General features: G+C 57.1%; 108 protein-coding genes, 1 tRNA gene and 2 pseudogenes (2 of these 111 cut by a window edge). 54 read left to right on the top strand and 57 right to left on the bottom strand.

Going from position 1 to position 113,294, the window contains the following annotated elements; genetic code table 11:
- On the top strand, nucleotides 1–310 hold the end of the coding sequence (locus AC07UI_RS11965) for a TetR/AcrR family transcriptional regulator (RefSeq protein ID WP_494992671.1). The gene continues 326 nt to the left of window position 1, outside the view; 310 of the gene's 636 nt are visible here — the last part of the coding sequence; its start codon lies off the left edge, out of view; its stop codon occupies nucleotides 308–310.
- A 147-nt stretch (nucleotides 311–457) separates the two neighbouring features.
- On the opposite strand, the gene AC07UI_RS11960 is transcribed toward AC07UI_RS11965, so the two are convergent.
- Nucleotides 458–1,240: a class I SAM-dependent methyltransferase gene (locus AC07UI_RS11960; protein ID WP_494992670.1), complete on the bottom strand. Its 783-nt coding sequence runs from the start codon at nucleotides 1,238–1,240 to the stop codon at nucleotides 458–460.
- A gap of 93 nt (nucleotides 1,241–1,333) precedes the next feature.
- Here AC07UI_RS11960 and AC07UI_RS11955 point away from each other — a divergent pair, with 93 nt between their 5' ends.
- Nucleotides 1,334–1,954: an energy transducer TonB gene (locus tag AC07UI_RS11955; protein ID WP_494992669.1), complete on the top strand. Its 621-nt coding sequence runs from the start codon at nucleotides 1,334–1,336 to the stop codon at nucleotides 1,952–1,954.
- A gap of 49 nt (nucleotides 1,955–2,003) precedes the next feature.
- Here AC07UI_RS11955 and AC07UI_RS11950 read toward each other — a convergent pair whose 3' ends face one another.
- From AC07UI_RS11950 to ppc, 6 genes are all read right to left on the bottom strand, one after another.
- Nucleotides 2,004–2,825, bottom strand: coding sequence for an isocitrate lyase/PEP mutase family protein (locus AC07UI_RS11950; protein WP_494992668.1), 822 nt, complete (start codon nucleotides 2,823–2,825; stop codon nucleotides 2,004–2,006).
- 32 nt (nucleotides 2,826–2,857) lie between these two features.
- The gene (locus tag AC07UI_RS11945) at nucleotides 2,858–3,718 is read right to left on the bottom strand and encodes a DUF72 domain-containing protein (RefSeq protein ID WP_494992667.1); all 861 of its coding nucleotides are present in this window, start codon (nucleotides 3,716–3,718) and stop codon (nucleotides 2,858–2,860) included.
- Entirely contained in the window at nucleotides 3,718–4,017 is a 300-nt protein-coding gene (locus AC07UI_RS11940) for a hypothetical protein (RefSeq protein WP_494992666.1), read from the bottom strand. Before AC07UI_RS11940 ends, AC07UI_RS11945 begins: the two co-directional genes overlap by 1 nt.
- A 318-nt stretch (nucleotides 4,018–4,335) precedes the next feature.
- Entirely contained in the window at nucleotides 4,336–5,010 is a 675-nt protein-coding gene (tsaB, locus tag AC07UI_RS11935) for a tRNA (adenosine(37)-N6)-threonylcarbamoyltransferase complex dimerization subunit type 1 TsaB (RefSeq protein ID WP_494992665.1), read from the bottom strand.
- Between the two features lie 88 nt (nucleotides 5,011–5,098).
- Nucleotides 5,099–5,749, bottom strand: coding sequence for an adenylate kinase (gene adk, locus AC07UI_RS11930; RefSeq protein ID WP_494992664.1), 651 nt, complete (start codon nucleotides 5,747–5,749; stop codon nucleotides 5,099–5,101).
- A 288-nt stretch (nucleotides 5,750–6,037) separates the two neighbouring features.
- Complete coding sequence (ppc, locus tag AC07UI_RS11925; RefSeq protein WP_494992663.1) at nucleotides 6,038–8,668, bottom strand: phosphoenolpyruvate carboxylase; 2,631 nt, start codon at nucleotides 8,666–8,668, stop codon at nucleotides 6,038–6,040.
- A 202-nt stretch (nucleotides 8,669–8,870) separates the two neighbouring features.
- Between ppc and AC07UI_RS11920 the strand changes: the two genes are divergently transcribed.
- Together AC07UI_RS11920 and AC07UI_RS11915 are read left to right on the top strand one after the other, a co-directional pair.
- Nucleotides 8,871–9,215, top strand: coding sequence for a pilin assembly protein (locus tag AC07UI_RS11920; protein WP_494992662.1), 345 nt, complete (start codon nucleotides 8,871–8,873; stop codon nucleotides 9,213–9,215).
- A gap of 354 nt (nucleotides 9,216–9,569) precedes the next feature.
- Nucleotides 9,570–10,832, top strand: coding sequence for an OprD family porin (locus AC07UI_RS11915; RefSeq protein ID WP_494992661.1), 1,263 nt, complete (start codon nucleotides 9,570–9,572; stop codon nucleotides 10,830–10,832).
- A 134-nt stretch (nucleotides 10,833–10,966) separates the two neighbouring features.
- Here the strand turns inward: AC07UI_RS11915 and pcaC are convergent, their stop codons facing one another.
- The 11 genes from pcaC to pcaR form a co-directional block, all read right to left on the bottom strand.
- The gene (pcaC, locus tag AC07UI_RS11910) at nucleotides 10,967–11,359 is read right to left on the bottom strand and encodes a 4-carboxymuconolactone decarboxylase (RefSeq protein ID WP_150803589.1); all 393 of its coding nucleotides are present in this window, start codon (nucleotides 11,357–11,359) and stop codon (nucleotides 10,967–10,969) included.
- Between the two features lie 10 nt (nucleotides 11,360–11,369).
- Nucleotides 11,370–12,170 (bottom strand): 3-oxoadipate enol-lactonase, encoded by an 801-nt coding sequence (gene pcaD, locus AC07UI_RS11905; RefSeq protein WP_494992660.1) that lies wholly within the window; start codon nucleotides 12,168–12,170, stop codon nucleotides 11,370–11,372.
- Nucleotides 12,171–12,181: 11 nt separating this feature from the next.
- The gene (locus tag AC07UI_RS11900; protein WP_494992659.1) at nucleotides 12,182–13,546 is read right to left on the bottom strand and encodes a 3-carboxy-cis,cis-muconate cycloisomerase; all 1,365 of its coding nucleotides are present in this window, start codon (nucleotides 13,544–13,546) and stop codon (nucleotides 12,182–12,184) included.
- 48 nt (nucleotides 13,547–13,594) lie between these two features.
- Nucleotides 13,595–14,890, bottom strand: a complete 1,296-nt coding sequence (locus tag AC07UI_RS11895) for an MFS family transporter (RefSeq protein ID WP_494992658.1) — start codon at nucleotides 14,888–14,890, stop codon at nucleotides 13,595–13,597.
- 183 nt (nucleotides 14,891–15,073) lie between these two features.
- Complete coding sequence (gene pcaG / locus AC07UI_RS11890) at nucleotides 15,074–15,640, bottom strand: protocatechuate 3,4-dioxygenase subunit alpha (RefSeq protein ID WP_494992657.1); 567 nt, start codon at nucleotides 15,638–15,640, stop codon at nucleotides 15,074–15,076.
- A 1-nt stretch (nucleotide 15,641) separates the two neighbouring features.
- Complete coding sequence (gene pcaH, locus AC07UI_RS11885; protein ID WP_494992656.1) at nucleotides 15,642–16,346, bottom strand: protocatechuate 3,4-dioxygenase subunit beta; 705 nt, start codon at nucleotides 16,344–16,346, stop codon at nucleotides 15,642–15,644.
- Between the two features lie 38 nt (nucleotides 16,347–16,384).
- Nucleotides 16,385–17,590 (bottom strand): 3-oxoadipyl-CoA thiolase, encoded by a 1,206-nt coding sequence (gene pcaF / locus AC07UI_RS11880; protein WP_494992777.1) that lies wholly within the window; start codon nucleotides 17,588–17,590, stop codon nucleotides 16,385–16,387.
- Nucleotides 17,587–18,369 carry a CoA-transferase subunit beta gene (locus tag AC07UI_RS11875; protein ID WP_494992776.1) on the bottom strand — a complete coding sequence of 261 codons (783 nt, stop codon included), beginning with the start codon at nucleotides 18,367–18,369 and terminating at the stop codon, nucleotides 17,587–17,589. The genes pcaF and AC07UI_RS11875 overlap by 4 nt, the downstream gene beginning before the upstream one ends.
- Nucleotides 18,366–19,223 carry a CoA transferase subunit A gene (locus AC07UI_RS11870; RefSeq protein ID WP_494992655.1) on the bottom strand — a complete coding sequence of 286 codons (858 nt, stop codon included), beginning with the start codon at nucleotides 19,221–19,223 and terminating at the stop codon, nucleotides 18,366–18,368. Before AC07UI_RS11870 ends, AC07UI_RS11875 begins: the two co-directional genes overlap by 4 nt.
- 219 nt (nucleotides 19,224–19,442) lie before the next feature.
- A complete protein-coding gene (gene pcaK / locus AC07UI_RS11865) occupies nucleotides 19,443–20,789 on the bottom strand; it encodes a 4-hydroxybenzoate transporter PcaK (protein WP_494992654.1) in 1,347 nt (448 codons plus the stop codon).
- Nucleotides 20,790–21,096: 307 nt separating this feature from the next.
- Nucleotides 21,097–21,939, bottom strand: coding sequence for a pca regulon transcriptional regulator PcaR (gene pcaR, locus AC07UI_RS11860; protein ID WP_494992653.1), 843 nt, complete (start codon nucleotides 21,937–21,939; stop codon nucleotides 21,097–21,099).
- 717 nt (nucleotides 21,940–22,656) lie between these two features.
- On the opposite strand from pcaR, the gene AC07UI_RS11855 reads away from it, so the two are divergent.
- Both AC07UI_RS11855 and AC07UI_RS11850 read left to right on the top strand, forming a co-directional pair.
- Nucleotides 22,657–22,857, top strand: a complete 201-nt coding sequence (locus AC07UI_RS11855) for a hypothetical protein (RefSeq protein ID WP_494992652.1) — start codon at nucleotides 22,657–22,659, stop codon at nucleotides 22,855–22,857.
- 377 nt (nucleotides 22,858–23,234) lie between these two features.
- The gene (locus AC07UI_RS11850) at nucleotides 23,235–24,710 is read left to right on the top strand and encodes an inorganic phosphate transporter (RefSeq protein ID WP_494992651.1); all 1,476 of its coding nucleotides are present in this window, start codon (nucleotides 23,235–23,237) and stop codon (nucleotides 24,708–24,710) included.
- A 562-nt stretch (nucleotides 24,711–25,272) separates the two neighbouring features.
- Here the strand turns inward: AC07UI_RS11850 and ccoM are convergent.
- From ccoM to AC07UI_RS11835, 3 genes are all read right to left on the bottom strand, one after another.
- Entirely contained in the window at nucleotides 25,273–25,389 is a 117-nt protein-coding gene (gene ccoM / locus AC07UI_RS11845; RefSeq protein ID WP_494992650.1) for a cytochrome c oxidase subunit CcoM, read from the bottom strand.
- A 143-nt stretch (nucleotides 25,390–25,532) separates the two neighbouring features.
- Nucleotides 25,533–25,694: a hypothetical protein gene (locus tag AC07UI_RS11840; protein ID WP_392886021.1), complete on the bottom strand. Its 162-nt coding sequence runs from the start codon at nucleotides 25,692–25,694 to the stop codon at nucleotides 25,533–25,535.
- 233 nt (nucleotides 25,695–25,927) lie between these two features.
- Nucleotides 25,928–26,269, bottom strand: coding sequence for an aspartate-semialdehyde dehydrogenase (locus AC07UI_RS11835; RefSeq protein WP_494992649.1), 342 nt, complete (start codon nucleotides 26,267–26,269; stop codon nucleotides 25,928–25,930).
- A gap of 220 nt (nucleotides 26,270–26,489) precedes the next feature.
- On the opposite strand from AC07UI_RS11835, the gene rapA reads away from it, so the two are divergent.
- Together rapA and AC07UI_RS11825 are read left to right on the top strand one after the other, a co-directional pair.
- Nucleotides 26,490–29,336: an RNA polymerase-associated protein RapA gene (rapA, locus tag AC07UI_RS11830; protein WP_494992648.1), complete on the top strand. Its 2,847-nt coding sequence runs from the start codon at nucleotides 26,490–26,492 to the stop codon at nucleotides 29,334–29,336.
- A gap of 440 nt (nucleotides 29,337–29,776) precedes the next feature.
- Nucleotides 29,777–32,065 carry a bifunctional diguanylate cyclase/phosphodiesterase gene (locus AC07UI_RS11825; RefSeq protein WP_494992647.1) on the top strand — a complete coding sequence of 763 codons (2,289 nt, stop codon included), beginning with the start codon at nucleotides 29,777–29,779 and terminating at the stop codon, nucleotides 32,063–32,065.
- Here AC07UI_RS11825 and AC07UI_RS11820 read toward each other — a convergent pair.
- Complete coding sequence (locus AC07UI_RS11820; RefSeq protein ID WP_494992646.1) at nucleotides 31,956–32,852, bottom strand: NAD(P)-dependent oxidoreductase; 897 nt, start codon at nucleotides 32,850–32,852, stop codon at nucleotides 31,956–31,958. The two genes, AC07UI_RS11825 and AC07UI_RS11820, sit on opposite strands and share 110 nt — an antisense overlap.
- A 197-nt stretch (nucleotides 32,853–33,049) precedes the next feature.
- Here AC07UI_RS11820 and AC07UI_RS11815 point away from each other — a divergent pair, with 197 nt between their 5' ends.
- Nucleotides 33,050–35,230, top strand: coding sequence for a hypothetical protein (locus AC07UI_RS11815; protein WP_494992645.1), 2,181 nt, complete (start codon nucleotides 33,050–33,052; stop codon nucleotides 35,228–35,230).
- A gap of 576 nt (nucleotides 35,231–35,806) precedes the next feature.
- Here the strand turns inward: AC07UI_RS11815 and AC07UI_RS11810 are convergent.
- Nucleotides 35,807–36,112: a DUF2288 domain-containing protein gene (locus AC07UI_RS11810; RefSeq protein ID WP_494992644.1), complete on the bottom strand. Its 306-nt coding sequence runs from the start codon at nucleotides 36,110–36,112 to the stop codon at nucleotides 35,807–35,809.
- Nucleotides 36,113–36,451: 339 nt separating this feature from the next.
- On the opposite strand from AC07UI_RS11810, the gene AC07UI_RS11805 reads away from it, so the two are divergent.
- The 9 genes from AC07UI_RS11805 (at nucleotide 36,452) to AC07UI_RS11765 (ending at nucleotide 44,178) form a co-directional block, all read left to right on the top strand.
- On the top strand, nucleotides 36,452–37,579 hold the full coding sequence (locus AC07UI_RS11805; protein ID WP_494992643.1) for a branched-chain amino acid ABC transporter substrate-binding protein: 1,128 nt from the start codon (nucleotides 36,452–36,454) through the stop codon (nucleotides 37,577–37,579).
- A 227-nt stretch (nucleotides 37,580–37,806) separates the two neighbouring features.
- Nucleotides 37,807–38,730, top strand: a complete 924-nt coding sequence (livH, locus tag AC07UI_RS11800) for a high-affinity branched-chain amino acid ABC transporter permease LivH (RefSeq protein WP_494992642.1) — start codon at nucleotides 37,807–37,809, stop codon at nucleotides 38,728–38,730.
- Nucleotides 38,727–39,983 (top strand): high-affinity branched-chain amino acid ABC transporter permease LivM, encoded by a 1,257-nt coding sequence (locus AC07UI_RS11795; protein ID WP_494992641.1) that lies wholly within the window; start codon nucleotides 38,727–38,729, stop codon nucleotides 39,981–39,983. The genes livH and AC07UI_RS11795 overlap by 4 nt, the downstream gene beginning before the upstream one ends.
- Complete coding sequence (gene livG / locus AC07UI_RS11790) at nucleotides 39,980–40,747, top strand: high-affinity branched-chain amino acid ABC transporter ATP-binding protein LivG (RefSeq protein ID WP_494992640.1); 768 nt, start codon at nucleotides 39,980–39,982, stop codon at nucleotides 40,745–40,747. The genes AC07UI_RS11795 and livG overlap by 4 nt, the downstream gene beginning before the upstream one ends.
- Complete coding sequence (locus tag AC07UI_RS11785; protein WP_494992639.1) at nucleotides 40,748–41,449, top strand: ABC transporter ATP-binding protein; 702 nt, start codon at nucleotides 40,748–40,750, stop codon at nucleotides 41,447–41,449.
- A 237-nt stretch (nucleotides 41,450–41,686) separates the two neighbouring features.
- Nucleotides 41,687–41,992, top strand: coding sequence for a BufA1 family periplasmic bufferin-type metallophore (locus tag AC07UI_RS11780; RefSeq protein ID WP_494992638.1), 306 nt, complete (start codon nucleotides 41,687–41,689; stop codon nucleotides 41,990–41,992).
- 22 nt (nucleotides 41,993–42,014) lie between these two features.
- Nucleotides 42,015–42,908 carry an MNIO family bufferin maturase gene (bufB, locus tag AC07UI_RS11775; protein WP_494992637.1) on the top strand — a complete coding sequence of 298 codons (894 nt, stop codon included), beginning with the start codon at nucleotides 42,015–42,017 and terminating at the stop codon, nucleotides 42,906–42,908.
- Nucleotides 42,905–43,678 (top strand): HvfC/BufC N-terminal domain-containing protein, encoded by a 774-nt coding sequence (locus tag AC07UI_RS11770; protein ID WP_494992636.1) that lies wholly within the window; start codon nucleotides 42,905–42,907, stop codon nucleotides 43,676–43,678. The genes bufB and AC07UI_RS11770 overlap by 4 nt, the downstream gene beginning before the upstream one ends.
- The gene (locus tag AC07UI_RS11765) at nucleotides 43,675–44,178 is read left to right on the top strand and encodes a DoxX family protein (RefSeq protein WP_494992635.1); all 504 of its coding nucleotides are present in this window, start codon (nucleotides 43,675–43,677) and stop codon (nucleotides 44,176–44,178) included. Before AC07UI_RS11770 ends, AC07UI_RS11765 begins: the two co-directional genes overlap by 4 nt.
- On the opposite strand, the gene AC07UI_RS11760 is transcribed toward AC07UI_RS11765, so the two are convergent.
- On the bottom strand, nucleotides 44,169–45,083 hold the full coding sequence (locus tag AC07UI_RS11760; RefSeq protein ID WP_494992634.1) for a LysR family transcriptional regulator: 915 nt from the start codon (nucleotides 45,081–45,083) through the stop codon (nucleotides 44,169–44,171). The genes AC07UI_RS11765 and AC07UI_RS11760 overlap by 10 nt on opposite strands.
- A gap of 104 nt (nucleotides 45,084–45,187) precedes the next feature.
- Between AC07UI_RS11760 and AC07UI_RS11755 the strand changes: the two genes are divergently transcribed.
- The 3 genes from AC07UI_RS11755 to AC07UI_RS11745 all read left to right on the top strand — a co-directional run bounded on the left by AC07UI_RS11755 (nucleotide 45,188) and on the right by AC07UI_RS11745 (nucleotide 48,349).
- A complete protein-coding gene (locus AC07UI_RS11755) occupies nucleotides 45,188–45,787 on the top strand; it encodes a short chain dehydrogenase (RefSeq protein WP_494992633.1) in 600 nt (199 codons plus the stop codon).
- Between the two features lie 163 nt (nucleotides 45,788–45,950).
- The gene (locus AC07UI_RS11750) at nucleotides 45,951–46,625 is read left to right on the top strand and encodes a COG3650 family protein (protein ID WP_494992632.1); all 675 of its coding nucleotides are present in this window, start codon (nucleotides 45,951–45,953) and stop codon (nucleotides 46,623–46,625) included.
- A gap of 110 nt (nucleotides 46,626–46,735) precedes the next feature.
- Complete coding sequence (locus tag AC07UI_RS11745; RefSeq protein ID WP_494992631.1) at nucleotides 46,736–48,349, top strand: NAD(P)/FAD-dependent oxidoreductase; 1,614 nt, start codon at nucleotides 46,736–46,738, stop codon at nucleotides 48,347–48,349.
- A gap of 135 nt (nucleotides 48,350–48,484) precedes the next feature.
- Here the strand turns inward: AC07UI_RS11745 and AC07UI_RS11740 are convergent, their stop codons facing one another.
- Nucleotides 48,485–49,579 carry a PLP-dependent cysteine synthase family protein gene (locus AC07UI_RS11740; RefSeq protein WP_494992630.1) on the bottom strand — a complete coding sequence of 365 codons (1,095 nt, stop codon included), beginning with the start codon at nucleotides 49,577–49,579 and terminating at the stop codon, nucleotides 48,485–48,487.
- A gap of 323 nt (nucleotides 49,580–49,902) precedes the next feature.
- Here AC07UI_RS11740 and nhaA point away from each other — a divergent pair, with 323 nt between their 5' ends.
- Nucleotides 49,903–51,090: a Na+/H+ antiporter NhaA gene (gene nhaA / locus AC07UI_RS11735; RefSeq protein WP_494992629.1), complete on the top strand. Its 1,188-nt coding sequence runs from the start codon at nucleotides 49,903–49,905 to the stop codon at nucleotides 51,088–51,090.
- Between the two features lie 79 nt (nucleotides 51,091–51,169).
- On the opposite strand, the gene AC07UI_RS11730 is transcribed toward nhaA, so the two are convergent.
- Nucleotides 51,170–51,634, bottom strand: coding sequence for an outer membrane lipoprotein (locus AC07UI_RS11730; RefSeq protein WP_494992628.1), 465 nt, complete (start codon nucleotides 51,632–51,634; stop codon nucleotides 51,170–51,172).
- A gap of 168 nt (nucleotides 51,635–51,802) precedes the next feature.
- On the opposite strand from AC07UI_RS11730, the gene AC07UI_RS11725 reads away from it, so the two are divergent.
- Complete coding sequence (locus AC07UI_RS11725) at nucleotides 51,803–52,039, top strand: hypothetical protein (protein ID WP_494992627.1); 237 nt, start codon at nucleotides 51,803–51,805, stop codon at nucleotides 52,037–52,039.
- A 5-nt stretch (nucleotides 52,040–52,044) separates the two neighbouring features.
- Here AC07UI_RS11725 and pdxH read toward each other — a convergent pair whose 3' ends face one another.
- The 5 genes from pdxH to dinG form a co-directional block, all read right to left on the bottom strand.
- A complete protein-coding gene (gene pdxH / locus AC07UI_RS11720; RefSeq protein WP_494992626.1) occupies nucleotides 52,045–52,692 on the bottom strand; it encodes a pyridoxamine 5'-phosphate oxidase in 648 nt (215 codons plus the stop codon).
- A 24-nt stretch (nucleotides 52,693–52,716) separates the two neighbouring features.
- Entirely contained in the window at nucleotides 52,717–53,754 is a 1,038-nt protein-coding gene (locus AC07UI_RS11715) for an OmpA family protein (RefSeq protein ID WP_494992625.1), read from the bottom strand.
- 144 nt (nucleotides 53,755–53,898) lie between these two features.
- Nucleotides 53,899–55,044 carry a serine hydrolase domain-containing protein gene (locus AC07UI_RS11710; RefSeq protein ID WP_494992624.1) on the bottom strand — a complete coding sequence of 382 codons (1,146 nt, stop codon included), beginning with the start codon at nucleotides 55,042–55,044 and terminating at the stop codon, nucleotides 53,899–53,901.
- Nucleotides 55,045–55,204: 160 nt separating this feature from the next.
- On the bottom strand, nucleotides 55,205–57,631 hold the full coding sequence (locus tag AC07UI_RS11705) for a beta-agarase (protein WP_494992623.1): 2,427 nt from the start codon (nucleotides 57,629–57,631) through the stop codon (nucleotides 55,205–55,207).
- Nucleotides 57,632–57,725: 94 nt separating this feature from the next.
- Complete coding sequence (gene dinG, locus AC07UI_RS11700; protein ID WP_494992622.1) at nucleotides 57,726–59,870, bottom strand: ATP-dependent DNA helicase DinG; 2,145 nt, start codon at nucleotides 59,868–59,870, stop codon at nucleotides 57,726–57,728.
- A gap of 98 nt (nucleotides 59,871–59,968) precedes the next feature.
- Between dinG and AC07UI_RS11695 the strand changes: the two genes are divergently transcribed.
- Nucleotides 59,969–60,433 (top strand): CopD family protein, encoded by a 465-nt coding sequence (locus AC07UI_RS11695; protein ID WP_494992621.1) that lies wholly within the window; start codon nucleotides 59,969–59,971, stop codon nucleotides 60,431–60,433.
- Nucleotides 60,434–60,503: 70 nt separating this feature from the next.
- Here AC07UI_RS11695 and AC07UI_RS11690 read toward each other — a convergent pair whose 3' ends face one another.
- Nucleotides 60,504–61,262, bottom strand: coding sequence for a collagen-like protein (locus AC07UI_RS11690; RefSeq protein WP_494992620.1), 759 nt, complete (start codon nucleotides 61,260–61,262; stop codon nucleotides 60,504–60,506).
- On the bottom strand, nucleotides 61,255–61,533 hold the full coding sequence (locus AC07UI_RS11685) for a DUF1145 domain-containing protein (protein WP_494992619.1): 279 nt from the start codon (nucleotides 61,531–61,533) through the stop codon (nucleotides 61,255–61,257). Before AC07UI_RS11685 ends, AC07UI_RS11690 begins: the two co-directional genes overlap by 8 nt.
- A 234-nt stretch (nucleotides 61,534–61,767) precedes the next feature.
- On the opposite strand from AC07UI_RS11685, the gene AC07UI_RS11680 reads away from it, so the two are divergent.
- The 5 genes from AC07UI_RS11680 (at nucleotide 61,768) to AC07UI_RS11660 (ending at nucleotide 67,564) form a co-directional block, all read left to right on the top strand.
- The gene (locus tag AC07UI_RS11680) at nucleotides 61,768–62,265 is read left to right on the top strand and encodes a DUF6231 family protein (RefSeq protein WP_494992618.1); all 498 of its coding nucleotides are present in this window, start codon (nucleotides 61,768–61,770) and stop codon (nucleotides 62,263–62,265) included.
- Between the two features lie 163 nt (nucleotides 62,266–62,428).
- Nucleotides 62,429–63,577 (top strand): tyrosine-type recombinase/integrase, encoded by a 1,149-nt coding sequence (locus AC07UI_RS11675; protein ID WP_007996817.1) that lies wholly within the window; start codon nucleotides 62,429–62,431, stop codon nucleotides 63,575–63,577.
- Nucleotides 63,577–65,253: a site-specific integrase gene (locus tag AC07UI_RS11670; protein WP_007996819.1), complete on the top strand. Its 1,677-nt coding sequence runs from the start codon at nucleotides 63,577–63,579 to the stop codon at nucleotides 65,251–65,253. The genes AC07UI_RS11675 and AC07UI_RS11670 overlap by 1 nt, the downstream gene beginning before the upstream one ends.
- Nucleotides 65,250–67,139 (top strand): site-specific integrase, encoded by a 1,890-nt coding sequence (locus AC07UI_RS11665; protein ID WP_007996821.1) that lies wholly within the window; start codon nucleotides 65,250–65,252, stop codon nucleotides 67,137–67,139. The genes AC07UI_RS11670 and AC07UI_RS11665 overlap by 4 nt, the downstream gene beginning before the upstream one ends.
- A complete protein-coding gene (locus AC07UI_RS11660) occupies nucleotides 67,136–67,564 on the top strand; it encodes a hypothetical protein (RefSeq protein ID WP_007996824.1) in 429 nt (142 codons plus the stop codon). Before AC07UI_RS11665 ends, AC07UI_RS11660 begins: the two co-directional genes overlap by 4 nt.
- A 301-nt stretch (nucleotides 67,565–67,865) precedes the next feature.
- Here AC07UI_RS11660 and AC07UI_RS11655 read toward each other — a convergent pair whose 3' ends face one another.
- The gene (locus AC07UI_RS11655; protein WP_033052252.1) at nucleotides 67,866–68,189 is read right to left on the bottom strand and encodes a helix-turn-helix domain-containing protein; all 324 of its coding nucleotides are present in this window, start codon (nucleotides 68,187–68,189) and stop codon (nucleotides 67,866–67,868) included.
- A gap of 609 nt (nucleotides 68,190–68,798) precedes the next feature.
- Between AC07UI_RS11655 and tnpA the strand changes: the two genes are divergently transcribed.
- From tnpA to tnpC, 3 genes and pseudogenes are all read left to right on the top strand, one after another.
- Nucleotides 68,799–69,125 carry an IS66-like element accessory protein TnpA gene (tnpA, locus tag AC07UI_RS11650; protein ID WP_007996828.1) on the top strand — a complete coding sequence of 109 codons (327 nt, stop codon included), beginning with the start codon at nucleotides 68,799–68,801 and terminating at the stop codon, nucleotides 69,123–69,125.
- Nucleotides 69,122–69,457, top strand: coding sequence for an IS66 family insertion sequence element accessory protein TnpB (tnpB, locus tag AC07UI_RS11645; protein ID WP_007996831.1), 336 nt, complete (start codon nucleotides 69,122–69,124; stop codon nucleotides 69,455–69,457). The genes tnpA and tnpB overlap by 4 nt, the downstream gene beginning before the upstream one ends.
- Before the next feature lie 61 nt (nucleotides 69,458–69,518).
- Nucleotides 69,519–71,089: pseudogene (tnpC, locus tag AC07UI_RS11640) on the top strand (IS66 family transposase).
- A gap of 17 nt (nucleotides 71,090–71,106) precedes the next feature.
- On the opposite strand, the gene AC07UI_RS11635 reads toward tnpC, so the two are convergent.
- Complete coding sequence (locus tag AC07UI_RS11635) at nucleotides 71,107–71,502, bottom strand: RidA family protein (RefSeq protein WP_007996838.1); 396 nt, start codon at nucleotides 71,500–71,502, stop codon at nucleotides 71,107–71,109.
- Between the two features lie 115 nt (nucleotides 71,503–71,617).
- Here AC07UI_RS11635 and AC07UI_RS11630 point away from each other — a divergent pair, with 115 nt between their 5' ends.
- The gene (locus AC07UI_RS11630) at nucleotides 71,618–72,556 is read left to right on the top strand and encodes a LysR family transcriptional regulator (protein WP_007996840.1); all 939 of its coding nucleotides are present in this window, start codon (nucleotides 71,618–71,620) and stop codon (nucleotides 72,554–72,556) included.
- Between the two features lie 507 nt (nucleotides 72,557–73,063).
- Here the strand turns inward: AC07UI_RS11630 and AC07UI_RS11625 are convergent.
- The 11 genes and pseudogenes from AC07UI_RS11625 to AC07UI_RS11575 form a co-directional block, all read right to left on the bottom strand.
- Complete coding sequence (locus AC07UI_RS11625; protein ID WP_007996842.1) at nucleotides 73,064–73,702, bottom strand: alanyl-tRNA editing protein; 639 nt, start codon at nucleotides 73,700–73,702, stop codon at nucleotides 73,064–73,066.
- A gap of 334 nt (nucleotides 73,703–74,036) precedes the next feature.
- Nucleotides 74,037–74,801: a methyl-accepting chemotaxis protein gene (locus AC07UI_RS11620; RefSeq protein ID WP_494992775.1), complete on the bottom strand. Its 765-nt coding sequence runs from the start codon at nucleotides 74,799–74,801 to the stop codon at nucleotides 74,037–74,039.
- Nucleotides 74,802–74,894: 93 nt separating this feature from the next.
- Nucleotides 74,895–75,926: pseudogene (locus AC07UI_RS11615) on the bottom strand (HAMP domain-containing protein); the annotation flags it as partial.
- A gap of 120 nt (nucleotides 75,927–76,046) precedes the next feature.
- Nucleotides 76,047–76,490, bottom strand: a complete 444-nt coding sequence (locus AC07UI_RS11610) for a DUF3291 domain-containing protein (protein ID WP_081501653.1) — start codon at nucleotides 76,488–76,490, stop codon at nucleotides 76,047–76,049.
- A 231-nt stretch (nucleotides 76,491–76,721) separates the two neighbouring features.
- Nucleotides 76,722–77,480: an amino acid ABC transporter ATP-binding protein gene (locus AC07UI_RS11605; RefSeq protein ID WP_007996845.1), complete on the bottom strand. Its 759-nt coding sequence runs from the start codon at nucleotides 77,478–77,480 to the stop codon at nucleotides 76,722–76,724.
- Entirely contained in the window at nucleotides 77,480–78,151 is a 672-nt protein-coding gene (locus AC07UI_RS11600) for an amino acid ABC transporter permease (RefSeq protein ID WP_007996847.1), read from the bottom strand. Before AC07UI_RS11600 ends, AC07UI_RS11605 begins: the two co-directional genes overlap by 1 nt.
- Nucleotides 78,152–78,208: 57 nt before the next feature.
- Complete coding sequence (locus AC07UI_RS11595; protein ID WP_007996849.1) at nucleotides 78,209–79,036, bottom strand: transporter substrate-binding domain-containing protein; 828 nt, start codon at nucleotides 79,034–79,036, stop codon at nucleotides 78,209–78,211.
- A 193-nt stretch (nucleotides 79,037–79,229) separates the two neighbouring features.
- Entirely contained in the window at nucleotides 79,230–80,579 is a 1,350-nt protein-coding gene (locus tag AC07UI_RS11590) for an amidase (protein ID WP_494992617.1), read from the bottom strand.
- Between the two features lie 5 nt (nucleotides 80,580–80,584).
- Nucleotides 80,585–80,848, bottom strand: coding sequence for a hypothetical protein (locus tag AC07UI_RS11585; RefSeq protein WP_007996852.1), 264 nt, complete (start codon nucleotides 80,846–80,848; stop codon nucleotides 80,585–80,587).
- Nucleotides 80,845–81,774, bottom strand: coding sequence for a threonine/serine dehydratase (locus tag AC07UI_RS11580; protein ID WP_007996853.1), 930 nt, complete (start codon nucleotides 81,772–81,774; stop codon nucleotides 80,845–80,847). Before AC07UI_RS11580 ends, AC07UI_RS11585 begins: the two co-directional genes overlap by 4 nt.
- On the bottom strand, nucleotides 81,771–82,760 hold the full coding sequence (locus AC07UI_RS11575) for a nitrilase-related carbon-nitrogen hydrolase (protein ID WP_007996854.1): 990 nt from the start codon (nucleotides 82,758–82,760) through the stop codon (nucleotides 81,771–81,773). Before AC07UI_RS11575 ends, AC07UI_RS11580 begins: the two co-directional genes overlap by 4 nt.
- 123 nt (nucleotides 82,761–82,883) lie before the next feature.
- Between AC07UI_RS11575 and AC07UI_RS11570 the strand changes: the two genes are divergently transcribed.
- Nucleotides 82,884–83,627 carry an IclR family transcriptional regulator gene (locus AC07UI_RS11570; RefSeq protein ID WP_007996855.1) on the top strand — a complete coding sequence of 248 codons (744 nt, stop codon included), beginning with the start codon at nucleotides 82,884–82,886 and terminating at the stop codon, nucleotides 83,625–83,627.
- A gap of 400 nt (nucleotides 83,628–84,027) precedes the next feature.
- Here the strand turns inward: AC07UI_RS11570 and AC07UI_RS11565 are convergent, their stop codons facing one another.
- The 5 genes from AC07UI_RS11565 to AC07UI_RS11545 form a co-directional block, all read right to left on the bottom strand.
- The gene (locus AC07UI_RS11565; protein ID WP_007996856.1) at nucleotides 84,028–84,900 is read right to left on the bottom strand and encodes a LysR family transcriptional regulator; all 873 of its coding nucleotides are present in this window, start codon (nucleotides 84,898–84,900) and stop codon (nucleotides 84,028–84,030) included.
- Between the two features lie 146 nt (nucleotides 84,901–85,046).
- Entirely contained in the window at nucleotides 85,047–85,514 is a 468-nt protein-coding gene (locus AC07UI_RS11560) for a RidA family protein (RefSeq protein ID WP_007996857.1), read from the bottom strand.
- A 15-nt stretch (nucleotides 85,515–85,529) separates the two neighbouring features.
- A complete protein-coding gene (locus AC07UI_RS11555) occupies nucleotides 85,530–86,657 on the bottom strand; it encodes a M20/M25/M40 family metallo-hydrolase (RefSeq protein ID WP_033052261.1) in 1,128 nt (375 codons plus the stop codon).
- 16 nt (nucleotides 86,658–86,673) lie between these two features.
- Nucleotides 86,674–87,465 (bottom strand): maleate cis-trans isomerase family protein, encoded by a 792-nt coding sequence (locus AC07UI_RS11550; protein ID WP_007996859.1) that lies wholly within the window; start codon nucleotides 87,463–87,465, stop codon nucleotides 86,674–86,676.
- 12 nt (nucleotides 87,466–87,477) lie between these two features.
- The gene (locus AC07UI_RS11545; RefSeq protein ID WP_202948973.1) at nucleotides 87,478–88,881 is read right to left on the bottom strand and encodes an amino acid deaminase; all 1,404 of its coding nucleotides are present in this window, start codon (nucleotides 88,879–88,881) and stop codon (nucleotides 87,478–87,480) included.
- 454 nt (nucleotides 88,882–89,335) lie between these two features.
- On the opposite strand from AC07UI_RS11545, the gene AC07UI_RS11540 reads away from it, so the two are divergent.
- The 4 genes from AC07UI_RS11540 to AC07UI_RS11525 all read left to right on the top strand — a co-directional run bounded on the left by AC07UI_RS11540 (nucleotide 89,336) and on the right by AC07UI_RS11525 (nucleotide 93,562).
- The gene (locus AC07UI_RS11540) at nucleotides 89,336–90,154 is read left to right on the top strand and encodes an ABC transporter substrate-binding protein (protein ID WP_007996861.1); all 819 of its coding nucleotides are present in this window, start codon (nucleotides 89,336–89,338) and stop codon (nucleotides 90,152–90,154) included.
- Between the two features lie 72 nt (nucleotides 90,155–90,226).
- The gene (locus tag AC07UI_RS11535; RefSeq protein WP_494992616.1) at nucleotides 90,227–91,735 is read left to right on the top strand and encodes an amino acid ABC transporter permease/ATP-binding protein; all 1,509 of its coding nucleotides are present in this window, start codon (nucleotides 90,227–90,229) and stop codon (nucleotides 91,733–91,735) included.
- Between the two features lie 26 nt (nucleotides 91,736–91,761).
- Nucleotides 91,762–93,135, top strand: coding sequence for an amidase (locus AC07UI_RS11530; RefSeq protein WP_177323272.1), 1,374 nt, complete (start codon nucleotides 91,762–91,764; stop codon nucleotides 93,133–93,135).
- Nucleotides 93,136–93,337: 202 nt separating this feature from the next.
- Nucleotides 93,338–93,562, top strand: coding sequence for a RidA family protein (locus tag AC07UI_RS11525; RefSeq protein ID WP_274517871.1), 225 nt, complete (start codon nucleotides 93,338–93,340; stop codon nucleotides 93,560–93,562).
- Between the two features lie 328 nt (nucleotides 93,563–93,890).
- Here AC07UI_RS11525 and AC07UI_RS11520 read toward each other — a convergent pair whose 3' ends face one another.
- Entirely contained in the window at nucleotides 93,891–94,652 is a 762-nt protein-coding gene (locus AC07UI_RS11520) for a TOPRIM nucleotidyl transferase/hydrolase domain-containing protein (RefSeq protein ID WP_007996868.1), read from the bottom strand.
- Nucleotides 94,653–95,152: 500 nt separating this feature from the next.
- On the opposite strand from AC07UI_RS11520, the gene AC07UI_RS11515 reads away from it, so the two are divergent.
- From AC07UI_RS11515 to AC07UI_RS11505, 3 genes are all read left to right on the top strand, one after another.
- Nucleotides 95,153–95,629 carry a YchJ family protein gene (locus AC07UI_RS11515; protein ID WP_494992774.1) on the top strand — a complete coding sequence of 159 codons (477 nt, stop codon included), beginning with the start codon at nucleotides 95,153–95,155 and terminating at the stop codon, nucleotides 95,627–95,629.
- A 71-nt stretch (nucleotides 95,630–95,700) separates the two neighbouring features.
- Nucleotides 95,701–96,186, top strand: coding sequence for an LEA/WHy family protein (locus AC07UI_RS11510; RefSeq protein WP_494992615.1), 486 nt, complete (start codon nucleotides 95,701–95,703; stop codon nucleotides 96,184–96,186).
- A gap of 5 nt (nucleotides 96,187–96,191) precedes the next feature.
- On the top strand, nucleotides 96,192–96,401 hold the full coding sequence (locus AC07UI_RS11505) for an SEC-C metal-binding domain-containing protein (RefSeq protein WP_494992614.1): 210 nt from the start codon (nucleotides 96,192–96,194) through the stop codon (nucleotides 96,399–96,401).
- A gap of 155 nt (nucleotides 96,402–96,556) precedes the next feature.
- Here the strand turns inward: AC07UI_RS11505 and AC07UI_RS11500 are convergent, their stop codons facing one another.
- Nucleotides 96,557–97,105: a cysteine hydrolase family protein gene (locus AC07UI_RS11500; RefSeq protein WP_494992613.1), complete on the bottom strand. Its 549-nt coding sequence runs from the start codon at nucleotides 97,103–97,105 to the stop codon at nucleotides 96,557–96,559.
- A gap of 139 nt (nucleotides 97,106–97,244) precedes the next feature.
- Here AC07UI_RS11500 and AC07UI_RS11495 point away from each other — a divergent pair, with 139 nt between their 5' ends.
- The 7 genes from AC07UI_RS11495 to AC07UI_RS11465 all read left to right on the top strand — a co-directional run bounded on the left by AC07UI_RS11495 (nucleotide 97,245) and on the right by AC07UI_RS11465 (nucleotide 104,964).
- Nucleotides 97,245–97,889 carry a glutathione binding-like protein gene (locus AC07UI_RS11495; protein ID WP_494992612.1) on the top strand — a complete coding sequence of 215 codons (645 nt, stop codon included), beginning with the start codon at nucleotides 97,245–97,247 and terminating at the stop codon, nucleotides 97,887–97,889.
- Between the two features lie 146 nt (nucleotides 97,890–98,035).
- Nucleotides 98,036–100,486 (top strand): penicillin acylase family protein, encoded by a 2,451-nt coding sequence (locus AC07UI_RS11490; RefSeq protein ID WP_494992611.1) that lies wholly within the window; start codon nucleotides 98,036–98,038, stop codon nucleotides 100,484–100,486.
- A gap of 280 nt (nucleotides 100,487–100,766) precedes the next feature.
- Nucleotides 100,767–101,546, top strand: coding sequence for a transporter substrate-binding domain-containing protein (locus tag AC07UI_RS11485; protein WP_494992610.1), 780 nt, complete (start codon nucleotides 100,767–100,769; stop codon nucleotides 101,544–101,546).
- A 57-nt stretch (nucleotides 101,547–101,603) separates the two neighbouring features.
- Nucleotides 101,604–102,332 (top strand): ABC transporter permease, encoded by a 729-nt coding sequence (locus AC07UI_RS11480; protein WP_494992609.1) that lies wholly within the window; start codon nucleotides 101,604–101,606, stop codon nucleotides 102,330–102,332.
- A complete protein-coding gene (locus tag AC07UI_RS11475; protein ID WP_494992608.1) occupies nucleotides 102,329–103,039 on the top strand; it encodes an ABC transporter permease in 711 nt (236 codons plus the stop codon). Before AC07UI_RS11480 ends, AC07UI_RS11475 begins: the two co-directional genes overlap by 4 nt.
- A gap of 27 nt (nucleotides 103,040–103,066) precedes the next feature.
- On the top strand, nucleotides 103,067–104,185 hold the full coding sequence (locus AC07UI_RS11470; protein WP_494992607.1) for a succinylglutamate desuccinylase/aspartoacylase family protein: 1,119 nt from the start codon (nucleotides 103,067–103,069) through the stop codon (nucleotides 104,183–104,185).
- 14 nt (nucleotides 104,186–104,199) lie between these two features.
- A complete protein-coding gene (locus tag AC07UI_RS11465) occupies nucleotides 104,200–104,964 on the top strand; it encodes an ABC transporter ATP-binding protein (RefSeq protein ID WP_494992606.1) in 765 nt (254 codons plus the stop codon).
- 123 nt (nucleotides 104,965–105,087) lie between these two features.
- On the opposite strand, the gene AC07UI_RS11460 is transcribed toward AC07UI_RS11465, so the two are convergent.
- Entirely contained in the window at nucleotides 105,088–105,297 is a 210-nt protein-coding gene (locus tag AC07UI_RS11460; RefSeq protein WP_494992605.1) for a hypothetical protein, read from the bottom strand.
- 107 nt (nucleotides 105,298–105,404) lie between these two features.
- The gene (gene dcd, locus AC07UI_RS11455; RefSeq protein WP_419116148.1) at nucleotides 105,405–105,971 is read right to left on the bottom strand and encodes a dCTP deaminase; all 567 of its coding nucleotides are present in this window, start codon (nucleotides 105,969–105,971) and stop codon (nucleotides 105,405–105,407) included.
- A gap of 353 nt (nucleotides 105,972–106,324) precedes the next feature.
- Here dcd and AC07UI_RS11450 point away from each other — a divergent pair, with 353 nt between their 5' ends.
- The 5 genes from AC07UI_RS11450 to AC07UI_RS11430 all read left to right on the top strand — a co-directional run bounded on the left by AC07UI_RS11450 (nucleotide 106,325) and on the right by AC07UI_RS11430 (nucleotide 111,761).
- Nucleotides 106,325–106,534 (top strand): cold-shock protein, encoded by a 210-nt coding sequence (locus AC07UI_RS11450; RefSeq protein ID WP_002554837.1) that lies wholly within the window; start codon nucleotides 106,325–106,327, stop codon nucleotides 106,532–106,534.
- 346 nt (nucleotides 106,535–106,880) lie between these two features.
- Nucleotides 106,881–107,255, top strand: coding sequence for an MGMT family protein (locus tag AC07UI_RS11445; RefSeq protein WP_494992773.1), 375 nt, complete (start codon nucleotides 106,881–106,883; stop codon nucleotides 107,253–107,255).
- A gap of 42 nt (nucleotides 107,256–107,297) precedes the next feature.
- Nucleotides 107,298–108,944: an AmpG family muropeptide MFS transporter gene (locus AC07UI_RS11440; protein ID WP_494992604.1), complete on the top strand. Its 1,647-nt coding sequence runs from the start codon at nucleotides 107,298–107,300 to the stop codon at nucleotides 108,942–108,944.
- A 131-nt stretch (nucleotides 108,945–109,075) separates the two neighbouring features.
- Nucleotides 109,076–110,791: a proline--tRNA ligase gene (locus tag AC07UI_RS11435; RefSeq protein ID WP_494992603.1), complete on the top strand. Its 1,716-nt coding sequence runs from the start codon at nucleotides 109,076–109,078 to the stop codon at nucleotides 110,789–110,791.
- Nucleotides 110,792–110,810: 19 nt separating this feature from the next.
- Nucleotides 110,811–111,761, top strand: a complete 951-nt coding sequence (locus AC07UI_RS11430; RefSeq protein ID WP_494992602.1) for a hypothetical protein — start codon at nucleotides 110,811–110,813, stop codon at nucleotides 111,759–111,761.
- Nucleotides 111,762–111,913: 152 nt separating this feature from the next.
- Here AC07UI_RS11430 and dinB read toward each other — a convergent pair whose 3' ends face one another.
- Both dinB and AC07UI_RS11420 read right to left on the bottom strand, forming a co-directional pair.
- Complete coding sequence (dinB, locus tag AC07UI_RS11425) at nucleotides 111,914–112,975, bottom strand: DNA polymerase IV (RefSeq protein ID WP_494992601.1); 1,062 nt, start codon at nucleotides 112,973–112,975, stop codon at nucleotides 111,914–111,916.
- A partial coding sequence (locus AC07UI_RS11420) for a hypothetical protein (protein ID WP_494992600.1) occupies nucleotides 112,972–113,294 on the bottom strand: 323 nt, incomplete at its 5' end. The genes dinB and AC07UI_RS11420, both read right to left, overlap by 4 nt.
- Nucleotides 113,277–113,294, top strand: a tRNA-Met gene (locus AC07UI_RS11415) (it continues 159 nt past the right edge of the window). The two genes, AC07UI_RS11420 and AC07UI_RS11415, sit on opposite strands and share 18 nt — an antisense overlap.

Genomic DNA, 113,294 nt, shown 5'->3' with positions numbered 1-113,294 from the left:
CGAATCGGTGAACCTGCACCGTTTGATCATGGCCCTGGGCAGCCAGGACCCGAAGCTCTCGCAGATTTTTTTCGAGGCCGGACCGCAGCGCATGCTGCAGGGCATGGAACGGCTATTGACGAAGATCGATCAGGTCGGCGCCTTGAGCATCGATAAACCACTCAACGCCGCCGAGCATTTTTTCTGTCTGCTCAAGGGCGCAGCGAATTTTCGCCTGCTCTACGGCTGCGGCGCGCCCCTGAGCGATGAAGCCGCCGAGGCGCATGTGCGGGAAGTGGTGGAGTTGTTTATGCGGGCTTATCGGGTTTGAGCAAGAGTTCTTTGTCGCCTGCTGATGATCGTTCCCACGCTCTGCGTGGGAATGCCGCCCGTGACGCTCCGCGTCACATTCTAGAGCGGACGCAGAGCGTCCAGTGAGGCGTTCCCACGCAGGAGCGTGGGAACGATCAGCAGGCGCCTACGCCTTGAGCGCTTTCTTCGGATAGATATCGTAGCGGCTGGATTTACCGTCCAGCGCATGGCTGGGCTTCGGCCCTTCAATGCAAGGCGCCTTGCGCGGGCGCTTGACGACGACTCGGTGGCTGGCCAGCGCCAATGCGGCTTCAAGCAAGGCCGGCGCATCAGGATCATCGCCGACCAGCGGTCGGAACAAACGCATTTCCTTCTTCACCAGTGCAGTTTTCTCACGATGCGGGAACATCGGGTCCAGATAGATCACCTGCGGCGGCTCCCCTTCCCAGTTGCGCATGACCTCGATCGAGTTGCCTTTGAGCAAGTGCATGCGCGAGACAATAGGCGCCACCTCAAAGTCCTGAAGCCCACGGGCCAGACCATCCTCCAGTAACGCGCCGATCAATGGCTGGCGCTCGATCAGACTCATTTCGCACCCCAGACTGGCCAGCACAAATGCATCCTTGCCAAGCCCTGCCGTGGCATCCAGCACCCGCGGGCGCACGCCTTGGGCTACACCGACTGCCTTGGCGATCATCTGGCCACTGCCGCCGCCATACAGCCGCCGATGGGCAGCACCACCCTCAACGAAGTCCACCCGTACCGGTCCCGGTGCATCCGGGCCGAGCTGTTGCAGCTGCAAGCCCTGCTCGGTGACCTGTAATGCGAACTCGGCATCGTCCATCAGCAATGGCAAACCGAGTCGCTCGGCCCATTGCTCCGCTTGCGCAGCAGACGCTCCGGCTAGCGCCTGGACTTTGATGCGGCAGGCCGCTGGTTGCTCAATCATGGGGAAACACGCTCAAAAAATTAATGATCGGCAAAAACTGCCGATAAAAGAACTATCAGGCATTTTGCCAGAGCTGAGCGTCGACCGAGAGAAATGTCAGACATTCAAAGCACAATCACAGGCTTTATCTCGCCCTACGGCGACTACAGCCTGCGCAACTCCCAAGCACTGAGCGGCGTCAGTCACCTGTGGCAGGATTTCTTTGCCCGGGCATTAGCCGACCAGGTGGGCGATGCGGCGAGTGTTGCTGGCGAAAAAACGTTGGTTGCGGTTGATGGCCCGATCGAGCCAAGCGGTGGCACTGATCTGCTCACGCAGATCGTTACGCAACGTCATTGCGATGTTCAGGACACCCGGATCCGCCCGCCAGAGCCGTTGTTCCTGCCGATTGCCGAGTTCGAAATGGACCTGGCGGACAAGCCGGCCATCCCGTTCCCACCGGAAGAAATCGCCGCGCAACAAAAGCAACAGGACTTCGAGAGCGGTTGGGTTCGCCCAATCGTGCTGAACGCCGGCCAACCACTGCCCGAACCCGGCCCGGCGCCGCAACCCCGCCCGCTGCACCTGCCGATTGCCGAGTTCGAGCTCGACCTGCTGGACAAACCGGCGATCCCGTATCTGCCAGCAGAACTTGCCGAACAACAGAAACAATTCGACTTCGATAACGGCTGGGCACGCCCGCTGATCCTGCAAAACCTGCGCCTGGCCGCCTGAAACTCAAGCCCCGGACACTGTCAGAAACCGCACGACAACTGCTGGCTAATCAGCCTTTGAACAGCTGATTGATCTGCCCGAACGGCATGGCATGGTCGGCAAAGTCAAAGGTGCCGCGTCCGTGAACTTCCTGAGCGGCGGTATAAAACGCGCCATAGGCCGCACGCGCCAGCGCAGAACCGACACTGATACGTTTGACCCCCATGTCGCTCAGCTGCGCCACCGTGAGATGGACACCACCGGACATCAACACATTGACCGGTTTGGGCGCCACGGCCCGGACCACTGCAAGGATCTCTTCTTGCGTGCGCAGCCCCGGGGCATAAAGCACATCGGCTCCTGCTTCGGCGAATGCCTGCAAGCGGCGAATGGTGTCCGGCAGGTCAAGCTTGCCGTGCAAGAGGTTCTCCGCGCGGGCCGTCAGCATGAACGGGAACGGCAGACTGCGCGCCGCCGCAACCGACGCTTCGATCCGCTCGACAGCATGTACAAAGGAATAGATGGGATCGTCCTCATGGCCCGTGGCATCTTCAATCGAGCCACCGACCACACCGGCAGCCGCCGCGCGCAGGATCGTCTCGGCGCAACCCTTAGGGCTGTCGGAGAAGCCATTTTCCAGGTCGACCGCGACCGGGAGATCCGTTGCGCCAACAATCGCCTGGACGTTTTCAAGGGTGTCGTCCAGGGACAACGCACCGTCCGGACGGCCTCGAGAAAATGCAAAACCGGCACTGGTGGTCGCCAAGGCCGTATAGCCAAGACTGGCGAGCATTTTTGCCGAACCGGCGTCCCATGGATTGGGAATCACGAAAGCGCTGTCACGTTCATGAAGTGCCTTGAAAGTCTGGGCACGAAGGGTTTGCGCATCCATTTGCTCGCTCCTGAAGAGGGGATTGGTCCACCTCAGAGCAAGCCGAGTTGCTCCGCGGCGGGCTCTCTGTATAGCTCAGGCAACGCCGGCAAGCCAGGCAAACGTGCCATTAGCTTTGTGTGAAAACGCCGCGCCAGTTCGGCGGCCAGGCGATTATCGGCAGTGTGCAGAAAGATGTAGGGCGTGCGCCCCTCTTCGATCCAGACCGCGATTTTCTCCACCCATGGCAGCAGGAACGGATCGTTAGCCTCAAGCTCGGGATGACCGATAAAGCGTACCTGCGGGAACTGGGTGAAGGCTGCCGGACGTGGCGGCACCTGGGGCTTTTTCGATTGCGCATGCAGCACCGACGGATCGCTCGAGGTGCAACTGAACAAGGCTCGCGGATCGAGGCATATGCGCTCGACGCCACGGTCGAGCAAAAGCCGGTTGAGCATCCGTTCGGCATCGCCTTTGGCGAAAAACTCCCGATGCCGCACTTCAACCGCCAGCGGTCGTTCCAGGCCATCGATAAAACCGGCCAATTCCGCCAGACGCTGCGGTGTAAAGCTTGCCGGCAATTGCAGCCAGAGCGGTGAGACGCGCGCACCGAGTGGGCTGAGCAATTGCAGGAAACTTTCGGCGGCGGTCAATTGCTCGCGCAGGTCGCCGCCGTGGCTGATATCTCCCGGGAATTTGGCGGTGAAGCGAAAGTGCTCGGGCATGGTCTCGGTCCAGCGCTGCACCGTCGTGACAGCGGGACGCGCATAGAAGGTGGTGTTGCCTTCCACGGCGTTGAACACTTGGGAATACAAACCGAGAAACTCCGTCGGCCGTGCGCTTTGCGGGTACAGGTACTCACGCCAGGCGTTTTCGCTCCAGGAAGGACAACCGAGGTAATAAGGGAGCAGCATCAAATGTGCAGATCGAGCCCCAGCACTTCCATGTCCCACTCGACAAAGCCGGCAGTGGTCAGGTAGCTGGCCAAGGCTGTGGCAACGCTTTTGCTCATGGCGCGATGGAAAATCATGTCTTGCTGGCGGGCGGGAAGATTGCTGGTACGACCAGCCGACGCTTGGGGGCGTGCGCTGAGCGGCGTATCGGACTGAAGTTCAATCTCGCCATCCTCAAGGGAGTCGTCCACCACCACATTGCCTTTGCGAGGCTTGCGCTTGATGGGGTAGGACTGAGATGAAATGCCGTCTATACGCATAAATGCATGCTCGGTATCAGTGATGGCAATTTAGCGGCACCTAGCCGACTAAGCAAATGCCTTGGTGATAACTAGAGCACAGAAAATGCAAAAGGTTTAAACGCGGGAGCAAATTGCTGGGCAAACCTGACGATTGGCAGGCTCACACATCCCCTGTAGCAGCTGGCGAAGCCTGCGTCCGGCCGCGCAGCGCTCGTAAAATCAGGCACCGCGGTTTTTCAGGTTAACCGTGGAAGCAGGATTTACGACCGCTGCGCGGCCGGACGCAGCCTGGCGGCAGCTGCTACAAATCGCACAGTTTGCCCACCCTATTGGCTGTTACCGCGCTTTCGGCGTCGCCACTTTATCGCGCAGATACACCGGCTGCGCCTGGTCAGCAGGAATCGCTTCACCACGCTCCCAGGCAAAACGAGCCAGGGTCAACAAATCTTCGGCATGAGGCAGCATGCTCGCGTCCTGCCCCGTCAGGCTAACCGCAATCCGCTCGGCATAACCCCAACCGGTACCCGCGCCAAACCACTCGCCATTGGCATCGGCCGGCAAGGCTGCCACCTCGGGTGGCAGTACCGCTTCAGCGCCGACCAGGCGCATTTCGCCGGCCGTTTCGCGGTAGCAGCCCCAATACACCTCATCCATTCGTGCATCGATGGCCGCAGCGACCTGGCTTGCGCCATGCTCGCGAAATGCACGTTGAGCCAACACCGCCAGATTCGAGACCGGCAACACCGGACGCTCCAGAGCAAAGGCCAGGCCCTGAACCACGCCGATGGCGATCCGCACACCGGTAAACGCACCCGGCCCACGGCCAAAAGCAATTGCGTCGACCGCCTGCAAAGTAGTCCCCGCCTCGGCCAGCAGATCCCTGATCATCGGCAAAAGCTTCTGCGCATGCAGACGCGGGATCACCTCGTAATGGCTCGTGACCTTGCCGTCATGCAGCAAGGCAACGGAGCAAGCTTCAGTCGCGGTGTCCAGGGCCAGCAAGGTGCTCATCGATGTTTCCGTCAGAGTGAAAAAAAGTGCGCCAGTATAAACAACAACGGCCCGCAAGCGGGCCGTTGAACGTAAAGCAAAATCAGACTTATCGGCTCAGCGCTTCAAGCACCTTGCCAGTGATCGCTTCAACGGAGCCAACGCCAGCGATGTGGCTGTACTTCGGCTTGCCTTGAGCGTCGGCGAGCTTCTGGTAGAAGTCCACCAGCGGCTTGGTCTGGGCATGGTAGACCGACAGACGATGACGCACGGTTTCTTCAGTGTCGTCTTTGCGCTGCACCAGCTCTTCGCCAGTGACGTCGTCTATGCCAGCCACTTTCGGCGGGTTGTAGACGGTGTGGTAAACGCGGCCGCTGGCCTCGTGTACACGACGACCGGCGATACGCTGAACGATTTCTTCGTCATCGACGGCGATTTCAACCACGTGATCCAGCTCGACACCGGCCTTGACCAGTGCTTCGGCCTGCGGAATGGTGCGCGGGAAGCCGTCGAACAGGAAACCGTTGGCACAGTCAGCCTGACTGATGCGCTCTTTGACCAGATTGATGATCAGGTCATCGGACACCAGGCCGCCGCTGTCCATCACGCTCTTGGCGATCAGGCCCAGCTCGGTGCCGGCCTTGACGGCAGCACGCAGCATGTCGCCGGTGGAGATTTGCGGGATGCCGAATTTTTCGGTGATGAACTTAGCCTGAGTACCCTTACCGGCCCCGGGAGCTCCCAGCAGAATTACGCGCATCGATGTGCTCCTCAATTTTTTATTTAGATAACGTCGGATTCGCCTCGTGGGGCCAATCCCAAAAATAGGGTCGTGACCGCCCAAACGGCCAAAGGCTGATCAAGATACACAGCAGGCACGGACCACACAAGCCGCCGAAAGTAGCAACAACCCACGCTCATGTTGCCCTTTCGAGGAGGTGTACCAAGTCGCAACCCAATAACAAACTGTCGCCTGGCAGCAGCGCTCACTCCTCTCGAAGCGAGCGCCAGGGTGACGCGCCAAGTCACTGACACAGCCGAAAAAACCTTAGCCGGTATTGCGCAAACCAGCGGCAATCCCCGCCACAGACACCAGCAACGCCTGCTCCACCGGGCTGCCCTGCACCGCGTCCTGTTGCCGGGAACGCGCCAGCAATTCAGCCTGTAATAGATGCAGTGGGTCCAGGTAAGTGTTGCGCAGACGGATGAACTCAAGGGTCTCAGGGCTATGTGCAAGTAGCTGCGACTGGCCGGTCAAACCCAACACCACGCCACAGGCCTGCGACAATAGGTCGCGTAAATGCGCACCCAAAGGCAGCAATTGCGGCTCAACCAATCGCTCGTCATAAGAACGGGCGATATCCGCGTCGGCCTTGGCCAGGACCATCTCCAGCATATCGATGCGCGTGCGGAAGAATGGCCACTGCTCACGCATCTGCGCCAGCAGATCGCCTTCACCACGCTCCAGGGCTTTGCTCAAGGCCGCTTCCCAACCCAGCCAGGCAGGAAGCATCAAGCGCGTCTGGGTCCAGCCGAAGATCCACGGGATCGCCCGCAAACTTTCGATCCCCCCCGCGCGACGTTTAGCCGGACGACTGCCCAATGGCAAACGGCCCAACTCCTGTTCAGGTGTCGACTGGCGGAAATACTCGACGAACTGGGGATTGTCCCGCACCACTGCGCGATAGGCACTGACCCCATCTGCCGCCAATTCGTCCATCAACACCCGCCAGGCCGGTTCTGGTGGCGGAGGTGGTAATAAGGTGGCTTCCAGTACCGCAGCCAGGTATAGATTGAGGTTCTGCTCGGCGATGTCTGGCAAACCGAATTTGAAACGAATCATTTCACCTTGCTCGGTGGTGCGGAAACGCCCGGCCACCGACCCCGGCGGTTGCGACAGAATCGCCGCATGGGCCGGGCCACCGCCGCGCCCCACGGTGCCGCCACGACCATGAAACAGCAACAGCTCGACTTGCTGCTCGCGGCAGATGTCCACCAGCCGCTCCTGCGCGCGATATTGCGCCCAGGCCGCCGCCGTAGTGCCGGCATCCTTGGCCGAATCGGAGTAACCGATCATCACCTCCTGCGGTCCCTGCAACCGCGAGCGGTAGCCCGGCAGGAGCAACAGCTTCTCGATCACCGGGCCGGCGTTGTCCAGGTCAGCGAGGGTTTCGAACAACGGCACCACACGCATCGGCCGCAACACTCCGGCCTCTTTGAGCAGCAGTTGTACCGCGAGCACGTCGGACGCGGCGCCTGCCATGGAGATCACATAGGAGCCAAGGGAGGCCGCAGGCGCGGCAGCGATTTCCCGGCAGGTCGCCAGCACTTCAGCCGTCTCGCCCGAGGGTTTGAAATGCGCCGGCAGCAATGGCCGCCGATTGCTCAGTTCACGCATCAAGAAGGCGACGCGCTCCTCCTCGCCCCAGTCGCCATAACGCCCCAGCCCGAGGTAGTCGGTGATTTCGGTCATGGCCGCCGAATGCCGCGAGGAGTCCTGGCGCACGTCCAGACGCACCAGGAACAACCCGAAGGTCACGGCCCGGCGCAAGCAATCGAGCAACGGACCATCGGCGATCACGCCCATGCCGCACTCATGCAGCGACTGATAGCAGAGTTCCAGCGGGTCGAGCAGCTCACGGTTGTTTTGCAAGACGTCGGTGCCCGCCACCGACGCACCGTTCAGGGACGCGTGCGCCCAATTGCGGGTCGCCCGCAGGCGCTCACGCAACTGTTTGAGCACAGCGCGATAAGGTTCTGCACTCTCCCCGGCCCTGGCGCGTAATTCGTCGCTGGCCTGCTGCATCGACAGCTCGGCGGCCAGGTGATCGATATCGCGCAGGTACAGGTCGGCGGCCATCCAGCGCGACAACAGCAGCACCTCGCGGGTGACCGGCGCCGTGACATTCGGGTTGCCGTCACGGTCGCCGCCCATCCACGACGCGAAGCGAATCGGCGCTGCTTCCAGCGGCAAACGCAAGCCCGTGGCAGCATGCAACGCCTGGTCAGCCTTGCGCATGTAGTTGGGGATCGCCTGCCACAGCGAATGCTCGATCACCGCAAAACCCCACTTGGCCTCATCTACCGGGGTCGGTCGGGTGCGGCGGATTTCTTCGGTGTGCCAGGCTTCAGCGATCAACCGCTGCAAGCGCTGATGAATCTGCTCGCGCTCGGCGGTGGTCAGATCGCGGTGATCCTGCGCCGCCAGTTGGGCTGCGATGGCATCGTACTTCTGGATCAGGGTGCGCCGCGCGACTTCGGTCGGATGCGCGGTCAACACCAGTTCGATTTCCAGTCGCCCCAACTGTCGGGCCAGCGACTCGGCGCCATGCCCTTCTGCGCGCAAACGTGCGAGCAACTCTGGCAACACCCTCGACTCGAACGGTGCCGGTTGCGACTCGTCGCGCCGATGGATCAACTGATACTGCTCAGCAATGTTGGCCAGGTTCAGAAACTGATTGAACGCGCGCGCCACCGGCAGCAACTCGTCCTCGCTCAACTGGTTCAGGCTGGCGCTCAGTTCGGCGTCCGCCGAGCCACGGCGATCCGCTTTGGCCCCCTTGCGAATTTGCTCGATCTTGTCGAGAAACCCCTCCCCGTACTGTTCACGGATAGTGTTGCCCAACAGCTCACCCAACAGGTGAACATCTTCGCGCAAGCGCGCATCAATATCGGTCATCTACGTGTTCTCCAGCAGACTCGGGGCGGCTCGGAAGGCTCAAGAGTGCCGCTCGCGCCACGTTCTTACAAGCCTGCGACGAATCGACTTCAAACATTGTGCGATAGAGCTAGTCTGAATGTATGCCGTACAACGGCTGATCACCGGCCCTCGCCGGTCACTCATCACTGCCTGCCACGAGCAGGTGATCATAGAGGTCGCTATGAAAATCCGTGAGCTCGCCCAACATTGGGAAGAAAATGCCAAAGGTCGCTTGACCAAGACCGGCTACACGATCCGTCTGGACGTAGAAGCCGCCGCACGCCTGGCGGCGATTACCGAGATGTACCCCAAACGGCAACCCGAAGAACTGCTCGGTGAACTGATCGGCGCCGCGCTGGAAGAACTCGAAGCGAGCTTTCCCTACGTCAAAGGCTCGCATGTAGTCGCCACCGACGAAGAAGGTGATCCGCTCTACGAAGACATCGGCCCTACCCCCCGTTTCCTCGCGTTATCAAAGCGCCATTTGCACGATTTGTCCGCGCGGACAGACAAGCAAAAACACTGATTACGCCGCCCCTTCCCCGTCGAGAAAGTCGGTACTTCTGAACCCGTTCCGGGGGAACAACAAAAAATCCGGACACCCATGAGGATTCCGGATTTTTATGCCTTGGCGCCCATTTTTCTTCCGTTCGATTATCGCCCAAAACCCGCCACAGCCAATTGAATCGCTCTAACCATCCAACGCACCATTCCCCCGCACCTACAAAAACCAATAACAACAGGTTTGACACCATGACCCTGCGCCCTGCCCGCTCCGGCTGATCCAGCCCACCCGTTCCTTCAGTTCGACACTTTTGTCTGCAACCCGACGTTACGGCAGCGCCCTGCTTCACCCCTAACAATTAGAGAGCCCGATCACATGAAGCCATTCACCTCCCTCCCAGCCACTCCTCACGCTCTGCTGGCCATAGCGCTGGCGAGCGCGGCATTGCCGGTCATGGCCGAGGAATCCGGCTTTCTCGAAGACGCCAAGGTCAACCTGAACCTGCGCAATTTCTACATCAATCGCAACTTCACCAACCCGACCAAGACTCAGGGCATGGCCCAAGAGTGGACTCAGAGCTTCATCCTCGATGCCAAGTCCGGGTTCACCCGGGGCACCGTCGGTTTCGGCATGGACGTGCTCGGCCTGTACTCGCTGAAACTCGACGGTGGCCGCGGCACCGGCGGTACGCAGTTGCTGCCGCTCGATCACGATGGCCGCCCGGCCGATGACTTTGGCCGCCTGGGCGTGGCCTTCAAGGCGAAGCTTTCCCAGACCGAACTGAAAGTCGGCGAATGGATGCCGGTCTTGCCGATCCTGCGTTCGGACGATGGTCGTTCGTTGCCCCAGACGTTCCGTGGTGGCCAGATCACCTCGAAGGAAATCGACGGCCTGACCCTCTACGGCGGCCAGTTCCGCGCCAACAGTCCGCGTGACGACAGCAGCATGAGCAACATGTCGATGACCGGCAAAGCCGCGTTCACTTCCGACCGCTTCAACTTTGAGGGCGCCGAATACGCCTTCAATGAAAAACGCACCCAGATCGGTCTGTGGAACGCCGAACTCAAGGACATTTACAGCCAGCAATACCTCAACCTGGTGCACACTCAGCCCTTGGGCGACTGGACCCTGGGTGCCAACCTGGGCTTCTTCTACGGCAAGGAGGACGGCAGCGCCCGGGCCGGCGATCTGGACAACAAGACCTGGTCCGGTTTGTTCTCGGCCAAGTACGGCGGTAACACCTTCTATGTCGGTCTGCAGAAAGTCACCGGCGACAACGCCTGGATGCGGGTCAACGGCACCAGCGGCGGCACCCTGGCCAACGACAGCTACAACTCAAGCTATGACAACGCCAAGGAAAAGTCCTGGCAACTGCGCCACGACTACAACTTCGCCGCCCTCGGCGTGCCTGGCCTGACCCTGATGAACCGCTACATCAGCGGCGACAATGTGCATACCGGGACCATCACCGATGGCAAGGAATGGGGTCGCGAGACCGAACTGGGCTATACCGTGCAAAGTGGAGCCCTGAAAAGCCTTAACCTCAAATGGCGCAACTCGACCATCCGTCGCGACTTCAGTAACAACGAGTTCGACGAGAACCGAGTGATCGTCAGCTACCCGATCAGTCTGCTGTAAGACCCAAAAACGCCATCGCAGGCAAGCCTCGCTCCTACAGGGATTCGTTCGTTCACACAGGCGTGTGTCGATGCCGATCATGTAGGAGCGAGGCTCGCCCGCGATAGCGATTTACCGCTCAATCAAATCCCGGGCTATTCCCGCGATTCAACCCCCAACTCATCCCACACCGATTCAGCCAGATGAAAAGTCGCGTTGGCGGCTGGAATGCCGCAATAGATCGCGCTCTGCATCAGCACTTCCTTGATCTCGGCGCGGGTCACGCCGTTGCTCGCGGCGGCGCGTAGATGCAGCTTGAGTTCTTCATTGCGATTCATACCGATCAGCATCGCGATGGTGATCAGACTGCGGGTATGCCGAGGCAGGCCCGGGCGGGTCCAGATATCACCCCAGGCATGGCGGGTGATCATTTCCTGAAACTCCGAGTTGAACTCTGTCAGCGCATTCAGGCTGCGGTCGACATGGGCATCGCCGAGGACCGCGCGACGCACTTGCAGGCCTTCGTCATAACGTTGTTTCTCGTCCACGAGCAGCTCCTCAGATACGCTTTTCGGCCAATAGAAAGGCTAATACCCGGTCACTGAACGCAGCGCCAGCCTGGACGTTGGACAGGTGCGCGGCATAGAACTCGGCGTATTCGGCAGCCTGCACCTGCTCTTGAATAAAGTGCCCGCCCGACGGCGGCGTGACCGCATCTTCAGTGCCGCAAATCACCAGCGTCGGTACCTTGATCGACGACAACTGCTCGCGGAAATCGGCATCCCGCACCGCCGCGCAGTTGGCTGCATAGCCTTGCGGTGAAGTGGCGGCGAGCATGTCGGTGATCTGTTTGGCCTGCTGCGCATTAGCCTCAGCGAAGTCGGGAGTGAACCAGCGGGCAATCGAGGCATCGCGCAAAGCAACCATCGCCGCCGGGCCGTCGCGCAGCACGGTTTCGATCCGTGGGTTCCACACCGAAGGATCACCGATTTTCGCTGCGGTGTTGCACACCACCAGTTTGCGCAGACGCTCACCGGCATTGATCCCCAGCCACTGGCCAATCAGCCCGCCCATGGACAAACCACAGAAATGCGCACGCTCGATATGCAACGCATCCAGCAGCGCCAACACATCATGGCCCAATAGTTCGATGCTGTAAGGCCCTGGCGTGACCAGCGAACGACCGTGGCCGCGGGTGTCGAAACGCAGCACCCGGAAATGCTCGGCAAAGGCCGGGATCTGGATGTCCCACATGTGCAGATCGGTGCCCAGCGAGTTGGACAGCACCAGCACCGGCGCATCTTCCGGGCCATCGAGTTGGTAGTTCAGTTCGCCATCGGCGAGTTGTACGAATCCCACAGCAGTCTCCTTCAGGCACTCAAAGCAAAATGTTCAGCCACCGCTCGCTCGACCCAGGTACGGGCCTGACCGAGGTAATGGGCAGGGTCCAGCAGACGATCAAGTTCATCGGCCGAGAGCTCAGCGGTTACTTGCGGCTCATCGCCGAGCACCGCGCGCAAATGACGCTGCTCGGCTACCGCCCGCTTGCAGCATTGTTCAAGCAGATGGTGAGCCTTATCGCGGCCCACACGCTGGGCGAGGACGATACTCACCGCTTCGGCCAGCACCAGGCCCTGAGTCAGGTCGAGGTTTTTCGCCATTCGCCTGGCATCGACCTCCAACCCTTCGGCCACCAGCAAGGCTTGCTGCAAGGCACCGGATACCAGGCAGCAAATTTCCGGCAGGGTTTCCCATTCGGCATGCCACAGCCCCAGGCTGCGCTCATGTTCCTGGGGCATTGCGCTGAACAGCGTCGCCAGTAAACCCGGCACGCGAGTCGCGGCACCGATCAGCACCGCAGCCCCCACCGGATTGCGTTTGTGCGGCATGGTCGATGAACCGCCCTTGCCCGGCGCCGCCGGTTCGAACACTTCGCCAGCCTCGGTCTGCATCAACAGACTGATATCGCGACCGAGCTTGCCCAAACTGCCAGCGATCAGCCCCAGCACCGCCCCGAACTCCACCAGACGATCGCGCTGGGTGTGCCAAGGTTGTTCCGGTAGCGTCAGCTGCAGCTCTTGCGCAAGCGCCTCGGCAATCGGCATGGCCTGCTCACCCAGGGCCGCGAGGGTCCCGGAAGCACCGCCGAATTGCAGCACCAGCAGGCGCGGCTTGAGTTCCTGCAATCGTTGCCGGCTACGGGTCACGGCCCCCAGCCAACCGGCGATTTTCATGCCCAGGGTCACCGGCGTCGCGTGTTGCAGCCAAGTGCGCCCAGCCAGCGGTGTGGCCACATAACGTTCGGCCTGGGCCACCAGGATTTCGCCGAGTAGCGCCAATTCGCGGTCAATCAGCTGCAAGCCGCTGCGCAGCTGCAACACTAAACCGGTGTCCATCACGTCCTGACTGGTGGCACCCAAATGCACATAACGCTCAGCATCGGCGTCATGGGCGGCGATCTGTTTCCCCAATGCCTTGACCAGCGGGATCGCCGAATTCCCCGCGGTGGCAATCGCCTCTCCCAGTGCGAAGAAGTCGTAATGTTCAGCGCGGCACGCCGCTTCAATCGGCGCGACAGCGGACTGAGGAATCAGTCCAACCCGCGCCTCGGCCCGGGCCAATGCTGCTTCGAAATCGAGCATGGCCTGAACCCGGCCTTGATCGCAGAACACTTCACGCATATCGCGGGCAGTGAAATAGGCATCGAACAATTGATTGCTCGGTCGTTCACTCATAGACAATCCCTTCGAGGCGCGCACCCGAAACGGGCACACGCGGACAGATCAAAGATCGTGATGCAAATAAGCCGCCTGTTTCGGCAGGCGCAAACTGAACAGGAAGGCCACCGCCATCATCAACGTGACATACCAGTAGAAGGTGTTTTCCATGCCCAGGGTTTTCAACCCCAGGGCAACGTATTCCGCCGAGCCACCGAAAATCGCGTTTGCCACTGCATACGCCAGCCCTACTCCCAACGCCCGAACCTGGGTCGGGAACATTTCGGCTTTAACCAATCCGCTGATGGAGGTGTAGAAACTCACAATCGACAACGCCAGGGTGATCAGCACAAAGGCCAGGAACGGGTTGGTGACAGTCTTCAGGGTCAACAGAATCGGCACGGTGAACAGCGTGCCCAGCGCGCCGAACCAGAGCATCGAGTTACGCCGGCCGATTTTATCGGCGAGCATGCCGAAAAACGGCTGCATGCACATATAAAGGAAGAGCGCGCCGGTCATGATGTAACTGGCCGTCTTGACTTGCATACCGGCGGTGTTGACCAGGTACTTCTGCATATAGGTCGTGAAGGTGTAGAAAATCAGCGAGCCACCGGCGGTGTAACCGAGCACTGTAATAAAAGCCGCTGTGTGATTGCGGAACAACGCGGCGATGCTGCCAGCGTCCTTGTCTTCGCGTATTTCCTTGCTGGTGGTCTCTTTCAACGAGCGACGCAGGAATAGAGAAATCAGCGCCGCAATCGCACCGATCACGAACGGAATCCGCCAGCCGTAGGCGCGCAGTTCGTCTTCGTTGAGGATCTGCTGCAGGATCACCAGCACCGAGACCGCCAACAGTTGTCCGCCGATCAAGGTCACATACTGAAATGACGCGAAGAAGCCGCGCTGTCCCTTGAGCGCGACTTCACTCATATAGGTCGCGGTGGTGCCGTATTCACCGCCCACCGACAACCCCTGAAACAATCGAGCCACCAGCAGCAACGCTGGCGCCCAGGCGCCGATCGAGTGGTAAGTCGGCAGAAAAGCGATGACCAATGAACCGGCACACATCATCAGCACCGAGATCATCAGGGAATTCTTGCGCCCGTGCTTGTCAGCCACTCGACCGAACAGCCAGCCGCCGATAGGACGCATCAGGAACCCGGCGGCAAACACGCCAGCGGTATTGAGCAACTGCACCGTGGGGTCGTCAGACGGGAAAAATGCCGGAGCGAAATAGATCGCGCAAAAAGCGTAGACATAGAAGTCGAACCATTCGACCAGGTTACCGGAAGAGGCACCGATGATCGCAAAGATCCTTTTGTTGCGTTCTTCGCCCGTGTAGTAGCTAGTCATTGTTGTCATGGTTTTTCACTCTTTGGGGACAGTGTGAGTCTAGACATACTTTGCAACAGCCCCATTCCGTATTGGCTGAGAGATCGTTCCCACGCTCGCGCGTGGGAATGCATTCCCGTGACGCTCTGCGTTACAAGAGCGGACGCAGAGCGTCCATGGCGGCATTCCCACGCAGAGCGTGGGAACGATCACTCAGTAATCGAAAAACACCGTCTCGGCATCCGTCCCCTGTAGGATCACGTTCCACTGATAAGTGCCTGACGCATCCGCCTTGGCCAGCAGCGTACGGCGACGCTCTGCCGGGACACATTCGAGCAGCGGGTCGGCTGCGTTGGCCGGTTCGCCGTCGAAGTAGATGCGCGTCAGCAAGTGTTTGACCAGCCCGCGAGCGAACACCAGCACCACCAGATGCGGCGCCTGGGTCGTGCCATTGAGGCCCGGTACCGTGCCTGGTTTGATGGTGGTGAAACGGAAGCGCCCTTCGGCATCCACCGGCACCCGGCCAAAACCTTCGAAATTCGGGTCCAGGGCTTTGTCCTGATCGTCTTCGACATGGTCGTACTTGCCGGCAGCGTTGGCCTGCCAGACTTCCAGCATCGCGTCATTGACGAAATCGCCATTGCCATCGATGACCTGCCCGGTGATCGCCACGCGCTCGCCCAATGTCTCGGGCGTCGTCATGTCCTCACGGTTCAGCCAGGTCAGACCGATGTGGTAGTACGGGCCGACGGTGTGTGAAGTGGTCGCATTGAGCGTCATCTTATTTCTCCATCGGCGTGGCTTCGCGGCCGCGCAAAACGATGTCCCAGCGATAACCGAGGGCATAGGAAGGGATGGTTTTTTCCAAGTCGAAGCTGGCGATCAAGCGCTCTTTGGCGCGGGTATCGGGTACGCAGTTGTAGATCGGGTCATAGGCCAGCAGCGGATCGCCGGGGAAATACATCTGGGTCACCAGGCGGGTGAGGATGCTCGGGCCGAACAGCGAAAAATGGATATGCGCCGGGCGCCACGCGTTGTGGTGGTTGCCCCAAGGGTAGGCGCCAGGCTTGATGGTCTGGAACTGGTACCAGCCATCCGCGTCGGTGACGGTGCGTCCGGTGCCGGTGAAGTTCGGGTCCAGCGGTGCATCGTGCAGATCGCGCTCATGGTTGTAGCGACCGGCGGCATTGGCCTGCCAGATTTCCAGCAAGATCCCTGGCACCGGCAGGCCATCTTCATCCAGTACGCGGCCGTGAATGATGATCCGCTCACCCAGTGGCTCGCCCTGGTGCTGGGCGGTGAGGTCGTTATCCTGGTCTTGCAGGTAATCAGCACCGATAGTCGGGCCGGTGATTTCCGACAACGAATGAGGCAAAAACACCAACGGTTTGGACGGCGAGCGACTGTTGGTGGATTTGTAAGCCGGGTGCAGATACTCCGGCTGGGTGCCCGCTTGGGGGCGACGGTAACCAGGCTTGTCAGTCATCGATCATTCCTCTTTTCTTGTAAGTCAGCAGCGACCTGTCAAACGCGCTCGATCGCCAAGGCCAGACCCTGACCCACGCCGACACACATGGTCGCCAGGCCTTTTTTGCCGCCGGTCTTTTCCAGATGATGCAAAGCCGTCAGCACCAATCGCGCACCGCTCATGCCCAACGGATGGCCCAAAGCGATAGCACCGCCGTTTGGGTTGACCTGCGCAGCGTCATCGGCCAGACCCAGTTCACGCAACACCGCCAAACCCTGGCTGGCGAAGGCTTCATTGAGCTCGATCACGTCAAAATCGCTGACGGCCAGACCCAGGCGCTCGGTCAATTTGCGCACCGCCGGCACCGGGCCGATGCCCATTACCCGTGGTGCGACACCGGCACTGGCCATGCCCAACACCCGGGCCCGAGCAGTCAGACCATGTTTCTTCACAGCTTCGGCCGAGGCCAGAATCAATGCCGCCGCACCGTCATTGACACCCGAAGCGTTGCCCGCTGTGACGGTTTTATCCGGACCGTTCACCGGTTTGAGTTTGCTCAGGGTTTCCAGCGAGGTGTCGGCACGTGGGTGCTCGTCCTGCTCGACCACAGTCTCGCCCTTCTTGTGGGCAATACGCACCGGGACGATTTCTTCAGCGAAGAATCCGGCGGCTTGTGCCGCCGCAGTACGTTGCTGACTGCGCAGGGCGAAGGCGTCCTGATCGGCGCGGGAAACCCGGTAATCATCGGCGACATTGTCGCCGGTCTGCGGCATCGCATCGACGCCGTATTGAGCCTTCATCAACGGGTTGATAAAGCGCCAGCCGATGGTGGTGTCCTCCAGTTTCATGTTGCGCGAGAAGGCCGCATCAGCCTTGCCCATGACGAACGGTGCGCGGGACATCGACTCGACGCCACCGGCAATCGCCAACTCCATCTCGCCACTGGCAATCGCCCGAAAGGCCGTACCGATGGCGTCCATGCCCGAAGCGCAGAGACGGTTGAGCGTCACGCCCGGAATACTCTCCGGCAAACCGGCCAACAGCAAGGCCATGCGTGCGACGTTGCGGTTGTCTTCGCCAGCCTGGTTGGCGCAGCCGAGAAACACTTCGTCCACCGCGCTCCAGTCTACCGAGGGGTTGCGTTCCATCAACGCCTTGATCGGCACGGCGGCCAGGTCGTCAGCGCGCACGGCCGACAGACCACCACCGAAACGGCCGATGGGGGTACGGATCGCGTCACAGATAAAGACTTCGCGCATCAGGCTTCTCCCGGTGCTTGGCCGTGGGCGGCTGCGGTACGCGCTTCAAGATCGCGCAAGGCGGTCAGCTCGACCTCGGTCGGTTCGGCGGTGTGTTCAACCTGATCGGCGAAGCGAATGGCCCAACCGGTAGCCGCGATCACCTGCTCACGGGTCACGCCAGGGTGCAGTGCGGTGACCACGAATTCGTGGCTGACAGCTTCCGGTTCCATGATGCACAGGTCGGTAATGATCCCCACCGGCCCGGCGCCCGGCAAGCCGAGGCGTTTGCGCGAATCGCCGCCTTCGCCATGGCCGACCGAGGTAATGAAGTCGAGTTTGTCGACAAACGAACGGGCCGATTGCTTGAGGATGATCAGCACGCTTTTCGCGGAACCGGCGATTTCTGGCGCACCGCCAGCACCGGGCAGGCGGACTTTTGGCTGGTGATAGTCGCCCACCACGGTGGTATTGATGTTGCCGAAGCGGTCAACCTGCGCGGCACCGAGAAAGCCAACGTCGATGCGCCCACCCTGCAACCAATAGCGAAAAATCTCACCGGTCGGCACGACGGTATCAGCGGTTTCCGCCAGCTCGCCATCACCGATGGACAGCGGCAGTACAGTGGGTTTAGCGCCAATCGGGCCAGACTCGTAGATCAGCACCACGTCCGGCGAGGAGGTCAACCGCGCCAGGTTGGCTGCTTTGGAAGGCAGACCGATGCCGACGAAGCACACAGAGCCGTTCTTCAAACGGCGGGCGGCGGCGACGGTCATCATTTCATTGGTGGTGTAAGCCATTATTTAGCCTCCGAAGCGCGGGCCAGTTTGGCCTGGAATTCGCTGAAGTCAGCGCTGCCATGGATGTATTCGTTGATCCAGGCGGTGAAGGTTTCACGGTCGCGGGCAATCGGGTCCCAGGCCTGGTAGAAACGGTTGTCACGCTCGCTGTAACCGTGGGCGTAGGACGGATGTGCGCCGCCTGGCACGTGGCACACAGCGCTCAGGGCCCAAGTCGGCAAGACACAGGCATTCATCGGTGCCTTCAGGTCGTCGACGATTTCTTCGACGGTGACGATGCAGCGTTTGGCCGCCAGTGCCGCTTCTTTCTGCACGCCGAGGATGCCCCAGAGCAGGACGTTGCCTTTACGGTCGGCTTTCTGGGCATGGATCACCGTGATGTCCGGGCGCACCGAAGGCACCGCCGCCAGCACTTCTCCGGTGAACGGGCAGGTCACGCTTTTAATCAGCGGGTTGACCTTCGGCAAGTCGGAACCGGCGTAGGCCCGCAATACCGCGAACGGCAGGCCGGAGGCGCCAGCAACGTAGGCATTGGCAAGGTCGGCGTGACTGTGTTCTTCGATTTCCAGCGCATGCGGCCACTGCTTCTCGACCGCGTCACGCAACCGATGCAGAGAACCGACGCCCGGGTTACCACCCCAGGAGAAAATCAGCTTGCGAGCACAACCGGCCCCAATCAACTGGTCGTAGATCAGGTCAGGCGTCATCCGCACCAGGGTCAGGTCTTTCTTGCCCTGGCGAATGATTTCATGACCTGCCGCCGTTGGAATCAGGTGAGTGAAGCCTTCGAGCGCGACGGTATCGCCGTCGTTGACGAATTGCTTCACCGCTTCGTGCAGCGAAAGGATTTCAGCCATGGGGGTGGACTCCCGAATTCAGTAAACCGACGTGGAAGAAAAGGCGCGATGAGCAGCGCCGGAGTGACTGAAGATTAAGCCTCTAAAAAACGCCAAACAATCCGATAATCGACTAAGCGTTCGATAATCGAACATATTGTTGCCTAGCTATCGGTTACGCGTTTGATCAGATTGATCGTTCCCACGCTCTGCGTGGGAACGATCTGAAAAACCCTGCAGTCAGGTCGCATCTGCATGACTGACCATGCCCTTGATCACCACCGCCGTCGTCGCCAGCGCTGCCGGAATCACCAGTGCGGTCAGCACTTGTTCGAAGTTCCAGCCCAGGCCCAACAGCGTCGCGCCCATCCAGGCACCGAGAATTGCGCCAAAACGACCGATACCGAGCATCCACGACACACCGGTCGCCCGACCCTGGGTCGGATAGAAGCGCGCTGCCAGCGACGGCATCGCCGATTGGGCACCGTTGACGCACATGCCGGCAACTAGCACCAGGGTCGCCAACAGTGCGATGTTGCCCAGGCTCTGCCCAACAGCGTAGGCAAAGACCCCGGCCAACAAGTAGAAAATGCCGATGACTTTGTGCGGGTTGAAGCGGTCCATCGCCCAGCCCACGACAACCGCGCTGAGCACTCCGCCGAACTGGAACAACGCACCGATGAACGCGGCCTGCTCCATACTCGCGCCGCTGTCACGCATCAGCGTCGGTAGCCAACTGGTCAACAGATAGACAATGACCAGCCCCATGAAATAGGTCAGCCATAAGAGCAAGGTTCCAGTGCTGTAGGTACCGGAAAAAATCACCGCGAACACATTGCGGGCTTTCACGGTTTTCTGTTCTGGCACGCTGAAGCTGGCGGCCTGAGCGACGGTGGCCGGATCGATTGGCGCCAGCGCGTTGCGGACTTTGTCGGTGCCGCGATTACGCACCACCAGATAACGCGCTGACTCCGGCAGCCAGAGCAACAGGACCACGGTCAGAATTAACGGCAAAATCCCGCCGAGCATCAGCAGGCTGTGCCAGCCGAACGCCGGAATCAGTTTCGCCGAAATGAAACCGCCACCGGCCATGCCCAGGTTGAACCCGCAAAACATGCTGGTGACCAACAGCGACTTGTGCCGCTCGGGGGTGTATTCGGACAGTAGCGTGGTGGCATTCGGCATGCCCGCGCCCAATCCCAACCCGGTCAAAAAGCGCAGTATCAACAGTTGGTCAACATTGCTGCTGTAGGCCGATGCGAGACTGAACACGCCGAACAACAGCACCGCCCCCACCAGAACGACTTTGCGACCAAAGCGGTCGGCCAGCGGGCCGGAGCCCAGAGCGCCGAAGACCATGCCGATCAGTGCAGCGCTCATCACCGGGCCGAGGCTGGCGCGATCGATCCCCCAATCCTGCGACAGCGCTGGCGCAATGAAGCCCATGGCCGCGGTGTCCAGGCCATCGAGAAAGACAATCAGAAAACACAGGATCACCACCCGCCACTGGTAGCGAGACAGCGGTTGGGTATTGATAAAGGACTGCACATCAAGGCAGTTCCCTACAGCAGACTGAGGCTGATTCATTATTTTTATTCCACACAGGATGCGCAGGCGAACAGATGCCGACAACGGTCAGCGATTTCACAAATGGAGCAATACCGGAGTCAGGCGACCCGGGCTCGAAGGCAGAACCGGTGCAGGCAACGGCAGGCGGAGAAAGTGCTCATGGCGGGGGTGGCCTCTTCATTATTATTGGGTCGTCGTCCGGCTGATGGCAGATGACCAACAACGCCGGATGACGCTGCCGCGACATTAATGAAGCAAGGGAAACAGCGTCAATTCGCCAAACCCGTATCTGTTCGGTAAACGCACAGATACGGACCTGTAGAACCTAGGCAAACAACTGCGCGCTCAGATCGCGACTGGCGCTCAGCAGGCCAGGCAGAAAACGCTGTTCAAGCTCATTGCGGCTCACGCGTCCGGCGTGGGTGCTGACGTTCAACGCGGCAAGTACTTGCCCGGAAGCGTCGTACACCGGTACGGCGATGGAACGCAGGCCCTGCTCGAGCTCCTGATCGACGATGCACCAGCCTTGCTGACGGACCTGTTGCAGGCATTCGAACAGCGCTTCGGGGGTGTGCAAGGTGCGACTGGTCTTGGCTTGCAACTCGGCATGATCGAGATAGTCGTGAAGCGAAGCGTCGTCCAGCGCTGCCAGCAGGATCCGTCCCATGGAGGTACAGTAGGCCGGCAGACGTCCGCCCACCGACAGATCAACGGAGATGAGTCGTTGAGTCGTCGCCGAGCGGGCGATATACAAAATATCATCGCCCTCCAGCGTGGCCATGTTGCAGGCCTCATGAAGCTGCTCGCTCATGCGGTCCAGATAAGGCTGGGCCGAAACCGCCAGCGGCGTCGAGGACAGGTAGGCGTGGCCCAGGGTCAGCACCTTGGGCAACAGCGAATAGGTGCGCCCATCGGTGGTCGCATAACCGAGCTTGATCAAGGTATGCAGACAACGGCGCACCGCCGCCCGGGGAATTTCCGTGCGATGGCTGATCTGGGCAATGGTCAGATGGCGTTTGCGCTCCTGGAAGGCCTGCACCACAGCCAGACCACGCGCCAGTGAGGTCATGAAATCCGGGTCGCCGGTAAATGCCTGGATCCGCTTGGCCGGTGAGGCAACGATTGGCGGGGCCACTGAAGCGAAAGAATTGCGCAATTGATCGTTCATTTCAGGTCCTTTTCACCTGGATCGGCTTCTATTACAGGCTGCTGCGCAGTGCATATACAAGCTACGGGCAGTCAACGTTGGGCGATTATCGAACCATCAATCGATAATCGCAATTGCACCCTATCGCCGAAGCGACGGATTTCTTCTCAGGCACAGTCATGCCGGGAACCGCTGATTTACAGGAGCTCACACTTTCTGGATGAGCCGGCATCCCCCCTGGAAGCCAGCTTCTTGCCCCCCTTACAACTTGTGCGTTTTGTTGTCGTCAGAAAACAGAAAGCAACACTGCGCCAGCAAAGAGTCCACTTGCCGATAAAACTTCCCAGTAACAAAACCATCATACAAAGTTGACGGTTTTTAACTTCTTGGCGATAGTGTTATTCAGATCGACCGTTATAATGCATCCTGTGTGGCGCGCGGTTTCTCTACGCCATCGGATTCAATCATCAGGCTACGCACGGTCCCATGGCGTATCCTGTAGCAACCGCCTGGCGGCTCATTCAAATATCAGCCGCGGCGCTTGCAAAAAAAAAAAAGAAAACTGTTTCACGGCAGCTGTTCTTCTCTGGTGCCGTGGCCGCATGCAACAAGGACGCTGTTTAGCGGATCGCTGCCAAAGCCGAGACCTTTATTGGCCGGATCTGTGACAGGATTTGATAAACATCAACGTTGTATTGCGTATCACCAGAATTTATCTCAACTCGATTAGGTAACAATGTGACGAAAGACGAACTGCGCGCGGAACTTGAGCGCCAGGAACAACGTTACAAGGATGTTTACGGCGGGGAGGTCACCACCTACGCCGCCCAGCCTGAACCAGAACGCAAGCCATGGCGTAAACGCGCCAGCATTCTCGACCAGGCGTTTACTCAAGAACTGCAGAAAATGGAAAAGGAACTCAAAGCCGAAGAGCGATGACCGCTCAGGCTTGAATCCTTCAGGGCTGGTCACGTCCCTGCCAGATAAAAGCTGGCCGGATCGTCGCCCCTATACTGCTCGCTACAAGCAAGCGGTTGCCACCTCAGCCCAACCGGATGAGGCAAATGGCTCATGGCTAGCCCTCCAGCTGAAATTTCATATAACTTTTTCGGCTTCTCACTGAATCAAGAAAACCTCCAGCCATTCGATCATCGCCAACAAAATCAATGGCTTGCCTAGCCCTGCAAAAACCACGGTTTTAGGGTCCTCCTACACACTAATTCGTTGAAGAATGTTACCGATGAGCAGCTAGTGCATTGATTACCAGTGTTTTCTGGCATAATCGCGCCCCCTTACGACCGGGTCAGAAAACCTTCATGATCGATTTATTCAGCGGACTGGATGCTTGGGTGCTTGTGAGCCTCTTGCTCGCCCTGGCCTTTGTCCTCGCCTTCGAGTTCATCAACGGCTTTCATGACACCGCTAACGCGGTGGCCACTGTCATCTACACCAAAGCCATGCCGCCCCATCTGGCAGTATTCTTTTCCGGTGTGTTCAACTTCTTCGGTGTATTGCTGGGCGGGGTCGGCGTGGCCTATGCAATCGTCCACTTACTGCCGGTGGAGCTGTTGATCAATGTGAACACCGGCCACGGGCTGGCGATGGTGTTCTCGTTGCTCGCCGCCGCCATTACCTGGAACCTGGGCACCTGGTACTTCGGTATCCCGGCCTCCAGCTCGCATACCCTGATCGGTTCGATCCTCGGTGTGGGCGTGGCAAACGCACTGCTCAACGATATCCCGCTGGCGGATGGCGTGAACTGGCAGAAAGCGATTGATATCGGCTCATCGCTGGTGTTTTCGCCCGTAGCCGGCTTCATCGTGGCCGGCCTGGTGCTGGTAGGTCTGAAATGGTGGCGTCCGCTGTCAAAGATGCACAAGACCCCGGACCAACGCCGCCAGATCGATGACAAGAAGCATCCGCCGTTCTGGAACCGTCTGGTACTGGTCGTTTCCGCGATGGCTGTAAGTTTTGTGCACGGCTCCAACGATGGTCAAAAAGGCATAGGCCTGATCATGTTGGTGCTGATCGGCATCGTTCCGAGCCAGTTCGTTCTCGATCTGGGCAGCACCACTTACCAGATCGAACGCACCCGTGACGCGACTTTGCACCTGAGCCAGTTCTATCAGCGCAACAGCGATTCTCTGGGGGAATTCCTGGCGCTGGGCAAAAGCGTTAAAGACGACTTGCCGGGGGAATTCCGCTGCAACCCGCAACAGACCGAACCGACCATTTCCGCCCTCCTGAGCACTCTCAAAGGTGTCGCTGACTATCACTCGCTGCCGGCCGAAAGCCGCATCGAAGTACGCCGCTACCTGCTTTGCCTGGACGATACGGCGAAGAAAGTCGGCAAGTTGCCGAGCCTCGATGCCCGTGAAAAAGCCGACCTGGACAAACTGCGTAAAGACCTGACCGCCACCACCGAGTACGCACCTTTCTGGGTGATTCTCGCGGTTGCACTGGCCTTGGGCCTGGGCACCATGATCGGCTGGAAACGTGTGGTGCTGACCATTGGTGAGAAGATCGGCAAGCAAGGCATGACCTATGCCCAGGGCATGTCGGCGCAAATCACCACTGCCTGCGCCATCGGCATGGCCAACATCTTCGCCTTGCCAGTGTCGACTACCCATGTGCTGTCCTCAGGGGTTGCCGGGACCATGGTCGCCAACAAGAGCGGTCTGCAAAGCGGAATGGTGAAGACCATCCTGCTGGCCTGGGTCCTGACCCTGCCTGCGACGGTGGCCCTGTCGGCCGGTTTGTTCTGGCTGGCCTCGAAAGTCCTCGGCAGCTGATTTTCAACCTGCTGCAAAAAAGGTGCGATCCGTTTGGGTCGCACCTTTTTTTATGCCGATGGGAATGTGTTCAGCCCTGAAAAATCGCAGCCTGCGGCAGCTCCTACAGGGGAGCGCGTGCATTTGAGATCAGGCCGGCCGGCAGGCCGCCTCGCTTTTGATCTTGATGCACCGCCCCCTCGAGAGGCCGAGAGGAGGTTCTGCGCAGTGGGCAACCCGGCATGGATGCCGGGTTAGCCGCCCCCGGCCATGGATGGCCGATGGCGGCGGACCCACGGAGCAGGACCGGAGCGAGGGCACCCTGAGCCTAGGCGAAGGGCCGAACGAAAAGGGCAAAAGCCCTTGGTTACTTGGGGCTTTTCCAAGTGACCCGCCGTAAGGGCGGAACCTAAAGTGGCCGTTACCGCAGAAACGGATATGTACACCAGCAAGAGATTGGTCGGCTGTCAGGCCGCCATCGCGAGCAAGCTCGGCTCCCACATTTGATCGGTGTATCGCGCACAAAAAAAAAGGGCGACCGAAGTCGCCCAAAATGCCTTGCGTGCTCGTGTACCGGAAAGACTTAAGGTTTTTTGCGCTTATGTGCGTCTTTCCAGATGAAAAATCCAAAACCGGCAAAAAACAGAACCATGAGGCCGACTGTCGACACTCCGGCGATCACTACATTGTCGAAAAACATGACTGGCCTCCTGCACTTGCCCTGTTGCGATGGGGCTAAGTTAACCAATCGGGCGCAGGAGAAAATTGACCGGGATCAATAGCGCCCGAAACAGGGCGTAAAGGAGGGAAATAAATGACCTGCATCAATGGATGCTGGGTGTTTCAACGCTTCTTCGGTTTGTTTTTTGGCTTTTTCTTGGGTTTTCCCAACGGCATGGCCTGCTCGAATGCCTGGCGCACTTCGTTCAGACGCTTTTCATTGAGGTCATGCACGCGTTTGGCACGTTCGGAGTTCAGGTCTATCAGCTTGTCGTCTTGGCTCATGGCGTTGATTGCATCGTCTGGCTGTCGGTCGAATTCAGGCGCAGCAGTGACGCAGTAACCGCACTGCACGCCGGGGTCTGCCAATAATGCGGTGTGATGCGGGCGCTGACCAGTCGAGAGATTGACATGAGCTCAATAATAGATGTGTCGACAAGATGTTTCCGACCCGCGCCTGCGATATCAGGCAGGCGAGCGGGATGACCAATGGCAGATTGCTCTGCAAGCGCAACAGGTCAAACCTCGACATCCACCCACAAACCCTGACGCGGTTGTTCGTCCATCAACGGCACTACAGGGACGGTGTTGTCCGCATTCAGTTCATTGCCAGGCACCGCCAAGTGCTCGTCAGAATCTTCTTCGGCTTCACGGCGGCGCTTGTTTCGCTCTTGCTGGCGCCGCTGTTCTTCGCGCAACAACATAGCTGAATGCTCGGCATCGCGCTTTGGCAGGTCGATGGTGCTTTCACTGGAGCTCGGTTCCACCGGCACGACAGGCGCAATATCCGGTCTGGGCCGGACAGGATCCTGTTGAGAGGTGATCGGCACGGAACTCAAGGGGAGCATCGGTGGCAGCATAATTAGTAGTCTCCTGTCAGCAGGCTGTCGGCCGCCGGGGTAACGACTTGAGCCATCGGTCGCAAACTTGTGACCCGGTCGTCGCCACTCATGCCCTGCATCTCGGCGAATGCCTTAATGCGCTACCTTCCACGCTTATTAGTTTTTATGAGAGTCCTTTGGCTCTGAAGGCGTCGATCCGTTAAGATAGTCGGCTTTTTCAAGGCGGGAGTCAGGCAGCATGGCGCAGCAGTATCAACCGGGGCAACGCTGGATTAGTGACAGCGAAGCCGAGCTAGGTTTAGGCACCGTTCTGGCACAGGACGGTCGCTTGCTGACCGTGCTCTATCCGGCCACTGGCGACACTCGTCAGTATGCGCTTCGGAATGCGCCCCTCACTCGCGTGAGGTTCTCGCCGGGTGACATGATCACTCACTTCGAAGGCTGGAAAATGACCGTGCGCGAAGTCGACGACCTCGACGGCCTGCTGGTCTACCACGGGCTCAACGCGCAGAACGAAGTGGTTACCCTGCCGGAAACCCAACTGTCGAACTTCATCCAGTTCCGCCTGGCCAGCGACCGGCTGTTCGCCGGGCAAATCGACCCGCTGGCGTGGTTCTCCCTGCGTTACCACACCCTCGAACACACCAGCCGCCAGCTGCAATCGTCGCTCTGGGGCTTGGGTGGCGTGCGTGCGCAACCGATCGCGCACCAGCTGCATATCGCCCGTGAAGTCGCTGACCGTATCGCGCCGCGGGTTCTGCTGGCCGACGAAGTAGGCCTGGGCAAGACCATCGAAGCCGGTCTGGTGATCCATCGTCAACTGCTCTCGGGCCGCGCCAATCGCGTGCTGATCCTGGTTCCGGAAAACCTTCAGCACCAGTGGCTGGTGGAAATGCGACGCCGCTTCAACCTGCAGGTTGCGCTGTTCGATGCTGAACGCTTTATCGAAAGCGATGCTGCCAACCCGTTCGAAGACACTCAACTGGCGCTGGTGGCGCTGGAGTGGCTGGTTGAAGACGAGAAGGCTCAGGACGCGCTGTTCGCTGCCGGCTGGGACCTGATGGTAGTCGACGAAGCCCACCATCTGGTCTGGCACGAAGACCAGGTCAGCCCGGAGTACGCACTGGTCGAGCAACTGGCTGAAGTCATTCCCGGCATTTTGCTGCTCACCGCAACCCCGGAGCAGCTGGGTCAGGACAGCCACTTTGCTCGTCTGCGCCTGCTCGATCCGAACCGCTTCCATGACCTGAACGCGTTCCGCGCCGAAAGCGATAACTATCGCCCGGTGGCCGAAGCCGTTCAGGAGCTGCTGGATCATGGCCGTTTGTCCCCGGCAGCGCACAAAACCATTCAAGGATTCCTCGGCGACGAAGGTGAAGCCCTGCTCGCCGCCGTCAACGATGGAGACGCTGAAGCCAGCGCCCGTCTGGTCCGTGAGCTGCTGGACCGCCACGGCACCGGCCGCGTACTGTTTCGCAATACCCGCGCCGCCGTACAGGGCTTCCCGGAGCGCAAGCTGCATCCATACCCGCTACCGTGCCCGGACGAATACCTCGAGCTGCCGCTGGGCGAACACGCCGAGCTGTACCCGGAAGTCAGCTTCCAGGCCCAGCCGGACGCCAACGAAGAAGAGCGCTGGTGGCGCTTCGACCCGCGGGTCGAATGGCTGATCGACACGTTGAAGATGCTCAAGCGCACCAAAGTACTGGTGATTTGCGCCCATGCTGAAACCGCAATGGACCTGGAAGACGCCCTGCGCGTGCGCTCCGGCATTCCGGCCACGGTCTTCCACGAAGGCATGAATATCCTGGAGCGTGACCGCGCTGCGGCCTACTTCGCCGATGAAGAGTTCGGCGCTCAGGTACTGATCTGTTCGGAAATAGGCAGTGAAGGCCGCAACTTCCAGTTCTCCCATCATTTGGTTCTGTTCGATCTGCCGTCGCACCCGGACCTGCTGGAACAGCGGATCGGCCGTCTTGACCGGATCGGCCAGAAACACGTCATCGAGCTGCACGTGCCATACCTGGAAACCAGCCCGCAAGAGCGCTTGTTCCAGTGGTACCACGAAGCGCTGAATGCCTTCCTCAATACCTGCCCGACCGGCAACGCCCTGCAGCATCAGTTCGGCCCGCGCCTGCTGCCGCTGCTCGAAAGCGCCGATGACGGCGAATGGCAAGCCCTGATCGACGAAGCGCGCGCAGCTCGTGAGCATCTGGAAAGCGAGCTGCACACCGGTCGCGACCGTTTGCTGGAGCTCAACTCCGGTGGCGCCGGCGAAGGTGATGCGCTGGTCGAGGCGATCTTCGAACAGGACGATCAGTTCGCCCTGCCGATCTACATGGAAACCCTGTTCGACGCCTTTGGCATCGACAGCGAAGACCATTCGGAAAACGCCCTGATCCTCAAACCAAGCGAAAAAATGCTCGACGCCAGCTTCCCGCTGGGCGACGACGAAGGCGTGACCATCACCTACGACCGCAACCAGGCGCTGTCTCGCGAAGACATGCAGTTCATTACCTGGGAACACCCGATGGTGCAAGGCGGCATGGACCTGGTGCTGTCCGGTTCGATGGGCAACACCGCTGTCGCTCTGATCAAGAACAAGGCGCTCAAACCAGGCACCGTGTTGCTGGAACTGCTCTACGTCAGCGAAGTGGTTGCTCCACGCTCGCTGCAACTGGGTCGTTACCTGCCGCCGGCCGCCCTGCGCTGCCTGCTCGATACCAATGGCAATGACTTGTCGACCCGGGTTTCCTTCGAGACCTTGAACGACCAGTTGGAAAGCGTGCCACGAGCCAGCGCCAACAAGTTTGTCCAGGCCCAGCGCGATCAGCTGACGCCAAGGATCAACGCTGGCGAAGAGAAGATCACGCCTCGCCACGCCGAACGGGTTGCTGAAGCGCAACGTCGTCTGGCTGCCGATACCGACGAAGAACTGGCGCGTCTGACCGCGTTGCAAGCGGTCAACCCGACTGTGCGCGACAGCGAACTGGTCGCCCTGCGCCGGCAACGCGAGCAAGGCCTGGCCATGCTCGACAAAGCGGCATTGCGTCTGGAAGCGATTCGGGTGCTGGTGGCGGGCTGATTAGCCCTCTTCTCCCCCGAAAAAACAGGCTCGCGTAATGCGGGCCTTTTTATTACCAGTAAAAACCGTCCGTAGATCGTTCCCACGCTCTGCGTGGGAATGCATCTCGTGACGCTCTGCGTCACCCCCAAAGCGGACGCAGAGCGTCCATGGCGGCATTCCCACGCAGGAGCGTGGGAACGATCTAAGACACCAGCCAAAGAAAGGTCGGGATCGCCAGCACCCGGCGAATCGGCCGATCAACCCGCACTTGGGAAACCGGAACGGCTTCTGCCGCGCAGGCCTCGCACCGGCTTATTCCGAAACGCTCTTGAGCCCATTACAAAATCATTGACATTAATGTGCCACTATCGCTTGCGGTCTGTGCACGCCCTCTATACTCCAGGCATTCGCCAGTGGCTATGGCACTCACGCGGGATGACACAGTGACGGGGCATGCTATGGATTGGCTTGGTTTGCATTTTATTGCCGAGCTTCCAGAGAGTGGACAGGTAGTACTTAATTGCACTCATAACCCCTTTCTGGTGCTGTTCGCGTACCTGGTCGCATGTGCGGCCAGCTTCGCCGTTGTGGACGTGGCCGAACGGGTTGGCCACGTGGAAAAACCCGCCTCCCAACGACTCTGGCGCGGGGTCGGAACATGCTGTCTGGCCGGTGGTATCTGGGCCACACACTTCATCAGCATGCTGGCGTTCCAGGCACCGATTGAAATCCATTACGATCTGCCGATTACCCTTTTTTCGCTACTGATCGCCTTGATTGCATCGTTGCTGGCGATGAATACCCTCAGTCACGCGCACCTGCGTATCAGACAGTACGTGCAAGCGTCGGTGTGGATGGGCCTGGGGATCAGCACCATGCACTACACAGGCATGGCAGCGATGAACTCGAATGCGACTGCCTACTACCAACCCACGCTGTTTGGCTTATCCATCGTGATCGCCATTGGCGCCAGCCTCGCAGCCTTGTTGCTCTCGCGTTATCTGCGCAATGGCAGCGGCATGCTCCACCAATTGCTCAAATGCACCGCCAGCCTGCTCCTGGGAGCCGGAATCGTCTGCATGCACTACACAGGCATGTGGTCACTGTCCCTCGTGCTGCCCGTCGGGGCTCTCCAGCAACTCTCCATCGACAACAACCACATGCAGCTGGGCCTGACTGTTGCCGTCATCACCCTGCTGATCACCGGCAGCAGTATCAGCGCCGCACTGGCCGACAAAAAACTGCAAAACAAGGAGCACGACCTTTGCCGGGTCAACGCGCTGCTCAGCCAACTGGATCAGGCTCGCATGTCGTTGCAGCAAGTGGCCCATTACGACCCCTTGACCAACCTGATCAATCGCCGCGGTTTCAACCAGATCTTCGCCGAGAAAATCATCGAGAAAAGCACCGGCGGCGGCATGCTGGCGGTGATCTTTCTGGATATCGATCACTTCAAGCGCATCAACGACAGCCTCGGTCATGACGCCGGCGACGAGTTGCTGAAAGTCATCGCCAGCCACATCAAAAACGCGACCCGCAGCCATGACGATGTGGTTGCACGCTTTGGCGGTGACGAATTCTGCATCCTGATCAGCCTTCACAATCGCGATGAAGCACGGCACATGGCACAACGCATCATGCAAAAAATGAAGGAGCCCATCGAGTTGGCCGGGCGGCGCATGGTCATGACCACCAGCATCGGTATCAGCCTGTTTCCCGACGATGGAAAGACCTGCGAGGAGCTACTGAAAAATGCTGACCTGGCGCTGTACCAATCCAAAGGCAACGGCCGCAATGGCTTGCACTTCTTCAGTTCCAACCTGAAAACCAAGGCCACCCTCGAACTGCAACTCGAAGAAGAGCTGCGCAACGCACTGCGCGATGACTCCGGACTGACGCTTTACTACCAACCGATACTTGACCTCAAAAGCGGTCAGGTCACCAAGCTTGAGGCGCTGGTTCGCTGGCAACATCCGGTGTACGGCTTGTTGGCGCCCGATCGGTTCATTGGCATTGCCCAAGCCAACGGACTGATCGCTGAGCTGGACAATTGGGTCCTGCGCAAAGCCTGCAAGGACTTGAGTACGCTTTCCAGGCATGGCTGTGAAGAGCTGAAAATCGCCGTGAACTGCTCGGCCCTGAACCTGGCCCGCGAAGAACTCGTCGATGAAATCGAAAGTGCGTTACGAGCCGCCGGCGTTGCCCCGCAACGGCTGGAACTGGAGGTCACCGAAAACGCCCTGATGGGCAGTATCGCCAACACGCAGGTGCTGCTGCGCCAGATTCGCGCCCTCGGCGTCTCGCTGTCGATCGACGATTTCGGCACGGGTTATTCGTCCCTGGCCTATCTCAAGCGCTTACCGCTGAACACCTTGAAAATCGACCGTTCCTTCATCCAGGACATCCCTGAGTCGACCCAGGACATGGAGATCGTCCAGGCCATTATCGTCATGGCCCATACCCTGCATTTGCAGGTGGTCACCGAAGGTGTCGAAACCGAGCAGCAATACGAATTCCTCAACCATTACGGTTGCGATTTCGTTCAAGGCTACCTAGTGAGCCGCCCAGTTGCGCTGGATGAGTTGGGCCCGGTGCTAAACGAAATCAACCAGCGTAAACACCACTGTCCGGCCACCCTCAATCTTCTGAACGTTGCTCGCGGTACAGATGGACTAACGTCGCGGGATCTTTTTCCAGATAGCCTTGGCCACCATGCAGGCGCATCAGCTGTGCAGCCAGTCCGCTGATGGGCGTTGCCGAACCCTGCTCGCGGGAAAATTTCACTGCCGTGTCCAGGTCCTTGAGTAATGTGCGCACGTGCCATTTCACCGGTTCGAAACGGCTTTCAGCCATTTGCGGGGCAAGGATCTGCAGCGGTCTGGAATCGGCAAAACCACCGGCCAACGCCTCGGCGATCAACCTTGCATCGACACCCGAGCGCTCCGCCAGGGCCACTACCTCAGCGATCACCAGCGCATTGCACGCGACAATCATCTGATTGCAAGCCTTGGTCACCTGACCCGCGCCAACAGCGCCCATGTGAGTGACCCGCTGCCCCAGGCTCGAGAGGATTGGCCGCACGCGCTCAAGATCCGCCGCATCGCCACCGACCATGATCGCCAGGCTGCCTGACTCGGCCCCCGAGGTACCGCCCGAGACCGGCGCATCCAGCCAGCTCATGCCCGTCGCGCTCAGCAACTGTGCGGCCATTTCCCGGGTGGCGGTCGGCTCCAGACTGGAGAAGTCCATCAGCAATTTCCCGGCCATTGCCCCCTGTGCCACGCCAGCCGTGCCGAACACCACCTCTCGCACCACGGCCGTATCGGCCAGGCACAGCATCACCACATCGGCCTGCTGGCACAGTTCAGCAGGTGTGGAGACTTGCTGCGCTCCGGCCTCGACCAGAGGCGCGCATTTTTGCGGATTGCGGTTCCACACTGTCAGCGGATAGCCCGCTGCCAACAATCGTCGGCACATCGGCAAGCCCATCAAACCGATGCCGGCAAACGCCAGGGAAGGTAACTCAGCACTCATAAATTACTCCTGCCCAATTAAAGAACGCCGAATATTGGCCGATTCAACATGATTCAGGAAAGGATTCCCCCTGGCGTACCTAAGGTTGAACCCTATCGCTCGGGTCAAAGTCGCACTGTAAAGTCGCAAGATCCCATTCCGTGATGGCTCGATGACATCTCGTCACCGAGCCGACCAGTCCAAGTACGTGGCGCACAATGACTTCTAAAAACAACCCTGCCAACGATATATCCGAATTGACGCTCATATCCCCGGATAAACCCTCAGGGTCGAAACCATTGACCAGCCCGCGTCCCCTCGCGAGCCAACAGTACCTGTACTACACCGAGACCAATACCGATCGCATCCTCGACAACCTCGATGGCCTGCGCGACATGGTGTTCCCGCGTGCACCGCACCTTGAAGACGACAACGAACTGCGCCGCGAACAGGAATTTCCTTCGGTCTGCCTGATCGGCCTGGGCCGCTGCGGATCGAACATTGCGCTGGACGTAGCGGAGCTGGTGTACAACGCCCGCAAGTTCTACCTGAACGAATTCAACAACGAAGACAAGCCTTACGCCGACAAGGGCTACAGCCCTGCGCAGTGGATCCGTAACAACCTGCGCCTGGGCCCGAACAAAGCCACCAAACCGGTGTTTCTGGTCGAGCCATTGGTCATGCTGGGCGACCTGGACAAAGACATTGCCGGTCGCATCCGTTTTTCCCGTAAAGGCGAAAAAAGCGGATTCCTGCGCGACTACAGCAAAATGAAAATCATGGACCTTTCGGAAGTCCACGCAGGCGGTGCCGGTAACGCACCGATCCTCGGTCAGTACCTGGCGAAGATCATCCTCAACAAGGACACCCAGCGCTTTTCAAGCCCCGACTGGAAAATGATCCACTCCTACCTGATCGACTCTTGCGGGATCAAGGCCAACCAGTCGCGCCTGTACTTCTCGATCTTCAGCGCAGGCGGCGGTACGGGCTCGGGCATGGCCTCCGAGTTCGGCCTGGCCCAGCAATACTCGTACATGAACAAGACGTTCGACACCAAACCGGTGGACGAACATGACAGCAAGAGCGGCCACTCCTTCGTATTCGAGCCGATCTTCACCAGCGGCATTTGCGTACTGCCGAACATTTCCGATCACCGTAGTGAAATGTCCGAAGCGCTGCACATCAACGCCGGTCGTTTGCTTTGCAAATACCTGTCGGAGGAATGGGACTTCTCCTACAACTTCGACAATGAAGACAGCAGTGAAGCCAGTGTCATGGGCCGGATCCGTCCGTGGAACGCAATGATGCTGATCTCCAACGACATCATGCGTTACGCCGAGGAAAGCGATGACGGCAACATCCAGAACATTGATGTCAATGCCATGGAAAAGCACGCCAACCAGTACATCTCTCAGCAGATTTTCAACATTCTCACCGCCCAGGCCGTGACCACCGACTACGACCAGAACTACTTCCGTCGGGCCGGTATCGACATTGGCGAAACCATTCGCCTGGACGCCAACGATCTGTTCATGAGTCTGGCCGGCCCGGTGGCCATTGCCTACGCGGAATCCGTGGTACCGGAATCCCCGGCGCCGTCGAGCGACAAATTCAAAGTCTTCGAGAAAGAGCCGCAACGTCTGAACATCGACGACCTGTTCTTCCGCTCCATCGACTTGCCGCACTTCAACAAGGTTACCCAGGCCATCGAAGGCATCAGCCTGCTGCCGATCGAATCCAAGCGCTATCGCGCGTCGCTGGAGCAGTACAAGAATTCGGGTTACGACGCTGCGGCGCTGCACGATCTGCACTTCTTCAAGAACTGCTCCTCGGTGGTATCGATCGTATCCTTGCCCAAGGATTACAAGCTGTCGTACATGGATCTGAACCGGTTGAAGACCCACCTCAACAGCCTGTTCCCCAACACCACGCTCAAGCGTTATGCCCTGGTGATCGGTGCCTCGGCCAACTTGTCGCTGACCACGTTGATCGCCAAGAGCCCGTGCCTCTCCGACGACTTCCTGACCTTGATCGTGGCCTTCATCAAGCGGTGCTTTGCGCGTAATCCGTACCGTTTCGATGACACGCTGGACAACTCGATCCTCGACTTCATCATCAATGAAGCGTTCGACGAAGACCTCATCGACGATCTGCTCAACGAATTCGAAAACCCGGCAAAAATCCTCGATACCAACTGGTACGCGATCAAGCCGATGTATGAGAAAAAGTACCGCGAGCTGATCAACGACAAGGACAAGTTCGTCTCGATCAATGACATCCGCCTGTCTCGCGATTGCGTGAAAAAGGCCATCAAGTACCTGCGCGAGATCTATCGCCATCGCATCGGCAAGACCAAGGTTATTTCTCTGAATAACCATACGGGCAAGACAGCTAACTGAAATCGCGCGGTTGATCGTTCCCGCGCTCCCGCGTGGGAATGCATACCGTGACGCTCTGCGTCACCGCTGAGACGGACGCGGAGCGTCCAATGAGGCGTTCCCGCGCAGAGCGTGGGAACGATCTCTACAGGCACACTCACTCGCACTTTGGCCAAACCAGTCAACCAGATTGAGGGCTTTGACCATTGCCCCATTCGCCGCCCAGCGCCAGTATTTGCCGGCTTTTTCTACAGTCCTCCCCAATAAAAACAAAGACAAAAGACTGAGGGATTCTGGCGATGCTCGGCTATACGACTGCACTTTTATACATTGATCGGCAAACGGTCGATTCGCCCCCCATGGGCAATCCGACGACGCTCAATGTCTGCGACCGGCATGCTTTGCCAGTTGCTCACAACCTGAAACAATTAAGCGACACTGGCTTTGTTCCGCCAACTGTTCCGCCCCTCAGTATTTTTATCGCCAGCCTCGATCAGATGGGGCGTTTCTCTACGGCACCGTGCCATCACTCAGATCGCGGTTACTCACCTACACACTTTTACGCTCAGAATGACAGCACCAATCTGGTGCGATCATTCAGGGCCGTGCCCTTTCCTGGATCAAAATCCAGGGCGAAACGACCACTGCCCACAACTGTGGATCGCGCTCCAGAAGATCCTGGGCCCGCGACGCAGAGACCTTCGCAAGCACATCACTGGTCAACCAGGCAGCCACTTTCTCGGCCTGATTCTCGGCCACCGCCTCTGCAACTGCGATCAAATCCAGAGAGGTATCGACCCACAATAGGGCACCCTTGGCAAAGAACGGCTCAAGCTCCTTCCAGGTAATCGATGCGGTTTCTCCAAGCAGTTTGGCATAGAGGGTGCTAGGTTCTTGAGTCATGGGTCTCACCAGGAAAAAAATCGGCGCAATGATAACGCCGGTGACCAGGCAGAAAAACCCAGTTGCAAATGAGTGACTGATCGAAAAGTTCAGGAATGCCAAGGATTGCCGCTCAATTCAGGCAAAATCCCCGCCGCAATTCTGTCTTTTTCTGTCAATTAAGCGACACACCCGGGTTTTGCCCCCAGCAGCCAGCTTTCCAAGCGAATGACCGGCGCTCTACACTGTACCGGTACAGTTGCCGGGGGCATTTCCGGAGAGATACTCAAACTATCTAATCCGGTTCTGCAGCTTTGGCCGCCAGGACTATAAAAACTACAACAGCAAGAGTGGAGCACTATGAATAAGGCTACTAAGCAGATTTCCAGACTGTTTGCCGCTATGGTTCTGGCCGGGGTTGCCAGCCATTCGTTCGCAGCTGACACCATCAAGATCGGCATCGCCGGCCCTAAAACCGGCCCGGTCACTCAATACGGCGACATGCAGTTCATCGGTGCCAAAATGGCCATCGAGCAGATCAACGCCAAGGGCGGTGTCGACGGCAAGATGCTCGAAGCCAAGGAATACGACGACGCGTGCGACCCTAAACAAGCCGTGGCCGTCGCCAACAAAGTGGTCAACGATGGTGTGAAATTCGTTGTCGGCCACCTGTGCTCCAGCTCCACTCAACCGGCTTCGGACATCTACGAAGACGAAGGCGTGATCATGATCACCCCGGCCGCCACCAACCCGGACATCACCACCCGTGGTTATAAACTGGTGTTCCGCACCATCGGTCTGGACAGTGCCCAGGGCCCTGCCGCCGGCAACTACATCGCCGACCACATCAAGCCGAAAATCGTTGCCGTGCTGCACGACAAACAGCAGTACGGTGAAGGCATCGCCACCGCCGTGAAGAAAACCCTCGAAGGCAAAGGCGTCAAGGTTGCCGTGTTCGAAGGCCTCAACGCCGGTGACAAGGACTTCTCCTCGATCATCCAGAAGCTCAAGCAAGCCAACGTCGACTTCGTCTACTACGGCGGCTACCACCCGGAACTGGGCCTGATCCTGCGTCAGTCCAAGGAAAAAGGCCTGAACGCCAAGTTCATGGGGCCGGAAGGCGTCGGCAACGACTCCATCTCGCAGATCGCCCAGGACGCTTCCGAAGGCCTGCTGGTGACCTTGCCGAAGTCTTTCGACCAGGACCCGGCCAACAAGGCGCTGGTTGACGCGTTCGCCGCCAAGAAGCAGGACCCGACCGGTCCGTTCGTGTTCCCGGCCTACTCGGCAGTTGAAGTGATCGCTGAAGGCATCAAGACAGCGAAGAGCGAAGACACTGCCAAAGTGGCCGCCGCTATCCGCGCCGGCACCTTCAAGACTCCGACCGGCGACCTGTCGTTCGACGACAAGGGCGACCTGAAGAACTTCAAGTTCGTGGTCTACCAGTGGCACTTCGGCAAACCTAAAACTGAAGTTTCGCCTCAGTAACCTGGCTCCCTGAGTAATAGAGCCCACTGCGCAAGCAGTGGGCTTTGTTTTACGAGGTTAATGGGTCAGGGTCCCGCGATCCGGGAGCTGACTTACCTGAAAATCTTAAAACCGTCACCAGCGGTTCGCTGGCAAACGTTCGTGCGAAGGTGGCCACAGACCACACAGCCCGGGCCGGAACATGACTCCACCAGTGAAATGCGTATCAGGTTTTTAGGAGCGTTGTAATGCCTGAGATCTATCACTTCTTCCAACAGCTGGTTAATGGTCTGACCATTGGCAGCACCTATGCCTTGATAGCCATTGGCTACACAATGGTTTACGGCATTATTGGAATGATTAACTTCGCCCATGGCGAGGTCTACATGATTGGTTCCTACGTGGCCTTCATCGTCCTTGCCGGACTGGCCATGCTGGGTATCCATTCTCTGCCGCTGTTGATGACCGCCGCCTTCCTGGCGACCATCGTTGTAACCAGTGCCTACGGCTACAGCATCGAACGGATCGCCTACCGCCCTCTACGGGGCAGTAACCGGTTGATCCCGCTGATCTCGGCCATCGGCATGTCGATCTTCCTGCAAAACTCCGTACTGCTCTCGCAGGACTCCAAGGACAAATCGATCCCCAACCTGATTCCAGGCAGCTTCAGCTTCGGTCCGGGCGGTGCACAGGAAGTGCTGATCTCCTACATGCAGATCCTGGTGTTCATCGTGACCCTGGTGGTGATGCTCTGCCTCACCGCGTTCATCTCGCGTTCACGTCTGGGTCGGGCCTGCCGGGCCTGTGCCGAAGACATCAAGATGGCCAACCTGCTGGGCATCAATACCAACAACATCATCGCCCTGACCTTCGTCATCGGTGCGGCCCTGGCCGCCGTGGCGGCTGTACTGCTGAGCATGCAGTATGGCGTGATCAACCCGAACTCCGGATTCCTGGTGGGCCTCAAGGCCTTTACCGCGGCGGTTCTGGGCGGCATCGGCAGCATTCCGGGCGCCATGCTCGGTGGTCTGGTGCTGGGGGTAGCCGAAGCATTCGGCGCCGATGTGTTCGGTGACCAGTACAAGGACGTGGTGGCTTTCGGCCTCCTGGTTCTGGTGTTGTTATTCCGGCCAACCGGCCTGCTGGGCCGTCCGGAGGTTGAGAAAGTATGATCAGGAATCTTAAACAGGCGCTGTTCAGCGCCCTGCTGGTCTGGGCCGTGGCCTATCCGGTACTCGGTCTGAAACTGTCCATCGCCGGCATCAACCTCGAAGTGCAGGGTGCCACTACCTCCACGCTGATCATCATCGCCGCCTGCTCGGTGCTGATGTTCCTGCGCGTGCTGTTCGACCGCCAATACACGGCCGCCATGCGGTCCGTGCCCAAAGGTAAGTTGATCCCGGCCAGCGCGAGCCACTTCCTGACCCTGCCCAGCACCCAGCGCTGGTTCATCATGGCGTTGATTGCCGTTGCACTGGTGTGGCCGTTCTTCGGCTCGCGCGGAGCGGTGGATATCGCCACGCTGATCCTGATCTATGTGCTGCTCGGCCTGGGCCTGAACATCGTGGTCGGTCTGGCGGGGCTGCTCGATCTGGGCTACGTCGGTTTCTACGCCGTGGGCGCCTACAGCTATGCGCTGCTGTCGCACTACTACGGTCTGAATTTCTGGATCTGCCTGCCCATCGCCGGACTGATGTCTGCGACCTTCGGCTTCTTGCTGGGCTTTCCGGTGCTGCGTCTGCGCGGTGACTATCTGGCGATCGTGACCTTGGGCTTTGGCGAGATCATCCGTCTGTTCCTGCGTAACCTGACAGGCCTCACTGGCGGACCGAACGGCATCAGCAACATTCCCAAACCGACGCTGTTCGGCCTGAGCTTCGAAAGAACGGCCGCTGAAGGCATGCAGACCTTCCACGAGTTCTTCGGCCTGACTTACAACCCGGTCAGCAAGGTGGTTTTCCTCTACCTGGTTGCGTTGTTGCTGGCGCTGTTCGCGCTGTTCGTGATCAACCGCCTGCTGCGCATGCCGATCGGCCGTGCCTGGGAAGCGCTGCGTGAAGACGAAATCGCCTGCCGTGCCCTGGGCCTGAACCCGACCGTGATCAAGCTGTCGGCCTTCACCCTCGGTGCCTGCTTCGCCGGTTTTGCTGGCAGCTTCTTCGCCGCACGTCAGGGTCTGGTCACGCCGGAGTCATTCACCTTCATCGAATCGGCCACCATCCTCGCCATCGTGGTATTGGGCGGCATGGGCTCGCAATTGGGCGTGGTCCTCGCGGCTGTCGTGATGATCCTGTTGCCCGAGCTGATGCGTGACTTCAGCGAATACCGCATGTTGATGTTCGGCGCCTTGATGGTGCTGATGATGATCTGGCGTCCACAAGGCCTGCTGCCCATGCAACGTCCTCACATGGAGCTGCGTAAATGAGCAGAGAGATTCTGAAAGTAGATGGCCTGAGCATGCGCTTTGGCGGATTGTTGGCGGTCAATGGCGTAGCCCTGAGCGTGAAAGAGAAGCAGGTGGTGTCGATGATCGGCCCCAACGGCGCCGGCAAGACCACCGTGTTCAACTGCCTGACCGGTTTCTACCAGCCAACCGCCGGCACCATCCGGCTCAACGGTGAAGCGATCGAAGGCCTGCCCGGCCACAAGATCGCCGGTAAAGGCGTGGTGCGGACCTTCCAGAACGTGCGGTTGTTCAAGGAAATGACCGCCGTGGAAAACCTGCTGATTGCTCAGCACCGGCACCTGAATACCAACTTCCTGGCGGGTCTGTTCAAGACGCCAGCGTTTCGCCGCAGCGAACGCGAGGCCATGGAATACGCCGAGTTCTGGCTCGACAAGGTCAACCTCAAGGAGTTCGCCAACCGGCCGGCCGGCACCCTGGCGTATGGTCAGCAGCGCCGTCTGGAAATCGCCCGCTGCATGATGACCCGTCCAAGCATCCTCATGCTCGACGAACCGGCCGCCGGCCTCAACCCGCGGGAAACCGACGACCTCAAGGCGCTGATCGGCACCCTGCGTGAAGAACATGACGTGACCGTGCTGCTGATCGAACACGACATGAAACTGGTCATGAGCATCTCCGACCACATTTTCGTGATCAACCAGGGCACGCCTCTGGCCAACGGTACACCGGACCAGATCCGGGACAACCCTGAAGTGATCAAAGCCTACCTGGGGGAAGCGTAAATGCTGCAGTTCGATAACGTTTCCACCTTCTATGGCAAGATCCAGGCCCTGCACAACGTCAACGTCGAAGTCCGCCAGGGCGAGATTGTGACCTTGATCGGTGCCAACGGCGCCGGCAAATCCACCCTGCTGATGACCCTGTGCGGTTCGCCGCAAGCCCATAGCGGCAGCATTCGCTACATGGGCGAAGAACTGGTCGGCCAGGACTCCTCACATATCATGCGTAAAAGCATCGCAGTGGTCCCGGAAGGTCGCCGGGTGTTTGCCCGTCTGACGGTGGAAGAAAACCTCTCCATGGGCGGTTTTTTCACCGACAAGGGCGATTACCAGGAGCAGATGGACAAGGTCCTGGGTCTGTTCCCGCGACTCAAGGAACGCTTCATGCAGCGCGGTGGCACCATGTCCGGTGGCGAACAGCAGATGCTCGCCATTGGCCGTGCACTGATGAGCAAGCCCAAGCTGCTGCTGCTCGATGAGCCGTCGCTGGGTCTGGCGCCAATCATCATCCAGCAGATCTTCGACATCATCGAACAGCTGCGCCGCGATGGCGTGACGGTGTTCCTGGTGGAACAGAACGCCAACCAGGCGTTGAAGATCGCCGACCGCGCCTACGTACTGGAAAACGGCCGGGTGGTGATGCAAGGTACTGGTGAAGCCTTGCTGACTGATCCAAAAGTGCGCGAAGCCTATCTGGGCGGCTAAGCATTGCTGCAATCATAAAAAACGGCCTATGTGGGAGCGAGCTTGCTCGCGATGGCGGACTGTCAGGCAACGTCAATGTTGACTGTCAGGCCCTCATCGCGATCAAGCTCGCTCCCACATTTTTTTGTGTGAACCAATTATTTTTTGCCACGCTGTAACGAACCCGGATGACCTGGCTCTACTAGGGTAAGTAAGCGCAAACGCTTCCTTGACCAAGCCCATTACTGGAGAAACATCATGACTGCTACCACTCGCACCCTGTCCGCCGCCGCCCTTGCTCTGGCCCTCGGTTCAGCATTGAGCATTGCCGCCATGCCAATCACTGCACACGCGGCCGATGAAATGGAAAAATGCTTTGGCGTCGCCATGAAAGGTAAAAACGATTGCGCCGCAGGCGCTGGCACCACCTGTGCCGGCACCTCGAAAGTCGACTACGAGAGCAACCACTTCAAGCTGGTACCTAAAGGCACTTGCGAGAAGACTGCCACCCCGACCTCACCGACCGGCTTCGGTCAACTGGCCGCCTACAAAGCCAAGTCGTAACCCCGCCTCTGCCTGAGTGTTGATGATGACCACTTCATTGCTGCACAGCGTACATCCTCACACTCAGGCATTGGCGTCCGAACTCCCGCCCCGCGCGGGGCTGGGGCTCAAGACCGGGCACTTCGGTGAAGTACTCGGTATTCGCCCGGACATCGGTTTCTTCGAAGTCCACGCTGAAAACTACATGGTCGCCGGCGGCCCGTTTCATCACTACCTGGGATTGATCCGCGAGCAGTACCCGCTGTCGCTGCATGGCGTCGGCCTGTCGATTGGCGCTGAAGGTTCATTGAACACCGAGCACCTCGACCGCCTCGCCAAACTGATCGAGCGCTATCAACCCCAGTCCTTTTCCGAACACCTGGCCTGGTCGAGCCACGGCCCGGTGTTTCTCAATGACCTGCTGCCGCTGGCCTATGACGAACCGACTCTGAATCGTGTCTGCGAGCATATCGACCAGGTCCAGCACCACCTGAAACGCCCCATGCTGCTGGAAAATCCGGCGACGTATCTGCAATTCCAGCGCTCCAGCATGGAAGAAACACGTTTCATCGCTGAAGTCATCCGCCGCACCGGCTGCGGCTTGCTGCTGGATGTGAACAACGTCTACGTCTCCTGCATCAATCACCAACGCGATCCGTTGGCCTACATCGACGCACTGCCACTGCACGCAGTGGGCGAGATTCATCTGGCCGGGTTTGCCGAAGACACCGACAGCCTCGGCGACCGCCTGCTGATCGACGATCACGGCGCCCCTATCGATAACGCTGTGTGGACGTTGTACGCGCACGCTCTGGAGCGCATTGGCCCGGTTGCCACGCTGATTGAGCGCGACAATCAGGTACCTGCGTTTTCCGCGCTGTACACCGAGGCCCGTCAGGCCGATGAGCTGCTGGGTTACTCCGAGGTTCGCCGATGAGCACTCAAGCCGATTTCGCCGCCGCCCTGCTTGATCCTCAACGCCCCTGCCCTGACGGGTTGCTCAGCGCCAACGGCGCTGACCCGGATAGCCGCTTCGCGGTGTACCGCAACAACGTGCAGAGCTCGCTGATCAACGCCTTGGCCGACAGCTATCCGGTGGTCTTGCAACTGGTCGGGGATGAGTTCTTTCGGGCGATGGCCCAGCACTATGTGCAGACATTTGCACCGACCAGTCCGTTGATCAACGACTACGGCAGCGACTTTGCCGACTTCATCGAACACTTTGCCCCAGCCGCTTCGATGCCTTATCTGGCGGATGTCGCACGCCTGGAGCGCTTGCGGGTGATGGCCTATCACGCGGCGGATGCCGATACCGTCGAGCCTGCACAGGTTGCAGCAGCCATGGGCGCCCCCGAAAGCCTCGCAGCGCTACGCATTCATTTGCATCCCTCAATCTTCACGCTGAACTCGGCGTACGCCGTGGTTGCGTTGTGGGCGGCCCATCAGGCTGACGCACCGCCCCAGAACCTTGAGCCGTATCACGCGCAAAGTGCCCTGGTGCTGCGTAACGGCCTGCAAGTCGAGGTTTTTGCCATCGATGTCGGCACAGCGACCTTCATCCACCGTCTGCAAAGCAACTGTCCTTTGGGGCAGGCTGTGGCCGATGCCTTCGATGTTGGATCGGCGTTCGACCTGAGCCAGTGCCTGGCACTGCTGATCCGCCACAACGCCATCACCCACTTGGAAGACGACAAGGTATCGCCATGAACACCCACGCTGAACGCCCGAATGCCATCGCCCGCCTGATTGAACGGCTCATCGAACTGCTCGGCATGATCCCCCACAGCCTGGTCGCCTTCGTTGCGCGTTTTTCTATCGCGGCGGTGTTCTGGAAGTCCGGCCAGACCAAGGTCGAGGGTTTTGCCGTGGACCTGATTTCCGGCACCTTTGAGCTGGGCACACCGCGCCTGGCAGACTCGACGATTCCGTTGTTCCAAAGCGAATACCACGTTCCGCTGCTGTCACCGGAACTGGCGGCGCACATGGCGGCCTTCGCCGAACACTTCTTCCCGATCCTGATCCTCGTCGGCTTCGCCACACGCTTCTCGGCCCTGGCGCTGCTGGGCATGACCCTGACCATCCAAACCTTTGTCTACCCGGACGCCTACCCGACTCACGGCACCTGGGCAGCGATTCTGCTGTACCTGATGGCCGGAGGTCCGGGCGTGCTGTCGATCGATCAGCTGATCGCCAAACGTTATCGTTGAAGCCGGTCCAGCGCTTCGCCACTGCGCTTGAACCAACCTATCAGGTAGTCGGCCAACACCTGCGTGCGCTTGGGCAGGCCGCCCTGATACGGGTGCACCAGATACATCGGCATGCTGCGGGTCTGATAGTCGCGCAACAGCCAGCGCAAACGGCCATCGGCCAGCTCCGTCTGCAGCAAGTAAGAAGGCAGGCGCGCGATCCCCGCATGGGCCAGCGCGGCCTTCTTCAACAGGTTGTAGTGGTTGCTGGCGAACGGCCCCGAGACGCGCACCCGCAACAGTTCATGTTGCTGGTGATAGAGCCACTCTTCCCGGCCGCTGTAATGACTGTTGAGCAGGCAGCGATGATCGGCCAGCTGCGAGGGTGTCTGCGGCTCGCCGAACTGTTCAAGATAAGCCGGGCTGGCGCAGGTCATCTCGTGCCAGGCCAGCAGCGGCTTGGCCACCAGCCGCTGGTCATTGGCCACGTCTGAACGAATCGCCAGATCGAAGCCATCCCGCGACAGATCGTGATAGCTGTTGTTCAGATCAAGTTCGATCTGTACCTCAGGATATTCCCGGGAAAACTCCAGCAGCAGCCCATCGAAAAAAGTCTCCCCCAACGACACCGGCACCGTCATTCGCACGGGCCCCGCCATATCGTCCTTCAAACGTGCCAGGGCCTGACGCGCGCGCTCTACCTGAATCACCAGTGCCTGAGCTTGCGGCAACAGCGCCGCACCCGCCGCTGTCAGGCTCAAGCGCCGTGTTGTTCGCTGCAGCAGCACCACGCTGAAACGTGCCTCCAACAGGCTGATGCGCTTGGACAGCTGCCCTTTGCTACACCCCAATTGCTGCGCTGCCAGAGTGAAACTACCGGCCTCGATCAACACCGCAAACGCCGCCAGATCATCCATTTCGCTCATGGATTGTTTCCATTTGAAAACCAAAGGTTGCCCATTAGCGCGCTTATCAATAAAAAAAACCACACTAAACTGAAACTTCGTCCAACCCTTTGAGGAACAGCACGATGAAAATTCTACTGATTGGCGCCAGCGGTACCGTGGGCTCAGCCATTGATCGCGAACTGGCACCGCGCCACGAAGTCATCCGCATCGGCCGCAAGAGCGGCGATTTCCAGGTCGACATCAGTGACAGCGCATCAATCCACAAACTGTTCGAAAAGACCGGTAACTTCGATGCGCTGATCTGTGCCGCCGGTAGCGTCAACTTCGTGCCGCTGGCCAACATGACCGAAAAAGACTTCGCCCTTGGCCTGCAAGACAAACTGATGGGCCAGGTCAACCTGCTGCTGATCGGCCGAGACTTCGCCAATGACGGTGCCTCATTCACCTTCACCACCGGCATCCTCAGCCACGATCCGATTCGTACCGGCAGCTCGGCAGCCATGGTCAACGGTGCCCTCGACAGTTTCGTGCGCTCAGCGGCTATCGAATTGCCGCGTGGCCTGCGCATCAACTCGGTCAGCCCGAACGTACTGGTCGAAGCCATGGGCAGCTACGCGCCGTACTTCCGCGGATTCAAACCGGTTCCAGCCGCCGATGTGGCACTGGCCTACGCCAAAAGTGTCGAAGGCTTGCAGACCGGGCAGACCTACCACGTGGGGTAATGGTCCCCCAAACAATCGTCCGAACGCGGCCCGAACCTTCGGCCGCGTCTACAAAAGCAGGTACACCCGCGGATTCGCGGGTGTATCGGACTTCATGCCAAGCCAGGCTTGTGATGTGCGCTATGCCTGAGTAACGTGGCGGCACTTGTCAGGAGACCACTCGATGCGTGTTGCCCGTTCCATAGTGATGCTTGCCCTGTTGCCTCTGTTCGCCGGTTGCCAGCTGCTCCAGAGCCAACCTGAGAAACCGTCCACGGCGGGCCTGACCCGCATGCAGGGTGAACTCAGTATGGCCAACGGCAAACTGATGTTTCAGCCGTGCCAGGAAAACAAACTGTATGTCGTCAATGACACCGGCAGCACCAGCGTTCTGCAAGAAGCCGCTACGCTGGCGGGCACGCAGCACAAGATTTTCGCTGATGTGCGTGGCCGGGTTGCCGCTGACAAATCATCGGATGCTGGCGCCCGGCTCGACGTGCAGCAGCTATACCGCGTCGAACGCTCGGGCGCGGCCTGCGAAGACCCCAACTTCCAGCGGCTGATCCTGCGCGCCAGCGGCAACACGCCCGACTGGAACGTCAAGGTCAATACCAAGGGCATGGTGATCGAGCGCGCCGGCCAGCCAGCGCTGGCGTTGCCATTTCTGGAAGAACAACTCGGTGATGGGCGTTTCAACCTCAGTAGCGAAGCCAATGACCAACACGTTGAACTCTGGATCTCGCCACAGCGCTGCGTCGACAGCACCCACGGCAGCGTTCAATTCATGAGCGCCGAGCTGCGGGTCAATGGCCAGGTAGAACGTGGCTGCGCGTATTTTGGTGGATCGCGTAACGACTGATTCGACGAGCTGCTGTTTTAGCCTCACTGGAACGCCCCTTTGAGGCTTATAATCGCCGGTTTGTGAAACGCCTTTGGCGCATTTGTGCGCCCCGCGAACCGGATCCCGTCATGTTACGAATCACCGAACTCAAGCTGCCCATCGACCATCCCGAAGAAGACCTGCGGCCTGCCATCGTGCAGCGCCTGGGCATCGCCAGTGATGACCTGCTCGACTTCACCTTGTTCAAGCGCAGCTACGACGCGCGCAAGAAGTCTTCCGAACTCTGCTTCATCTACACCATCGACCTGCGCGTGCATGATGAGGCGAAGCTGCTGCACAAGTTCGCCGATGACCGTAACGTCAACCCGGCACCGGATGTCAGCTACAAAGCCGTCGGCCAGGCCCCTCAGGACCTGAGCGAGCGGCCGATTGTGGTTGGCTTCGGGCCGTGCGGAATTTTCGCCGGGCTGCTGCTGGCGCAGATGGGCTTCAAGCCAATCATTCTTGAACGTGGCACTGAAGTTCGTCAGCGCACCAAGGATACCTGGGGTCTGTGGCGCAAAAACGTACTCAACCCCGAGTCCAACGTGCAATTCGGTGAGGGTGGCGCGGGAACCTTCTCCGACGGCAAGCTTTACAGCCAGATCAAGGATCCGAAACACCACGGCCGCAAGGTTCTGCACGAGTTCGTCAAGGCCGGTGCGCCGGAAGAAATCCTCTACGTCAGCAAACCGCATATCGGTACCTTCCGTCTGACCGGCGTAGTCGAAAACATGCGTCATCAAATCGAAGCCATGGGCGGCGAAATACGTTTTCAGCAACGGGTTACCGATGTGCTGATCGAGGACGGCCAGCTCACTGGCGTGGAGCTGGCCAGTGGTGAACAGATCCACTCCAGCCATGTAATCCTGGCCCTTGGCCATAGCGCCCGGGACACCTTCCGCATGCTTCACGGCCGCGGTGTGTACATGGAAGCCAAGCCGTTCTCGGTGGGTTTCCGTATTGAACACCCGCAATCGCTGATCGACAGTGCACGCCTTGGCAAGTATGCCGGTCACCCAAAACTCGGCGCCGCCGACTACAAGCTGGTGCACCACGCCAGCAATGGTCGCTCGGTCTACAGCTTCTGCATGTGCCCAGGCGGCACGGTGGTGGCTGCAACGTCCGAGCCGAATCGGGTCGTCACGAACGGCATGAGCCAGTACTCGCGCAACGAGCGCAACGCCAACTCCGGGATAGTGGTCGGTATCACCCCTGAAGTGGATTACCCAGGCGGCCCGCTGGCCGGTATCGAGTTGCAGGAGCGTCTTGAGTCCCACGCCTTCACCCTCGGCGGCAGCAACTACGAAGCCCCGGCGCAACTGGTCGGCGACTTCATCGCAGGCAAGCCGTCCACGGCTCTGGGCAGCGTCGAGCCGTCCTATAAGCCAGGTGTGGCATTGGGTGATCTGGCGCTGGCATTACCGGACTTCGCCATCGAAGCCATTCGCGAAGCCTTGCCGGCGTTCGAGAAACAGATCAAGGGTTACTCCCTGCATGACGCCGTGCTGACCGGGATCGAGACCCGCACCTCGTCGCCGCTGCGTATCACTCGTAACGAGTCGATGCAGAGTTTGAACGTCAAAGGCCTGTTCCCGGCCGGCGAAGGTGCAGGCTATGCCGGCGGGATTCTGTCGGCGGGTGTCGACGGGATTCGGATCGCCGAAGCGGTGGCGCGCAATATCCTCGGGATCGAGGCTTAACCCTCGTAGAACGGATCGTTCCCACGCTCCCGCGTGGGAATGCATCCGGTGACGCTCTGCGTCACCTAAGGGCGGACGCAGAGCGTCCATAGCGGCATTCCCACGCAGAGCGCAGGAACGATCAGTCCGGCCTTGTCAGATCCCCGCGCGCAATACGCTGGCCGGCAACGCTTCACCATGCTCGACACTCGCCGTGACCGCCTCGATCAAGCCACTCAACTCATACCCCTGAGCCTTCAGCCAATTCTGATCGTAGTAAGTCGTCGCATAGCGCTCGCCGCCATCACACAGTATCGCCACGATCGACCCGGATTCCGCCGCTGCAACCATGTGCTGTGCTGCCATCACAGCGCCAATCAGGTTGGTGCCGCTGGAACCGCCGACACGCCGTCCCAGGCGCTGCGCCAGGTAATGCATGGCCGCCAGGGACAAGGCGTCCGGCACTTTGACCATGGCATCGATCACCTTGGGCAGGAACGACGCCTCGACCCGTGGCCGACCGATGCCTTCGATTCGCGAACCGCAGTCCAGGCGCAGGCTGGCGTCGCCGGTCTGGTAATAGTCGAAAAACACCGAACGCTCGGCGTCGGCGCAAAGTACGCGGGTGCAGTGTTGGCGATAACGCACATAGCGCCCGAGAGTCGCCGTCGTGCCGCCCGTGCCGGGGCTTGAAATCAGCCAGCTCGGCTCCGGGTAACGCTCGAAACGCAATTGCTGGAATATCGACTCGGCAATGTTGTTGTTCGCCCGCCAGTCAGTAGCGCGCTCGGCGTAGGTGAACTGGTCGATGAAGTGGCCACCGCTCTCGCTGGCCAGACGTTCTGACTCGGCGTAGATCTGCGTCGGGTCCTGCACCAAATGGCTTTTTCCGCCGTAGAAAGCGATTTGCGCGATCTTTTCCTGGGACGTGGTGGCAGGCATCACGGCAATGAATGGCAAGCCCAGCAGGCGCGCGAAATACGCCTCGGAAATCGCCGTCGAACCACTGGACGCCTCGATTACCGGTGCGCCCGGCTTGAGCCAGCCGTTACACAACGCATGGAGGAACAACGAGCGCGCCAGACGATGTTTGAGGCTGCCGGTGGGGTGACTGGACTCATCCTTGAAATACAGCTCGATGCCCGGCAAGCCTGGGAGGGGCAAAGGAATCAAATGAGTATCGGCACTGCGTTGAAAGTCCGCTTCGATGATCCGGATGGCTTCTCGGGCCCACTGTCGGTTGTCGCTCATGGTCTTTTCTCGCTGGATCGAGCGCCGTGCATGGCGCCTGAAGATGAAATGCACCCGGCTCTGGTGATCGGGGCTCAGGGAAAACCTGGCGGTGACAACAGGTAACAGTTCGGACCCTGTCTCGACCCTGTCGATAAGCTTAGGAAATTTCCTGCCTACCGCACAGGTGCAGTCGTGACGCAATTAGATACACAACTGCCAGGCTCCAGGCCAATAAAACGCCTGTTCAGCGCATATAACAAAAAAGAATATAACTTTTGTTTTAACAACCAACCGTACAGGTTAGGGTGTCCTGCCTTTTGAACTATTGATGGAGAGTGACCTTGCCTCTGCGTAGCACTTTCACACGTTTCTTTCAGTTGGAAGCTGCCAGCGGTCTGTTATTGATTGCTGCTGCAGCTCTGGCTTTGATCATCAACAACTCACCGCTGTCCTGGCTTTACAACGGCCTGCTGGACACACCTGTGGTCGCCCAGATCGGCGCCTTGAAAATCGCCAAACCATTGCTGCTGTGGATCAACGACGGACTGATGGCGATGTTCTTCCTGCTGATTGGTCTGGAAGTCAAACGCGAGGTCCTCGAAGGTCATCTGTCGAAACCTTCGCAGATCGTCCTGCCGGGCGCTGCAGCTATCGGCGGTATGGTCGTCCCGGCGCTGATCTACTGGTTCCTCAACAAAGACAACCCGACGGCGCTGGGTGGCTGGGCCATTCCAATGGCCACCGACATCGCCTTCGCCCTTGGTGTACTCGCCCTGCTGGGCAAACGCGTGCCGGTCTCGCTGAAACTGTTCCTGATGACCCTGGCGATCATCGACGACCTCGGGGCGATTATCGTCATCGCGATCTTCTACTCGGGCGCACTGTCCACGCTGTCGCTGATGCTGGCCGCGGCGTGCCTGGTGGCCCTGGTGGCGATGAACCGGCTAGGGGTAGTGAAGCTCGGGCCGTATATGATCATCGGCCTGATCCTCTGGGTCTGTGTACTCAAGAGTGGTGTCCACGCGACCCTGGCCGGGGTGACCCTGGCATTCTGCATTCCGCTGCGCACCAAAAACGCCGAACCTTCACCGTTGCTGAGCCTGGAGCACGCGCTGCATCCGTGGGTCGCGTTCGGCATCCTGCCGCTGTTCGCCTTCGCCAACGCCGGGGTATCGCTGGCTGGCGTCAATCTCGAAAGCTTCACCCACCATGTGCCGATGGGCATCGCCACTGGCTTGCTGCTGGGCAAAACCATCGGCGTCTTCGGCCTGACCTGGCTGGCGGTCAGGATCGGCATTGCGGCCCTGCCGACCGGTGCAAACTGGGGTCAGGTGTTCGGTGTGGCGATTCTCTGCGGGATCGGCTTCACCATGAGTCTCTTTGTCGGGTCCTTGGCATTTGTGCCGGGCAGCAGCGATTACGCCGGGATGGACCGCATGGGCATCCTCACCGGCTCCATATTTGCGGCGCTGATGGGTTATGCCGTGACGGCGGCGGCCAGTCGCAAGAACCCCTCGCTTCAATCCTGAGCGTCGAGGGCTGCAAAGGCTGAAAACACAAAACCCCGACCAGTTGCCTGGCCGGGGTTTTGTTTTTAGCGGGTAATGCTTAATGGGAAACGCGGCTGGTGCCACCAACCATCGAGATACGAACACGCTCGCCGACCCGGAAAACCTCGTTTTCCTGAACCTGCTGCACGTAGGCACGCATGCTGCCGTCGTCTTCGCGAACAGTGATTTCCACGCCCTGAGTGCGGGTCAGGCCTTCTTCGGCGGCCGAACCCAGCAGGCCACCGGCAACTGCACCGACCACGGCGGCAACGGCGCTGCCTTTACCGTGGCCGACAGAGCTACCGCCAATACCACCAACGACCGCACCGGCTGCAGTGCCGACCGGGCTCTTGGTGCCTTCGATTTTCACCGGACGCAAGGATTCAATGGTACCCATGCGAATCGTCTGCACCCGACGCGCTTCGTCACGGGAGTAAGAGTCACCAGTCAGGCTGGACTGGCAGCCGCCGAGCAACATCGCCATCGTGGTGAAAGAAGCAACCAGCAGAACAGTCTTACGCATAGCATCAACTCCAAAGGACAGGTATTCATTAAACTCCGCAGATTGACGCCTGTCACTGCATCACCCGGATAAAATTTGCCGCATTCAGGCGCAGTACAGGCGTGCCTGAAAACCCATCACACCGTAGCGTCAATTCTCAAAATCTGCGCTGCTGGCTAAAGGATTTCCATGGACTACTTCATTATTGTCGTCACCACCGTTGCCGGACTGTACTTCCACTGGTGGCTATACGTACGGATCAAACGCTGGATGGATCGCGACCTGGCGTTGGCTCTGGCAAATGGCGACGAGCAGAAAAGAACCTTCATGCTGCAACAGCTGGCTCGCGCCCAGGAGCATAAAATCAAACGCCGGGACTTGCCGCGTTGGCTCCAGGCCGCCGCAGCAAGCTATCCCGATCAGTAGACCACTTAAGGCGCCAGACGTTCGCGTGCCCAGTCGCTGCCTTGCAGACGGTAGTTGAGCCGATCATGCAGACGACTCGCACGGCCTTGCCAGAATTCGATACGTTCCGGCAACAAGCGATACCCGCCCCAATGTTCCGGGCAATTGGGCTGAGTGTCGCTAAAGCGCTGTTCGGTAGTCTTGAGCAAACCTTCCAGCTCCTTGCGATCGGCAATCACCTGGCTCTGCGGTGAGGCCCACGCACCGAGGCGACTGCCCAGCGGGCGCACCTGGTAATACGCATCGGACTCCTGCGGCGTGACCTTGACTACCCGCCCCTCAATGCGCACCTGGCGCTCCAGAGTCGGCCAGAAAAAGGTCATGGCAGCGAACGGGCACACCGCCAATTGCTGCCCCTTGGCACTATCGTAGTTGGTGAAGAAGGTAAAGCCCTGCTCGTCCAGCCCCTTGAGCAGGAGAATGCGGCAATGCGGCCGGCCGTCATCATCGACGGTGGCCAGGGTCATTGCGTTCGCCTCGACCGGCGGCTGTTCGGTTTTCACCGCCTCAGCGAACCACTGATGGAACAATGCGAAAGGCTCAGCCGGAGCGTGGGCCTCGGTCAAACCATCGCGGGTGTAGTCGCGGCGCATATCAGCCAGACTTTGGGTCATGGCGCTTTCCTTCTGCTTAAAGAATCAGTTCTTGGTCTGATCAGCCGGTGCGGCAGTCTTCGCCGGCGCAGCAGCTTTGGCTGGAGCCGCTTTTTTCGCGGATCCTTTCTTGGCTGCTGATTTCTTCGCCGATGCAGCCTTTTTGGACGCTGCGGACTTCTTCGATGAAGCGCCTTTTTTCGCGGTGACGGCTGGAACTGCAGGCTTGGCATCCGGCACAGCGACCATTTCTGCCGCTGGCGGGGTCGACTGGCTGTACTTGCTCAGCAACGCCAGCATGGTGGTGCGTTGCGTCAGCATGATTTCCACACGGCGGTTCAAGGCGCGGCCCCGGGCACTGTCATTGGCAGCACGCGGCATTAGCCCACCCATGCCACGCAACATCAGGCGATCGCTGTGCAAACCACTGAGGCTGAAAATCGCCGCAACGGATTGTGCGCGATCCTTGCTCAACTGCTGAGTCTCCGCAGCAGCGCTCGTGGTATCACCATGGCCAAGTATCAGAACGGCAGTCTTCGGATCACCTTCAACCACTTTGGCTACCCGGGTGAACGGGCCAAGGGTTACCGGCAGCAACATCGAAGGACGCTTCGCGTTGAAAGACTCGTCCACCGGCACCACCACCACCAGCACGTTGTCGCGGCGCTCCAATTGCAAATTGCTGCCCTTGATGGCGACACGCAAGCGTGGCTCATAGTCGTCCAGCCAGGCCTGAGTGATTTTCGGATCCGGCATCGGGACGTCTTTCACTACCGCCTTGCTGAGATCTTTAGGCTGCTCAGGATGGTCGCCAAACGGCCACCACCAGTGACTTTCGGTCTCAGCCTTGGCGACTGGCGGGGTTTGCGTTGAAGCCGCTGCGGTGGTCGCCGCTTTGCTCTTCTCGGCTGTCGCGGCCGTTACTGCTTTGGACCCTGACTTGTCAGTTTCTTTACTCGCGACCTTGTCGGAACCTGAACCGAATGACCACCAGTGCCCCCCGTCTGCTTCATTTTGTGGGGTTTGTGCGCAACCGGTAATGCTGAGGCACAGTGCCAAGGCTAAAGATTTGTTCGATGACATCGGGATATCCACAAAATGAGATAAAAAGCTGTTGGTCTCTACGACCCGTTTAAGCAGACGCTTTGAAACTAGAAAAGCCACAGGGTTCCGCTCTGCTGCTTTTTCAGGCATGTTTTATCAAAATAATGCCATACAACAATCCTTTTACAGGCAATCGGCCAAAACCCGCACAAGCTTTTGCGCGCGCGGATCCATCAACACGTACGGCCCCAAGGTATTTGTCACAAAACCGAAGGCCACATCGTGCTCTGGGTCAGCAAAACCAATGGAGCCTCCAGCCCCCGGATGACCGAAGGCCCGCGAGCCGAGGCCGTAAGTCGCGTTGGGTACATCCGGTTGATCGAGCATGCAGCCCAGGCCAAAACGGGTCTGGGTCAATAAAGTCTTGTCCGGTCCGATGCTGTGCTCGCGGGTCAGTTCGTTGAGCATTTCAGCCTCCAGCAGGCTTCCGTCGAGCAAGCCACTGTAAAATCCTGCCAGGCTACGGGCATTACCATGGCCATTGGCAGCAGGTTGCTGCATGCGCCGCCATTCCGGTTTGTTGGTGCTGGTCATGATCGACGGCGGATTGGTGAAGGCCCGAGTGGTCATGGCCGTTGGCTCGCGCATGGTTACTTGCAGCAAGCGCTGGGCCGCGGCGTCGCCGACATTGCCTTTGCCTCGAGCGATATGCGCGACACGGTGGAATTCTTCGTCTGCCAGGCCCACATGAAAATCCAGCCCCAGCGGCCGCGCAACCCGCGCCACGATGGACTCTCCCGGACCGCGTCCGTCGGCACGACGCAACAGCTCACCGACCAGCCAGCCGTAGGTGATCGCCGCATAACCATGGCCTTCTCCAGGCGTCCACCAAGGCGCTTCAGCGGCCAGGGCATCGACCATGGTCTGCCAGTTGTAAAGGGCTTCGGGCGCCAGCAACTCGCGCAACGCCGGCAAGCCTGCCTGATGACAGAGCAGGTGGCGCAGGGTGACCGATTCTTTGCCGGCGGCAGCGAACTCGGGCCAGTACCTGGCGACCGGTGCATCCAGTTGCAACTTGCCTTCAGCGACCAATTGCAACGCGGTGACTGCGGTAAAGGTCTTGGTGCAAGAGAACAGGTTGGCGATGGTGTCGCTGTGCCAGGCCTCGGTGCCGTCCTTGTCTGCGGTACCCGCCCACAGGTCGACCACGGTCTGCCCGCCGATCTGAATGCACAGCGCCGCGCCGCGCTCCTGGGGATCATCGAAGAGTGCGGCAAACGCTTCGCGCACGGCTTCGAATTTAAGCTCGTAATGACCCTGAATCTGCACCCGCAACTCCCTCAGACAATCGCTTTACATAGTGGCACGCATTGTTCCAGCCCTTGACGGATTTGGGAACCGGGTCAGTCTGGCTGATCGCCCTTATACGAGCTGGATTTGAAATCTGCAGCGTCGGTCAGGACGCCATCTTGCAGGTAGACCTCCGCCGTTATTGACCATTCCCGGAATGCCCACCGCTGTGCCCACCCTGCCCCGCACCTTTGCCCTTGTTGCCTTTCTTGCTGCCTTCGCCTTCATGGGACGCTGCCTTATCGGCATCGGCTTTGGCCTTCTCGGCCTCTTTACCCAGTTGATCGACCGCCTGCAGGTTGCTCTTGCGCACGCTGTCGACGAAGCCCTGAAACGGTATGTCGGTAATGCCTACCAGCCCGAAATGGCCGTTTTCACCATCCTGCAGGCGGCCGGTCACCGGTTGATCGAGGTACTGGAACCAGTGCACACCGACAATCGATGGCTCGGACACTGCTTGTTTGAGGAAATTGGCATAGGCCGGACCTCGATCCTCTTCTTTCGCAAGTTCCGTCACGCCCCCCCAGAACGGACCGCGATCCCGCGAACCGAAGTTGAATTCGGTGATCAGCACCGGCTTGTCCAGAGCACGCAATGCAGCGAAGTCATAACCGTCCTGGGGTTGCAGCGTGTACATGTTGAAGCTCAATACGTCGCAATACTGCGCGCAGGATTCAACGGCTTCCGGAGTGCTGATGGCAAAACGGCCACCCAGCAACAGATGATTCGGTGCATGCCACTTCAGCGAGTCGGAAATGGTCTTGAAGTAGGTATCAGCGAAGACTTTCTGGAAGTATTTGAAGTCAGCTTCGATTTCCGGGTGTTCCGGGCTTGGCAACGGCGGTTCGAAGCCCGGGTCTTCCATCAATTCCCAAGCCGGCAGATCGATACCCCAGGCTTTCGACAAGCCCGCCTGATTGCGGTATTTGTCGCGCAATTGCTTGAGGAACGCACGTTTGGCCGGCACGTCGGTGGTCATGCGCAAGGTGCCGTAAGCCAACGCATAACGGGCCTTGGGATCATTGCCGGGACCGGCCCAGGCCAGCTCGTTATCGGCAAAATAGCCAATCAGCCACGGGTCATCCCGGTGATCGCGGGCAGCAATGGCCACAGCACGTTCGGTGGCCATGGCAAAACGCGGATCGAACGGGTCTGGCATTGCGCCCCACCAGTCGGTGCCGGTACTGATGCTGGCGTAGTCGCCAACAATCGACAACGGCAGGGTGTAGGGCACACGTTCACTGAGGCCCAGCGTCGGGGCGCTCCAGTTGCCGATGGTGTTGAACCCCCAGGCCCGCAGGCGATCAAGGGTGTGGCTGGCCCAGCGTTTCTCGTCGAGGGTCTGGGGCACGCACGGCACGCTGACCGGCTTCTCGACCGTGTTTTCTTCGGCAGTTTTTTCTACCGTGTCTGCTTTGGCAGCTGCCGCGCCCCCAGCCTTGGTCTCACGGGTGACAGCGCAGGGCTGACCGTAAGTACGCTGAAGATTGGCGGCATAGAAGTCATACCAGCGACCGGCATTGAACCCACGGCCCTTGTCGGCACCGTTACCCCCCCGGTTATCACCTTCACCGTAGTAGCTGGCCAATGGCTCATCGGCGTTGGGCAGCGCGCCGAACATCCATTCACGTCCGGCAACATACGTCTGGTTGGTATCGGCGGTGACCGCGTTGACTCCCAGGGAATAGAACGGGTGACCTTCCGGGGTCACCAGATACCAGCGTCCATCACGTTTTTCGGTGCGGAAAAAGCCGCTCGCGTTGAACGCAGGGCCTTTGTTCCAGCCACCGAATGTATCCAGGGACGAGCGCTCGCGCTCGGCAAGCCAGGTTTTGAGCTGCTGTTGCTCTTTGCCGGCAGCGGCTTTCAATTGCTCATCGCTGCTGACTTTCTCCGGCCATTTGGCCCGAGTGAACTGACCATAAGCGTCGACCAGCGAGCCGTAGGCAGCCTTGACCATTGCATCACTGTCCTGCACGCCAAAACGCTCGAGCATGATGCTCTGCGCCACTTTCGGCTTATCCATCGACAGCGTGACCGACACTACCTGGCTACGATCCAGCTCGCCTTCGCTGCTGGCGAGCAAGACCCGCTGGCCATCGATCGTCATCGGCATCGGTGGCCCGGCTTTCATGCCCTGGCTCAGTGGGGAGCTGGCCTGCAATGGCACTAACAGGGTTTGTGCCGGGCCAGCCGGCAAGTCGATGCGGCTGACCAGGGTCTTGCCGTCGTTACTCTGGATTTTCACGTAGAGGGTCAGCGCCCAGTTCATGGCGCTCTGGATCCGCAAGCTCATGACGCTCGACTGTGACCAGTCCCAGGCACCGGTTTGCGGTGTCAGGCGCAGGCTCGGCTGAGCAGCCGGGTTGAAGGTCACCCGGCGCAGCACTTCGCCTTCAGCCGTTTGCTCCGCATTGGATTGCGGCAGGCTGGCATCTTCAGTCGCCACTTGCACCACATCGGCGGGGCGGACAAAGTTGAACAGCGTCTGTTGTCCGACGGGCGCAGCCAGCAGCGGCGCAGCGAATAACAGAGCAAAAATGGCGGGCAGCGAGCGGCGAATCATAGGAACGAGGTTCTCCCTAACGACCAGTGAATGGCCTGTGTGGAATCAGTGACACGAGGTAGACAACGCGGCGGGCGTTTTCAACCACCGTGCCTCAAGAAATTTCCCGGCGGAACGGCGGCAGCGCATTGAGAATCGCTTTACCGTAGCGTTGCGTGACCAGTCGTCGGTCGAGCAAGGTGATGGTGCCGCGATCTTCCTCGGTACGCAGCAGCCGGCCGCAGGCCTGGACCAACTTCAGCGAAGCGTCGGGCACGGAAATTTCCATGAAGGGATTGCCGCCCCGAGCCTCGATCCATTCGGCCAGCGCCGCTTCGACCGGATCATCCGGCACCGAGAACGGAATCTTGGCAATCACCACGTGCTCGCAATAGGCCCCGGGCAAGTCCACACCCTCGGCGAAACTGGCGAGGCCGAACAGCACGCTGGAATCGCCGCCATCAACCCGCGCCTTGTGCTTGTTCAAGGTTTCCTGCTTCGACAGGTTGCCTTGAATGAACACTTGTTTACGCCAGTCGCGGTCCAGGCCGTCGAACACGTCCTGCATCTGTTTACGCGACGAGAACAGCACCAGGGTGCCACGCGAGCCTTCGACCAGGGCCGGCAGATCGCGGATGATAGCCGCCGTGTGTGCAGGGGCGTCCCGAGGGTCGGCGCGCAGGTCCGGAACTCGCAGCACCCCGGCGTCGGCATGATGGAAGGGGCTTGGCACCACCGCCGTCACGGCTTTTTTCGGCAAACCGGCACGCATGCGGAAGCGATCGAAAGTACCCAGCGCGGTCAAGGTGGCCGAGGTCACCAACGCGCCGTAGGCGACGTTCCACAGGTTGCGCCGGAGCATTTCTGCCGCAAGGATGGGGCTTGCGTTGACCTCGATATCGAACAACGAGCCGCTTTCGGCCAGGGTCAGCCAACGGGCCATCGGCGGGTTGTCATCCGGGTCTTCGACAGTGAATGCTGTCCACAGCTCCCAATTGCCTTGGGATCGGGACAGCAAACTACCGAACAATGGGTACCATTCTTCCGCCTGATTGCTGGCGATACCGATGTTGACCTCGCCATCCATGCCCTCTTTAAGCAACTCGGTGAGCCGGGTGAAAACGTCGGTCAGGCGCGCAAAACCCTTCTTCAGTTCGATACCCATTTCACGCATGTGCTCGGGGATGACTCCAGCGACGAAGCGATGGCGTGGCCGTTCGCGACCTTCCACGTCTTCGCCGGGTTTGAAGTCGGCCACTTGCTCGCAGGCAGTGAACATGAACTGTTGCTGTGTCTTGATCTCGCGCGCCAATTCCGGCACCTGCTCGATCAGTTTGCCCAGGTCGCCAGGCAGTGGATGCTGGGCCAGCAGCTTGGTGAGATTCTTGGCGGTCTGCTCCAGCCAGTCAGCCGTGGAGCGCAGACGGGTGTAATGGGCGAAGTGGCCGATGGCCTTGTCTGGCAGGTGGTGACCTTCGTCGAACACGTAGACCGTGTCGCGCGGATCCGGCAGCACTGCACCGCCGCCCAGGGCCAGGTCGGCCAGCACCATATCGTGGTTGGTGACGATCACATCGACCTTGCCCATGCCTTCGCGGGCCTTGTAAAAGGCGCACTGGCCGAAGTTCGGGCAATGACGATTGGTGCACTGGCTGTGATCGGTGGTCAGCCGCGCCCAGTCCTGATCTTCCAGAGCGGTGGGCCAGCTGTCTCGATCACCGTCCCATTTATTGCCGGCGAGCTTTTCGATCATGCTGGTGAACAGCTTCTGACTGGCCTCATCGACCTCGATCTTGAAGCCTTCTTCCTCGAAAAGCTGCGCCGTGGCAGTTTGCGCATGGCCTTCCTGCAGCAACATGTCGAGTTTGGACAGACACATGTAGCGGCCCCGCCCCTTGGCCAGGGCGAAGGTGAAGTTAAGCCCGCTGTTGCGCATCAGGTCCGGCAAATCCTTGTAGACGATCTGCTCTTGCAACGCGACGGTCGCGGTGGCAATCACCAGGCGTTTGCCCGCGGCCTTGGCGGCAGGAATCGCAGCCAGGCTGTAGGCCACGGTTTTCCCGGTACCGGTGCCAGCCTCGACGGCCACGACTGCGGGGTCGCCACTGCGCCGGCCTTCGTCATCGGTATCGATGTCGCCGAGGACTTTGGCAATTTCGGCGATCATCAGGCGCTGGCCATAACGCGGCTTGAGGCTCTTGGCTTCGAGAAAACGCGAGTAAGCGCCCTGGATCTGGGATTTGAGTTCGTTGCTGATCATGGTCTTCGGGCGCGGGAAACGCTGGATAAATTTTCAGTGGTTCGAATCGGCCGCTATCATAACCCGCTAATTCATCCTGCGCAGAACGGAGTACCACAATGACACCCTTTGCCCTTGTCTACACCCTGCATGTATTGACGGCCCTGGTCTGGGTCGGCGGCATGTTTTTCGCCTGGATAGTCCTGCGCCCCGCCGCAATAGCGGCACTTGAAGGTCCGGCGCGATTGAAGCTGTGGGTAGAAGTGTTTCAACGTTTTTTTGTGTGGGTCTGGGTCGCGGTAGTACTTTTGCCGATCAGCGGTGTTGGCCTGATCCACTTGCGTTTCAACGGCTTTGAAACCGCACCGCGTTATGTGCAGGTGATGATGGGCTTGTACCTGGTCATGACGGCGCTGTTTATCCGCATCCAGGCATTGCAGCTGCCGGAACTGCGTAAAGCGGTGTTGGCCGAAGATTGGCCGATGGGGGCTGCAACCCTGGGAAGGATTCGCCGTTTGGTGGGGATCAATTTGATTATTGGGTTGCTGCTGGTGGCGGTAGCGTCGGCAAGGCCGACGTTTTAAGACCAACACAATCTCTGCTTTGATCGTTCCCACGCAGAGTGAGGGAACGATCAGATTCTCAATAACATCGCTACAACCGCTGCACCGTTACCGATCCCGCGTTACCGGCAGGCCCTGGTTGGCCTTCAACGCCGGGACGTCCGCTCTGACCGCCATCGGTCCGGTAAACAATGCAGCCTTTGGACTTGCCGCCCGCACCTGGCTTGCCAGCGGCGCCGGCCAATCCTCCGGCGCCACCGTCGACCAGGACCTTGATCTGCGCACCCGGATAGTCCTTGGGCAACTCCACGCGTACTTGCGCACCGGCGGCCCCGGGATGACCATCGCCGCCGTTATCGCCATCGGCGCCGCGACCGGCCTGCCCCCAGGCACAACCAGGGGCCTGACCATTGGCGCCATCCAGGCCGAAGTAACCCGGCGCACCGGCACCGCCGCGCGCATCCACTGACAACTCTTGAGCATTCAGCGAGTTGATCCGCAGATTGAGGTTACGCCCAGGCTTGGCTGCCTTAAGGTAAGTACCCGGCGCACCACGGGATGTAATCTGGCTGCCACTGCCCAATTGGGCATGGCTGACCTTCAACTGCAGGCTTTGCTCACCGGGTACGATGGCGATTCGCGCTTCGCGTCCCAGATGCAGTTCGCCGACCGTCACTTCGGTCACGTTGGAGGGAATCAGCAGGGTGCCGTAATCGGCGACGTCCAGCCGCTCCAGTTGCAGGGCACTGGTGGTGTTCGGCAAACGCATCATGGTATTGGTTTCGACCGTTACCACTTGGGCATAGGTCAGAGGGCTAACCAAAGCGGCCAGCAGACAGAGATTACGCATGATTGGCCTCCAGGCTGGCCGGAGCCGGGACGGTTTGCAGATGAAAAATGCCAACCAGCAGAATCTGTAAGCGATCACGCCAGGGATGGACACGACCTTTCAGGCTGCCATTGAACAGCACCAGTTCCAGAAGATGCGTCAGCAGCAACAGGCTACCGGCCAGATTGACCAATAGATGGAACGGTTTGATCAATGGGTTGAGCAGGTTGACCACCACCACGAGCCAGAACAGCAAGGTCAAAAATTTCCCCAGCCCCCATAACACCTTCATACGCTCCCCCGTTGTGAATTATTCTTTGCGTGCACAGTACCGACTTCCACGAAGGATAAGCCAGAGGGCGATGAAAATTCTTCCTGAACGCAGGAGGCCGGCGGCCAGGCGAGGAACAGCAACGCAGGATTGGGGCTTGTGGCGCCGAAGTTGACTGACAGAACTAACCACACAGGCCACTAGGCCCCGGCGTTCGGGCGCGCTAGTCTTTGCAGTTCTGATTGAGGATCTTCGATGACCGCAGGTATTTCTTCGCGCACACCCCAGCAAGCCCTTGCCGCTTTGCTCGATCGCTATGCGCCGCAGCATCTGTTACTGATCGGCGCCAGCGATTTCCCGGCGCTGGAAGCATTCCGGCTGGCGCATCCGGACACGTGTGTGGCACAAGCCGCGCCCGGCCCTCTGCCAGCAGAACTGGCGGCGCGCCGCTTCGACCTGGCACTGGCAGTCGATTGCCTGGAGCATTTGCCCAAGCGCGATGGCCTGAATCTGCTGGGCGGGATTCGCAACCTCAATGCCAGCCGCATCGCCGTACTGGCGGATCTTTCAGCTTGTGGCTGGCAGGAAACCGACTTTTTCTCCCTGGCGCTGCAAGCCAGCGAACGCTTCCAGCGCAACGAGCAGGTGCTGACTCTGTTCACCTACGATCTGCTTGAATACAAACAAGTGCCCGACTGGCTGAATGCCCGGTTCTGGGCCAATCCGGAAAATTTCGGCAAATATTGGTGGTAATGCGATGATCTGACACCTTGCAAGCGTTAGATTCCCATTGTATTAGATGGCAGCCCCTTACGACCTCATAGCCTGAGCTGGTGATTAAGGGGCGATCTAATGGCCCTGAATCTGTTAAAGCAGACAAAAGGGATTGGGTGTCTGGTCAACGTAGGGATGGCAGATGGAGCTTGTGAGGGCTACTCAAGATTTTGTGATTGCTGGGCAACCCTTCCCGGAATTTCCCATTCTTCTGTGGGATTCGATGGAGAGTTGTATCCCCGTCAATCAATTCTTCCGCCACTACTTGCTTCGCGGAGCTATCGGGTCTAATCGTTCTTGGCCCAGTACTGGGCGTGCTCTTTACGATTTCTTCAGCTTCCTCCAAGCCCATGAGTTGGACTGGCGTGACGTTGATCGTGGCGAGGCAAAGAGCCTGGTGGCAGCCTATCGGGACTATTGCATGACGACGTGCAAACTGACACGCAATACCACCCGCCAGCGCTTGACTTACATCTGCAAATTCTACGAGTACGCCCTGAAGGAGGGGTGGGTGAATCGCGTGCCCTTCACCTACGAAGAACGCAACGTAAAGCGTGAAGCGAGCTTCCTAGCCCATGTCGATGCCAGTGGCGGCAAGACCATGGCAAAAGATGTAATGCCCCGTACCTACAGGACCCTACCCAGTTTTCTGAGCATGCCCGAGATCAAATCGCTCCTGACCGCAGCGGAGAACCCCCATCATCGGATGATGATACGCCTAGCGCTGTATACAGGTTTGCGCCGCGAGGAAATCGCAGCCTTCCCGCTGGTCTATGTTTTCGACCCGGACAACGCTGGAAAAACCGAACGCAACCTGCGCATTCGACTTGATCCGTTTGACGGCAGCGGCATGGTGACCAAAGGCAGCAAGCCGCGAGATATTCAAGTTAGCCGACAATTCATGGCCGATCTCTATCGCTATGCAACGAAGGTGCGCGGCGAGCGTGCCTCGCTGAGCAAGAACCCGCAAAAGGCGTTGTTCCTCAATAAGTCCGGGGAACCTTATGGGGACAACGGCAAGAGTCTCAACCGGATCATCACCAAGACTGGCAAGCAAGCTGGAATCAAGGTTCATGCGCACATGCTACGGCATACATACGCCACCCAAACCCTGGTCAGCCTTCAGCGTAACCCTGCGAGCGGACTAGAGCCCTTAGTGTTTGTTCAGCGGCAACTCGGCCACAGTTCGATTCAGACAACCATGGTGTACCTGCACTTGGTCAACGAAATGGCCGACGAAGCGGTGCTGGCCTATGACGATGAGTTGAACGCGTTGGCGGAGGCGGTCTAATGGGAAAGCGCAAGGTATTTACAAAGACCGATCTCAGTGTCTCGCAAGTCGAGCACAGCCGCGATGCAGTAGCCAATGTGGTTATTTTGCGCAAGGCCATACCGCCGAGTAACACCATTATCAAGTTCAAGCGGAACACTACCACTATCCGTAGCTTCGATTTTGCCCGTTGGTACGGCGCTGGCATCGACCCCCTCACCCATGCCTGCCAGCGCCAGATCGAGCGCTTCCTCTCAGATGGAGAGGCCGTCCTAGCAACCAGCACCGTGACTAGCTACTGCAAGGGACTGCGCAATTTTCTCGACTATTGCATGCTGCGGGCAACGGCATTTGGCCGAGAATTGGATTTGGCCGATATAACCCGAGATCTAATCGACGGTTATCTCGGCCATCTCGCTGGGTTAGACGTGACAACTATCAGTAACCGAACCACCTATTCACAGACCAAGTCCGTACTGCTCGCCTTGGGGCGGCGTGGACTGGTCCACCTGGTCACCTCCGGCGATGCCGCGACCTTCCCGGATAATCCCTTTCCGAATAGCAACCGTAAGGTCAATGGCGAGACGGCGCTGTCCAAGCGCGAGCGGCAAGCGTTAACGGTGGCGCTGCGGCAGGCCATCAAGTCGATTTGGGATGACGATGTACCTGTGACCGGTGAACTCCTAAGCGTTATCCTGCTGGTCGTGGCACTGCACACTGGACGCAATACCACGCCACTGCTGGAAATGGGCCGCGACTGCCTGCGCTCGCACCCTAAGGATAACACTGTGTTCCTGGTGCTATGGAAACGGCGCGGCTACAACTCCAGCAAAGTGGCCCTCCGCCCCGAGTCAGACGCCGAACGCGTTTTGGAATCCACGCCGAGCGTGAGAACCACCCTGGAACGGCTGATCCGTCGCGTGATGACTCTAACCGAGCCTCTGGATGCAGAGGCACCGGTCGACCTCAAGGGCCGAGTGTGGCTGCATCGCATTCGTTCCGGAAAAAATGCCGGCGAAATCCATGCGTTGAGTGCGTCATCGTTGGGATACGCAGTAACCAGCCTTGTAGCTCGCTATAACCTGACCAACAGCGACGGAAGGCCGCTGCGCATTAACATCTCGCGTCTGCGCAAGACCTTCGCCAACCGCATCTTCGAGCTGACCGATGGAGATTTGGCGACCACTGCCGTGGCACTCGGCAATACCCCGCGTGTAGCCGACCAAAACTACTTGGCACCCGGTGAAGTTGCCCGTCGCAACTGGCAGTTCATGGGTGAGGTACTGGTGCAGGAGTTGCTAACCCAGACCATTGGAGCGACCTATAAGAATACCCCCATGGGCCGCTGCGCCGACCCGGTGAACGGCCAGTATGCTCCGAAGCGCGAGGGTGCGACCTGCACGAACTTCATAAACTGCCTGCGGTGCAGTCACTATGCGGTGACCGCCGAGGATCTGTACAAACTGTTCAGCTTCTACTTCCGCGTGCTGACCGAGCGCTCGCGTATGGACAAGCGGCGCTGGGCACGAGAGTACGCCCACATCCCCCGTTTGATAGACCACTACATCATTGCTGAGGGCCTTCGTCGCGGCACGTTCAAGGCAGCCGTCGTGGAGGCCGCCCGTGAGCGTGCCCGCATCCTGCCTCATCCATTCTGGACAGTTGATCTGATTGACAACTTGGAGGTCTTTGCATGAGCGACAACACCTTGGTGGTAACAACCTGTGCCTTCTTTGCAGCCCAGCCTGATGATGTGCGTGGGCTCTCCGCATCCGAGCGCGAAACCCTAATTGTCAGCAGCACTCAGATCGATGGAAAGTGGGTCATCCTCAGCCACTACCGCGATAATATTTGGCAACTCGATGGGTTCACCAGCAACGTGGAGATGAGCAGGAGACGGCTGGACTTCAACAAAATACCGTCGGCATTTCGAGAAGTGATGAAGGCAATGTTGTACCGCTATCTACGACGTGGCCGCAGAGCCGGTATACGGCCTAAAGGCAGCTCTACGAAAGTTTTATTCCATAATGCACTGCCATTCTTACGCCATTTGCAGGCGCTTAAGCTCGATCACATTTACGCGGCAACCCCCATGGTTTGCGGGACCTATGTGAACGCAAGCAAGGCGTATCGGCAAACCAAGCATTCTAAAGATAAGCCACTTTCGCAAAATATAATGGAATCCCGTTTCCAAGCCGTCGAAGCGCTCTATGAACTCAGTCAATACACCGACGACCGGATGCCGACGCATCCATGGCCCGAGACTTCAGCGGCGGCATTGGCGGGGCTCACCGGCCATGGATCCAATTACATAAGCAAAACACATTTAATTTCCGATGATGTGTTCTGCGTCCTGTTCGAGCGAGCCTACCAGCAACTTGAAAGCGGTCAGCACCTGCTTGACCTCCGCGATGCAATGGATGCCCTAACGACGCAGCGAAAAGGGCAACCTACCAGTTCCGTCTATGCTGCCAAGAACCTTCAGCTTGGCTCTCTTGGTTGGGAGGGCGGTCTGAACTCACTCAATAAGGCACTACTCGATCTGCGGACTTCTTGTTACATCGTCGTAGCCAGCACTTCCGGCTGTCGCAACCACGAGCTGACCAATCTACAGTCAGGCGCACACCACCGCACCGAGGACGACGAAGGCACCATATACCACTGGATGCGCTCTCGCTCGGAAAAAACCGATGCTGGTGTGCATGACTGGATGATCCCCGAAGTTGCTGTGCGCGCCCTGCGCCTGATGGAGCGCTGGAGCACGCCCTATCAGGCCATGCTTGCCGCCGAAATCACGCAGCGGAGACGCGCCAATCCATATGATCCGCAGATCGTTGAGGCACAGAAACACCGCCATGCGCTCTTTCTCGCTGTGGATCCAAAAATTAATCAGGCACGCACGCTTAGCAACAAAAATTGGAATGGGCGCCTTAAAGCATTCACCAAGGATTGTGGTCTGAGTTGGAATCTCACTACCCATCAGTTCCGCCGCAAGTTCGCCAACTACGCCGCGCACAGCCGCTTCGGCGATCTGCGCTACCTCAGGGAGCATTACGCGCACTGGTCGTTGGACATGACCTTGGGCTACGCCATGGACGATAGCTGGGGACAACATCTGGACCTTGAACTGTACGCCGATATTCAGGGAGAGGTGGAAGACATAAAACTCGGTGTCGTAGATAAATGGCTAGGTGACGAATCCTTGGCCGGGGGCTATGGCAAAGCGCTCAAGCAGTGGCAGCGGGAGCCGCAGAACCTGCTGATTTTCAAGGATCACGCCTCGATGTTGAAGTCCATTAGTGAGAGTACCGCAATCCGCAGCAACGGCCATGCCTGGTGCACGGCGGACAATGACGGTTGCGTCGGCAACACCCTTGAACGTACCCGCTGCGGCGATTGCAACCATGCCGTGATCGGACGCGGCCACGCGGCCATCTACCAGCGACTCTACGATGATCTGAAAGGGCTGCTGCATTGCACAGACATCGGCGAGGGCGGACGTCAGCGCGTTGAGCGCGACCTGAAGCGCTGCCGTGACGTACTGGCGCAGTTGGGAATGGCCCCGGAGACTTTAATCGCATGATACCTAAGGACAAGCAAACCAATTACAAGCCTGCCGAGGATCGCGAGAAGGATCTGAAACTCGCGCTCCTCCGCATCCAGAAGGGTCGTACCCGCACTGGGGAGTCCAAGGTTACCATCGCAGCGGTCGCCCGTGAGGCGGGCGTATCAACGGCGCTGATTCACAACCACTACCCACGAATTGCCGAAGCGATCCGGGAGGTTCAAGGTCGTTCCAGTCGCGCCATGCGTGATGTAAAACAACAAGACTTGATTGCGGAACGTAAGAAGTCCGCTGCGTACCGACAGGAGATCGAAGAATTGCGGGCCAAGGTCGCCAATCTCGCATCCATCAATGAGGTGCTGATGGACGATAACCGTGTGCTCAAAGCAAAGCTGAACGACCCTAAGATTGTCGAACTGACTTCAAGGAAGCCGCATGGATAGGTCGATTTTGCATAGCATGCATTCGCACCCTTTTGCGTCGAGGGAAATGTCAGTACAGAAATATCCTTGGTAACCGAGGCTTAAATTGCTCCGTGTAAACCACTTTTGTTCCTTGTTAACCACAGTGGTTTACAGTGCAAAAATTAGGGTTACAGAATTTGGGCCTACCCTGCCCCCCGGAGGTGTCCGGTCTTTAATCGCCCTCTGGTAACTATCCCTGCATCGAACCAATGCGCCGACACGACGAAGTGAAATACAGCGCATTGAAGTCATTACTCGAGTGTTTCCAAAGCTCTCGCGCTTACTCGGTTTTGGGGTAATGCTTGCGAAGCTTCGAAACGCCCTCGGCGACCTCAAGACGCTCGATCTCCCCAATGACGTCCTCAAGGACTTTCGCAACAGAACGATTGTCCTTTAGAGCATAGCTACCGACCATCAACGTTATGGGGTGCGTACCGAGCACAGCAGCAATGTCGTCGAGCTTCTCGATAGTAGGAGCATACAAACCTCGCTCCAATGTGCTGATGTAAGTCCGACTGCTAAGGGTGGAAAAGTCCTCCTGCGTCCGGCCTTGTTTCACACGAAGCCACCGAAGAACTGTCCCGAAAGCACTTTTCAATTCCACTTTGCATGCCCTGCAAAAGGAACGATAAGGCGCTTTCGAACAGTATATGACTACAATGTATACTGTTCATGCTGAGGGTTCGCCGTGTTCATAACCAATAAACAGGCAGAAGTGAAAGGCTCTCAAGCAATGCTGGAGCCTGGCCACCAAGGTTGGCATTTTGTTCAACAACACCTGCTGTCACCTTGGTTTCATACAACGATAGTCAGATGCGAGGACGGCCTAGAATTCCACGACGTAGTGTTTGTGGATGGCTTGCCAGCGCTAACGTCCCTTCTGGAGCTAACGGAAACGGGAGTCCAAGTCAGGTCGGTACAGTTGGTGTCACCTGGGTGGCTCAACGGCACCGGTGACTGGCACATGGATATATTGTTGGAAATCGCTCGAAGTCAGGATGGGGCCTCGCTGCGGTACACCCTCCATGATGGCCGCCATTTCTACTTCCCTGAGGCACAAACAGATGCCTCAGGGAAATACAGTGTGCTGGTGTTTCCAACACGAGAGGACGATGGTAAGGGGCCGGTGAACACACCTTCCGAGCCCGGCCCATAAGGACGATTGTGTCCGCGTATTTTTGCGGACGCAATTGCCCTTAACGCCAGGATCACCATGCGCCAACGTAAGTCCTACCCGAAATCCTTCAAAACCAAAGTCGTCCAAGAGTGTGAGCAGCCCGGAGTTTCCGTGGCCGCGATTGCGATGAGGCACGGGATCAACGCCAATGTCGTTCGCCGGTGGATACCGCTGTTCCGCGATCAACAGGCAGTCGCGCTGCCAGCTTTTGTTCCTGTGAAAGTCGCGCCGGTCGACCCCAAACCAAAGGCTCAAGCGTCGGCGATCATCGAGCTTCTGCTTGGCGAGCAATCAATCTGCGTGAAGTGGCCAGCTTCCGACCCTGAAGGTTGCGCCCGCTTTATCCGGGGGCTTGCCCTGTGATCCGCATCGACTCCATCTGGCTGGCCACCGAACCGATGGACATGCGAGCGGGCACTGAGACCGCACTAGCCAGAGTGATCGCGGTGTTCGGTGCGGCGCAGCCGCACTGTGCTTATCTGTTCGCCAACCGCCGCGCCACTCGGATGAAAGTGCTGGTGCATGACGGCTTCGGGATCTGGCTGGCGGCGCGCCGGTTGAACCAGGGCAAGTTTCACTGGCCAGGCATTCGCCACGGCGCTGAAATGGAGCTGGATACCGAACAACTTCAGGCGTTGGTGTTGGGGCTACCATGGCAACGTGCGGGCTCCGGCGGCGCGATCACACTGCTTTAACCGCAGCCATTAGCCTATCGGTCTATCGCCGTGAACGGCACGCTCTGGCAAAATCCGGGGCATGACTTCTTCGCCCAATCTCGACCAAATGTCCTCTGACCAACTGCGTGCCTTGGCCGCGCAGCTACTCTCGCAAGTCGAAACCATGGGCAAGACGGTCGAGACAATGGGTAAGAAGATCAACCGCGATCAAACGGTGATCGAGAAGCTGACCCACGAGATCGCCCAACTCAAGCGCTTGAAGTTTGCCAAGCGCAGCGAGCAGATGAATCCTGAGCAGGCCAGCTTGCTCGATGACCTGATCGATACCGATATCGCGGCGATTGAAGCCGAGCTTCAAGCCTTGCAAACAGCTCCCGTAGCGACTGAAAAAAGCAGAAGCCCAAGCGTACGGCGCTACCGGCAGAGTTTCCACGCACACTGATTCATCACGAGCCGGACAACACTCACTGCCCATGTGGCTGCGCACTCAAGCGCATTGGTGAAGATGTCAGCGAGAAGTTGGACTACACGCCCGGCGTGTTTACCGTTGAACGTCATGTCCGTGGCAAGTGGGTCTGCAATGACTGCGAAACATTGATCCAGGCACCCGTACCGGCGCAGGTCATTGATAAGGGCATCCCGACCGCCGGGTTGCTGGCCCACGTCATGATCGCCAAGTTTTCCGATCATCTGCCGCTGTTCCGACAGGAATCGATTTTCGGTCGGGCCGGCTTGGCGATTCCCCGTTCCACGTTGGCCCAATGGGTGGGCATGACGGGCGTGCAGTTGCAGCCCCTGGTCGATGCACTGCGTGACGTAGTGCTCGGTCAGCAGGTTATCCATGCCGATGAAACACCGGTACAGATGCTCGCGCCAGGTACAAAGAAAACCCACCGCTCTTATGTCTGGGCATACGCCACCAGCCAGTTCTGCGAAACCGCGGCGGTCGTCTACGACTTCAGCCCCAGCCGCGCCGGCGAGCATGCGCGCAACTTCCTGCAAGACTGGAAGGGCAAACTGGTCTGTGATGATTTTGGTGGCTACAAGGCCAGTTTCGAACTCGGCGTGACCGAGATCGGCTGCATGGCCCATGCAAGGCGCAAGTTCTTCGAACTGCACGCCACCAACAAGAGCATGCTAGCCGAACAGGCCCTTCGCTATATCCAGTTGCTGTATGAAATCGAGAGCGAAGTCCGCGACCTGGAACCGGGGTTACGGCATCGAATACGGCAAGAAAAAGCCGTACCCGTGATGGAAAGGCTGCATGCCTGGATGATCGCCCAGCGAGATCTCGTGCCGGAAGGTTCGGCTATTAGCAGAGCCCTGGATTACAGCCTAAAACGCTGGGCAGCGCTGTCGCGCTACCTCGATGACGGGGCCGTCCCCATAGACAACAATTGGGCGGAGAACCAAATCCGGCCGTGGGCTCTTGGGCGCAAGAACTGGCTCTTCGCAGGGTCGCTACGCAGCGGAAAACGGGCAGCGGCGATCATGAGTTTGATCCAGTCGGCGCGACTGAATGGACATGATCCGTACGCGTATCTGAAGGACATCCTCACGCGATTGCCAGCACAGCGCGTGAGTGAAATCGTTAAGTTGTTGCCGCATAACTGGGTGCCGTTAGGCAACCAGCTATGCCAGTTCGCTTAAGGTGAGCAGGTGTAGACTCAGACGTTAGGAAGTTTAGCCACAACCTTGATCTCAACATCGAAACCGTACAGCCAAGTGACCCCTACCACCGTTACCGTGGGAAAAGGCGCCTCGCCCCAATATTCCGGTACGACCTCCCACACCTGTTCGAAGATCTTCTGCGGTTCAACCATGAAGACTGTAACGTCTTGGACATCATCAAATCTGCAACCGGATGCGGCCAGCACCGCGTTGAGATTCTCGAAAGCGCGTCGAACTTGTGCCTTGAGCTCTGGCTCCGGTGACCCATCTTCGCGGCTGCCCACTTGGCCGGAAACAAAGAGCAAGCCATTGGCGCGTACCGCAGCTGAATAACGGTTTTGCTCGTAAAGGGCCTGACGGCCGGCGGGGAATACAACATCTCGTTGGTTCATCAGAAAACTCCAGCAGTTGGAAACTACATGAGGACTTTACGGCGCTTGCTCGGGCCCGATAAACAGGCAATTCTGGTCATTACTGTTTGTAATCCCCAAACAATATGGAGCATCCATGGATCGTTTCGATGCCATGCAAGCCTTCGCTCGGGTGGTAGAAACCGGCAGCTTTACTCGGGCCGCCCACACCTTGCACATGAGCAAAACCACAGTGAGCCAACTCGTCCAGCAACTGGAGACGCACTTGCGTGTGAAGCTGCTCAATCGCACCACGCGCAAGGTGAAGGTGACCGCCGATGGCAGCGTCTACTACGAGCGGGTACAGTTCTTGTTGGCAGCGTTAGATGACGCTGAAACCGCGCTATCCAGTGCCGCATCTGCGCCGCGTGGGCGCCTGCGGGTGGATGTGCCCAGTCCGCTGGCCAGGTTGCTACTGATTCCGGCGCTACCAGCATTCCTTGAGCGCTACCCGGACATCCAGATAGACCTTGGCGTGAGCGACCGTCATGTGAGCCTGATAGATGAGAGCGTTGATTGTGTGATTCGCGGCGGTGAGATTACTGATACCTCCCTGATCGCGCGGCACATCGCCGACCTGCCGCTGGGAGTGTACGCAGCGCCCAGGTACCTGGCCCTCTATGGTGTGCCAGCCCATCCGCGTGAATTGCAGGAAGGCGAGCATCGTGTTGTGGGGTATCGATGGGCACGAACAGGCAAAGCTCTCCCCTACACCTTGCGGCGCATGGGCGAGCAGTTGCAGGTGCATGGCCGACATGTTTTGGCAGTGGACGATGGCAATGCATATCTAGCAGCCGGACAGGCTGGCTTGGGGGTAATATGGCTGCCGCGATATATGGCTTTGCAACCAGTGGCGAGCGGCGAACTTGTACCGCTGTTCAAGGACTGGGATATCGCGTCGATGCCACTCTATATTGCCTATGCGCCGAACCGCCATGTAAGCCGAAAATTACGTGTGTTCATGGACTGGGTAGTGGAGTTGATGATCAAGCATGTGCCGGAGATTGCTCTGCCCACACGCGCTGACACTCCATAGACCTCTGACTCCGTCGCGCCTGATTGCAGATACTCTTGAACAACCTGGGGCTTGACAGGTTTAGGGTAAAAAATCGTTGGTGCATTAGGGGGCTGAAGTTAAGGTCAATCGCGTCCGTTTAAAAATACGCGGACATCATCTCCCCTAATACTGGAGTTCGGAAGGTGTATTGCCTAGACGCTTACGTTACTAACTGGATACTACGGCTCCCCAGGCATCACGAGAGACTCACCGATCAACGGACGTGACTGGGCCCGGGATTAAGAAGTGGTCTTCGATGAGCAACGGCAAGCTCATGCTTGCCGGCAACGACTTCGACTTAGTCGCTAATAATGATTTCTGCGGTGACTCTAAAGTCTTTAGTTGGCATTATCAATCGAAGTCGCTGAAGTTTTCTATATTGAACGCCTAGGCAATAAAGCAATCGGTTAGGTAAATTAACTATGCGTTTACTGATTATGCTACCGGAATAGCTTTGGTGCTGGTAAACGTTTAGCTAATTACACATTATTCTTGAGTGCTGAGTTCGTATTGTACTGACAGTTGGCCTTTTTTTAAGCGCGCACGAATGATTTGAACAGCGCCAATCTCACCTGTCGTTTGGACATGCGTACCGCCGCAGGCGGACTCCGCCAATGGTCCCCATCTAACGGTTCTCTTCCCATCCTTTTCTGCGATCACGCGAGGTAGATTTTGAGTAACTAGTTCCGCCACCGCTATGGCCAGCATTTGTTCGGTCAACGAAATAGGATTGTTACTTGGATTTAACGTGACACGGCTCTCACCGGGCCAATGATTTCCTTTCAGCCCAACCCAACCATATCGTTCGCTGACTGCGGTTATGAGATGTCCCGCAGAATGATAGCGAGTGTGCAGCTTACGCCAAGCAGCATCCACCTTTAAAATTACAACTCCAATTTCCACGGGACCATCTGTAAGGTGTACAACCTCTCCTTGATCCAAAAAAACCTGCACAACATTTACATCGTTGATCATCCCCTTGTCAGATGGCTGCCCTCCGCCCTGAGGGTGAAATAAGGTCGCCAAAAGTACTATACGGTACAGCCCATTTTCATGTGCGCGACAGCTAACTACGGATGTATTCATTTCCAAGCTATCTGATCGAAAATAAACTCTATCAGTCATATAGGCCCCATTCAAAATTCGTTGTTCATCGTTTGCTTTAGTTTTTATCATTGAAGGCTTAGGAGAGGCGCTTAACCCAGACTTTCTTCAACATCGCTTCATCTGCAATAAGATGAAGAAAAACACGCCTTAGTTTTTAACATAAAGAATGGCGCCGGATTATTGGAGGAGTAAAGGCAAAGGTCATCGCGCGTCGGGTCGGTGCGAAGCGCTCCACAGACAGTCAGCTTCGATCGCAGGGTAGGTGTGTTGCGAGACCGATTTTCCGACGTCATGTCCAACACACGATCAATTTGCTTCTGAATGCTAGTTCCTTGTAGTCAATCGATGAGTGTCAAATGCGAAAGCTGCCAACCAATTGTTTTAAACGAACAGTTTGTTGCTCCAGTTCAGAGCAGGCTTGCAAGGTCAATTGAAGGTTTTCCACCCCTTCATGATTAAGCGCGTTTATTTCCCCAATGTCTGTATTGATTGACTCGACGACGGCAGTTTGCTCTTCTGTGGCGGCAGCAACTGACTGATTCATGCCATCGATTTCAGCGATGCGCAGTGTCACCTTATTCAATCGCTCTCCCGCAAGATTAGCGATCTCCACACTTTCCAAACTGTGCCGCTGGCTCTGATTCATAGTGCTGACCGAATCACGTGCGCCTAATTGTAGTTCTTCGATCATCGTTTTGACCTGATGCGCAGACTCCTGGGTTCGATGAGCCAAATTTCTAACTTCATCAGCTACTACTGCAAAGCCCCGTCCGGCCTCGCCGGCACGGGCAGCTTCAATAGCTGCGTTAAGTGCCAGTAAATTAGTTTGCTGAGAGATACTGCTAATGACGTCGAGAATCTGTCCAATATTCACTGTTTTGCTATTAAGTGTTTCAATATTGCCGCTAGAGCTGTTTAGCATCTCTGACAACATTTTCATTGCGCTGATTGTTCTGAACACAACTTCCTGGCCGCCTGCGGCCAACCCGCCGGCATCGCTAACTTCATGCGAGGCCTGAGATGCATTTCTGGCAATCTCTAAAGTGGCTGAACGAAGCTCGTTAATAGCCGCTACGACACTATTAGTTCGATTGAATTGCTCATCCGAGTTACGCATTGAGGAACTGGATGCTGTTACAACCCTCTTAGCTACTTCATTGACTAACTCTGTTGCCGATGAAACTTCACGTAAAGAACCATGAATCCGATCGACGAAACGGTTGAATGCCATGCCGAGAGTGCCAAATTCATCTTTGGATTGAATGAGGAGACGCTTCGTAAGATCGCCTTCGCCTTCGGCGATGTCGTGCATTGCTCGAATCATAACTCGAAAAGGTTGCATTAATATCCGAATTAGAACACTGAGCAAGACGATGGTGGTCATAACTGCGACGCATGTCGCTACTATTGCAGAAATTTGAAACTCGTTTAGCTGTGAAAAAGCTTTATCCTTATTAATTGATAGGCCTAAATACCAATTTTGTGAGGGGATACCTTTGATTGGAGTGAATGTTACCATCCAGTTTTCGCCATTAGAATTAACTTCACTGATGTCGGAGTTAATTCCTGGTGTGCCTTTTGGGTAAAGTTCACTTATTGATTTCATTACCAAGGATTTATTAGGGTGCACCAGTATCTTCCCATCGGCACTGACGAGGAAGGCGTACCCTAGACCATTGAAGTCGAGCGAATTAATGCTGTCCGTAATGGACTGTAAACTTAGATCTCCGCCAGCAACAGCAAGGATCTGCCCATTTTTTCTTACAGCATCAACGACCGTTAAAACTAGGTTTCCGCTTGAGGCGTCAATATACGGCTCAGTGATTGTGGAGCTGTTGCTTGTTATTGCGTCTTTGTACCATGGACGAGTGCGGGGATCGTAGTCATCTGGCATTTTTTTATCTGGAAAGTTACTAAATTTACCTTCTTTATCCCCTATGAAAACTGTTAGAAATGACGTTGAAAGTGCTTGTTGTTTGAGAAGCAGCGCGGCACTCTCAGTCGTCGAGTTAATGGCTGAAACCTGAGAGAGACTCTCGATCAACAAAACCCTGCCATAAAGCCAGTTAGCAATATTGCTTGCAGTAATGCTGCCCAGTTCATGAAGGTTTTTATTCAAGTCTCTATAGATCGCGCCCCGTTGTAAGTTGTCGTTATAGAATGCGAATGATGTGAATGCACTCGCAACAATAAAACAGACTGCAATAAGTATTTTGTGAATAAATTTCAGATTTTTGATCACAGTTGCTTTCTTCCTGAATCAGATGCACGCAGTACGCTTTGATAATTTCAGTCGTGCTTGGGGTGAAGTGTATTGAGACTGCGTAGAAGGCAACCCTAAATTTACTTGAGAAGGTGGATCTTAGTACTGATGAACCCGGGCGCAGCTTTTAAGATCGAATGCCTGGTACGATGGCCCAATCTCGTAAAGTAATTCAAGTCTATTATGGGCCTCTTGCACACATGGAAAATGCCCTTCTGGGACCCACCACAGAACTGTTCTGGGCTTAGAGATTTGGTAAAACCAATCATCACCTTTCTTCATGAATTCAATATGGGGGGTTTTTGATAGATAATCTTGTAGGGAATCGATATCTTTCCATAAGGAAAGGTTATATAGGTACCCCTCTCCCCATAGATCTTGAATTAACCGGCTCTCCTTCCCTAAGTCACTCCATATGAACCCGGTATGATTTTCAGCTGGCTCATCAACGTACAGTTTTGGACCATAAAATACATTCGTTGGTGACGTTTTTTTTGTTATTTTTGCCTTGATCAGCTCAAACTGTGCTAATGAGTTTCTCATAGAATTACCTGAAAGGCTTTTGAATCAACCATGCTAGCAACACCCGTGAATAATCCATCGTTGATATTGATCAGGCTTTAATCTGATTGTTAAGAGCGCGTTTGCGTAGTTTAAAATTCGTGTGCAGCGTACATGCAATATTGCAGGCACGCCGCTGCTCGAAAAGCTACAAGTTTGAGGCAGGCGCTCGAAGTGCTAATGCGTCTGCGCAGAAGGATTATTAGTCTTGCCTTAGGCCTGTTTTAGAACGCTGGAAAAGAATGCCTTAGTTCGCTCATGCTGTGGTGCTTCGAAAAGTTGACGGGGCGGCCCCTCTTCAAGAACGCGTCCTTCATGCACATAAATGGCGCGATCTGCAACTTCTCGGGCGAAGTTCATCTCATGTGTAACGATGATCATAGTCATGCCTGAACGAGCGAGTTCGCGCATCACATCCAATACTTCGCTTACCATTTCCGGATCTAATGCGGACGTTGGTTCGTCAAACAACATTATTTTTGGTTCCATGGCTAATGCTCGTGCAATAGCCACGCGTTGCTGTTGACCGCCGGATAGTTGTCCAGGGAACTTATGTGCATGCGCCGCGATGCGCACTTTTTCAAGAAGTTCCACTGCATGTTCTCGGGCTGCTTCCCGGGATTTGCCCCGAACCTTGCATGGTGCCAAAGTTATGTTTTCCAACACCGTTTTGTGCGGAAAGAGATTAAATTGCTGGAACACCATTCCAGCGTCCTTACGAATGTGCTTGAGTACTTTCAGCGATGGGCGATTAGGTGGCAATGCGAGGCCTCCTATGATTACGTGTCCTTCGCTGTAAGTTTCCAGACCATTTAAGCAGCGGATCAAGGTGGATTTTCCTGAGCCACTGGCTCCAAGGATTACCACTACTTCGCCAGCGGTGACTCGCAGGTCTATTCCTTTGAGTACGTGAGCCTCTCCATAGTGCTTATGCAGGCCTTCGACGGATACCACTATTTCGTTCGTCTTCATTACCGCGCCCGTCCTTGCAGTTGGGTTTTTTCGTAGAAATTTATCAGTAACGACAAGGTCAGCGTGATAATCAAGTAGAACACCCCAATCATCAGGTATACCTCTAGGGCGTTGAATGTGGCTGCGATAAATGTTTGCCCCTCGCGCACTAGTTCACCTATCCCGATGACTGAGAACAATGACGTATCTTTGATGCTGGTAATCATTTGATTACCAAGCGCCGGTGCCATTCGCTTGAGTGCCTGAGGCCAGATCACGTAGACGAAGCTTTGGATCGGGCCAAGGCCCAGTGAGAAACCGGCTTCGCTCTGACCTCGGTCGATGGAACCCACACCGCCGCGTACCACTTCAGAAATGTAGGCGCCAGAGTTCAGTGCGATCGCTGCGATGGACGCAGTGAGTGGATCAAGAGGATGACCTAGTAGCGACGGTAGGCCGTAGAAAATGAACAGCACCTGAACTAGCACGGGTGTACCACGGAATACCTCGACGTAGATTACCGCCAAGGCCCTTAGGTACCACTGAGGAGCCAAACGCAGGAGACCAAAGGCCACCCCGAGCAACATACCAATGACGACGCCGACCAGTGAAATCAGCAATGTTAGGGGCAATCCGTTGAGCAATGCAGGAATACAGGCAAGCGCGGCGTGCCAATCAAATTGGAAGTTCATGAGTACCTCGTTCGAATCATCAGGGCCGCGGTAAGGCAGCCCCTCAATTGTTGAAACTTATTGTTGGACAATAGGCGTCTGTGGAGGCAGTACGCCGAACCATTTCTGGTAAATCTGCGCATAGGTGCCGTTTTCTTTGAGGGTCTGCAGTGCTTTGTTGGTGGGCTCGACCCACGGGCTGCCTTTGTTGAAGGCTATCCCGTATTGTTCGCCGTGGTAGAGCGGACCGACCACTTTGACCTTGCCCTTGCCAGCAGTTGTGGAGTAGTTGGCGAGCATCGGTTGATCTCCAACCACTGCATCGGTATTGCCTACAGTCAACGCCAGGAAGGCAGCCGCATATGTCGCATAAGGGACGAGTTTTACGTCACTCCCCAAGGTTTCCTGGGTAAATATGTAGCCCGTCGATCCGGTTACAGCGGCGACCGTCTTGCCCTTGAGATCTTCCATCGAACTGACCCCATTTTGGCCGTCCTTCACCAAGACTTGCAGGCCTGAGTCGTAGTAAGGATTGGAGAAATCAATGACTTTTTTGCGGGCGTCGGTGATTGTGATACTTGATGCCGAGGCTTGGACGTTTCCGCTTTGCAGGGCAGGAATAATGCCCGCGAAGTCGAGCGGCAAAACTTGCACTTGGTATCCAGCCAGCGGCGCCAATGCGCGTATCAGATCCATGTCAAAGCCTTCCATCTGATGTGATTTCTGATCCATGTAGGCAAACGGTTTGACGCTAGGGTCTGCGGCAACGCTGAGCTTGGGGAGTGGGGCTGCCTGTGACTGGCCAATACCAGCCAAGATGGTAAACGCCATTGCGGCGATTGATGATCGAGGTGAAATACTCAAGCTATGTTTGAAGTTCTGGGAAAACGACGCGAACATTTTCATCTTAGACTCCTAGTTATTGTTGTTTTGCGTCACCAACCGGTGGCGCGGTGCTATGCGCTTTCCCTGCGCCATGTGCTTGATCAGCTCCAATTGGTTAATTTGCAGACGAGCAAACGCATCTACAGTAGGTTTACCGCTGCAAATTCAAAAATGATTCAGTGGGACCAGGCCTTATACCGGTTCCATGCAATAGCTATCCGCCGCGCATGGTCGCCAGGCATTTTTCAATCGATTTGCTAACTGCTAGGACTTGAGCATCGCGTCGATGTAGACCGACAACCGAAAGTCCAACGGGTAAATCCCCTGGCGCATGACAAGGCAGGCTCAATGCACAACCGTCGAGAAAATTAACGACGCTCGGGTTACGCAAAACCAAACCATTAGTACTGAAAAACGTCGCGGTGTTCTCCTGGAGTGCACTGATCCGAGGGGCCACAATTGCCACGGTCGGCATGAGCCAGGCGTGAAAATGTCCCAGCCGCTGTTGAGCAGCCCCAATCAGTTGCTGACGCCATTCAATTAGTTGCAGATAGTCAAACGCGCTCAAGGATTTACCGCGCTTGATGCGGTAGGCCACCAGTGGGTCATAGAGATGACGCCGGTCACCCTCTAGCCAATACCGGTGGTGGTACCATGCCTCGGCGGCTGTGAAGCCACCGGCATCATTGATCTCCGGAAGCTGATATAGCTCCGGAAAATCAATCCATGTCACGTGAGCGCCCGCAGCAGTCAGACGTTGAACGCTCTTCTGAAATGCACGGGCGGTAGCGTCATCGATATCTTCAAGAACGTAGTCACGGGTAATAGCGAGGTTTAAGCCTGCAAGGGGCAATGCAGGAATTTGTAAATGTGTGCCAGCGAGGATTCCGTCGATTATCCAGCAGTCTTCGACGCTGTGGGCTAACGGTCCGATCGAGTCGAGGCTCTGCGCCAAGGGGAATGCACCGTCCAAGGGAACTCGACTGGCCGTTGGCTTGAATCCGGTCAGACCGCAGAATGCCGAAGGGATACGTACTGATCCGCCCGTGTCGGTTCCTAGGCCCGCGACTGCCATTCCCTCTACGACGCTTACAGCGGCGCCAGAACTCGACCCACCGGCCACGCGCGAAGGCGCCTGACGTACTCGAGGTGTTCCGTAATGAGGGTTTAGACCCAAGCCGGAGAAAGCGAACTCACTCATGTTGGTCCGTCCGAGCAAAATCGCACCAGCGGCGCGCAACCGACTAACCGCGATTGCATCTGCCTTAGCAGGCATTGCGGTGTCCAGTAATATGGAGCCCGCACGAGTGACCTGGCCTTTGACGTCGAATAAATCTTTGATGGACACAGGTAAGCCGGCCAGTAACGAGGGAACTCGACCGGCAGCTCTGTCTCGATCGCTCGCTCTTGCCGCAGCCTTTGCGGCATCGACATCCACACTTATGAAAGCAGCGCCGTCTGCCTTACGATGGGCATCTATACGATCAAGTACCGCCTCAACTAGTGCTTGGCTGGTAGTCTGACCAGAGGCTAATTGCTGTGCGAGTTGAGCGATTGATTGCATGACGTTCACTCCTCAATAATCAACGGATCAACCTGGGTGCAGTGACGGAGGCTGTGGCTGAAGGTCAAATCGCACATCCCCATCTCAAGCATCTCGCCACCAATCAGCTTTGCCTGTACCGATTCAGTCTTAAAAAGCATCGCAGTGTACGTAGCGATATTTTGTTCAACTGCCGCAGTATTTCGGCGCGCCCAAGTAGCGTTCATTTGGTCGTCACTGCAGGAGGTATGATTGCCGTACCTGGCAACCAAAACCATCTGACGCTTCATCTGATGAACGACGCTGGGTCAGCGTTGCTACCGCAAATGACTACGGCAACTCGTTCCCTGGGCGAGCGGTTATATGCGCCCGAAAGCAGAGCTGCGAAAGCGGTTGCGCCGCCAGGCTCCGAGACGATCCTGAGCTTTTCCCACAGAACCTGTTGCGCCTCGCGAATCTGGTCCTCCGATACCAGCACGGAGTCGCTCACGGTCGGAAGCAGGACGGAAAAAGGCACGTCTCCGACACGTTTGCATCCGAGAGAGTCCGCGGCGATGCCCCCTGTCTGCACATCGACTGGCTCACGAGCCTCCAATGCACGATTAAACGTTGGACATAGTTCCGGTTCGACAGAGACGATTTTGACGCGTCCAGAAAACCATGCTGCGAGACCGCCGATGTATCCCCCACCGCCAACGGAAACCAGTACCGTGTCAATGTCTGGCAACTGCGCGTCCAGCTCGATAGCAATAGTTCCTTGACCTGCTACCGTGGCGGGGTCGTTGAACGCGTGTACCGTCAACGCCCCCGTTTCGGCGGCCCGAGCTTCACTAGCTGCGAGTGCTTCAACATAGGTATTTCCGGCCACAACAACATGCGCACCAAGATCTGTCAGCATTTTGCGCTTGAGTTCAGTCGCGAGGCTTGGCACAAAAATCTCTGCACGGACGCCGAGTTTCTGCGCTGCGTAAGCGACGGCGATACCGTGATTTCCTCCAGACGCTGCGATAACGCCCGCAGGTGGAAGAGGCTCGCCGAGTAGGCGATTGAAAGCTCCCCTTGGCTTGAACGAACCTGTCACCTGAAGACATTCGAGCTTAAGGAAGGTGTCACCAGGTACATCAAACCAACCGTCTTCCAGCTGCATAGTGGGAGTGGTACGGATATATGGGGCTATACGCTGCGCGGCTGTGAGAATGTCTTCTTTTGTGATCATTTGGACGAATCCTCGTAACTGCTCTCAGGTTGGCGTGTCGATGGAATAACGGTCACCGGCGACTGACGACGCTCATCAACCGTTAAGCGGAAAATATCTGGGCGGCTGTAGTGCCCCGTTACGTCAAAATCGAACTTGCCGCGTGCAATATTTCGAAGATCTATTTCTGCTGTGAGAATGGTTTCTTCGCCAAACGCAGGGCCTGCGAGAATTCGTCCAAAAGGATCGATGATGCAGCTCCCTCCGGCTTGAACCACCGCTTCGGCGTCGTCTCCGAAAAGGCTTGTATAGGCGTCAGGGAAGTCGCTTCGCCGAAGGAATTGATTACTTGCAAGCACGTAGCATCGACCTTCGATGGCAATGTGTTGCATTGAAGCTACCCATGACGGCCTGGAATCGGCTGTCGGCGCGCAATAAAGCTGTATACCCTTGGCATACATAGCAGTGCGCATCATCGGCATGTAGTTTTCCCAGCAAATCACTGCGCCAAGTTTTCCAAGTGCGGTATCTAGTACTGGCATGGTCGATCCGTCGCCATAACCCCAGATAAGACGTTCGCTTCCGGTTGGCATCAGCTTGCGGTGCTTGCCAAGGAAATCTCCGGTAGGCCCGAAAAAGAGCACGCAGCAATAGAGCGTTCCAGCATCGCGTTCGATAACGCCGATCACCAAATGAACACCGTGCCGTCCTGCGATTGCACCAAGTTCATCTACACAAGGCCCCGGCACATCGATCGCCGCTTCCCAATACTCGCGATAGGCCTCCCTTCCTTCGTCGGTACGTCCACCAACGTACGATCCGAATGCGTGGCCCTTGGGGTAGCCACCGACGAATGCTTCTGGAAATACGACGAGTTTGGCGTTTTGGGAAACAGCAGAAGCAACAAGGTCTTCGACTTTTGCCAAAGTTCGGCGCTGGTCAAACGGGATAGGGGTTCCCTGGATTACCGCGGCGATCCAAGGCGTCCCAGATGTTGATTCACTCATTTTTCACCCTCTTGTGTATCAGTACTGAACATGTTAGGATCAATAATGAACACATTACTCGCCTGCCTAATACTGGTCAAGTGAATGCGTGTTCGTCTTCGTCTACCGTTGAGGAGAGAGCTGATGGGTGAAATTGCGACAATCAATAGCGTTGAGCACGCTATCCGCCTTGTTGAATTGCTGGCCAGTTCGGAGAATGTCCTTGGCGTCAGTCAGATGGCGCAATCCCTTGATTTACCGCGGGCGACGATTTACCGATTACTCAAAACGCTGGCCCAACAAGAATGGGTGATTCAGGAAGAGAAGACATATCGGCTCAGCCTTCGACTTACCGGGCTTTTCCATGGCGTTGGTGCGGGTGCGGAGGCGGCTCTTGCCGAACGCATAAAGCCGTTGTTGCAACAGCTGGTAAATAAAACGGGAGAGTCGGCTCACTTTGCCGCACTTGATGGTGATCGTATCGTCTACCTTGCGAGGGTCGATTCTCCCCATCCAATTCGGATGTTTTCCCAAGTCGGTTGGCGAGGACCGTTGCATGCAACCGCAGTAGGCAAGGCACTGCTCGCTTCAAATGAAGCGAAATTTCTTGCGAAAATTTGCGAACATGGATTAGAGCGATTCACGCCCAAAACCATTGTTGGAAAAGAGCAGCTCCGGACTGAGCTGGCCAAAATCCGTGAGCAAGGTTACGCGCTGGATGACGAAGAGTTGATCGATGGCCTGACTTGCGTTGCCGTGCCGGTGATTAGCGAAGAGCAGGTTCGAGGAGCGATTTCCGTAGCAGGTCCAACGGCCAGAATTGGCGATCCCAAAATATTGGCAGAGATCCTGAAGGCAGCCGCGAAAACGTTGCTTACATCCTTCTAGTGTTCGGCTGGGTCTGCCAGGCAGACCCATTTATTCCATGACGCGAATAAGGTCTCTCTGACGGTAGTGGGGTGCAAGTGGTCGGGGGTATTGAACAGGCGGCGAAGGCTGAGATCGGACAGGTGTCTGGGCGCAATCCAAAAGCGCTCTCTAGGCAACAAAAACTGCTTGAGCTAGCTAAGCAGGGAGACAGATAAAACATAAAAATGAAAAGCGCTCTGCTAGGACCCTTTGTGGTCAACATGTCTAACGCTAACGGCCTGTTCGAGAATGTTGAGACTTGGTTGGCTAGGTGATTTTATTTTGGTCAGGCCCTATATCGAATAGCTCTCTTGAGGAGATGGATTAGCCGTTTTGCAGGTTTTCCTCAGCAGTTCTGCGAGCGGTTAACCGCTGCTTATCACGCGTCCCTCTTCACGCAGACAGTAAGCAGCCACTGACAAAATTTCGACACGAGTCGATTACTCTGCTTCTCGCTTATAAGGTAATAACCTTGGTCATCAAGTATCGCGATGTCCGACAACACGATTAGATCTCCCCGCATAATCTCCCGCCGAAACACCTCGACTGGACAAAGTGTTACGCCGTGTCCTGCAATTACGGCAGTCGATAGCAAATTGAAGTCCTGGTAGATCGGCCCACGCGTCAATCCGGTCGGCGCCAACTCAGCTTTAGCGAACCACTCCTCCCAGTCGGCGACTGTCTCGTCATAGAGCAGATGGGCGCCGTTAAGTCGTTCGTCGACACCAGTTCTTCGGAGATAATCAGGGCTAGCGACTGGTTTGTTGATGCGCGAAAAGAGTTTGACTACTTCAGCCGCATCGGTGACGTCACTGCGATTGTTGATCAAGATGTCATGCATTTCAGGGTCGAACTCCTGAAACGCAGTGGCGTAAGACACATGAATTTCAATATCCGGAAACACCTCCGCAAACTCTGGCAGTGCTGGTATCAGCCACCGTGCCGCGATTGATGGTACGCACGCGACAGTGAGACTTTTCTTATCTTTTCGACGACGCAGCGACTGGCTGACAAGGGCAATCGACGAGAGTGAAGGAGCGACGGTTTTGTACAGTTCCAATCCTGCCGGGGTCAGCACCACACCTCGCCCGGATCGCTCGAACAGCTTCCGCCCCATCCAATCTTCCAACCGCTTCATCTGTCCACTGATAGCCGCGTGCGTAATGTTCAATTCATCACCCGCTTTCGAGAGGCTTGAATGGCGGGCCGCGGCCTCGAATGCTTGAAGCGTGTTAAGAGGCGGCAAAATCATTTTAATGAGCCTACATATAGTCATTTAAACGTGATTTCAGACTATCCGCCCCCCAATTTCTTTGCAAGCATGCGCCTTTTGAGTGTTCTCTCAAGGCGCATGCAATACTTGCGGGTAGTCGGTATTGGAGCTACAAGAATCGGCCACTAGGGCCCCACTTGTAGAATCGCTTCGATCTCAACCGTCATGCCTTGAGGCAAGGAGCCCACTCCTACCGCAGAGCGCGCGTGGCGGCCAGGTTCCCCGAGCACCTCGACAAGTAAATCAGAGCAGCCATTGATCACTTGTGGATGACGATCGAAATCCGCGGTTGCATTGACCATTCCAAATACCTTGACCACGGCCTTCACGCGCGACAGTTTTCCAAGAGACTCTTTAGCAACGGCTAACAAATGCAGGCCTGTTAATCGTGCATCCGCATAGGCTTGCTCGACGCTGACGTCACTACCAACTTTGCCGGCACGGTAACTCCCATTGGGCTCCCGTGGGCCTTGGCCGGAGATATACAACAAGTCTCCAACAAAGCGTGTCGAGATATAAGAAAATTGAGGGGGTACAGTTGTCGGCAGCTCAAGTCCCATCGCCGCCAATCTTTCTTCTGGTAATTCCGTCATTTGATCAAGCTCCCTTTAACTTAAGTATGTGCGAGCGATGCGTTCAAAAATTAGAGCTGAGGTTTCGAGCTTTTCTATATCGACATATTCATTAATGGCTCCGCTCATCCCGATCTCGCCGGGGCCGACGATGACCATGGGCAAACCAAGGGCTGGGCAAATGATGGCCGCATCGGTGTAGTACCCAACCCCCCCAGGGCCCAAATCACTACCTGTTTCTTCACGGTAAGCGGCGACGCAAAGTTCAACGAATGGATGGTCGTCAGGCGTGTCGACTGCAGGCTTGTGATCCAATATCTCCAAGCTGATGTACGGCCCAGCAATAGCCTGAAATTGAGCGAGTACAGCTTCTGCAGAAGGACCAGGCGCCATGCGAATATCGATATCAGCCGATGCGCTGGATGGGACGAACGCGGCCTCGTGGCCGCCGCGAATTACGCCAACGTTGATAGTCGGAGGCTTGACGTGGCGGTGTTCGGGCACATCCAGCGTTAGATCGTAGACTTTGTCCAGATAGCGAGCGAGTCGGATGATTGCGTTACCTCGATCACCTGTGCGGTCTTCAGTAAACGCATTGTGCGTGTAATCGCCGGTCGCTGTAGCGCGTAACCACAGGGCACCTTTTTCCGTTACTAGTGGTCGGTTACCCGACGGCTCGCTAATCAACAATGCACCAACGCCATCGAGATGCCCATCTGCAACAAGGCGTTTGGCGCCGAGGCAGTCGGAGTTTTCCGCCGCCGAAAAGGTGAGTACGAGATCGCCTTTAAGGGGGGTGCCCGAGCGGGCGATCGCGATCATCGCCATGGTCATTGCTGCCATTCCACCTTTCATGTCAGCGGTGCCCCGGCCGTACAGGCGACCATCACGCATCTCGCCAGCAAAGGGGTCGACTGACCACTTTTTGAGGTCGACATCGATCGTGTCGAAATGGGCGGAGAACGCGAGACCAGGCTTTTCCCCCGTACCCTTAAGTCGCGCCACTAAGTTGGTGCGATGCGGCAAAATCTCATAAACAATCGAGCCAATACCTTCTTCTCTGAGCTTTGCAGCGACAACGGAAGCTGCTTTTACTTCGTTGCCAGGCGGATAAATTGTGTTTTGCGCAATCAAGGCACGAGTAAGTTCCAGAGTTTCACTCATTTTTATAGTCATCTGATCACCACATTTCGCGAAGTAAACGGCCGTAGCCATTAATAGGGGTACTCCAACCAGCAAGAGTCAGGGCATGCCAGAAAGATGCTTGGTTGCTTGTAACCACGGGCAACCCGGTCTCGGCTTCGAGCATTTCAATTTCGCTCAGGGCCTTGGTGACGGTGCACGAAATGAAGATCGCATCTGCCCCGGCTAGATCGGACTGGCGTACGGCATCCACATAGACAGAAGCAGGGACGCTGCCGATGGCGTCATCAGTGTCACAGCCGATGGCACGGACTGAAGTGAATTGCAGGCCGCCTTCCGAAAGGAATTTGCACACATTGGCGGTCATCTCCATGGTGTAGGGTGTCACCAAAACAATCTTTTTTGCCCCTAGACGACGCAATGCAGCAAGTGAGGCGGTGGCTGGATTGGTGGTTGCGAGTCCTGGCCGACCTCGCGCCACTCTCGCGGCGATTTGATCAGGTCCGATCAAGGTTGAGGCAGCTGTACAACCGAAGACGACTGCATCGAGCCGGGTATCAGGGATGATGAGCTTGACCGCTTCTTCGATCTCGTCCTGCAACGCGGTCAAAGTTCGATCGCTATTCGGTGTCTCCAGATAGATTCGAGTCGAATACACACCAATGTCATCGCCGGGCACGAGCTTATGGAAATCGCGCTCGATAACTGGGTCGGTAGACAGAACAATCAACCCAATGCGCGCCTTAGTCCCATAAGGCTGTTCTAGATGACTGGGCAGATGCATCAGGATGTCAGCAGAATGATCGGGTTGCGTTTGTTCATTCAACATAAAAAGTCCTCCTCAAAAGAAAGTGCGAACCGCACCGGTGACGCGGTAGTTGTCATCGACTAATAAAAGGCAGCGCCATTTATCGAAAGTCGTGCAGACATGGGAGATTCCGAAACCCACCAGGTCGCCAACGCTAAGAGGCGAGTCCGGAGGGATATCAAGGTATGCATGCTGGTCATTGAGTTTCGTGACCCGGTGGCCAGCGGGTAGCGGAGCTGGGGCAGACATCACTCCAGGTCGAAGCCATTTGAGAGGCGTTGGCAGATCCCAATCGTAGGAAATGTCGCGCTTGCCCAAGGTAGCGAAGGCAAGGCCCGATTCAGGGCGAGACTGAATCGCTGCCCAGATTTCCAGTGCTGCTTGGAGTGGGTGACCCACTTCCCGTGCTGTCTTTGAGCGCTCGACCAATCGGTGATATGCACGCTCGTAAGCGATGCTATCGTGAGCGATATAGCATCCAGAGCGGATGACTACGTTAGCTGGTCGACGTGTTTTAAGGGCGCTCAATGCTTCACCAACTATGTCGAAATATTCAGATCCACCAGCAGTCAGCAATATCTCGTCAGAGGAAAACAGGTTTTCAGCATCGCAGCGCGACGTGAGATCGCACATACTCGCCATCATGTCTGAGACGGCTTCTTCACGTTCCAGATGGGAGGTGCCTGGAGCAATGCCTTCGTAGCACTCAATGCCGCTTAACACTAGCCATGGCCCTTGGTCACGAACATGGCGCGCCAGCGACAGAGCTTGGTTTACCGTGCGGATCCCCGTACGCCCACTCCATGCCCCCATTTCTAGTAATACATTAATGGTGGCATTGCCCCTCGCCTTGGCGGCCTCTGCAAGGGCATCGACCCCCTCTTGGCTATCGATCAGGCAATGGAATACTAAATCAGGGTGAGCCTCCTGAATATCCAGGATGAGGCGAATGTTTTCGGTGCCAACTAGTTGATTCGCAAGAATTACGCGACGGATTCCCACACCTGCTAAAAATGCGACCTGCTGAGCCGTGGCAGCGGTAATTCCCCACGCACCGTCTTCCATTTGCATCTGAAAAATTTCAGGTGACATCACCGTTTTGCCATGCGGCGCGATCTTCAAACCGGATAAGTCGAGGAAGCGATGCATCCAGTCTCGATTGGCGCTAATAGCTGCCGTTTTAAGCAAGGCTACCGGCATAGGCAAGTTATCTTCGAGCAGTGATAGACCTGCTGAGCCGAGGTCGGAGTAGGAGCCCTTAAATGACTCTGGTACACCCTTACAAAACTCAGGTTTATCAGCGGCGTAGACCACAAGTTTCCTGGTCAGGATTTCCGCGTTATAAGCACGAGAACTGTGATGACGTTGCGACATAATATTAATCCACGTCGAGTTTAATTCGGCGGAAGAGTCGCCGCCGACGATCAAACTATCCACGTAAATACAATTCGAGAAAATCAATAATTGCTGTTGGACTTGTTAGCAATGGTTATAGCTGGCCAGTTACCGAAGAGGTGCCTACCTACCAGTCAGACCTTCCTGGGCGCAGCTACTAGGCACGGGCTGGGTGTTTTAGGCGTGGGCTGGGTGTTCTATAGAACCTTTGATTTTATTCGACTGCTCATCTGCCTAATCCACGCATCAAAGGAGGCTGCACCAAAGCTGTGCATTTTTATCAATAGGTAAGCACAGGTTACATATCTGTCGGTTTTTTTAGTTTGTGCCTAATCCTAGGCGTGGTCATGATCTTCAGGACAGCGAATGCGAAGGAGGAACGCGAGATAGAATTTGGTTTTCGCCAACCATCATTGTTTGCGCTTTGGCCCATCAATAGCGGCCCTTGGGCAATACATACTTTCCCTGAAGACAAGCTATGTAGAGGACAACAAAAATGAATAACAAACTCACATCAACGCTGGTAGCGCTATTTTTTTCGCTTGGTGCTGGGGCTGCTGTTGCAGCGGACCTGACCGGAAAGACGATTCGAGTCGGTGGAGATTTGACTTATCCTCCGTACGACTACTTCCTTGATAAAAAACCAGCGGGATTTGACCCGGAGTTCATGCAGCTCCTAGCGGATGCCGGTGGATTCAAAGTGGCATCGGTAGACACCCGTTTTGAGAACCTTGTCATCGGCGTGAGCGGCAACAAGTTTGATGTGATTGCGTCCGCTCTTTATATCAATCCCGAGCGTTCTCGACAGATCGCCTTCATTCCCTATATGAAAACAGGGATTTCAATTGCTGTCTTGTCAACCAGTAGTTTCAAGCCACTTACTCCAGAGGAGTTTTGCGGTAAGCGTATTGGCTTTATCAAAGGCGCTGCCTATAAACCGAAATTAGAGCAATTGTCCAAGGAATTGTGCGCCCCCAAAGGGACGATAATCGATATTCGAGAATTTCCAAGCTCACCTGAAGCTACTCAAGCCCTGCTTTCGGGCAACATCGACGCACAAACCGATGACTCTGCAGTTATCAAAATGGCTGTTGAAAAGACGTCCGGGCGAGTGATGATTTCAAGCAAGGAAAACATCTTCCCCGTGCTTGGCGGGCTTGGGCTCAACAAAAACAACGTCGATCTCAAAGCTGGCTTGGAAGCGGCATTCGCCAAAATAAAAGCCAATGGTAAATATTACGAACTTCTCAAGGCCTATAACATTTCCGAGCCAAGCCCGGATGAGGTAGCAAAAGTCCTTGCGTCAGAAAATTGATTGCAGCACTTTGTTGTTACGCAACTTCAGGTCATCTGAAGTTGCGGATGTTATCGTGTTAGGGGATGACTAGTGATGATTGATTTACAATATATATTCACATTGCTGCTGGATGCTGATTTTTGGTTGGCAAGTATTAATGTCGTAACCTTGAGTATTTTGACTTGGGGTGCCGGATTATTGCTAGGCCTATGCCTGGCACTTGCAAAGGAATCATCGACACTGGCAGTGCGCAAGGCGGCTGAAGTCTATGTTTGGTTCTTTCGCAGCCTCCCTCTATTAGTCTTATTGATTTTTGTTTACAACTTACCGCAACTTATTCCACAGCTGCAAGGAGCATTATCTAATCCTTTTGCCGCGGGCCTAATCGCTATGATAGCGAGTGAAACGGCCTATATGGCGGAGATTTACCGCAGAGGTCTTATTGGTGTGCCGAAAGGACAGCAGGAGGCCGGGCGTGCTCTTGGGATTCGTTATTTAGGAAGACTCAGACTTATTGTTGTTCCGCAGGCGTTTCGTATCGCACTACCTAGCTTGTCGAACGAATTCATTACGATCGTTAAGCTGACCTCTTTGGTTTCAGTCATTTCTTTGAATGAGTTGCTTCTGGTAGGGCAACGGCTTTACACTCAAAATTTCAAGGTTATTGACACGTTAATCGTAGTTGCTTTGTATTACGTTCTAATCGTTAGCGTATTCAGTTTTCTTGTTGCGCGTCTTGAGGCATGGCTGGACGTTTCGCTACGCCGACAGAAACAAACTTTGGCCGATCCTAGCTTACCAATAGAAAATGCGACTCCAACTGCAAGCATTCGACCACTGCGAAAGCTAAAAACGTCACTTGTAATCGACATGCACGGAATATCAAAATCCTTTGGTTCAAAACGTGTATTGAACGATGTTTCGCTCGATGTCCATGAAGGAGAGGTAATCAGTATTATTGGGCCGTCCGGCTCTGGAAAAACCACGCTAATTCGTACTATCAATGCTTTGCAAGATATTGATGGAGGCGCAATTGTTTTTGATGGTAAGCCTTGGCTTGGCGCCCCAGAAGGGCACTACCAAATGGCTGGTGATTTCCATAGCCGGATTATGGACATCGGTATGGTGTTCCAAAATTTCAACTTGTTTCCTCATCTCAGCATCCTTGACAACGTGATGATGGCGCCGATCTATCATCGGCGGGGCAATCGCGACGTAATTCGTGAGAAAGCCTTGGCTGCACTGCGTAAAGTCGACATGCAGAGCCATGCGAACAAGTTCCCACATCAATTGTCTGGCGGGCAGCAACAGCGTGTTGCGATCGCCCGAGCCCTGGCGATGGAACCTCGCATCATGCTGTTTGATGAGCCAACCTCCGCCCTAGATCCTGAACTTGTAAACGAAGTACTACGCGTAATTGAGAAGCTTGCTGACGAAGGTATGACCATGGTCATCGTGACCCATGAAATGCGATTTGCACGCAAGATTTCTGATCGGATCGTGTTCATGGAGAACGGTGCGATAGTTACCAAGGGCGCTCCTGAAAGCCTTTTTGGTGAAACGGACAGCCGACTCGCCGCCTTCCTATCACAGGCTTGATGGTTATCATGAATAGGTATTCCGGTATGGCGCATTCACTCGGCATAAAACCAATCAGCTCATTAGTCAACGACATAGCGACGGGATGGACGAGTAGTGTCCAATTGGTCAGCGATGCACTGGAACGTATTGAACGTCATCTCCATGACGGTGGTTGTGCATATGTGGATGTGGATCGTGAGGCCGCCATGAGGGCTGCGAGAACCAGTGATATGGATCGGGCAGCCGGTCGGGAATTATCCCCACTGGCCGGTTTGCCCATTTCGATCAAGGATCTCTTCGACGTCAGGGGTCAGGTGACTACAGCTGGATCATCGCTGCTGGCACAAGCTCCACCTGCGTTAGATGATGCATTCGCTGTGGCGCGCCTGCGCGCCGCAGGTGCTGTGATGTTGGGTCGAACCAACATGAGCGAGTTCGCTTTCTCAGGACTAGGCCTCAATCCACATTACGGCACGCCCGTGAATCCTTACGACAATGATCGGATCGCTGGTGGTTCAAGTTCAGGAGCTGCAGTTAGTGTCGCGCTCGATATGGCGGTCGCCGGACTCGGCACTGATACGGGTGGTTCCTTACGGATACCAGCAGCATTTTGCGCCTTGGTCGGTTTCAAGCCAACTGCATCGCGGGTGCCTACTTTGGGGACGCTGCCTTTGGCAGAAAGCCTAGACTCGATCGGTGCAATAGCGCATAGCGTGGCAGATTGCATCTTGCTGGATCAGGTGCTTTCAGGCCAATTGCTTGATACACGGCCTGCAAATCTAAGGGGATTACGTGTGGCGGTAACACGGGACTTTGTCTTGGATAATCTTGATCGTGAAGTAGGCGCTGCGTTTGAACGCGTGCTGAAATTGCTTAACGATGCTGGGGCTGTCATTCACTGGTTTGATTTTTCAGAGCTTTGCGAGTTGCCGAGCATTAATGAGTCAGGTGGACTGACTGCTGCGGAGTCTTGGAACTTTCATCAGCACTGGCTACAAAGCGAACTCGATACAAGATACGACCCACGTGTAGCCCAGCGAATCCGACGGGGAGCGTCGCTGAGCGCCGCAGATTACCTTGAATTGATAGGTCATCGGCGTCGTTTATCAGAAGAGGCAAAGGCTCGCTTAAGCGATTTTGACGTCTGGTTGATGCCCACCGTTGCATGCACGGCGCCGCTATTGAAAGAACTTGAAAAGAACGACGAGCTTTTTTTTGCCACCAATGCACTAGTACTTCGCAACACCAGCGTCATCAACTTCATCGATGGTTGCGCTATTAGTGTACCGTGCCATCTCCCGGGGGAGCTTGCTATTGGACTGAGCATTTGTGGTTTGAATGGTCATGACGCGAGGGTCCTTCAGGCTGCACGAAGCATTGAAGTATTACTTTCCGAGTACCTGTCCGTGCCCCACTGATCAAACGTCACCCTGCAGGAGCCTGATGTACCAGCAACTTACGTAAACACCCAGCAGATTTGATTGAGAGGGCAGCATGTAAAAGGAAAAGGCGTATTCCGATTTCATCCATCAGGATGGCTGGATCTCTTTTTCTGGCAAAGCGGGCGCTATGGCTCATGGCTCGGTGCCGGATGACTTCGTGGAGTAGGCCGATCAAGCGATCCTAAACCTGAAAGCAGTAATGGCGACGGCAGATTGCACCGTGGACAACTTGGTGAAGGTGACCATCTTCCTGACTAGCATGGACGACTACGTTGCGTTCAACGAAATCTATATCTGTCACTTCCCTGGCCGTCGCCCAGCTCGCTCTTGTGTGGCGATCTCCGGCCTGCCGCAGAATGCCAAAGTCGAAATTGAAGCTGCGGGTTATGTCAGGAAAGGCTGAGGGCGTTTAGAAAACCAGTTTTATCCCTAATCAACACTTTAGGGGTTTAAGGCTTGAGGTTCTGACTGGCTCTTCCCAGGCAGAACTCTCAAGCCTTCATTTTTAGCCTGAAAAAAGCCGAGCGCTGCCAAAGATAGACTCGACTGGGCGGCGGTTTGGCACCAAGTAGTTAACGTATCAATGGCTGCTTATGGCTGCTGTCTGTCCTCTCGACCGGAGTGGGGCGGGAGCACACGGTAGAAGGCGACCGCCCTTGCCCCATGGCTACCCAGCAGGCGCGATCACATACCCCTTGGTTGTGCAGTCGTTGAGCTTGATCGCCAGTTCATCAGACACGCTCTGACCACTCCCAAAGCTTGCTGAGTTCAAGCGCAAGGTTCTTCTTGCCGAAGGCAGCGTCTTGGAAGGCTGGACAGATAGCCTTGAACCACAAATCGCCTCTGGTGGTGTCCTTGAACCAACCAGAGTTTTTCGCCGTTACACCGATAGCGGACCGTAGCTTGGGGCTTTCCGTCCACGAGCCAATATCTTTGTCCAGGTTTTCCAGAAGCTGTGATCGCACCTGGTCGTATACAGGGTAAACCAGCTCATCTTGAGCGAGCGTCACACTGGCCAATACATCGTCCCAAGGCAGATCTTGGAAAGCTCGCTCTTCAAGTGAAAGCTTGTCGCTCCACACATAGGTCGGAATCCCCAATGCAACAAGCTCTGCCGCATCGGCAGTAGAAAACTGCTTCTCCGCGTCGCCATCAGCTAGCACCGACACGTCATAGCAAAGTGATTTAAAAGCTTTCGCCAGTGCTTTCACTTTGCTGGCTCCCTTCGCGTCCAGTAGCGCTACGCCGTGGAACGAAAACGGATCTTTTTCGTTCTCTATCTGGTAGTCGTCAAAGCCTCTCAGGAAGCCCACCTCAGTAGCGCCCTCGCACACTATGACCTTCTTCGCCAGGAATGCCTCCGTGCTCGAGCGAATCTTGCCCTGAACCTCGTGTTCTTCGAGCCCCTTCTGAGCAGCAGAAATGATCTGAACCACACCGCCCTTGCTGTGGACGATGTAAAGGTCCTTCACCGTGAGTTCGCGCAGTACCATGGGCGAATGGGTTGTCAGGAAATATTGTCCGCGCTTATCTTCCCTAATGTGCTTAATGAGGCGGGTGATTCGATGCGGCTCACCTATGAAAAATGGCAAACTCTTGATGTAACGATCCGACTCGCTCTCTTAGGCTCAGAAAGGAACGGCCATCCTAGTGAGCTGGTTCGCACTGTAGTGCGTCTGGCCATCCCAACGCTGCGCACTGATTTTTAACCGTCATCAGTCCGACTGGAAACGAACAAGAGTGAGTCGAAATCGAGACCTCGGAAGGCTAACCGGCACTTGGGGTGCAGAACCTCCAAACATAAATGGCCGTCATGGCCTAGCCTCCACTTCAGACGAGCTCAAAATGAAAGGTTACTATGGAATTGCAATTGTGCAGATTGGCAACCACTCACTCGTTACACGCGTAAAAAACATAAAAAAAGTTAAATTAGGTAAGTGACTGATTTATGGAAGATAAAACACATGTAACTGTTAGTAAGGCTCCGGAATGGCTGAGTACCTCGATTTGTCCGTGCGGTAGCGGCAACCTGCTGGATGCCTGCTGCGGCCATTATCATGCAGGCCACCCCGCCCCCTGCGCCGAGGCCTTGATGCGCTCGCGCTACAGCGCTTATGTACTGGGCCTGGTGGACTATCTGGTAGCGACCACCCTGCCCGCGCAGCAGGCAGGCCTGGATCGTCAATCGATCAGTGACTGGAGCGCCCAAAGCACCTGGTTGGGTTTAGACGTGGAAAGCTCCGAGGTATTTGGTGGCCAACCCGAACACGCTTTCGTGACCTTTACCGCGCGCTGGCACGACAGCACCGGTGAACACAGCCACCGCGAACGCTCCTCGTTCGTGCAAAACAGCGGCCACTGGTACTTCATCGACCCCACCGTGCAGCTCAAGGCCGGGCGCAACGACGCTTGTCCCTGTGCCAGCGGTCAGAAATTCAAGAAGTGCTGTTCAAGTTACACAGTCAGCTAAGTTTCAAAGTGGACCACCCCCCAACCCCGCCGCACCGATTGCTGGACTGGGGTCTCACAGGGAGTAATTTCATGGTCACTGAGTTTCGAACAATAAGGACAATTGGTCTGCTCATGGTGCTGACGCTTTCCGGCTGCGCATCCTGGTTTAGCGACGACAGGCTCGATCCTCAGGTTCACCTGATCAAGGTTGAAGTGGTCAGGGCCAAGCTTCTAGAGCAAAAATTTCGTCTGCACTTTCGCATCGACAACCCCAACGACTCCAGCCTGATTGTGCGCGGCCTGGTTTACCGGATTCACTTGGGCCAGATTCTCCTGGCCGACGGTGAGTATTCAGAGTGGTTCACCGTGGAGCCGAAAAGCAGCGGCTATTTCAAGGTCCCGATCCGCACCAACCTCTGGCCGCAGGTGCGCGAGGTGGTAAAACTCCTGCGAAAACCGGAGCGCCCCATCCCTTATCGGCTGGAAGGTGAACTGGAAACCGGATTATTCATCGGCTATGACGTGCACCTGGCGCGTAATGGCGAGATAATTCCCGCCGATTTTATTCCGGAGTGACCTCAATGACTCAAGAACCCCATGTCCATGGCCCTGACTGCAACCACGATCATGATCACCACGACCACCATGATCACGACCATGGTCATGTTCACGGCCCCAATTGCGGTCACGCCCACCAGGAGCCTGTGCGCAATGCGTTGAAAGACGTCGGCCGCAACGACCCTTGCCCATGTGGCAGCAGCAAAAAATTCAAGAAATGCCACGGCGCTTGATGCTCCGGGCGGATACTTTCTTCGTTTGTTAAATCGCCATCGCGAGCAAGCCCATACAGGAATCTCTGTCACACAGGAGCAGGGCTTGCCCGCGACAGAGCCGCCGCGGTGTATCAGGCTTACAGCGTCATCGTTCATCGCGAGCAAGCTCGCTCCTACAGGATCTGCGCCACGCTGACGACGGTGGCGTACTCGCCATGCAGATTGCCCAGCGACATTGCATGCACTTGCTCGGCTGAATGCACCTTGCCAAAATAATCGGCCTTGTCGAAGGTGTAACACGCGTCTTCCACGACCCAGGTTTGAAACCCCAGATTGCCAGCCGTGCGCGCAGTGGACTCGACCGAATTATGGGTCGCCACACCGACAATGATCAGTTGTTCTATCCCTGCCTCACGCAAGACCGTCTCTAAAGCCGTCCCGCAAAACGCATCCGGCACATGTTTCTGGATCAACTGTTCGCCTGGCAATGGCACAAATCGCTCCTGAAACTCGACACCTGACTGCTCCGGCCAGAACACCGAGTCTGGTGAACGGGACAAATGTTGTACATGAATCACCGGCCGCGCAGTACAGCGCCAATGAGCCAGCAACTCAGCCATCCGGTCCTCGGCGTGCGGGTTGTTGCGCCGCCCGAGCCTGGGGTGATGAATGCCTTTTTGCTGATCGATCAGAATCAGCGCCGCGCTAGCCTTGAGCTCCATGCCGACTTTTCTCCTGCGGGGTCATTGAAATTCCCGCACTTCAACATCACCTCCTCCTGCAGGCAAGCCATCGAAAGCAAACAGGACGACCTAATGCCGGAGTTTGCTGTCGGTAGACACCCCTCACCTGGAGAACTCCATGATCGACCTGTATTACTGGACCACCCCCAACGGCCACAAAATCTCGCTGTTTCTGGAAGAGGCCGGCCTGCCGTACAACGTGCATGCGGTGAATATAAGCAAGGATGAGCAGTTCAAACCCGAATTCCTGAAAGTCTCCCCTAACAATAAGATTCCGGCCATTGTCGACCAGCAACCTGCTGATGGCGGCGCTCCGCAGGCGTTGTTCGAGTCTGGGGCGATTCTGTTGTACCTGGCAGAAAAAACCGGGAAGTTCCTGCCCAAGGACCTGCGCGGTCGGCAGCAAACCCTGCAATGGCTGTTCTGGCAAATGGGCGGTCTGGGGCCGATGGCCGGGCAGAATCATCACTTCAGCCAGTTCGCCCCGGAAAAAATCCCCTACGCGATCAAGCGCTATATCGACGAAACCGCCCGGCTGTACGGTGTCCTCGACAAGCAACTGGCCGACCGCAACTTCGTCGCCGGATCCGAATACAGCATTGCCGACATGGCAATCTACCCCTGGATCGTCTCGCACAAGTGGCAAAGCCAGAACCTGGAAGACTTCCCCAATGTGCAGCGCTGGTTCAACCACATCCAGGATCGCCCGGCGACCGCGCGCGCGTATGCTATTGCGGCGCGGATCAATCCACCTAAATCCTGAGGACCGGGATCGTTCCCACGCGGGAGCGTGGGAACGATCATTTATCAGACAAATCTTGAAATAAGATCCGCGCCCTTCTTGCGCGGCATCCTCCTGCTCACTAACGTAGCGCCTTTATCAGCACTACCCTCCGCAGGAGCTTTGCCATGGCCTCGCCAGCCTTCACACATTTCCTTCCCCGGCTCGGCGTTGCCGCAGCAGTGGCCGGTGTTCTAAGCCTGACCGGTTGTCAGACCTGGAACACTCAGGACACCCTGCCACCCACTTCTGGCGTGCAGCCGCTCAAAGGGCTGGCGCAGAACGTTTCGGTGCGCCGCAATGCCATGGGCATGCCGCTGATCGAGAGCAACAGCTTCCACGACGCGCTGTTCACCCTGGGTTACGTGCACGCCAGTGATCGCATCACCCAGATGGTTACCATGCGCTTGCTGGCTCAGGGCCGTCTGGCCGAGATGTCCGGCCCCGACGTGCTGGAAGCCGACCGTTTCATGCGTGCGGTCAATCTGAAGAAAAGCGCCGGCGAGCTCTATAACGCCGCTTCGCCGCGTATCAAACGTTTCTTCGAAGTCTATGCACGTGGCGTCAATGCTTACCTGTTCCGCTACCGCGACAAACTGCCGCCAGACCTGGCCGCCTCAGGCTACAAACCCGAATACTGGAAACCGGAAGATTCGGCACTGATCTTTTGCCTGCTGAACTTCAGCCAATCGGCGAACCTGCAGGAAGAAATTTCCTCGCTGGTACTGGCACAGAAAGTCGGTGCCGACAAGCTCGCCTGGCTGACCCCATCCTATCCAGATGAACCGCTGCCTTTCGCCGAAGCCGAAAAGCTCAAGGGTCTGAACCTCGACGGACAAATCCCGGGCCTGGCCGACATCACCAAAGTCACCGGTCAACTCTCCGACCTGAACCTGCTGAGCGTCACGGCTTCAAGCAACTGGGCTATCGCGCCACAGCGCAGCCGCAGTGGTAAAAGCCTGCTCGCCAGTGACAGCCAGCTGCCGATCGCCGTGCCCTCGCTGTGGAATTACGTGCAGCTGCGCGCGCCGAAATACCAGGCCGCTGGCGTGTCAGTCGCCGGGATCCCGGCCATCATCGCCGGTTTCAACGGCAAGGTCGCGTGGAGCATGACCATGCTCATGGGTGACAATCAGGACCTGTTCCTCGAAAAACTCAAACGCCAGGGTAATGCGCTCTATTACGAAGTCGGTGGCAAATGGCAGCCGACAATCGTTCGTAACGAAACCTACTTCGTCAAAGGTCAGCGACCGATTCGCGAAGTCGTGTACGAAACCCGCCACGGCCCGCTGCTCAACAGCACGCCAGGCACGACCCTGAGCAGTGGTTATGGCCTGGCGCTGCAAATGCCGGACCTCAAGGACGACAAGAGCCTGGATGCGTTCTTCGATTTGTCCCGTGCGCAGAACGTCGAAAAAGCCTCCGACGCCAGCCGTGAGATCCGCGCCATTGCCCTGAATATGGTGTTCGCCGATGCGAGCAATATCGGCTGGCAAGTCACCGGCCGTTTCCCGAACCGCCGCGAAGGTGAGGGTTTGCTGCCATCGCCAGGCTGGGAAGGTCGCTACGACTGGGACGGTTATGCCGACCCGATGCTGCATCCCTATGACCAGAACCCGGCTCAAGGCTGGCTCGGCACCGCCAACCAACGGATCATTCCTCACGGCTATGGCATGCAGTTGTCCAACTCCTGGTACTACCCGGAGCGCGGCGAACGCATCGCCGAACTGGCAGGCGCCGGCAAGCACGACACCCGCAGTATGATCGCCATGCAGTACGACCAGACCACCACCTTCGCCGCCAAACTGAAGAAGATGTTCGAAGCGCCGGGCATGTCCCAGCCGCTCAAACAGGCCATCGACGCGCTTCCCGAAGCTGAACGTAACAAGGCTCGCGAGGCCTACAGCCGCTTAATGGCGTTCGACGGCAAACTCAGCCCGACCTCGGCTGATGCGGCGATCTACGAATTGTTCCTGCAAGAGAGCACCAAGCAAATCTTCCTCGACGAATTGGGCCCGGAGTCCAGCCCGGTCTGGAAAGCCTTCGTCGCCAACGGCAATCTGTCCTACTCGGCTCAAACCGACCACCTGCTCGGTCGCGAAGACAGTCCATTCTGGGACGACACCCGCACGCCGCAAAAGGAAGACAAACCGACTATCCTCGCCCGCAGCCTCGCGGCGGCGATGACCGCCGGTGACAGCCAGATGGGCGCCGATCACAAAGCCTGGCAGTGGGGCAAACTGCACCGCTACGAGTGGAAAAACGCCAGCGGCCAAACCGTGCGCGGTCCAATGCCGGCGGGCGGCGATCACACCACGTTGAACACTGCCGCCTACCATTGGGGACAGGACTTCAATACCACGTTGATCCCGGCCATGCGTTTCATCGTCGATTTCGGTCAGGCGGAACCGATGATGGGCCTCAACAGCACCGGCCAATCCGGTAACCCGGCCAGCCCGCATTACATCGACAGTATCGATTCGTCGCTCAAGGGCCAATACATGAGCTTCCCGATGCAGCCGCAGAACTTCGACAAGGTCTACGGCAATACACGGCTGACGTTGGTGCCGGGCAAGTAAGGATTTAGCGCTCACACGATCCATCCCTCTCCCTCTGGGAGAGGGCTAAGGTGAGGAGGGATGTAACTGATGCTCAGGCGCTCAAGCACCACGATGGTGCATAATATTTTCAGCGCCCGTTTTCGGGCACGACCATTGCCCCTCTCTCCCCGAAAACGGCCTTTTAAAACACTTGTTCGGGACTATGGTTCGGAAATTGCTACTTTTAATAGGTCTTACGCTTTCCAGTAACAGTACTAATGCGCCACAAGCGCTCATATTGGTTTTTAGGGATTGAATAATGAAAAAAGCATTGCTGACCCTTTCTGCACTGGCGTTGTGCATGGCTGCCGGCTCCGCGCTGGCCAAAGAATACAAAGAGCTGCGTTTTGGTGTTGACCCTTCCTACGCGCCGTTCGAGTCCAAAGCGGCTGACGGTAGCCTGGTGGGCTTTGATATCGATCTGGGCAATGCGATCTGCGCCGAACTGAAGGTCAAGTGCAAATGGGTCGAAAGCGATTTCGACGGCATGGTCCCTGGCCTTAAAGCCAATAAATTCGACGGTGTGATCTCGTCGATGACCGTTACCGAGGCCCGCGAGAAAGTCATCGATTTCTCCAGTGAGCTGTTCTCCGGCCCTACCGCACTGGTGTACAAGAAAGGCTCTGGCATCTCTGATGTTGCCTCGCTCAAAGGCAAAAAGGTCGGCTACGAGCAAGGCACCATCCAGGAAGCCTACGCCAAGGCTGTGCTGGACAAGGCTGGCGTCACCACTCAGGCCTATGCCAACCAGGACCAGGTCTATGCTGACTTGACGTCTGGCCGTCTCGATGCCTCGATCCAGGACATGCTGCAAGCTGAATTGGGCTTTTTGAAGTCGCCACAAGGTGCTAACTACGAAGTCAGCAAGCCGGTCAACGATCCTTTGTTGCCATCCAAAACTGCTGTCGGTATCTCGAAAGGTAACAAAGAGCTCAAGGCTCTACTCGATAAAGGTATCAAAGCGTTACACGACGATGGCACCTACGCCACCATTCAGAAGAAACACTTCGGCGATATGAATCTGTACAGCGGCAAATAATGCCCGGCGCCCACCTCGAAAAGGTGGGCGCTTTTCTGACTGTCAAAGGCTGGATCCATGTTCGAAGAACTGTTGCAGACCCTTGGGCTTTCCGCCTTCAGCCTGAAGGGTTTCGGCCCCCTGCTGTTGCAAGGCACCTGGATGACCATCAAATTATCGGTGTTGTCGCTGCTGGTGAGCGTTCTGCTCGGCCTGATCGGCGCCAGTGCCAAGCTTTCAAGCGTCAAGCTGTTGCGGATTCCGGCGCAGTTCTACACCACGCTGATTCGCGGAGTGCCGGACCTGGTGCTGATGCTGCTGATTTTCTACAGCCTGCAAACCTGGCTGACCAGTCTCACCGTAGCGCTGGACTGGGAATACATCGAGATCAATCCGTTCAGCGCCGGGGTCATTACCCTGGGCTTTATTTACGGCGCGTACTTCACCGAGACCTTCCGCGGCGCGATTCTCGCCGTGCCGCGCGGGCAGATGGAAGCCGCAACCGCCTACGGCTTGAAACGCGGCCAGCGCTTTCGCTACGTGGTGTTCCCGCAAATGATGCGCTTCGCCCTGCCGGGTATCGGCAATAACTGGATGGTGATGCTCAAGGCCACCGCGCTGGTGTCGATCATCGGCCTCGCCGACCTGGTCAAGGCCGCTCAGGATGCCGGCAAAAGCACCTATCAACTGTTCTACTTCCTGGTGCTGGCGGCACTGATTTATTTGCTGATTACCAGCGCTTCGAACGTCGTCCTGCGCTGGCTCGAACGGCGTTACGCGGCGGGCTCCCGGGAGGCCGTGCGATGATCGAACTCCTGCAGGATTACTGGAAGCCCTTTCTCTATAGCGACGGCTACCACATCACCGGCCTGGCGATGACGATGTGGCTGCTCAGCGCCTCGATCTTCATTGGTTTCCTGGTGTCGATCCCACTGTCCATCGCCCGGGTTTCACCCAAGCTTTACGTCCGCTGGCCGGTGCAGTTCTACACCTATCTGTTCCGCGGTACGCCGCTGTATATCCAGCTGCTGATCTGCTACACCGGGATCTACAGCCTCGCCGCAGTGCGTGCGCAGCCGGTGCTCGATGCGTTCTTTCGCGATGCGATGAACTGCACCATCCTGGCCTTTGCCCTCAATACCTGCGCCTACACCACGGAGATTTTTGCCGGGGCGATTCGCAGCATGGCCCACGGTGAAGTAGAAGCGGCCAAAGCCTATGGCCTGAGCGGCTGGAAACTGTATGCCTATGTGATCATGCCCTCGGCCCTGCGCCGCTCGTTGCCCTACTACAGCAACGAAGTGATCCTGATGCTGCACTCGACTACCGTGGCCTTTACCGCGACCGTTCCGGATGTATTGAAAATTGCGCGGGACGCCAACTCGGCGACCTTTTTGACCTTTCAATCGTTCGGCATTGCCGCGCTGATCTACCTGAGCGTCACCTTTGCGCTGGTCGGTTTGTTCCGCCTCGCCGAACGCCGATGGCTGGCCTTCCTCGGGCCGACCCACTAGGACTTCTGTTTCAGGAAACAAGAGCCAATGCGCCACCAGATTCATGACTTGCTTGCCCCGCTGCCGGGCACAGCACGACAGATTCACAGTTTCCACTTCGGCCCGCAGCAGGCCGAAGGCAAGATCTACATCCAGTCGTCTCTTCACGCGGACGAACTGCCAGGCATGCTGGTGGCCTGGCACCTCAAGCTGCGCCTGGCCGAACTGGAAGCTCAAGGCCGCCTGCGCAGCGAAATCGTGTTGGTGCCTGTGGCCAACCCGGTCGGCCTGGAGCAAGTGCTGATGGACGTGCCGATGGGCCGCTATGAGCTGGAAAGCGGACAGAACTTCAACCGCTGGTTCGTCGACCTGAGTGAAGAAGTCGGTAACGAAATCGAAGGCCAGCTCAGCGATGACCCTCACCATAACATCAGGCTGGTTCGCACCAGTCTGCGCAAGGCTTTGGCCCGGCAAACCGCCAGCACTCAATTGCAATCCCAGCGCCTGACCCTGCAACGACTGGCTTGCGATGCTGACATGGTGCTGGACCTGCATTGCGATTTCGAAGCCGTCGCCCACCTGTACACCACTCCTGAAGCCTGGCCGCAGGTCGAACCGTTGGCGCGCTATATCGGCGCCCAAGCTTGCCTGCTGGCCACCGACTCGGGCGGGCAGTCCTTCGATGAATGCTTCACCCTGCTCTGGTGGCAGTTGCAAGAACGCTTCGCTGAGCATTTCGAGATTCCGCTGGGCAGTTTTTCGGTCACCGTCGAGCTGCGCGGTCAGGGTGATGTCAATCACGGGCTGGCCAGCCTGGATTGCCAGGCACTTATCGACTACCTGACGCAATTCGGCGCCATCGCCGGCGAACCGGCGCCTCTGCCAGAGCTGCCCTACCCGGCCACTCCGCTGGCAGGCGTCGAGCCAGTAACAACACCCGTCGGCGGTCTGTTGGTGTTTGCCGCGCTGCCGGGTGAGTTCCTTGAGGCAGGGCAACTGGTCGCCGAGATCATCGACCCGATCAACGACCGCGTCACGCCCATTCATTGCAACAACGCCGGGCTGCTTTACGCCCGCTCGTTGCGGCGCATGGCCACCGCTGGCATGGTGATCGCCCATGTCGCTGGCCGCGAAGCCTATCGCAGCGGCTACCTACTTTCGCCTTAAGGATGCATGCCCCCATGTACAAACTGACCATTGAAGGCCTGCATAAATGCTATGGCGACAATGAAGTGCTCAAAGGCGTCTCGCTGAAAGCCAAAACCGGTGATGTGATCAGCCTGATCGGCGCCAGCGGCTCGGGCAAAAGTACCTTTCTGCGCTGCATCAACTTTCTTGAGCAACCCAACGACGGTGCCATGAGCCTGGACGGCCAGTCGATCCGCATGATCAAAGACCGGCATGGCATGCGTGTAGCCGACGAGGCCGAACTGCAACGGATCCGCACCCGTCTGGCGATGGTGTTCCAGCACTTCAACCTGTGGAGCCACATGACGGTGCTGGAAAACATCACCATGGCCCCGCGTCGGGTGCTGGGTGTCAGCAAGAAAGACGCAGAGGATCGTGCCCGCCGTTACCTGGACAAGGTCGGCCTGGCCGCCCGGGTCGCCGATCAATACCCGGCGTTCCTCTCCGGCGGTCAGCAACAGCGCGTGGCCATCGCTCGGGCCCTGGCCATGGAGCCGGAAGTCATGCTGTTCGACGAACCGACCTCGGCCCTCGACCCGGAACTGGTGGGCGAAGTGCTCAAGGTGATCCAGGGCCTGGCCGAAGAAGGCCGGACCATGATCATGGTCACCCATGAAATGAGTTTCGCCCGCAAGGTGTCGAGCCAGGTGCTGTTTCTTCACCAGGGTCTGGTGGAGGAAGAAGGCACGCCGGATGAGGTGCTGGGCAATCCGAAAAGCGAGCGGTTGAAGCAGTTTCTCAGCGGTAACCTGAAATAACCCCCCGGCCTCCTGTAGGAGCCGAGCTTGCTCGCGATGAACGATAACGCGGTCGGTCAGCTTGACCGAGGCGTCTCTATCGCGAGCAAGCTCGACTCCTACAAAGTTCTCTGGCGAGAGATATCAAGCTACGGGAGCGGGAGGTGGCTCATCCGGCAGGGTGGGCTCACCGGGTTCGGTAGGCTGTTCGTTCGGGGTGTCCGGGTCGGGTTGACCAGGAATGCCGCCCGCCATGTTGACCGACGGATGCGCCAGCAATGACCAGGCAAGCATGCCGACCTGATTGGGCTCAAGCCTCGCCAGCTCAGCACTTATACGCGGATCGATTTTCATAGGGCGCTCCTGAGCGATGGCCCGACTCGCGTTGCGCGAACCGAAGCAGTACTCTCAATAGAGTACCTGCTCGCTCAAGAATTCCAACTGTTCGTCAGATGCCTGAATCAGGTACGCGGCAGGGTGACACCAAGCTGGCCCTGATATTTGCCGCCACGGTCTTTGTAAGACACTTCGCACTCTTCGTCGGACTCGAAAAACAGCATCTGCGCCACACCTTCATTGGCGTAGATCTTCGCTGGCAAGGTCGTTGTGTTGGAGAACTCCAGGGTCACATGGCCTTCCCACTCCGGCTCAAGCGGCGTGACATTGACGATGATGCCGCAACGGGCGTAGGTGCTTTTCCCCAGGCAGATGGTCAATACGTTACGTGGAATGCGGAAAAACTCGACAGTCCGGGCCAGCGCGAAAGAGTTTGGCGGAATGATGCACACATCGCTTTTGACGTCGACGAAACTCTTCTCATCGAAGTTTTTCGGATCAACGGTCGCCGAGTTGATGTTGGTGAATACCTTGAATTCATCCGCGCAACGCACGTCATAGCCGTAGCTCGATACGCCGAAGGAAATCACCCGGTCAGCGCCTTCGCCGCGCACCTGACGCTCCACAAAGGGCTCGATCATGCCGTGCTCTTGCGCCATGCGGCGAATCCACTTGTCCGATTTGATGCTCATGGCGGGTGTCCTGAATAGCGAGGTGGAAAAATTCTGTCCGGCATCTTACCGGGGCGCGCCGCCGGGTTCAAAGTCCGGGGCGCTTTTCTCGCTGATCCCGGCAATAGCGCAGGCCCGGATCCCGTACGCAGCACCGTCAGTCACGAAAATAAAGAAACCTTCATAAAGACCATTGGCACGTTCCGGAAAAAGGGTTAAGGTGGCGCCACTGTGTTGCTTGTGTCACTGAGAATCTCTACACGATATGTTGAATTTCGATCCAACCATCTCCAAGAATTTTTCCTGCTCTTTGCACTCAGTCTCGGCCAGGGCTTTTCCTGAGTCGCAGTTAACTTTGTCCAAGGAGATACACCATGTCTAATCGCCAAACTGGTACCGTTAAGTGGTTCAACGATGAAAAAGGCTTCGGCTTCATCACTCCACAATCCGGTGACGACCTGTTCGTACACTTCAAAGCTATCCAGTCCGACGGCTTCAAAAGCCTGAAAGAAGGCCAACAGGTTTCTTTCATCGCTACCCGCGGTCAGAAAGGCATGCAAGCTGAAGAAGTTCAAGTTATCTAACTTGTCCTGATACAGCAAAAGCCCCGCCCTCAAAAGCGGGGCTTTTTTGTGCCCGTCTGTTTTGCCCTGAACATGCTCTGAAAAAGGTTTACCCCCCAGCTTTCGAACGATAGAACGCCAGTGTTATCAGGCGACACCAAAAAAGCGGTGTGACGCGCCCCGTTCAAACTGATGACAACGAGGCACAGCAGGGCTCTGGACAACATAAGCGAACACAGGGCCCGAGCTTGCGAAAAAAACCGGACACCCCATGGACAAAAGCCTTAGCCAGGACTGACCCAAGCATCACAACCGAGTTAAATTCTCATCGACCTATCAGGGATATGTCTTACAGGCGAACTCGCGAATTCCTTCAGGAAGCACGAACGTGACTGAATCTCCCGACGAGAGTGAAAGCCCTGCACAAATCCGACGCACGGCTCTCTACCTCACACTTGCCCAAGTCCCGGAGGGCAAAGTGGTGAGTTATGGCCAATTGGCCGAACTGGCCGGGCTGGGCCGTGCCGCACGCTGGGTCGGTCGCACACTCAGCCAATTGCCCGGCGACACCAAGCTGCCCTGGCATCGTGTTCTCGGTGCTGGCGGGCGTATCAGCCTGCCTGCCGGCAGCGCTTCAGGGGATGAACAACGTACGCGCTTGCGCATGGAAGGCATCAGCATCCTGAACAATCGTGTTGATATTCAGCGTCATGGCTGGCGTCCGGTAGAGCACAGCGGTTAGAGTGCGCGCTTTGTTTCCGCAATCTGAGGCAGACTCCAGCCCATGCCCCCAAAAACCTGGCGCGACGCACTCGCCGCCTATGCCAGCCCCTCGACGCTCGTACTGTTGCTGCTTGGTTTCGCCGCCGGCATGCCTTACATGCTGGTGTTCTCGACGCTTTCGGTCTGGCTGCGCGAAGCTGGTGTAGCCCGCGAAACCATTGGCTACGCAAGCCTGATCGGCTTGGCCTATGCCTTTAAATGGGTATGGTCGCCGCTGCTCGACCAATGGCGCCTGCCGCTGCTCGGTAAACTCGGGCGTCGTCGCTCGTGGCTGGTCCTCGCTCAATCACTGATCATCCTCGGACTGATCAGCATGGGCTTCTGCGACCCGCAAAAACACCTGTCCTGGCTGATAGCCATTGCGGTGATCGTCGCCTTCGCCTCCGCCACCCAAGACATTGCTATCGACGCCTATCGCCTGGAAATTGCCGAAGACAGCCGCCAGGCCGCGCTGGCCGCCGCGTACATGTCCGGTTATCGAGTTGCCGTACTGCTGGCGACCGCCGGTGCACTGTTCTTTGCCGAAGGCTTCGGCTCCACGGGTTTCAACTACAAACATGCGGCCTGGACCGGCACCTACGTCCTGTTCGGTGTGTTGATGATCCCGGCACTGCTCACCACGCTCCTTATGCGTGAACCCCCCGTGCCACTGCGTACTCAGCTGTCGGCCGGGCGCTATAGCTTTGTGCATCAACTGGTGTCGGTATTCGTGCTGATCATCCTGCTGATCTCCGTACCGGCGATGTTTACCCAGCTTTACAACACCGACTTCGCCAGCGTGCTGTTCAACGGTGTCAGCCTGCTGGATCTGCTATTGGAAGATCGCGCCTTCCTGCGGGCGATCCTCTATATCATCCTGACCAGCCTGTGCCTCTCGGCCATGGGTAGACGCGGCCTGGCGCCAGTACTGACACCGGTCAACGACTTTATCTTGCGCTATCGCTGGCAGGCCTTCCTGCTGCTGGGGCTGATCGCCACCTATCGGATGTCCGACACGGTCATGGGGGTGATGGCCAACGTGTTCTACATCGATCTGGGATTCACCAAAGATCAGATCGCCGGAGTCAGCAAGATTTTCGGCCTGATTATGACCCTGGTCGGCGCCGGGATGGGCGGTTTACTGATCGTGCGCTTCGGAATCCTGCCGATCCTGCTCATCGGCGGCGTAGCTTCGGCAGCCACCAACCTGCTGTTCGTGATGCTCGCAGACATGGGCGCCAACCTGCAGATGCTGATCTTCACCATCTCGCTGGACAACTTCAGCTCAGGCATGGCCACTTCAGCATTTGTCGCTTACCTGTCGAGCCTGACCAACCTGAAATTCTCCGCCACTCAATACGCCCTGCTCAGTTCGATCATGCTCTTGCTGCCACGCCTGATCGGCGGCTACTCCGGGGTGATGGTGGAGAAATTCGGCTATCACAACTTTTTCCTGATCACCACCCTGCTTGGCATCCCGACCGTATTGTTGATCGCCCTGCACTGGTTTCAGGAGGCCCGCCGCGCCCGCGAGGCCGCTGCGGCCGCCGCAGCCGCAGCCGCAGCCGCGGCTAACGACGTTAGCGACACCAGTAAAGTCAGCGAAGTTGGCGAAGTTGGCGAAGCCAACAAAGCCAGCGAAATCAGCGAAATCAGCAAAGAATCTTAGGAGCCCCCCGGGGGGTTGCCGGCTTTCGCCACCCTCCCCCGGTACGCCCGGCTGCAATCCTGTACGCAAACAGATCTCACCCGTACAATGCTCAGTCATTTCTAGTCATTAGCAACCGACAACGGCCAACCATGCGCACCAGTCAATATTTGCTCGCCACACAGAAAGAAACGCCTTCCGACGCGGTTGTGATCAGCCATCAGCTGATGCTGCGCGCCGGCATGATCCGCAAACTGGCCTCCGGCCTGTACACCTGGCTGCCCATGGGCTTGCGGGTTATGCGCAAGGTTGAAGCCATCGTTCGCGAAGAGATGAACGCTGCAGGCGCTCTTGAAGTGTTGATGCCGAGCACCCAGCCGGCTGAGCTGTGGCAGGAATCCGGCCGTTGGGAAGAGTACGGCCCTGAGCTGCTGCGCTTCAAGGATCGTCACGGTCGCGACTTCTGCGCCGGCCCGACCCACGAAGAAGTGATCACCGACCTGGCCCGTAACGAGCTCAGCAGCTACAAGCAGCTGCCGATCAACCTGTACCAGATCCAGACCAAATTCCGTGACGAGACCCGCCCACGCTTCGGTTTGATGCGCGGCCGCGAATTCATCATGAAGGACGCCTACTCCTTTCACGCGGACCAGGCATCCTTGCAGGTCACTTACGACCGCATGCATCAGGCGTACTGCAACGTGTTCACCCGCCTGGGGCTGAATTTCCGCCCGGTAGAAGCCGATAACGGCTCCATCGGCGGCGCTGGCTCCCACGAGTTCCACGTACTGGCCGAGTCCGGTGAAGACGATATTGTCTTCAGCAATGGTTCCGACTACGCGGCGAACATCGAGAAGGCTGAAGCCGTTCCTCGCGAAACCTCGCGCCCTGCGCCAGGCGAAGAGCTGCGCCTGGTCGATACGCCAAACACCAAAACCATCGCGCAACTGGTCGAAGGCTTCAATCTGCCGATTGAAAAGACCATCAAGACCCTGGTGGTTCACGCTGAAGAAAAAGGCAAGCTGATCGCGCTGATCATTCGCGGCGATCACGAACTGAACGAAATCAAGGCCGCCAACCAGCCAGGCGTTGCCAGCCCGCTGGTCATGGCTTCCGACGCCGAACTGCGCGATGCCATTGGCGCCGGCGCCGGCTCCCTCGGCCCACTGAACCTGCCATTGCCGATCATCATCGACCGCTCAGTCGAGCTGATGAGCGACTTCGGTATCGGTGCCAACATCGATGACAAGCACTACTTCGGCGTCAACTGGGAGCGCGATCTGCCGGTTCCGGCCGTGGCCGACCTGCGCAATGTCGTGAGCGGCGATCCAAGCCCGGACGGCAAAGGCACGCTGGAAATCAAACGCGGCATCGAAGTCGGACACATCTTCCAGCTAGGCACCAAGTACAGCGAAGCGATGAAGTGCCAGGTTCTCGGTGAAAACGGCAAGCCTGTAACCCTGACCATGGGTTGCTACGGCATTGGTGTTTCGCGCGTGGTTGCCGCTGCCATCGAGCAGAACAACGACGAACGCGGAATCATCTGGGGCGACAGCCTCGCACCGTTCCAGATCGCTCTGGTACCTCTGCGCTACGAAACCGAACTGGTTCGCGAAGCTACCGACAAGCTTTATGCCGAGCTGACTGCTGCCGGCTTCGAAGTGCTGCTGGACGACCGCGACAAGAAAACCAGCCCTGGTATCAAGTTCGCAGACATGGAACTGATCGGCATTCCACACCGGATCGTGGTCAGTGACCGCGGTCTCGCCGAAGGCAACCTGGAATACAAGAGCCGCACCGAGGCCGAGCCGCAAGCGCTTCCGGTCGCCGAGGTGCTGTCCTTCCTCCAAGCCCGTATCCGTCGCTGAAACCAGATCAAGAGAAGTCATGTTCAAGCGAAACACCTTAGGCCTCGGTGGTGCCGCCCTGTGCGGTACCCTGCTGGTCAGTGGCTGTGCCAATCAGATGTCACAACACAGCGAGCACGAGGAACGCATCGAGCGCAAATTGCTCGAGCACAGCCTGCAGATCGATGTCGGCGAGCCTAAGGTGCTTGAACTGCCGCAACGCCGAGTACGGATCCACGAGCAGAAGACCTTCGAAGTCACCGAGTTCGAAGTTGCCCGTCGCTATGATCGCTACACGCCTTACCAGCCCTGGCGGGAGATCTACGAGATCCCGCTGGGCGCCGTGGCGTTGGTCGCTGGCGTCGGTGCGAATATTGTCAACGTGTTCGCCTTGGGCAACTTGCCAGACAGCATGACCAAAGACTGGATCAGCTATGGCCTTGCCGGGCTCAACCCGTTCATGAACATTCAATCCCATGGTCGAGCGCAACAAAACCTGGCCGGAATCGACGAAACCCAGCGTGACAAACGCCTGGAATATTCGAGCCTGCCGTGGAGCGAGCGGCCGGTGGAGGTCAAGGCCGGCACTCATACCTTTGAGCTGAGCACTGATCGCAACGGCGTACTGCGCCTGAACCTGCTGGACAGTCCGTTTTCAGAACAGGACCTGAACCACATCAGCAAGCTGCAGATCAGCGTCGAAGATGCTCAGAATGACGTGCATTCCAACTCATCCCTGACCATCAGCAGCACCCTGCGCGGCAAGATGCTGGAAGCTCACAACCTGATCTTCGATGACCTCGAAGATGACGACGTCAGCCAGTGGGTACACCGGGTAAAACGCCTGTCGGAGTTGGGCCTTGAAGAAGAAGCCAGCGAACTGGAACAGAGCCTGATCGAATTGACCCGCAACGATCCTGAATTGCAGCGTGAATTCCTCAAGTCACTGACCAAAGATGCCGGGCGACTGGTGGCAGATCCCGGGGTGTGACTGTAGCAGCTGCCGAGCCCGCGAGGCTGCGTTCGGCCGCGAAGCGGTCGTAGCCTGATGCATGCGGTTGTTCCGTTAAACCGCTATCGCAGGTTTTACGACTGCTTCGCCGCCGAACGCAGCCTCGCAAGCTCGACAGCTGCTACAAACGCCTAGCGGCTAAACAACTCCAGCTGCTCATGCCCGCCACGCAGATCCTGCAAACGCACGCCAATCCCCAGTAACCGCACCGGCTTGACGCCCCGATTGAAGGCCTGGGTCAGCAGTTGCTGATACCCCTCCAGATCCCGCCCTGCCCCGGCCTGCTCCAGAGTGGTCTGGGTAAAGTCATGGAACTTCACTTTGACGAAGGGCTTGCCCGGCCGATAACTGCTGTCGATCCTCGCCATGCGGGCGGTCAGGGTTTCCAATAACTCTGGTAATTTTTCCAGGCAACTGGCCAGATCGGGCAGGTCCACATCGTAGGTATTCTCGACACTGACGGACTGACGCCGGTTATCGTTCTGCACCAGCCGATCATCGATTCCACGAGCCAGCCCCCACAGCCGCTCACCAAAACTGCCGAATTCGCGCACCAGCGCCAACTTGCTCCAGTCTCGAAGCTCCAGGCAATTGACGATGCCGAGCCTTCCCAACTTGTCCGCCGTGACCTTCCCCACCCCGTGCAGCTTGCTGACCGATAAGGCGGAAACAAAATCCTCAACCTGATCCGGGGTAATCACAAACAAGCCGTTGGGCTTTTTCCAGTCACTGGCGATCTTGGCGAGAAACTTGTTCGGCGCCACACCGGCCGAGACGGTGATATGCAACTGGTTGGAGACACGTCGGCGGATATCTTGCGCAATGCGCGTGGCGCTGCCGGCAAAGTGCGGACTATCGGAAACATCGAGATACGCCTCATCCAGCGATAAGGGCTCGATCAGGTCGGTGTAATCGCGAAAGATCGCCTGAATCTCTTTCGAAGCCTCTTTATATGCATCCATACGCGGCTTGACGATCACCAGATCCGGGCACAGCTTCAAGGCATGCCGGGAAGACATTGCCGAACGCACCCCATAAGCCCGCGCCTCGTAGTTACAAGTGGCAATCACCCCACGCCGCTCCGCCGAACCACCGACAGCCAGTGGCTTGCTGGCCAGACGCGGGTCGTCGCGCATCTCGATTGCGGCATAGAAACAATCACAGTCGATGTGGATGATTTTGCGCTGCGTCATATATAGGCAGTGTTCATTGAGAGCAAAAGAGGCAAAGGTGAAACGAATCGGCAGTATCTCACTGACACCTGTATATAGCACCAGTGCTTTGAATCTTCGCCTGTATACGTAGGAAAAACCCTCAATGGATTTATTTTATCAATCAAAACAGGTATGCCAATAGAGCTGAAAGCCTTACGCAGCAAGCCCTCAAGGCTTGTCAGGCTGCCCTCCTGACAAGCTAAGCGATTGAACAAAAAGAGATTTTTTAGAATTACAGGTTGACAGCCCAGCGATCCGCTGTAGAATGCCGACACACAGACGCGGGATGGAGCAGTCT

Source organism: Pseudomonas sp. GW821-FHT04C07 (genome assembly GCF_059420325.1).
This window is presented reverse-complemented; position numbering and strand designations above follow the sequence as displayed.

Excerpts from the sequence above, each read along its gene's own strand:
- AC07UI_RS11690 (WP_494992620.1), bottom strand. The coding sequence starts at position 61,262 with ATGCGTAATCTCTGTCTGCTGGCCGCTTTGGTTAGCCCTCTGACCTAT.
- AC07UI_RS11850 (WP_494992651.1), top strand. The coding sequence starts at position 23,235 with ATGATCGATTTATTCAGCGGACTGGATGCTTGGGTGCTTGTGAGCCTC.
- AC07UI_RS11695 (WP_494992621.1), top strand. The coding sequence starts at position 59,969 with ATGACACCCTTTGCCCTTGTCTACACCCTGCATGTATTGACGGCCCTG.
- AC07UI_RS11680 (WP_494992618.1), top strand. The coding sequence starts at position 61,768 with ATGACCGCAGGTATTTCTTCGCGCACACCCCAGCAAGCCCTTGCCGCT.
- AC07UI_RS11470 (WP_494992607.1), top strand. The coding sequence starts at position 103,067 with ATGCGCCACCAGATTCATGACTTGCTTGCCCCGCTGCCGGGCACAGCA.
- AC07UI_RS11435 (WP_494992603.1), top strand. The coding sequence starts at position 109,076 with ATGCGCACCAGTCAATATTTGCTCGCCACACAGAAAGAAACGCCTTCC.
- AC07UI_RS11725 (WP_494992627.1), top strand. The coding sequence starts at position 51,803 with ATGGACTACTTCATTATTGTCGTCACCACCGTTGCCGGACTGTACTTC.
- AC07UI_RS11805 (WP_494992643.1), top strand. The coding sequence starts at position 36,452 with ATGAATAAGGCTACTAAGCAGATTTCCAGACTGTTTGCCGCTATGGTT.
- AC07UI_RS11755 (WP_494992633.1), top strand. The coding sequence starts at position 45,188 with ATGAAAATTCTACTGATTGGCGCCAGCGGTACCGTGGGCTCAGCCATT.
- AC07UI_RS11920 (WP_494992662.1), top strand. The coding sequence starts at position 8,871 with ATGAAAATCCGTGAGCTCGCCCAACATTGGGAAGAAAATGCCAAAGGT.
- AC07UI_RS11685 (WP_494992619.1), bottom strand. The coding sequence starts at position 61,533 with ATGAAGGTGTTATGGGGGCTGGGGAAATTTTTGACCTTGCTGTTCTGG.
- AC07UI_RS11620 (WP_494992775.1), bottom strand. The coding sequence starts at position 74,801 with ATGCGTAACTCGGATGAGCAATTCAATCGAACTAATAGTGTCGTAGCG.
- bufB (WP_494992637.1), top strand. The coding sequence starts at position 42,015 with ATGATGACCACTTCATTGCTGCACAGCGTACATCCTCACACTCAGGCA.
- ccoM (WP_494992650.1), bottom strand. The coding sequence starts at position 25,389 with ATGTTTTTCGACAATGTAGTGATCGCCGGAGTGTCGACAGTCGGCCTC.
- livH (WP_494992642.1), top strand. The coding sequence starts at position 37,807 with ATGCCTGAGATCTATCACTTCTTCCAACAGCTGGTTAATGGTCTGACC.
- ppc (WP_494992663.1), bottom strand. The coding sequence starts at position 8,668 with ATGACCGATATTGATGCGCGCTTGCGCGAAGATGTTCACCTGTTGGGT.
- AC07UI_RS11715 (WP_494992625.1), bottom strand. The coding sequence starts at position 53,754 with ATGTCATCGAACAAATCTTTAGCCTTGGCACTGTGCCTCAGCATTACC.
- pcaK (WP_494992654.1), bottom strand. The coding sequence starts at position 20,789 with ATGAATCAGCCTCAGTCTGCTGTAGGGAACTGCCTTGATGTGCAGTCC.
- AC07UI_RS11530 (WP_177323272.1), top strand. The coding sequence starts at position 91,762 with ATGGCGCATTCACTCGGCATAAAACCAATCAGCTCATTAGTCAACGAC.
- AC07UI_RS11950 (WP_494992668.1), bottom strand. The coding sequence starts at position 2,825 with ATGGATGCGCAAACCCTTCGTGCCCAGACTTTCAAGGCACTTCATGAA.
- AC07UI_RS11895 (WP_494992658.1), bottom strand. The coding sequence starts at position 14,890 with ATGACAACAATGACTAGCTACTACACGGGCGAAGAACGCAACAAAAGG.
- AC07UI_RS11485 (WP_494992610.1), top strand. The coding sequence starts at position 100,767 with ATGAAAAAAGCATTGCTGACCCTTTCTGCACTGGCGTTGTGCATGGCT.
- AC07UI_RS11810 (WP_494992644.1), bottom strand. The coding sequence starts at position 36,112 with ATGACTCAAGAACCTAGCACCCTCTATGCCAAACTGCTTGGAGAAACC.
- AC07UI_RS11630 (WP_007996840.1), top strand. The coding sequence starts at position 71,618 with ATGGATCGTTTCGATGCCATGCAAGCCTTCGCTCGGGTGGTAGAAACC.
- AC07UI_RS11945 (WP_494992667.1), bottom strand. The coding sequence starts at position 3,718 with ATGCTGCTCCCTTATTACCTCGGTTGTCCTTCCTGGAGCGAAAACGCC.
- AC07UI_RS11595 (WP_007996849.1), bottom strand. The coding sequence starts at position 79,036 with ATGAAAATGTTCGCGTCGTTTTCCCAGAACTTCAAACATAGCTTGAGT.
- AC07UI_RS11605 (WP_007996845.1), bottom strand. The coding sequence starts at position 77,480 with ATGAAGACGAACGAAATAGTGGTATCCGTCGAAGGCCTGCATAAGCAC.
- AC07UI_RS11825 (WP_494992647.1), top strand. The coding sequence starts at position 29,777 with ATGGATTGGCTTGGTTTGCATTTTATTGCCGAGCTTCCAGAGAGTGGA.
- pcaR (WP_494992653.1), bottom strand. The coding sequence starts at position 21,939 with ATGAACGATCAATTGCGCAATTCTTTCGCTTCAGTGGCCCCGCCAATC.
- AC07UI_RS11635 (WP_007996838.1), bottom strand. The coding sequence starts at position 71,502 with ATGAACCAACGAGATGTTGTATTCCCCGCCGGCCGTCAGGCCCTTTAC.
- AC07UI_RS11550 (WP_007996859.1), bottom strand. The coding sequence starts at position 87,465 with ATGTTGAATGAACAAACGCAACCCGATCATTCTGCTGACATCCTGATG.
- AC07UI_RS11770 (WP_494992636.1), top strand. The coding sequence starts at position 42,905 with ATGAGCACTCAAGCCGATTTCGCCGCCGCCCTGCTTGATCCTCAACGC.
- AC07UI_RS11450 (WP_002554837.1), top strand. The coding sequence starts at position 106,325 with ATGTCTAATCGCCAAACTGGTACCGTTAAGTGGTTCAACGATGAAAAA.
- AC07UI_RS11555 (WP_033052261.1), bottom strand. The coding sequence starts at position 86,657 with ATGAGTGAAACTCTGGAACTTACTCGTGCCTTGATTGCGCAAAACACA.
- tsaB (WP_494992665.1), bottom strand. The coding sequence starts at position 5,010 with ATGAGCACCTTGCTGGCCCTGGACACCGCGACTGAAGCTTGCTCCGTT.
- AC07UI_RS11960 (WP_494992670.1), bottom strand. The coding sequence starts at position 1,240 with ATGATTGAGCAACCAGCGGCCTGCCGCATCAAAGTCCAGGCGCTAGCC.
- AC07UI_RS11780 (WP_494992638.1), top strand. The coding sequence starts at position 41,687 with ATGACTGCTACCACTCGCACCCTGTCCGCCGCCGCCCTTGCTCTGGCC.
- AC07UI_RS11625 (WP_007996842.1), bottom strand. The coding sequence starts at position 73,702 with ATGACTGATAGAGTTTATTTTCGATCAGATAGCTTGGAAATGAATACA.
- AC07UI_RS11670 (WP_007996819.1), top strand. The coding sequence starts at position 63,577 with ATGGGAAAGCGCAAGGTATTTACAAAGACCGATCTCAGTGTCTCGCAA.
- AC07UI_RS11815 (WP_494992645.1), top strand. The coding sequence starts at position 33,050 with ATGACTTCTAAAAACAACCCTGCCAACGATATATCCGAATTGACGCTC.
- AC07UI_RS11505 (WP_494992614.1), top strand. The coding sequence starts at position 96,192 with ATGACTCAAGAACCCCATGTCCATGGCCCTGACTGCAACCACGATCAT.
- dinB (WP_494992601.1), bottom strand. The coding sequence starts at position 112,975 with ATGACGCAGCGCAAAATCATCCACATCGACTGTGATTGTTTCTATGCC.
- AC07UI_RS11745 (WP_494992631.1), top strand. The coding sequence starts at position 46,736 with ATGTTACGAATCACCGAACTCAAGCTGCCCATCGACCATCCCGAAGAA.
- AC07UI_RS11870 (WP_494992655.1), bottom strand. The coding sequence starts at position 19,223 with ATGGCTGAAATCCTTTCGCTGCACGAAGCGGTGAAGCAATTCGTCAAC.
- AC07UI_RS11540 (WP_007996861.1), top strand. The coding sequence starts at position 89,336 with ATGAATAACAAACTCACATCAACGCTGGTAGCGCTATTTTTTTCGCTT.
- AC07UI_RS11500 (WP_494992613.1), bottom strand. The coding sequence starts at position 97,105 with ATGGAGCTCAAGGCTAGCGCGGCGCTGATTCTGATCGATCAGCAAAAA.
- AC07UI_RS11600 (WP_007996847.1), bottom strand. The coding sequence starts at position 78,151 with ATGAACTTCCAATTTGATTGGCACGCCGCGCTTGCCTGTATTCCTGCA.
- AC07UI_RS11665 (WP_007996821.1), top strand. The coding sequence starts at position 65,250 with ATGAGCGACAACACCTTGGTGGTAACAACCTGTGCCTTCTTTGCAGCC.
- AC07UI_RS11840 (WP_392886021.1), bottom strand. The coding sequence starts at position 25,694 with ATGAGCCAAGACGACAAGCTGATAGACCTGAACTCCGAACGTGCCAAA.
- adk (WP_494992664.1), bottom strand. The coding sequence starts at position 5,749 with ATGCGCGTAATTCTGCTGGGAGCTCCCGGGGCCGGTAAGGGTACTCAG.
- AC07UI_RS11915 (WP_494992661.1), top strand. The coding sequence starts at position 9,570 with ATGAAGCCATTCACCTCCCTCCCAGCCACTCCTCACGCTCTGCTGGCC.
- AC07UI_RS11785 (WP_494992639.1), top strand. The coding sequence starts at position 40,748 with ATGCTGCAGTTCGATAACGTTTCCACCTTCTATGGCAAGATCCAGGCC.
- livG (WP_494992640.1), top strand. The coding sequence starts at position 39,980 with ATGAGCAGAGAGATTCTGAAAGTAGATGGCCTGAGCATGCGCTTTGGC.
- AC07UI_RS11705 (WP_494992623.1), bottom strand. The coding sequence starts at position 57,631 with ATGATTCGCCGCTCGCTGCCCGCCATTTTTGCTCTGTTATTCGCTGCG.
- pdxH (WP_494992626.1), bottom strand. The coding sequence starts at position 52,692 with ATGACCCAAAGTCTGGCTGATATGCGCCGCGACTACACCCGCGATGGT.
- AC07UI_RS11660 (WP_007996824.1), top strand. The coding sequence starts at position 67,136 with ATGATACCTAAGGACAAGCAAACCAATTACAAGCCTGCCGAGGATCGC.
- pcaH (WP_494992656.1), bottom strand. The coding sequence starts at position 16,346 with ATGACTGACAAGCCTGGTTACCGTCGCCCCCAAGCGGGCACCCAGCCG.
- AC07UI_RS11590 (WP_494992617.1), bottom strand. The coding sequence starts at position 80,579 with ATGCAATCAATCGCTCAACTCGCACAGCAATTAGCCTCTGGTCAGACT.
- AC07UI_RS11675 (WP_007996817.1), top strand. The coding sequence starts at position 62,429 with ATGGAGCTTGTGAGGGCTACTCAAGATTTTGTGATTGCTGGGCAACCC.
- AC07UI_RS11955 (WP_494992669.1), top strand. The coding sequence starts at position 1,334 with ATGTCAGACATTCAAAGCACAATCACAGGCTTTATCTCGCCCTACGGC.
- AC07UI_RS11560 (WP_007996857.1), bottom strand. The coding sequence starts at position 85,514 with ATGACGGAATTACCAGAAGAAAGATTGGCGGCGATGGGACTTGAGCTG.
- AC07UI_RS11490 (WP_494992611.1), top strand. The coding sequence starts at position 98,036 with ATGGCCTCGCCAGCCTTCACACATTTCCTTCCCCGGCTCGGCGTTGCC.
- AC07UI_RS11765 (WP_494992635.1), top strand. The coding sequence starts at position 43,675 with ATGAACACCCACGCTGAACGCCCGAATGCCATCGCCCGCCTGATTGAA.
- AC07UI_RS11610 (WP_081501653.1), bottom strand. The coding sequence starts at position 76,490 with ATGAGAAACTCATTAGCACAGTTTGAGCTGATCAAGGCAAAAATAACA.
- AC07UI_RS11465 (WP_494992606.1), top strand. The coding sequence starts at position 104,200 with ATGTACAAACTGACCATTGAAGGCCTGCATAAATGCTATGGCGACAAT.
- AC07UI_RS11430 (WP_494992602.1), top strand. The coding sequence starts at position 110,811 with ATGTTCAAGCGAAACACCTTAGGCCTCGGTGGTGCCGCCCTGTGCGGT.
- AC07UI_RS11730 (WP_494992628.1), bottom strand. The coding sequence starts at position 51,634 with ATGCGTAAGACTGTTCTGCTGGTTGCTTCTTTCACCACGATGGCGATG.
- AC07UI_RS11495 (WP_494992612.1), top strand. The coding sequence starts at position 97,245 with ATGATCGACCTGTATTACTGGACCACCCCCAACGGCCACAAAATCTCG.
- AC07UI_RS11750 (WP_494992632.1), top strand. The coding sequence starts at position 45,951 with ATGCGTGTTGCCCGTTCCATAGTGATGCTTGCCCTGTTGCCTCTGTTC.
- AC07UI_RS11760 (WP_494992634.1), bottom strand. The coding sequence starts at position 45,083 with ATGAGCGAAATGGATGATCTGGCGGCGTTTGCGGTGTTGATCGAGGCC.
- dinG (WP_494992622.1), bottom strand. The coding sequence starts at position 59,870 with ATGATCAGCAACGAACTCAAATCCCAGATCCAGGGCGCTTACTCGCGT.
- AC07UI_RS11740 (WP_494992630.1), bottom strand. The coding sequence starts at position 49,579 with ATGAGCGACAACCGACAGTGGGCCCGAGAAGCCATCCGGATCATCGAA.
- AC07UI_RS11585 (WP_007996852.1), bottom strand. The coding sequence starts at position 80,848 with ATGAAGCGTCAGATGGTTTTGGTTGCCAGGTACGGCAATCATACCTCC.
- AC07UI_RS11570 (WP_007996855.1), top strand. The coding sequence starts at position 82,884 with ATGGGTGAAATTGCGACAATCAATAGCGTTGAGCACGCTATCCGCCTT.
- pcaG (WP_494992657.1), bottom strand. The coding sequence starts at position 15,640 with ATGACGCTCAATGCGACCACTTCACACACCGTCGGCCCGTACTACCAC.
- AC07UI_RS11575 (WP_007996854.1), bottom strand. The coding sequence starts at position 82,760 with ATGAGTGAATCAACATCTGGGACGCCTTGGATCGCCGCGGTAATCCAG.
- AC07UI_RS11475 (WP_494992608.1), top strand. The coding sequence starts at position 102,329 with ATGATCGAACTCCTGCAGGATTACTGGAAGCCCTTTCTCTATAGCGAC.
- AC07UI_RS11460 (WP_494992605.1), bottom strand. The coding sequence starts at position 105,297 with ATGAAAATCGATCCGCGTATAAGTGCTGAGCTGGCGAGGCTTGAGCCC.
- AC07UI_RS11510 (WP_494992615.1), top strand. The coding sequence starts at position 95,701 with ATGGTCACTGAGTTTCGAACAATAAGGACAATTGGTCTGCTCATGGTG.
- rapA (WP_494992648.1), top strand. The coding sequence starts at position 26,490 with ATGGCGCAGCAGTATCAACCGGGGCAACGCTGGATTAGTGACAGCGAA.
- AC07UI_RS11565 (WP_007996856.1), bottom strand. The coding sequence starts at position 84,900 with ATGATTTTGCCGCCTCTTAACACGCTTCAAGCATTCGAGGCCGCGGCC.
- AC07UI_RS11795 (WP_494992641.1), top strand. The coding sequence starts at position 38,727 with ATGATCAGGAATCTTAAACAGGCGCTGTTCAGCGCCCTGCTGGTCTGG.
- AC07UI_RS11820 (WP_494992646.1), bottom strand. The coding sequence starts at position 32,852 with ATGAGTGCTGAGTTACCTTCCCTGGCGTTTGCCGGCATCGGTTTGATG.
- AC07UI_RS11900 (WP_494992659.1), bottom strand. The coding sequence starts at position 13,546 with ATGAGTGAACGACCGAGCAATCAATTGTTCGATGCCTATTTCACTGCC.
- tnpA (WP_007996828.1), top strand. The coding sequence starts at position 68,799 with ATGCGCCAACGTAAGTCCTACCCGAAATCCTTCAAAACCAAAGTCGTC.
- AC07UI_RS11480 (WP_494992609.1), top strand. The coding sequence starts at position 101,604 with ATGTTCGAAGAACTGTTGCAGACCCTTGGGCTTTCCGCCTTCAGCCTG.
- AC07UI_RS11940 (WP_494992666.1), bottom strand. The coding sequence starts at position 4,017 with ATGCGTATAGACGGCATTTCATCTCAGTCCTACCCCATCAAGCGCAAG.
- AC07UI_RS11440 (WP_494992604.1), top strand. The coding sequence starts at position 107,298 with ATGCCCCCAAAAACCTGGCGCGACGCACTCGCCGCCTATGCCAGCCCC.
- AC07UI_RS11520 (WP_007996868.1), bottom strand. The coding sequence starts at position 94,652 with ATGGTACTGCGCGAACTCACGGTGAAGGACCTTTACATCGTCCACAGC.
- AC07UI_RS11835 (WP_494992649.1), bottom strand. The coding sequence starts at position 26,269 with ATGCTGCCACCGATGCTCCCCTTGAGTTCCGTGCCGATCACCTCTCAA.
- AC07UI_RS11580 (WP_007996853.1), bottom strand. The coding sequence starts at position 81,774 with ATGATCACAAAAGAAGACATTCTCACAGCCGCGCAGCGTATAGCCCCA.
- dcd (WP_419116148.1), bottom strand. The coding sequence starts at position 105,971 with ATGAGCATCAAATCGGACAAGTGGATTCGCCGCATGGCGCAAGAGCAC.